We start from the raw sequence: 111,672 nt of genomic DNA on the forward strand, positions 1-111,672 counted from the left end.
TCCGGAAATACGGCCGCCTGCCTGCATAGGCCGGGATGCGCATCCCGGCCTATGCATCAAGTAAACCACAATACGTCCACACAAGTCCGGCATGACGGAAACTTTAGCTTCTGAAACAGGATGTAACGAGGCACGCCATTAGTTGTGCGAACCCTCACTGTATATCCAGCAACCGCTCCAGATACCGCCGCTCGATTTCACCGGGTGGATTGTTGCCGAGCTTCTCGCGGATCGCCTCGAGGATTTCGCGGGCGCGCTGCACGTCGATTTCGTCCGGCACCTTCACCTGATCGCCGAAATCCGGGCCGGTGGTGCTGCGCGGACGGCCAAGCGGATCACGGCCGTTCTGGCCGCCCTGGCCCGCCATGCCCTCCTGACCTTGCCCCGGCTGCTGGCCCTGCTGGCGCATGGCCTGCATGATCTGGCCCATCATGTCCTGTGCGCCCTGGCGCAGCGCATTCAGCGCATTGCCCTGACCTTCGACAGCCTGTTCGCCCTGGCCCTTGCCCAGCGCCTCGCCGGCGCCTTGCATTTCCTGTTGCGCCTTGCCGAAGTTTTCGCCTGGTTCCATACCGAGATCGCGAAGGCCCTGCTGCAATTCGCCGAGCTGCTTGCCGAGCGCATCCTGCTGCGCCCGCAGGTTTTTCAGCGCCTCGCGTAGCTGTTCAGCGGTCATCTGGTCGCTCGGCTGTTGTCCGCCCTGCTGACCATTTTGACCCTGTTCGCCTTGCTGACCCTCTTGCGGCTGCTGGCCGTTTTCGCCCATCTGCTGGTCGTTTTCGCCTTCGCCGCCCTGTTGCGGGTCGCCGCGCTGCATGCGGTCGCGCAGCGCCTGATCCAGCTTGAAGGTCTCATCCATCAGCTTCTGCTGCTGTTGCAGGATTTCGCCCAGCTTGTCGATCTGCTGGCGCATCTTGCTGCTCTGCTGCTGCCCCTGCTGGCCCTGACGCTGCGGGCGGCCCGCCTGCAGATTGTTCATCATGCGCTGCAGCTGCGAGAGCATTTCCTGCGCCGCATCTCGATTGCCGGAACGGGCGAGGTTTTCGATCTGGTTCATCATGTTTTCCAGATCGCGCTGGCGCAGCACGTTCTGTGCTTGGCTGTTCATGTTGGCCTGCGGCGCATTCTGCATGCGCTGGGCAAGCTCGCTCATGAACTGCTGCATGGCTTCGCGCAGTTCCTGCATCAGCTTGGCGATTTCCTCGTCGGAGGCATTGCGCTGAAGCGCTTCGGAAAGCGCATTCTGCGCATCGCGCAGGCGCCTTTCGGCCTGTGAAAGATCGCCATCCTCAATGCCGAGCGCAATCTCCCAGAGATAATCCGCCGTGTTCTTCAGCATCTCCTCATTATAGGCGAGCCGCATGCGTGTCTGCGCCGATTGCAGCAGGAGATAATGGGTGGTGTTGGGAATGGTCTCTTCCGGGCGCAGACCGACCGCCTCGTTATAGGCAATCGCCTTCGGCATCTGGCGCGTATCGAGCGAGAATATCTGCCGCTGCTCGGCAATGGAGGCTGCCAGCGGTTCGGAGAAATTGCGGCCCGGCAGCACCATTTCATGCGCGGGGCTGCGGCCGGTCTGACCGGCGCCATCCGTCGCCACCAGCGTGATGCGCACGCGTTTTCCCGCCATTGGATGTTCGGTCAGGTTACGGCTGGTCAGGCCCTTGATCTCGCGATTGTTCTGCCGCGGCAGATCGAGCTTGAATTCCGGCGGCGGGTAAAGCGCGGTCGCACCTTCCGCAACGCCAATCGGCTCGATGATGGCATGGGCTTCCTTCAGCCCATAATCGTCCTTGGCGGTAAAGCCCACTTCCAGCGCGCCATTGACGGCCCGGCGCGGCATGTTGTCGAAGGCGATGCTGGGCGGCTGGTCGGGAATGACGTTGAACACCCATTGTTCGCCATTCGCGGTGATCATGCCGCTTTCGGTAACATCCATGGCGAAAGTGCGCGGCGCGACCGGCTGATCCGCCGAACGAGCCGGCGTCTGAACGGCGACCTCGCCGCTTGCGCTATCGGCACGTGCCGCTTCCGGCGAAAGCTTTTGCAGCGCGCCCGCCATTTCAGGCTCGAAAGTCACTTCCTCGCCGCCATCGCCGCCGGTCATGCGGATCGTCAGCTTGGAGGATTGCGGCACCGAAACCGCATCACGGTTGGTTGCGTCGCGTCCGGTCAGGAAAATCGGCGCGCGGCCGGTATAGGATGGCGGCGTGACCCAGGCATCGAGACGGATATCGGGATTGAGCGGCCCGACGGCCGGCCGGCTGCGGAAGGCATCGGCAATCGTGCCCGCGCCGTTGGAATAGGAAAAACCGAAGGCGGCGGCCAGAAGAAGGGCGGGGACGGCGCGCAGCGCCAGACGGTCATAACGGGCGATATCGGGTTTCGGCAGGCCGGCGTTCAGCGCGGCGATGCGCTCCGCCATGCGGATCTGGTGTTCTTTCCACAGCGTTCGGGAAAAAGGCGTATCGAAGGCCGGTTCGTCCTCCTGCACGCCAACCGGCTGGTGCGCGAGGCCGTTGCGGTCCTCAAGCAGGCGGGATGCATCGTGGTCCGTCGGCCATTTCTGCCGCACGATTGGCAGGAGAGTGGCGATGAAACTGAAAACCAGCACGAAAACAACGCCGAGCCGCAGGAAATCCGGCATGTGCCGGTAAAGACCGAACCAGGCAAGCGCCAGAAACACGGCGGCGATGGAGAGAGGCCACAGCGTTTTCGGCGCAATTTTTTCCGAAAGCAGTACGATTTTCGCGAAGAAGCGCTTGGCGGCAACCCGGCGGGCAAGGTCCGGCCGCTGCGCGAACGCGCCGGTCGGGCGCTTTCTGCCTGTCCTGTCCTCTCCGGCTGTGGTCATCAATCCGTTCTCCCGGTTCTGGCCACGTCGAACGCCATTCCCGGAACGGCGAGCTGTTTCATGTCACGGAGCAAGGATAACATTCTTTGTGGCGAAGACGAGGGCACCCAAGCCCTCACCCCCATTTTTTAGGCAGCTTCGCTTGATTGTGATCGACCAACCGGTGATGCAGGCGAGATCAATCGAGCCAGGCGGGCACGGAATCGAGCGCGATCAGCTCTTCATAGGTGCCGCGCGGGCGAATGACGTGGAACTTGTCATCCTTCACCAGCACTTCCGGCACCAGCAGGCGCGAGTTGTAGGTGCCGGCCTGCACCGCGCCGTAAGCACCGGCGGAACTGACGGCGATCAGATCGCCCGGCTGCGGGGCAGCCATCTCGCGGTCGAGCGCCAGATAGTCGCCGGTCTCGCAGACCGGGCCGACGATATCGGCCTTGATGCGCGGCGTGTTCTCGGCTGGCTGCACCACCGGGCGGATGCCGTGATAGGCCTCATAAAGCGTCGGGCGGATGAGGTCGTTCATCGCGCCATCGACGATCACGAAGGTCTTTTCGCCGCCGTCCTTCACATAGATCACTTCCGTCACCAGAATGCCGGCATTGCCGACGATCAGGCGGCCCGGCTCTGTGACGATCTTGCAGTTGAGGCTCTTCAGCTCGTTCTTGACGATATGGGCATAGGCATCCGGCAGCGGCGGCGGATTATTGTCATCGCGATAGGGGATGCCGAGACCGCCGCCAATATCGACGTGGCTGATCGTGTGGCCGTCGCCGCGCAGCGCCTCGACAAGTTCGCGCAGCAGCCGGAAGGCATCCTCGAAAGGCTGCAATTCGGTGATCTGGCTGCCGATATGCATGTCGATGCCGGTCACTTCGATGCCGGGCAGGGTGGCGGCATGGGCATACACCGCGCGGGCGCGCTCATAGGAAATGCCGAACTTGTTCTCTTTCTTGCCGGTGGAAATCTTGGCGTGGGTGCGCGCATCGACATCCGGATTGATACGGAAGGAGACATGCGCCCGCTTGCCGACTTTCACGGCGCGCAGGTTGAGGACTTCCAGTTCCGGCTCGGATTCGATGTTGAAACAGTAGATGCCAGCTTCCAGCGCATAATCCATTTCCGCAACCGTCTTGCCAACGCCGGAAAACATGATGCGGCTTGCCGGAACGCCGGCTGCGAGTGCGCGGCGCAATTCGCCGCCCGAGACGACGTCGATGCCCGCGCCGAGCTTTGCCAGCGTCTTCAAAACCGCCTGATTGGAATTGGCCTTCATGGCGTAACAGACCATGGCGTCCACATCCGCAAAAGCTCCGGAAAACACCTTGTAATGGCGCTCCAGCGTCGCAGTCGAATAGATGTAGAATGGCGTGCCGACCGCCTTGGCGATCTCGGGCACAGGCACGTTTTCGGCGTGCAGCACGCCGTCGATATAGCCGAAATGGTTCACAGGCTTTTATCCGTCAGAGAAGCTTGTCGAGAATGAACGGCCGTTCCGCCGTCGTCGGCTTTGTCTCCGTTCCGTCGGCATTGCGCTTGTTGCGCATTTCGACCGGCGTGCTCGGCGGGTCGATGTCGCCCTTACGCCCGCAGGCGCTGAGAACAAGGCTGACGGCGAGCGTCATGCCGATGGGAACGATGAGTTTGCGCGCGGTTTTTGAAAGCATGGGCCTGTCCAAAGGAAATATGTGCCTCTCTGATAACGAAAAACAGGGCGCTTGTGCACCCTGTTTCTTGTGATCGCAGCGTAACGCGATTTTATCAGTTGCGTCCGCGCCACCAGGCGATCTGCTTCTTCACTTCCGAAGGGGCTGTGCCGCCGAAGCTCGTGCGGCTGGCAACCGATGCCTCGACGGACAGAACGTCGAAAACGCCCTTGGTGATGCCGGGGTGGATGGCCTGCAATTCCTCAAGCGAAAGATCGGCGAGGTCGCAGCCCTTCTTCTCCGCCAGCGCTACGGCATTGCCGGTCACGTGGTGGGCATCGCGGAAGGGCAGGCCCGCTTCGCGCACCAGCCAGTCGGCAAGATCGGTAGCGGTGGAATAACCCGAACCGGCGGCGGCGCGCATGCGGTCCTTGCGCACTTCAAGGTCGCGGATCATGCCGGTCATGGCGGCAATCGCCAGTTCCAGGCTTTCGGCGGCATCGAAAACCTGTTCCTTGTCTTCCTGCATGTCCTTGGAATAGGCGAGCGGCAGGCCCTTCATGACCGTCAGGAGAGCGATCAGCGAGCCGTTGATGCGGCCTGTCTTGGCGCGCACCAGCTCGGCGGCGTCAGGGTTCTTCTTCTGCGGCATGATCGAGGAGCCGGTGGAGAAGGCATCCGACAGGCGGATGAAGCCGAATTGAGGCGTCGACCAGATGACGATTTCTTCGGCGAGACGCGACAGGTGCGTCGCGCAGATGGAGGCGATAGACAGGAATTCCAGCGCGAAATCGCGGTCGGAGACGGTGTCGATGGAGTTGCGGGTCGGCTCGCGGAAACCGAGCGCCTTGGCCGTCATGTGGCGGTCGATGGGATAGCCGGTGCCGGCAAGGGCGGCCGCGCCGATCGGGCTTTCATCCATATGCTCGATGGCGTGGCGCACGCGGGCGCGGTCACGGCCGAACATTTCCACATAGGCCATGCAGTGGTGACCGAAGGTCACGGGCTGGGCCGTCTGCAAATGGGTGAAGCCAGGCATGACCGTATCGGCATTTTCTTCGGCGCGGTCTAGGAAGGCGGCGATGAGGGCGGTCAACATACCCTCGGTCTTCTGCAGTTCTTCCTTGACCCACAGGCGGAAATCGAGCGCCACCTGATCGTTGCGCGAGCGTGCGGTGTGCAGGCGGCCGGCGGCGGGGCCGATCAGCGTCGCAAGCCGCGCTTCGATGTTCATGTGAATGTCTTCGAGCTTGCGCGAGAATTCGAATCTGCCGGATTCGATCTCTGACAGGATCGTGTTCAGGCCATCGGTGATCTTGTCTTTATCTTCCGGCGAAATAATGCCTTTAGATGCCAGCATGGCGGCATGCGCCATAGAGCCGCGGATATCCTGGGCGTAAAGCTTCTTGTCGAAGCCGATGGAGGCATTTATTTCTTCCATGATGGCAGATGGCCCGGAAGCGAAGCGTCCGCCCCACATCTGGTTGGAGGATTTCTGATCTGTGCCGTCAGCCATGTTCGCAGTGCCCTGGAGTATTCGATGACAGAAAAAAGGCCGTTCAGGCTTCCTTCCGCCAAGTTGGTTGCAATTGCTGCCGTTGCCGGTGTCTTAAGCGGCGCGGGCGCGGTCTGGTTCAGGCATATTGGGTCTGAGAGCCCGGTTCAAGGGGCAGCGGTGACTGACGCCGGTTTATGTGAGGGGGCGGCGAACCGTATCGCCTCGCTGAAGCCGTTTCTGAAGGGGCAGGTGGCGGCCATGTCGGCCACGGACACGCCGCGCATCATTCCCCTCTCCTTCAAGGGGCCGCAGGCGCAGGATATGACGCTTGCCGATCTCAAGGGTAAGGCGGTTCTTCTCAACCTCTGGGCCACATGGTGCGTGCCCTGCCGCGAAGAGATGCCGGCTCTGAACGCGCTTGAAAAGGAAAAGGGCGGTAACGCTTTCGAGGTCGTGGCCGTCAACATCGATACCGGCGCGGATGAAAAACCGAAAGCCTTCATGGATGAATACAAGATCGATGCCCTGAAGCACTACCGCAACAGTTCCATGGGCGTCTTCAACGTTCTGAAAAAGGAAGGTCTCGCCTTCGGCCTGCCGGCAACCCTGCTGCTGGATGAAAACGGCTGCCTGCTTGCGGCCATGAACGGCCCGGCGGCGTGGGACAGCGAGGATGCCAAGGCGCTGGTATCGGCGGTGAAGGCTAGATAATTTTTGAATCCGTGCGGGAGGGTTTTCCCTCCCTCATCCGGCATTCGGTCAGCGCGTCGGAACCGGCGTTTCGCCGCGATAGTCGTAGAAGCCTCGGCCGGATTTGCGGCCGAGCCAGCCGGCCTCGACATATTTGACCAGCAGCGGGCAGGGGCGATACTTGCTGTCGGAAAGGCCGTCATGCAGCACCTGCATGATCGACAAACAGGTGTCGAGACCGATGAAATCGGCAAGCTGCAGCGGTCCCATCGGGTGGTTCGCGCCGAGCCGCATGGCGGTGTCGATGGCTTCCACCGAGCCGACGCCCTCATAAAGCGTATAGATTGCCTCGTTGATCATCGGCAGCAGGATGCGGTTGACGATGAAGGCCGGGAAATCCTCGGCAACGGTGATCGCCTTTTCCAGCGTCCGCACATAATCCTTTGCCGCGTCGAAGGTCTTTTCATTGGTGGCGATGCCGCGCACCAGTTCCACCAGCTTCATGACCGGCACCGGATTCATGAAGTGGATGCCCATGAACTGTTCGGGACGGTCGGTGGCGGAGGCGAGCCGGGTGATGGAGAGCGACGACGTGTTGGTGGCGAGCAGCGCCTCGGGCTTCAGGATCGGGCAGACCTGCGCATAAATCTTGCGCTTGATCTCCTCGTTTTCCGTCGCGGCCTCGATGACGAGGTCCATGGCTGCCAGATCGTTGATGTCGGTCGAGCCGCTGATGAGCGCCAGCGCCTGCTTGCGGGCGTCGTCGGAAAGCTTGCCATTGGTGACCTGGCGGGCGAGATTGCCGTTGATCGTGGCAAGACCGGCCTCGATGCCTTCCTTGGAAAGATCGTAGATATGGACCTTGTAGCCGGCAATGGCGGAGACATGCGCAATGCCGCATCCCATTTGACCGGCTCCAATGACACCGATGTTCTTAAAGGGGGCGGTCATAGGCTGGTCTCCTCTCAGGGATTTTGTCTGCGTTATTGCCGGCGATGTTACGCATATCGCCGAAAAAGAGAAGGCGGCGCGTTTAAAAAACGCGCCGCCTCCAACTTATGCTTAAATTACAGCGATTTTTCGAGTTCGGGCAGCGCCTCGAACAGGTCAGCGACGAGGCCGTAGTCTGCCACCTGGAAGATCGGCGCTTCTTCATCCTTGTTGATGGCGACGATGACCTTCGAATCCTTCATGCCGGCCAGATGCTGGATGGCACCGGAAATGCCGGCGGCGATGTAAAGCTGCGGTGCAACCACCTTGCCGGTCTGGCCAACCTGCCAGTCGTTCGGCGCATAACCGGCATCGACAGCCGCACGGCTGGCGCCAACGGCAGCACCCAGCTTGTCGGCGACGGGAAGGATGACTTCCTTGAACTTCTCCGAAGAGCCGAGCGCACGACCGCCGGAGATGATGATCTTGGCCGATGTCAGTTCCGGACGGTCGGACGACGCCAGAGCATCGGAGACGAAGCTGGAAAGGCCGGGGTTTGCGGCCGCGCCGATGGTTTCGACTGCTGCCGAGCCGCCTTCGGCCGCTGCTGCAAAGGCGGTCGGACGCACGGTGATGACCTTCTTCGCATCGGTCGCCTGCACCGTCTGGATGGCGTTACCGGCATAGATCGGCCGCTTGAAGGTGTCAGGGCTGACAACCTCGATGATTTCCGAGACCTGCGCCACATCGAGAAGGGCCGCAACGCGCGGCGTCACGTTCTTGGCCGAGGCGGTGGCCGGGGCGATGATGACATCATAGGAAGGCGCGAGCGAGACGATCAGCGCCGCCAGCGGTTCTGCCAGCGCATTGGCATAGGACGCGTCGTCGGCGAGCAGCACCTTGGATACGCCGGAGAGTTTCGCGGCAGCGTCGGCCGCGCCCTTTGCGCCGGAGCCGGCGACCAGTACGTGGACGTCGCCGCCGATCTGGGTTGCCGCCGTCAGCGTCTTTGCCGTCAGGTCGGAAAGGGTTGCGTTGTCGTGTTCTGCCAGAAGAAGAATGGCCATGAGAATATCTCCCTTTTCCGAAACCTTAGAGGACGCCGTCGGCTTTGAGCTTTTCGACCAACTCGGCAACCGAGCCGACCTTGATGCCGGCCTTGCGGCCTGCCGGCTCCTCGGTCTTCAGCACCTTCAGGCGCGGTGAAACATCGACGCCGAAATCGGCCGGCGACTTTTTGTCGAGCGGCTTCTTCTTCGCCTTCATGATGTTCGGCAGGGATGCATAACGCGGCTCATTGAGACGAAGATCGGTGGTGACCACGGCGGGAAGCTTCAGCTCCACCGTCTGCAAACCGCCATCGACTTCACGGGTGACTGCGACCTTGCCATCTGCGGGCACGACCTTGGAGGCGAAGGTGCCCTGGCCCCAGCCGAGAAGGGCGGCCAGCATCTGGCCGGTCTGGTTCGAATCGTCATCGATTGCCTGCTTGCCGACGATGACGAGGCCGGGCTGTTCGGCTTCCGCCACGCCCTTCAGAAGCTTGGCGACGGCGAGCGGCTCGACCGTCTCGTCGGTTTCGATCAGGATGGCGCGGTCGGCGCCCATGGCGAGCGCCGTGCGCAGCGTTTCTTCCGCTTTGGCCGGGCCGATGGAGACGACCACAACCTCTTCGGCCTTGCCGGCTTCCTTCAGGCGCAGCGCCTCTTCCACCGAGATTTCGTCGAACGGGTTCATCGACATCTTTACATTGGCAAGCTCAACGCCAGAACCATCGGCTTTCACGCGGATCTTCACGTTGTAATCGACGACTCGTTTAACGGGGACAAGGATTTTCATCGGCGGCTTTCCTCAAACTCCTGTCCGCTTTGGCCAGTTGACCGCGCGGACCTCCAAAAACAGGTTGGCGACATGGATAAGCATTTTTCCCGCAATTACAACGGAGCAATCTTCATTATCACATGCACGTAAGGCATATCTTACGTTGACGTTCACGTAAATACTCTATCTCTTTCACAAGAGCTCATCTGCTCCCGTCATAGCCCCGTTCGATTTGCGACAACCCCGCCGTTTGCGACGGATTCTTGAACTGCGCCGCCCTCGGCGGAACAATGGTGCGGTCAAACAGGGGAACGCCCCGCCTGCGCATGAAAATCACCATGATTGCGCCCGCCATGATGCCACCCACATGCGCGCCCCAGGAAACGTTTTCCTCGAGCCCGAGCGCCAGCATCAGGAACTGCTGGCCGATCCACAGCGCCAGCGGAATGAAGGCGGGCAAAGGAAGCGGAATGCGCATGAGAACCAGCACCCAGACGCGCACCCTGGGATGCAGCAGGAAATAGGCCGCGACGACGCCGGAAACCGCACCCGAAGCGCCGATCAGCGGACCTTCGGAGGTGGGGGCGACGAAACCGTGAAACAGCGCGCCGGCGATGGCGCAGACGATGTAGAAAATCAGGAAACGAAAATGGCCGAGCGCATCCTCGACATTGTCGCCGAAGACCCAGAGAAACAGCATGTTGCCGGCCAGATGCCAGAAATCGAGATGCAGGAAAGCATAAGTAACGACGGTCAGGTCATCGGGCACGACCTGCAGGGCGGGTTCCAGATAGGCGTAGTCGAACACCACTGCCGGAATGAAACCGAGGCCGAGGGCTGCGGCATTGGCCTGCGTGTCGCTGGCCAGCACCCCGGTAAACAGCCAGACCAGCACATTGACCACGATCAGGCCGATGGTGACATATTGCAGCCGGATATGTTTGAGGGAATTCGCATCGTGCAGCGGTATGAACATCGAACGCCCTTTGGTTGCGTCATTGAAACGCTTTAGCGGTTCTTGCCGGGAACCCACAATATATCGGCCTTGCCGGCATCATTGGCGAAGCGGGCGGCGACGAACAGGAAGTCGGACAGGCGGTTGGCATATTTCAGCGCCGCCGGGCTGACGATCTCATTCTCAGTGACGGAAAGTTCCACCATCAGTCTTTCCGCGCGCCGGCAGACGGTGCGCGCCATATGCAGGCTGGCCGCCGCAGCGCTGCCGCCCGGCAGCACGAAAGAGGTGAGCGGTTCAAGGGCGGCATTGAGATCGTCGATTTCGTTTTCCAGCCGCGTGACCTGGCTTTCGACGATGCGCAGCGGCTCGTAGGAAAGCGGTTCGCCGCTGTCCGGCGTGGCGAGATCGGCGCCGAGATCGAAAAGATCGTTCTGAATGCGGAAAAGCATGGCATCCAGCTTTTCCATCCCGCCCGTATGAAGCCGTGCGACACCGATGGCCGAATTGGTCTCATCCACCGTGCCATAGGCCTCGACGCGAAGATCGTGCTTCAGGCGGCGCGGGCCGGAAACCAGCGCTGTGGTGCCCTTGTCGCCGGTACGGGTGTAGATCTTGTTCAGCTTCACCATGTCAGCGGCCACCGCCGGTGAGCCAGAGGGTGAACATGATCAGCACAATCGCCACGGCCTGCAAAAGCAGGCGAAGCTGCATCAGTTTGTTGGAGCGGTTGGCGTCCTGTCCCTTCAGCATGTTGAAGAGGCCGCGTATCAGCACGATGACGACGAGGCCCATGAAGATAAGGGCCAGAACGGTGGTGAAGCCGGACATGCGGTATTACTCCTCCTCAATCGAATCTGCGCAGCAGACGATAGAAAAGTCCGGCAGGCAAGAGCCGTTTCAGCACAAGCCCCTGTTTGGCGGGCACGGTAACGGGATAATGCGGTTTCGGCCTTTTGGCGGTCAGGGCATGTTTCAACACGGCATAAACGGCGTCCGGGCCAAGCTTGTGGCGGTTGACGGGGCCGGAACCATCCATGCGCGCCAGCTGGCGTTTATATTCCGCCGCATGGGCGGAATTTTCGAGATCGATGTGCTCGTTGATATGGGCAAGCGCCGTCGCGGTGAATTTCGAGGTGATCGGCCCCGGTTCGATCAGGCTGACATGGATGCCGCTGCCCTGAAGCTCCATGCGCAGCGTGACGCCCAGCCCCTCAAGGGCGAATTTCGAGGCGGTGTAAGCGCCGCGATAACGATAAGGCACAAGGCCGAGGATGGAGGAGCAATGCACGATGCGCCCCGCACCCCGGGCGCGCATGAAGGGAATGACCCGCCGCGTCAGATCGTGCCAGCCGAAGACATTGGTTTCGAACTGCGCCCGCAGCGCCTCGACAGGCAAATCCTCCACCGCGCCCGGCTGGCCATAGGCGCCGTTGTTGAAAAGCGCATCGATGCGGCCGCCGGTCCTGGCTGCGACGGTGTCCACCAGCGCGGCAATCGTCTCCGGCTTGGTGTAATCCATGATCAGGGTCTCGATGCCCTGGTTTTCAAGCGCCGCCATGTCGGCGATGCGCCGCACGGTGGCGAAAACCCGCCAGCCGTCCCGGTGGAGCGCGCCGGCGCAATGGGCGCCGATGCCCGAGGAACATCCGGTAATGATGATGACGGGTTTTTCAGACATTTGCCGCTCCGGGAAACCGACTGTTGCTCTGGCCCGATTGCCCGGCCCGTTAAAATCCGATCGCGCGAAATCCGTGCCCTTCTGGAACCGAAAGGCCAGTTTGCGCGCTGTACAAAGCGAAGCTGATTTCCCATATTCGGCTCGAAGTTACAAATGAAATGCCGATGAATGGAGGTGACATGGTTGCCGCAGTGCGCCTGGCAGGCAAGGTTGCCTTCGATGCCTATTCCCATTTCGCCGAGGATGACGGCTGGGCGATGGCGAGCCATATGGCGCTGTCGATCCTGCTGGCCCTGTTTCCGTTCCTGATCTTCGGCACGGCTCTTGCCGGTTTTCTGGGGGCGGACCAGTTTTCCGAAACGGCGGTGCATCTGATTTTCGACACCTGGCCAGCGGCGATTGCCGGGCCGCTGGCGGCGCAGGTGCAGCAGGTGCTGACCATTCCGCGCGGCGGGCTGCTGACGATTTCGGTGCTGGCGGCGGCCTATTTTGCGTCCAATGGTGTCGAGGCGTTGCGCATTTCATTGAACCGCGCCTATCGTGTTACCGAAACGCGCTGGTGGTATGTCACCCGCCTGCTCAGCCTGCTTTATGTGCTTATCGCCGTCGTGGTCTTTGCCGGCATCAGCATCGTGCTGGTCGCCGTGCCGGTCGCCACATCTTTTGCCGAGCAGCGGTTTCCGTGGCTGACGGATGTGCTGAACACCATCTCCAGCCTCGGTCTTTATGGCACCATCGTCGTGCTGACGGCGGGGCTGGTGGCGGCGCATCTGTGGCTTCCGGCCGGCAAGCGTCGCATCTGGGATGTCTGGCCGGGCATTCTTCTAACGATGATCTTCTGGGTCATCGGCGCCGCGATCTTCGCCTATTACCTCTCCACCTTCGCCAATTATGCCGCTACCTATGCCGGTCTCGCCTCAGTGATGGTGGTGCTGGTGTTTCTTTATATGGTCGGCGTCATCTTCATGCTGGGGGCTGAGGTGAATGCCGCGCTGATGAAATACAAGGTCCGCCAGATCATCCGCCGCAATATCGGTGGCAACGGCGCGCGCCGCGGGCAGGTACTAGACGAGACCGACAAGCCGGCGAATATCTGAGGGCGCAGCACCTTCCGAACGAAGGGCAGAAAGCCCGGTGCTGCCTTCGCTTTTCGAGAGCTTGCGCCCGTCCGCGCCCAGGATCAGCCGGTGATGGTGATAGGCCGGCTGCGGCAGGTTCAGCAGGTGTTGCAACAGCCGGTGAATGGCGGTGGCGTGATAGAGATCCATGCCGCGCACCACATGGGTGATGCCCTGCAACGCGTCATCCACCACAACGGAAAGATGATAGCTTGAAGGCGCGTCGGAGCGCGACAGCACCACATCGCCCCAAAGCGCTGGCAGGGCCTCGATCTGCCCCGTCTCGCCGTCGCCGCTCTCTTCCCAGAATAGAGGGATGCCGGCGGCGCGGATCGCCTTTTCCATGTCGAGCCGCCAGGCGTGCGGACGGCCGGAGGCGAGCAGCACATCCCGCTCCGCCCTTGGCCTCTCCCGGTCGATGGCCGGGTAAAGCGGCGCGCCATCGGGATCGCGGGGCCAGAGCCCGCCCTCCGCCTCGAAAGTACGAACGATCGCCCTGGTTTCTCCACGGCTTAGAAAAGCAGGGTAAGCAAGTCCTGCCTCGATCAGCCTGTCCAGCGCCACGCGGTACTCTTCGAAATGCTCCGATTGCCGCCGCACCGGTTTCTCCCAGTCGAGACCCAGCCAGCCAAGATCGTCATAGATCGCCTGTTCCAGCTCCGGGGTGCAGCGCGTCTGGTCGATATCCTCGATGCGAAGCAGAAAGCGGCCGCCATTGTCTCGCGCCATATCGTGGTTCAGGAAGGCGGAAAGCGCGTGGCCGAGATGCAGAAGGCCATTGGGGCTTGGCGCAAAACGGTAAACCGGTTTTTGACGGAGAGGCGAAGGCATGGTTTCTTCTGCCATGTTTTAAAGCACCCTGCCAGCCGGCTGGCGGCATATGGAATGACGGACATGAAAATCATTACCGGGATGGACGACATCAGCGAAGGGCTGGAGCATCTCGCCCAACTCGATCCGGCTCTCGGCCTCGTCATCGAAAAAGCCGGCCCGCTGGAACTGCGCATTCATGAGCCCGGCTTTTCCGGCCTTGCCCATATCGTCGTCTCGCAGATGGTGTCGCGCGCCAGCGCCAATGCCATATGGGCGCGTATTTTTGCCGGCACCGGCGGCGCGGTCACGGCGGAAAATTATCTCGGCGCGTCGGCGGAATTGCGCGCCACTTTCGGCCTTTCGCGCGCCAAGGCGACGACACTGGAAGGACTGGCGCGCGCCGTCACGGAAGGGCAGATCGATCTTGACGGTGTGGTGCGCAAGGAGGGGCGTGTGGCCCTTTCCGAGCTTGTTGCGCTTCGCGGTATCGGCCCGTGGACGGCGGAGGTCTATCTGATGTTCTGCGGCGGGCATCCGGATATTTTTCCGGTTGGCGATGTGGCGCTGAGATCGGCGGTGGCTCATGCGCTTGCGCTGGAGGTGAGGCCGGAAGCGAAATGGCTGGCGGAGCGGGCGACAATCTGGTCGCCATGGCGCTCCGTGGCCGCGCGGCTTTTCTGGGGCTATTATGCCAACATCATGCGGCGCGCCATGGTGCCGCTGCCCTGAGCGGGTTAAAAATCGGCGATACTGTAGGGCAGGGCTCCGCGCGCGAGATGATCGAAATGCAGCTTGCGTTTCAGCGGCGGCACGGCGCGTTGCACGCAATCCACCCTCTCGCAGACCCGACAGGAAATGCCGATCGGTTTAAAGGAGGCCGCATTGCCGAGATCGAGCGTATCGGCATAAACGAAATTCTGCGCGTGTGAAATTTCGCAGCCAAGCGCGATGGCATAACGTGGTCTCTCCGTGTTGAAACCGGCGCCGGCCTTTTCGATCTGCGTGGCGATGGAAAGATAGCGAACGCCGTCAGGTGTTTCCGCCAGCTGCCGTACGATCCTGTCAGAGCTTTCGAAGGCCTGGTGGATATTCCACAGCGGACAGGCCGCGCCGAAACGGGCAAATTGCAGCCGCGTGGCGCTGTGGCGTTTGGTGATGTTGCCGGCGCGGTCGATCTTGGCGAAAAAGATCGGCACGCCCTTCATGCCCGGCCGTTGCAACGTGCTCAGCCGGTGGGCCACCTGCTCAAGGCTCGCGCCGAAACGCACGGCGAGAAGTTCGAGATCGTGGCGTAGCTCCTGCGCCGCCCGGTGAAATTGCCCATAGGGCAGGATGAGGGCTGCGGCGAAGTAATTGTGAAGCCCGATACGACAGATTTCCGCAGCTTCCGCATTGCGGAAACCGGCACCGGCCAGCACACTGTCCACCGTTGGGCCGGCGTGAAGCTGGGCGATCTGCAATGCAAGCTGAAAACAGCGGGTCGGCGCGGCCATGTAGGAGCTGAGGGCGAGCGTCTTGCCGGCAGGATCGAAGTGCCGGATCAGACCGCCTGCCGCCTCGGTTCGGGTGATATGGATGCCGTAACGGCTCTTCAGATGCGCCGCCAGAATGCCATAGGTCTCGCCGCCTTCAATCTCCAGTTCTTCCGCCAGCTCCTCGGCCAGAAGATCGATCTCGGCAACGTAATTGTCGACGAAGTGGAAGAAATCGCGCACCTCCTCATAGGGGGTTCTTTCCACCTGTGCGGTGCCGCGGCCCAGCCGGTCATCCAGCTGCACCAGCTGCTCGCTGTTCTGGCGATAGGCCTGATGGGCACGTAGCAGCGCATGGGCAAAACCCGGCGCGTTCTGGGCAATCAGCTTCAACTCCTGAAGCCCCGGTTCGTAATTCATGAACAGCGGGTCTTTCAGCGCCTCGCGCACGGCGGAAACCAGCCGGTCGCTTTCACCGGTCGCGAGTTCTGCCATGTCGAGCTGGAATTTTTCCACCAGCGTCACCAGAACGCTGGCCGAAACCGGGCGCTGGTTATTCTCGATCTGGTTCAGGTAACTCGCGGAAATGCCCAGCCGTTCGGCAAATTGCGCCTGCGTGGCGCGGGCGTTTTCGCGAAGGCCGCGAACCTTACGGCCGATAAAGAGTTTTTCCGTCGCCATGTTGCAACTTTGCAAAATTAAACATTGCAAATATTTATGGCACGCATACGCGCACGATCAAGGCTTCTTGGCGAATGTTTTCTGGGCTATTGATCGTGGCACAACGCATGGAGGAAACATGCCCGGCATTCTGGAGCAATTGGAAACGCGGCGCGCTGAGGCGCGGCTCGGCGGCGGCGTCAAGCGCATCGAGGCGCAGCATGGCAAAGGCAAGCTGACGGCGCGCGAGCGTATCGACGTGCTCCTGGATGAAGGTTCCTTCGAAGAGTATGACATGTACGTCACCCACCGCGCGGTGGATTTCGGCATGGCGGAGCAGAAGGTGGCGGGTGACGGTGTCGTCACCGGCTGGGGCACCATCAATGGCCGGCAGGTCTATGTGTTTTCGCAGGATTTCACCGTGCTTGGCGGTTCGCTCTCGGAAACCCATGCCCAGAAGATTTGCAAGATCATGGATATGGCGGTGCGCAACGGCGCGCCGGTGATCGGCCTCAACGACAGCGGCGGCGCGCGCATTCAGGAGGGCGTGGCCTCGCTCGGCGGTTATGCCGATGTGTTCAAGCGCAATGTCGTCGCCTCCGGCGTCGTGCCGCAAATCTCCGTCATCATGGGGCCTTGTGCGGGCGGTGCGGTTTATTCGCCGGCCATGACCGATTTCATCTTCATGGTGCGCGATACCTCCTACATGTTCGTGACCGGGCCGGATGTGGTCAAAACCGTGACCAACGAGATCGTTACGGCTGAGGAACTGGGCGGAGCCTCCACCCACACGAAAAAATCCTCCGTCGCCGACGGCGCTTATGAAAACGACATCGAAACGCTGGAACATGTGCGGCTGCTGTTCGATTTCCTGCCGCTCAACAACCGCGAAAAGCCGCCGGTGCGCCCGTTCCACGACGATCCGGCGCGGCTGGAAGCACGTCTTGATACGCTGATCCCTGATAGTTCCAACAAGCCCTATGACATGAAGGAACTGATCCACGCGCTGGCCGATGAGGGCGATTTCTTCGAGTTGCAGGAGGCCTTTGCCCGCAACATCATCACCGGCTTCATCCGTCTCGAAGGCCAGACGGTGGGCGTTGTCGCCAACCAGCCGATGGTGCTGGCCGGCTGCCTCGATATCGACAGTTCGCGCAAGGCGGCGCGTTTCGTGCGCTTCTGCGATGCCTTCAATATTCCGCTGCTGACGCTGGTGGATGTGCCGGGCTTCCTGCCGGGAACGGCGCAGGAATATGGCGGCGTCATCAAGCACGGCGCAAAACTTCTCTTCGCCTATTCGGAGGCGACGGTGCCGATGGTGACGCTGATCACCCGCAAGGCCTATGGCGGCGCTTATGACGTGATGGCCTCGAAACATATCGGCGCGGATGTGAATTACGCCTGGCCGACGGCGGAAATCGCCGTGATGGGCGCGAAGGGTGCGGCGGAAATTCTCTATCGTTCCGAGCTTTCCGATCCGGAAAAGATCGCCGCGCGCACGAAGGAATATGAGGAGCGTTTCGCCAATCCCTTCGTGGCGGCGGAGCGCGGTTTTATCGATGAGGTGATCATGCCGCATTCCTCACGCCGCCGCATCGCCCGCGCCTTCGCGTCGCTGCGTAACAAGAGCGTGGAAACCCGCTGGAAGAAACACGACACCATTCCGCTCTGAGACTGGAAAAATGCTTCGGCCACCTTACTATATGTTTGTTCAGGCGCCCGGATGTCCGGATGTCCTCCCGAAACGCACAAGGACACATTTTCATGGCCGAAAATTCCTCCGCAGATAATTTCCCCGCCGGATATGAGGTTCCCAAGGTCTGGACTTGGGACAAGGGTAATGGCGGCCAGTTCGCCAATATCAACCGGCCTATCGCCGGCCCGACCCACGAAAAGGAACTTCCCGTCGGCAAGCATCCACTGCAGCTTTATTCGCTGGCGACGCCGAATGGCCAGAAGGTCACCATCATGCTGGAAGAATTGCTGGCCGCCGGCCACAAGGGCGCCGATTATGATGCCTGGCTGATCAAGATCGGTGAAGGCGACCAGTTCGGTTCCGGTTTCGTCGGCGTCAATCCGAATTCCAAAATCCCCGCGCTGATGGATCACTCGACGCCTGAGCCGACGCGCGTTTTCGAAAGCGGCTCGATCCTCGTTTACCTCGCCGAAAAATTCGGCGCCTTCCTGCCGAAAGAGGGCAATGCCCGCACCCAGGCGCTGAACTGGCTGTTCTGGCAGATGGGCTCCGCCCCCTTCCTCGGCGGCGGTTTCGGCCATTTTTATGCCTATGCGCCGGTGAAGATCAAATATGCCATCGACCGCTACGCCATGGAAGTCAAACGCCAGCTCGACGTGCTGGACCGGCATCTGGCCGAGAACCGCTACCTGGCGGGTTCGGAATATACGATCGCCGACATGGCCGTCTGGCCATGGTACGGCAAGATCGCGCTCGGTCAGGCCTATGGCGATGCCGGTGCTTTCCTTGAGGCGGACGGTTACAGACACGTCATGCGCTGGACGCTCGAAATCGGCGAACGCCCGGCGGTCAAGCGCGGCGTGATCGTCAACAAGACCTCGGGCGATCCGTCCGAACAATTGCATGAACGCCACGATGCCTCCGACTTCGAGACGAAGACGCAGGACAAGATCGGCAGGGCGTAACGAAAGATTAGAGCGCCAAAAGCGCTCTAACTATTTGAATTGGCGCATTTCCGGACGTAAAAGCAAGGCAGCTTTCACTGGAAATGTTCTGGAAGGACAAAAGATGGCGAACCTGCCCGAAATGACCAAACACAAGGGATTTCCCTCCGGCATGCCGAGCACGGGTGTCCAGTTCACCATCCGCCGCGCCAACCCCAAAGGGGTAACGCCTATCAAGATGATACCCCGCCGGGCGCGCAACGACACCAAGGAGCATCGCATCGATGCCGCCTTCCTGCATTCGCTCTGGCACCATTTCGGTGCCGAGCCCTTCGAGCGCGGCAATCTCGACGCCGCCCGCCTCAACCTGCTCTTCGGCCGCGAGGTGGTGCCGGCGGAGAAGAATTTCGACCCGCTTTCCTATCAGGCGATGCTGGTGATTGACGAGCGCGTCGCGCGGCAGAACTTCCCGGAATCCTTCGAGAATTTCTTCGAAATTTGAGGGCAGGCGGCGACATTTTTCCTGAGGGGGAGGAGCATGATTGTCGACATACTTCATATGGACCTGCAATGGCTGCGACGCTGGCTGGAACAACGTCGTGGTGGCAACGTAGGCAGGGCATCCGGCGGTCGTGATCCGAAACCAAAGATGACGCCGGAAGCCGCCCGGCTCGATCACCGGCAGATGTTGCGTTTCATGGCGCTCAATGCGGCAGTTGGCGTGCTGATCGGCGTCTGCGTCGGTGCAGCGCTGATCTTTCTCGACATTGGCGGTTTGGGCGCGCGCATCGGCCGTGCGGCAAATCCGGTCGTGCCCGTGCTGCTGGTCGTCATGCCCATTGCATCCCTGTTCGGCGCGGCCGCCACCGCCTCGGCGATCCTGATGATGCCCTATGAAAAGAAATTCCGCGACGACGATGACGATGCGAGGGGAGAATAACCGCATGATCAAGAAAATCCTCATCGCCAATCGCGGCGAGATCGCCTGCCGGGTCATCAGGACAGCGAAGAAGATGGGCATCGCCACTGTCGCGGTCTATTCGGATGCGGATGCCAATGCGCTGCATGTGAGACAAGCGGATGAAGCCGTTCATATCGGCCCGGCCCCCTCGTCGCAGTCCTATATCGTCATCGACAGGATTCTCGAGGCAATCGCGAAGACCGGGGCGGATGCTGTCCATCCCGGTTACGGTTTCCTGTCGGAAAATGCTGCCTTCGCCGAGGCGCTGGAAAAGGCGGGTGTCGCCTTCATCGGTCCGCCTGTTGGCGCCATCAAGGCCATGGGCGACAAGATCACCTCCAAGAAACTGGCCGCGGAAGCGGGTGTTTCCACCGTTCCCGGCCATATGGGGCTGATCGAGGATGCGGATGAGGCGGTGAGGATCGCCTCGCAGATCGGTTATCCCGTCATGATCAAGGCGTCGGCCGGTGGCGGCGGCAAGGGCATGCGCATCGCTTTCAACGATGCCGAGGCGCGCGAGGGTTTCCAGTCTTCGAAAAACGAGGCGAAATCCTCCTTTGGCGATGACCGCATTTTCATCGAGAAATTCGTCACCCAGCCGCGCCACATTGAAATTCAGGTGCTGGGCGACAAGCACGGCAACACACTTTATCTGGGTGAACGCGAATGCTCGATCCAGCGGCGTAACCAGAAAGTCATCGAGGAAGCGCCGTCGCCCTTTCTGGACGAAGCGACCCGCAAAGCCATGGGCGAGCAGGCCGTGGCGCTGGCGAGAGCCGTCGGTTACCATTCGGCCGGCACGGTGGAGTTCATCGTCGATGGTGAGAGGAATTTCTACTTTCTGGAAATGAACACCCGCCTGCAGGTGGAGCATCCGGTGACGGAACTCATCACCGGCATCGATCTGGTCGAACAGATGATCCGTGTGGCATCAGGAGAAAAGCTCTCCTTCGGGCAGGCGGATGTGAGGTTGAACGGCTGGGCCATCGAAAGCCGGCTTTATGCCGAAGATCCCTACCGCAACTTCCTGCCCTCCATCGGCCGGCTGACACGATATCGCCCGCCGCAGGAGGGTGCGCAGGAGAACGGCACCGTCATCCGCAACGATACCGGTGTCTTCGAAGGTGGCGAAATTTCGATGTATTACGATCCGATGATCGCCAAGCTGTGCGCTCTAGGCAAGGATCGCGAAACCGCCATCGACGCCATGGGGCAGGCGCTGGACCGTTTCGAGGTGGAGGGCATCGGCCATAATCTGCCTTTCCTGTCGGCCGTCATGCAGCATGAGCGTTTCCGCGCCGGCCGCCTGACGACGGGCTTTATCGCTGAAGAATTTCCGGAAGGATTTTCCGGCGTGGAACCGGATGAGGCCACGGCGCGCCAGCTCTCCGCCATCGCCGCCATCATCCATCAGCGGCTGCAGAGCCGTGCGGTCGAAATTTCCGGCACCATCGGCAATCATCGCCGCATCGTCGGCCAGGACTGGGTGGTGTCATCAGGCGCATCCCGCCACAGGGTTGCGGTTGAAATCGGCACGGATGGCACGGCGATCCGTTTTGAAGACGGGGCGGCGCTCACCGTCGATACCGGCTGGCTTCCCGGCCAGAGCCTTGGCCTGTTCACGGTCGCGGGTGAGGTTATCGCCGCCAAGGTCGATCTTGCAGGTGCTGCTATCCGCCTGCGCTGGCGCGGCATGGATATTCGTGCCCATGTGCGTAGCCCGCGTGTGGCGGAACTGGCGCTGCTGATGCCGGAAAAGCTGCCGCCGGATACATCTAAACTGCTGCTTTGCCCCATGCCGGGCGTCATCACCGGTATTTCGGTGGGTGAGGGCGATGAGGTGGAGGCCGGTCAGGCGCTGGCGACGGTGGAAGCCATGAAGATGGAAAACATCCTGCGCGCGGAAAAACGCGGCCGCGTTGCCAGAGTGGCGGCAAAACCGGGCGACAGCCTTGCGGTGGATGAAGTCATCCTCGAATTCGAGTGATGCCGCTGCCGTTTTTCCGGAACGCATGTGGGCCGGAGCGGTTTACGGGGTCGGACCTGCGGGCGGATCGTTCGATTTTCGTCACGATCACCGGCCACAGTGCTAAAATGAAATGCAGAAGGGGAGAGATGCATGTCGGGTGAAAAAACGGCGCGGGATTGGCTGCAGCTTGCCGAGAAAGAGCTGAAGCGTTCACCGGAAACGCTCGTCTGGCACACACCCGAAGGCATTGAGGTGAAGCCGCTCTATACCGCTGACGATCTTCAGAAGATTTCCCATCTGGACAGCCTGCCGGGCTTTGCGCCTTTCACGCGCGGCCCGCGCGCCACCATGTATGCCGGCCGGCCCTGGACCATCCGCCAATATGCCGGTTTTTCCACGGCCGAAGCCTCGAACGCCTTTTACCGCAAGGCGCTCGCCGCCGGTCAGCAGGGCGTTTCGGTTGCCTTCGACCTCGCCACCCACCGCGGTTACGATAGCGATCATCCGCGTGTGGAGGGCGATGTCGGCAAGGCGGGCGTGGCGATCGACAGCGTCGAGGACATGAAAATCCTGTTCGATGGCATTCCGCTCGAAAAAGTCTCGGTGTCGATGACCATGAATGGCGCGGTCATTCCGGTGCTCGCCAGTTTCATCGTTGCGGGGGAAGAACAGGGTGTGCCCCGCGCCGCCCTTTCCGGCACCATTCAGAACGACATCCTCAAGGAGTTCATGGTCCGCAATACCTATATCTATCCGCCGGAACCCTCGATGCGGATCATTGCCGACATCATCGAATATACGGCGAAGGAGATGCCGAAATTCAACTCCATCTCCATTTCCGGTTATCACATGCAGGAAGCGGGCGCGACGCTTACCCAGGAGCTGGCCTTCACGCTGGCGGATGGCCGCGAATATGTGCGGGCGGCGCTGGCCAAGGGACTGAATGTCGATGATTTCGCCGGGCGCCTGTCGTTCTTTTTCGCTATCGGCATGAATTTCTTCATGGAGGCTGCCAAGTTACGCGCCGCGCGCCTGCTCTGGTCGCGCATCATGGAGGAGTTCAAGCCGCAGAAGGCGTCGTCGCTGATGTTGCGCACACATTGCCAGACGTCCGGCGTCTCGCTGCAGGAGCAGGATCCCTATAACAACATCGTCCGCACCGCCTTTGAGGCCATGTCCGCCGTGCTGGGTGGCACGCAGTCGCTGCACACCAATTCCTTCGATGAGGCGATTGCCCTGCCGACGGAGTTTTCCGCCCGCATCGCGCGGAATACCCAGCTTATCCTTCAGCACGAAACCGGTGTCACCAGGGTGGTCGATCCGTTGGCCGGCTCCTATTATGTCGAAAGCCTGACGGATGAACTGGCAGAGAAGGCCTGGGCGCTGATCGAGGAGGTCGAGGCGCTCGGCGGCATGACCAAGGCGGTGGCGGAAGGTTTGCCGAAACGGCTGATCGAAGAGGCGGCAACGCGACGGCAGGCGGCGGTGGACAAGGGCGAGGAGGTTATCGTCGGTGTCAACCGTTACCGTCTCGAAAACGAGGAAGATATCGATGTTCTCGATATCGACAACGCCGCCGTGCGGGCCGCGCAAATCCGCCGCATCGAAGAAACGCGCCGCCGCCGCGATGGCAAGGACGTGACCGCCGCTTTGGCAGCACTTTCCGAGATCGCCCGCAGCGGCAAGGGCAATATTCTCGAGGCCGCGGTTGTCGCCGCCCGCGCCCGCGCGACGGTGGGAGAGATTTCCGATGCGCTGCGTGCGGCCTTCGGCGACCATGCCGCCGTGCCGGAGGTGGTGAGCGATATTTACGGCGAGGCCTATAAGGACGAGCCGGAACTTGCCACGCTCGCCGCCCGGCTTTCCGGTGTGGCTGAGAGGATCGGCACCAAGCCGCGCATCATGGTCGCCAAGCTCGGGCAGGATGGGCATGATCGCGGCGCGAAGGTCATTGCCTCTGCCTTCGGCGATATCGGTTTCGATGTGCTGGCCGGACCCCTGTTCCAGACTCCCGTTGAGGCGGCTGATCTCGCCGTTCAGAGCAGGGTGCATGTGGTCGGCATGTCGTCGCTCGCCGCAGGTCACAAGACGCTGGCGCCGCAGCTGGTCGAGGCGCTGAAACAGAAGGGCGCGGAAGATATCATCGTCGTCGTCGGCGGCGTCATTCCGCGGCAGGATTATCAGTTCCTGCTCGACCACGGTGTCTCGGCGATTTTCGGCCCCGGCACCAATGTCATGGATGCTGCGAACAAGGTGCTCGACCTGCTAGAAGGCATCAGGCGCAACGCGTGAGGGAAAGACGGCCATGTTCGGAAGATTGAATCACGTCGCCATCGCGGTGCCCGATCTGAATGCCGCCATCGCCCGTTATAGGGGGCTCGGCGCAGATGTCTCGGAACCGCAATCGCTACCCGAACACGGCGTGACGGTGGTTTTCATTCAGGCTGACAATACCAAGATCGAGCTTCTTCACCCGCTCGGCGAAGATTCGCCGATTGCCGCTTTTCTCGAGAGAAATCCGGGCGGCGGCACGCATCATCTCTGCTTTGAAGTGCCTGACATTGTCGCGGCGCGCGACGATCTCGTCAAAAAGGGCGTTCGAATTCTGGGTGATGGCGAGCCGAAGATCGGCGCGCATGACAATCCCGTTCTTTTCCTGCATCCGAAGGATATGGGTGGCGTGCTCTATGAGCTTGAGCAGGTTTCCCAGACACATGGCTGAAACACAGACTCCGTAAGAGGCTGGCCACACGGTGGACGGCGCAGCGGCCGTTCGCCTTTGCCGGAACGTGTTTCGTTTGTTTTCTTTTGACATTCGTTTTGTTTTCGTTTTTATGGCAATTGTCTTTCAACGATGGGGACGCGATCCCCCGACGCTGTCGTGGAGGCTCTATGTCCGGCGAGAATATTTTCGATCTTTTTGTCATCGGTGGCGGCATCAACGGCTGCGGCATTGCCCGCGATGCCGTCGGCAGGGGCTATTCCGTCGCGCTTGCGGAAAAGGGCGATTTCGCTTCCGGCACGTCTTCCGCCGCCACCAAGCTTATTCATGGCGGTCTGCGGTATCTCGAGCATTATGAGTTTCGTCTGGTGCGCGAAGCGCTGATGGAGCGGGAAATCCTCTGGGCCATGGCGCCGCATGTCATCTGGCCCATGCGTTTCGTCCTGCCCATCCAGAAAGGCGGCGTGCGCCCGGCCTGGATGGTCCGGCTCGGCCTGTTTCTTTATGACAATCTCGGCGGCCGCAAGCTTTTGCCGGCGACCCGCACGCTCGACCTTCGCAGGGACCCGGCGGGCAAGCCGCTGAAGCCGGTTTTCGCTAAAGCCTTCGAATATTCCGACGGCTGGGTGGATGATGCCCGTTTCGTGGTTCTCAACGCGCGCGACGCGGCCAATCGCGGCGCGACGATCTTGAACCGCACACGCGTCGTTTCCGCACGGCGTGAAGGCGGGCTGTGGCTCATCGAGACGCTGGATGAAAAAACCGGACGCGCGGCCACGCACAAGGCGCGTATGCTGGTGAATGCCGCCGGCCCATGGGTGGACAAGGTGCTTTCCGGCGTCTTCGGCCGCAACGACGTGCACAATGTCCGGCTCGTTCAGGGCAGCCATATCATCGTGCGCAAGAAGTTTTCCGATCCGCGCGCCTATTTCTTCCAGAACCCGGATAACCGCATCATCTTCGCCATTCCCTATGAGCGCGATTTCACGCTGATCGGAACCACGGACCGCGATTACAAGGGCGATCCGGCCAGGGTTCGCATCTCCGAGGAGGAGATTTCCTATCTCTGCAACGCGGCCAGCGACTATTTCAGCGAACCGGTCCGGCCGGAAGATATCGTCTGGACCTATTCCGGCGTTCGCCCGCTTTTTGATGACGGTGCATCGAAAGCGCAGGAGGCGACGCGCGATTATGTGCTGAAGGTTGAAGAGACAGCGGGTGAGGCGCCACTCCTCAATATTTTCGGCGGCAAGCTCACCACCTATCGGCGGCTGGCAGAACATGCGCTGGAAAAGATCGGTGCGGCGATTGGCGAAAAGGGCAAGCCGTGGACGGCGGGCTCGCATCTTCCCGGCGGCGATTTCGGCGCCCAAAGATATGAGGCGCAGGTCCAGGCGCTTGTCTCGCGTTATCCCTTCCTCGATGGCCGTCATGCCGAGCGGCTTGTCAGAAACTACGGCACCAAGGCAGTGGAACTATTGGGCAGCGCCACCGATGTCTCCGGCCTCGGCCGGCATTTCGGCGGCACGCTCTATGAATGCGAGGTGCGCTGGCTGATCGAGCATGAATGGGCTTGCGCGGCCGAGGACATTCTCTGGCGACGCACGAAACAGGGTCTGCGCCTGAACAAGGACGAGGCCGCCGGTCTGGATGCATTCTTGGCAACACTGACGGGTGGCGAGGAAAAGGCTGAAGCCGTGGCGGAGCGCGCCTGAGCATCCGCCGCCGGCCTCGTCAGTTCCCGGAATTCCTTCCCGCTCTCTCAGGGCCGTCAGCGCTCAGGATGTAGTCGTCGGCGGCCGAAAGCGCGTGCTCCATATGCCCTTCAAACACCAACTCCGGTTCGTCGGGCGCAATGCCAATTTTTGGCATGCCGCCGAAACGTACTGCCTGCGATTGTGCAAGGCCGTCGTGAAGGCCGCTTTCCAGAAGATCGAAATAGCGGGTGCCGGGGCCGGTGATGAAGACCGGCATATGGCCATGCAGGCTGAAGAGGCGTGAAAGACCGTTACCGAGCGCAAGTCCGGCGGTGCGGAAGGCGAACCGCGCCATGCGCGCGCCGTTGCGGGCTGAAGCGGCGATCTTGTCCACCTCGGCGATCGGCACGAATTTCGCCGGTTCCGCCTGCGGCGGGGCTTCGAAAGCAGAACGCAGTATGGCGTAAAACCCGGAATAGGCCTCGATGCAGCCTTTGGTGCCGCAACGGCACAGCGCGCCATCGGCCAGATGCAGCATGTGGCCGAAATTGGGAGCGCTGACATCGATTGCGTCGCCCGTCGAGCGGGCGATGCCAAGGCCGATGCTGTGGCCGAGCGACAGAGTGACGAGGGCTTCCGGCGCTGAGTTTTCCCGTGCCTGCTCCCGCATCCAGATGGCTTTTGCGGCCAGCAGCGTCTCGTTGTTCAGCGTCACGCGAATGCGCCCGTCCCCGGAAACGAGTCGCTGGAAATCAATCCTTTCGTCACCTAGAACCGGCGACCAGACAAGCGTTGCCGTGGCCGCATCCACCAGCCCCTTGCTGCTGATCGACACCTGGAGGATATCGTGACGGTCGATGCGCGAGCGATCGGCAAGTCTTGCGAGGCCAGCGAGGATCGCGCCGCCGAATGTGCCTTTTTCAGCTGTAATCCTCTGTTCGGTGAAGCGGTCCACCAGCTTGCCGGCATAATCGACCAGCGAATATTGCACGCTGTCGGATGAGATGATGACGATGGCGACATGGCAGAAAGCGCCGCGCGGGCCGAAGAGAATGCGCGGCCGGCCACGGCCGGCGGTGGCGAGCTGCTCTTTCCGCAGAATGAGCCCGGCCCGCTCAAGCTCGGTGGTGATGGCGGACACGGTTGCGGAAGCAAGTCCGGTGAAAGACGACATGTCGGTATGGGAAAGGCTGCCGTGCAGGCGCAGCGCCGCCATCACCGACAGGCTGTTTTTCTGGCGCACCAGTTCCGTACTTGCAATGGCGGACATGGGCTGGGGCATGCTCCCTGAACGGCCTTTTTCCTGTCGTGCTGATCCACTCTGATGGCGCATGCCAGAGCGAAGATCAAGGCACCCGGATGCTGCCCGCAGCCGTTGTTGACAGCATGGGGAATCTCTGACATTAATTTTCTCGACTGTCGAGAAAATTGTGAAACCACAGAGACCGGCAGCTTTTTCCGGGCGTTTTTCCTGCATGGAGGTGCGGGGCTTCGCCCTTACCGGGAGGACATCATGAATTCTTTTGCCAAGCTTTTGGCGGGTACGGCCGTACTCGTTTCCCTGCACACTGCCGCCATGGCCGCTGATCTCGTCGTCGGCGTGTCCTGGTCAAATTTCCAGGAAGAACGCTGGAAAACGGATGAGGCGGCCATCAAGGCAGCGCTCGACAAGGCCGGCGCGAAATACATCTCCGCCGATGCGCAATCATCCGCCGCAAAGCAGCTCACCGACGTGGAATCGCTGATCTCGCAGGGCGCAAACGCGCTGATCATTCTGGCGCAGGACAGCGACGCGATTGGTCCGGCCGTTGAAAAGGCCGTTGCCGAGGGCATTCCGGTCGTGGGTTACGACCGCCTGATCGAAAACCAGAACGCCTTCTACATCACCTTCGATAACAAGGAAGTCGGCCGTCTGCAGGCTGCCGAAGTCTTCAAGGTGAAGCCGGAAGGCAATTACGTCTTCATCAAGGGCTCTTCTTCCGACCCGAATGCGGACTTCCTGTTCGCCGGTCAGCAGGAAGTGCTGAAGGCGGCCATTGACGGCGGCAAGATCAAGAATGTCGGCGAAGCCTATACCGATGGCTGGAAGCCGGAAAATGCCCAGAAGAACATGGAACAGTTCCTGACCAAGAATAACAACAAGGTCGATGCGGTCGTCGCCTCGAATGACGGCACGGCCGGCGGTGCAATCGCCGCTCTCGCCGCGCAGGGCATGGCAGGTTCGGTTCCCGTTTCCGGTCAGGATGCCGATTTCGCCGCGCTGAACCGCGTCGCGCTCGGGACGCAGACGGTGTCGGTCTGGAAGGACAGCCGTGAACTCGGCAAGGAAGCGGCTGGCATTGCGCTGGAACTGGCCGGCGGTAAGAAGATGACCGAGATCAAGGGTGTCTCCACGTTTGAAGGCGGTCCGAAAAAAGTGAAGATGCAGTCGGTCTTCCTCAAGCCTATCGCCATCACGAAGGACAATCTGAACGTCGTCATCGACGCCGGCTGGATCAAGAAGGAAACGGCCTGCCAGGGCGTGAAGGCTAAAACGGTCAAAGCCTGCGATTGAGCGAATAGGTCCCGGTTCGGGCGCTGCGCCATGGTTCATGGCGCGGCGCCTTTAGAGCATTTCCAGGAAAAGTAGGCCCCGGTTTTCCGTCCGGAAATGCGCCAGAAAAAAGCGAAAACGCTCTAAGATGTGAGGAGCACCGGCAGTTCATGGCCGATATGACCCAGTCCAATACTACAGCGTCGCAAAAGACGGAAAAAACAGGCTCGATAACGCGCTTCATCAACGCCACCGAGCTGGATACCAGACTGCTCGGCATGGTCGGTGCGCTTCTTCTGATCTGGATCGGATTTCATATCCTGTCCGGCGGGCTGTTTCTGACGCCGCGAAACCTCTGGAACCTCTCCGTGCAGACCGCCTCCGTGGCTGTCATGGCAACCGGCATGGTGCTCGTCATCGTCACCCGCAATATCGACCTGTCGGTCGGGTCGATCCTCGGTTTTTCCGGCATGATTATGGGTGTCATGCAGGCGGAAATCCTGCCGCAGATCCTCGGCTTTGAACATTGGGCCACGTGGATCGTCACGCTTATGGTCGGCATTCTCGTCGGCGGCGCCATCGGCATGTTGCAGGGCTCCATCATCGCCTTCCTCAACGTGCCGTCTTTCATCGTCACGCTCGGCGGCCTGCTTGTCTGGCGCGGCGGCACCTGGTTCATCACCAGCGGCCGCACCGTGGCGCCGATGGATTCCACCTTCCGCCTGATGGGCGGCGGCACCAGCGGTTCGATCGGCGCGACATGGAGCTGGATCGCCGCTGTCATCGCCTGCGTCGCCATCATTGCGGCCATCCTGAACTCCCGCCATCAGCGCCGCCGTTTCGGCTTTCCGTTGCGGCCCGTCTGGGCGGAATATTTTCTGGCCGCGCTGGGCTGCCTTGTCGTCATCGGTTTCGTGGCGGTGGTCAACAGCTATCCATGGCCGGTCAACATCGCCCGCAACTATGCCGATGCCAATGGCATCGCCTGGCCTGAAGGCGGTCTGTTCATTTCGCATGGCATCGCCATTCCGGTGCTGATGGCGCTCGCCGTCGGTGCGGTCATGACTTTCATCGCCACACGGCTGCGTTTCGGCCGTTATGTCTTCGCCATCGGCGGCAATCCGGAAGCGGCCGAACTCGCCGGCATCAAGACCCGCTGGGTCACGGTGAAGATCTTCACGCTGATGGGTGTTCTGTGCGCCATCGCCGCCGCCATCTCCACCGCCCGCCTCAACGCGGCGACCAATGCCCAGGGCGAGCTGGACGAGCTTTACACCATCGCGGCGGCCGTCATCGGCGGCACTTCGCTTGCCGGCGGTGTCGGAACCATAGCGGGTGCGATGCTCGGCGCGCTCGTCATGCAGTCGCTGCAATCCGGCATGGTGCTGGTGGGCATCGATACGCCCTTCCAGCGCATCGTCGTCGGTGTGGTTCTGGTCGTCGCCGTCTGGCTCGACACCATCTACCGCGCCCGCGCCAAGTAAGAACCGAGGAGAACTCCTATGACGGACCAAGTCACGCCCCTCGTGGAAATGCGCAATATTTCCATTTCCTTCGGCGGTATCCATGCGGTGGAAAACGCCTCTGTCGATCTTTTCCCCGGTGAGGTGGTCGCCCTTCTCGGCCACAATGGCGCGGGCAAATCGACGCTGATCAAAATCCTCTCCGGCGCCTATCGGCGCGATGGCGGGGATATTCTCATCAATGGCGAGGATGCCGATATCCGCAATCCACGCGATGCCAAGAAATACGGCATCGAGACCATCTACCAGACACTGGCCGTGGCCGATAACGTCGATGCGGCCGCCAATCTTTATCTCGGCCGCGAGCTGAAGACGAAATGGGGCACACTTGACGATGTCGCCATGGAAGCCTCGGCCCGCGAGGTCATGGGGCGTCTCAACCCCAACTTCCGCCGGTTCAAGGAGCCGGTGAAGGCGTTGTCCGGCGGCCAGCGGCAATCCGTCGCCATCGCCCGCGCCATTCTGTTCGATGCCCGTATCCTCATCATGGACGAGCCGACGGCCGCACTCGGCCCGCAGGAAACGGCGCAGGTGGGCGATCTCGTCAAGGAGTTGAAACGGCAGGGCATCGGCATCTTCCTCATCAGCCACGATATTCACGATGTCTTCGATCTGGCCGACCGGGTCTTCGTGATGAAGAACGGCAAGGTGGTGGGCCATGCCCGCACGCAGGATGTCACCAAGGACGAGGTGCTTGGCATGATTATTCTGGGCAAGGTGCCGCCCGGTGCGGTGCCGGGGCCGGGTGCGGTCGCGCTCTGAGTTCAGTGAAATAAAGATATAAAGATTTCTTTATGTCTATTGACATCGTGGTGCCCGTGGTGAGAAATGCGGGTGTCATGGTTCTCCGGGCTCGTTTGTTCGATCCCGGAGCTAAGAGGGAATCCGGTGCGCCGACGATCGGCAAGACCGGAGCTGCCCCCGCAACTGTAAGCGGCGAGCCTTTGTCCAACACGTCACTGGGGTAAACCCCGGGAAGACGGACAAAGGCGACGACCCGTAAGCCAGGAGACCTGCCAGGACAAAATAACGTCCACGGGCGGGGTGTCCCGGTGGTTGCTGCAATGGTCCGGCACAGGCCGGGCCTGCACGCGTCCGCTTTACCCATGCCCCCACAACCAAATGGGGTATGAAAATGCCAGACAAGTCCATTCCAGTCGCATCTCTCGGTTTTCCGAGGATCGGACGCCATCGTGAACTGAAGTTCGCGCTTGAAGGCTTCTGGTCCGGCAAGATTTCCGAGACGGAACTGCTCGAAACCGCAGCTAGGCTGCGCGCCGAAAACTGGGCGCTTCAGCTTGAGAAGGGGATTGCCCATATCCCTTCCAACGATTTTTCCCTTTACGATCATGTCCTAGATACAGCCGTGATGGTGGGCGCCATTCCATCCCTCTATGGATCGGCGGGCGGAGATGTTTCCCTCTCCACCTATTTCGCCATGGCGCGCGGCAGCCAGAGCGAAGGGCATGCAGGCTGCGGCCATGGGCATGAAGGACATTCGCATCATGGTCAGGGCGTTCCGGCGCTGGAAATGACCAAATGGTTCGACACCAACTATCACTACATGGTACCGGAGGTTTCAGAGGATCAGCATTTCGTGCTCACCTCGCAAAAGCCGGTCGACCACTTCCTTGAGGCGAAGGCGCTCGGCGTCCATACGCGTCCGGTCATTCTCGGCCCGGTCACGTTCCTGAAACTCGCCAAGGCGCGCGAGGCAGCCTTCAAGCCGCTCGATCTGCTGGCGAGGCTGCTGCCCGTCTATGAAGAGCTGCTGCGTCGCCTGCGCGTGGCCGGTGCGGACTGGGTCCAGATCGACGAGCCGGTCGCCGTGCTTGATCTTTCCGAGGGGGAGCGTCACGCGCTGGCCGTGGCCTATCAGGCTTTGTCGAAGGCCGCGCCGGATCTGAAAGTCCTGCTCGCCACCTATTTCGGTGGGCTTGAGGACAATCTCGAAGCCGTCGCGTCGCTTCCGGTCGCGGGCCTTCATATCGATCTGGTGCGAGCACCCGATGCGCTGGAGGCGGCGTTAAAAGCGTTGCCGGAAAATCGCGTCCTGTCGCTGGGTGTCATAGACGGCCGCAACATCTGGCGCGCTGATCTCGCCGCAATCATTACCCGATTGGAACCCGCCATCGCGGCACGCGGTGCGGCGGCGTTTCAGATCGCGCCCTCCTGCTCGCTGCTGCATGTCCCGGTCGATCTCGAACTGGAAACCGGCCTCGATGCCGATCTCAAAAGCTGGCTTTCCTTCGCCACCCAGAAGCTCGGCGAACTTGCCACGCTTGGCAAGGCTCTCGGTAATGGCAAGGCTGCTGTCGCGACGGAACTGGCGGCTGCCTCCAAGGCCGTTGCCGGGCGTGCATCCTCACCGAAGGTAACGGACGCCGCCGTACAGAAGCGTATTGCGACGATTGGCGAGGCCGACAGGAAGCGGGCGAGCCCGTTTGCCGAGCGGCAGAAAGTGCAATCGCAGGCCATCGCGCTGCCGCTTTTCCCAACGACGACCATCGGCTCTTTCCCGCAGACGCCGGAGGTGCGCAAGGCCAGATCGGCACATTCCAAGGGCGCGCTGACCGATGCGCAATATGAAAAATTCCTGGAGAAGGAAACCGAAGCGACCATTCGCTGGCAGGAGGAAATCGGTCTCGACGTTCTCGTGCACGGCGAGTTCGAGCGCAATGACATGGTGCAATATTTTGGCGAACAGCTTTCCGGCTTCGCTTTCACCCAGCATGCATGGGTGCAGAGTTACGGTTCGCGTTATGTGCGCCCGCCCATCATTTTCGGCGACGTGTCGCGTCCGAAAACGATGACGGTTCGCTGGTGGGAATATTCGCAGTCGCTCACCGACAAACCCGTCAAGGGCATGCTGACCGGGCCGGTGACGATCCTCAACTGGTCCTTCGTGCGCGACGATATCGCCAGAAGCCTGACATGCCGCCAGATCGCGCTCGCCATCCGCGATGAGGTCAATGATCTCGAAGCAGCCGGCGCGCAGATGATCCAGATCGATGAGGCGGCTCTTCGAGAAGGACTGCCGCTTCGGCACCGGGACTGGCAGGATTATCTCGGCTGGGCGGTGGAATGCTTTCGCATTTGCTCCAGCGGCGTGGGTGACCGCACACAGGTTCACACGCATATGTGCTATTCCGAGTTCAACCAGATTATCGATGCCATTGCTGCCATGGACGCCGACGTGATCTCCATCGAGACCTCGCGTTCGAAGATGGAACTGCTGAATGCGTTTCGGACCTACAAATACCCGAACCAGATCGGTCCCGGCGTTTATGACATCCACTCGCCGCGCGTGCCGGCGGTTGGAGAAATGGTCGATCTTCTGGCGCTGGCGCGAGAGCGGCTTGACGACCGGCAGCTCTGGATCAATCCGGATTGCGGCTTGAAGACGCGTAAATGGGAAGAGGTGAGGCCCGCTCTGGTCAACATGGTCGCCGCCGCTGCCGAGCTTCGCCGCGCGGTGCTTTGATATGAATGGAGGCCCGGCGAGAACCGGGCCTCCATCATGGCTTACGCCTGAAAAATTTGGGGGAGGGCATATGAATGCCTCTCCGGGAGGATGGAGCCAGCCGGACAGGCAGAGAGACCGTTTCCGGGCTGCGACTGGAGATCGGTATGGAAACGCTCAATCCCGGCGAATCTAGGCCGTTGCGAAAGCGCTCAATGCAGATCGGCCTGAGCGAAGGCGCCGACATTCAGCTCTGCGCTTACCGGCGGCAGACCCTGCTGATTGATGTCCTGGGCCAGCGACAACAATGCCATCTCAAGGAAATAGGTCGACATGCCCAGTTCCAGAGATTTCGAGCGCTGGCAAAGATAGGAAACCATCCGCCCGAGCGCCAGAATCTCGTCTGCATTGTCCTGTTCAAGTATATCTGTGGTAGACGCCGCCATGATTCCCTCTCGACAGTCGACAGTATGAAAACGCGATGATGTTGCGTTGTTCATTTTCGACCACATCGAGCGTCACGCGAGCGTCACACCTGCGTCAATCGTCGTTTTTGTCCGCCGGCGCGGCGGCATTTTCCGCCGCTTCAGTGGCGGCGAGCGATGTCACGAGAGCGACGATGCTTCTACGCACGGCGGCGCTCTTGATGCGCGAAAAGGCCTGGTTGAGCGAAAAGCCTTCATTCGAGGCCACGAAGGTCTGCATGGCATTGATCGTGCCAAGGGCCGGATTGGCCGGGTCGCCATCGGGCGTGGCATTGGCGAACAGGGAGCTGACCTCAACGCCGAGAATCGACGCAATGGCCTGCAGACGGGACGCGCCGACACGATTGGCACCCTTTTCATACTTCTGGACCTGCTGGAAGGTGATGCCCAATCGCCCGGCCAGTGCACTCTGGCTCATGCCGAGCGACTTGCGGCGCATTCTGATTTGTGCGCCGACATGGACGTCGATCGGGCTGGGTAGTTTGGCGTGCATTACAAATTCCTCCGGTTGAGGTTCCTAAATCCGATGATCAATTAATATCGTTGAAGGTATACATTCAACACAATTTCCACGGGTATTATGACGCTTTATTGACGAAATTGCACGATTTTTCGTTCATAATCGCGTGTCCGGCCCGCGATTTATTATTTTTGTTGCACAACGCAACGCCCCGTTGCGGCTGGAAAGATGGCTCCATCCGGCCACGCCGATGGTTTGAAAGCCGATTCTGTCCCAAATTTCTCGGTTCATTGCATCGAATTCCTCAAGCGACTCGGTATCGCCGAAATGCGGAACCCAGACGAATGGCCGTTTCTGACCGGAACGTATGACATTTTCAAGAAGGACATTGTTGTAAAGTCTGGGCAGGCATTTTTTGGTGTCGATGGCCCGCGAAAGCGGGATGGGATTTCGTTCTATCGCAAAGCCCTGTCGCGCGAGCCAAAGTGACGAGGCGTCCAGTTTTCGTTTCAGCTCGGTTGCGGCGCGGGCATTGCATCCGCCATGCGCGACAGGGTCGGCAACGAGCAATAGCGGCCGGCCGCCGCTTCTCAGACCGGTGACTGAAACGAACTGGTCAACGTGGAAGCCGCATTGGTGCATTTTTTTGCCGGCAATCTCCGCTCCGCAAGTTTCCATCGCGGAAAAATCGGAAGAGACCGGGACTTTGCCGAGATATTCCGGCCGATATCCGAAACTGAAGATGTTTCTGCCGTCGAGAGCCTGAATTTTTCGCCACCGCTGCGAAGGGATGGCCGCATTCCTTCCTATCCCCCTGTCATCCTGCAGGCTGGAATGGCCCACCAGCCGAAAATCCGGGCCGACAAGCTGGTTGCCGCCTGCCAAGGCGACATCCGAATGCGTGGTTGCCGCTCCCAGATATTCGGCCAGGCTGACGCCGATGGCCTTCTCCGCCACCAGGACGAATTCTGTCGCAGCATCAACCGCACGCACATGGAACATGTCCTGTATCCACGGATGCGAAATGCCGTCGTTTCCGGCAAGGGGTATCAGTTCGGTGCCGCAGGAGGCTGGCAGGCTGCCGAGCCAGTCTCGCGCTGACCCGAGACTGGCACGATCGGTCACGATAAAAGCGGTGATATCTGCGGGCAGGGCCGAGAGCAGGTTTCCGATTGGAATGAGCGGTGAAACAGTGTCAGTGGCCCTGCTTTCCGCAAAAAAAGCGGCGGGTATTGCGAGCGCAATCGTGCGGATCAGCCCGCCGCAATCGGGCATCAGAGGCAGGGGCTGGATGGCGCTCAAGACCTTTTGTCCCCTGTCGCCCGCCTTGCCGCCAATTGCTGGAAAAACATCGTATTCTGAAGCTTCCATGATGGCGGCGGTGGGGATGGCAACGTTTCGCCCGTGAGCATTGCCAGAAGCCTCATCGCATCGCTTCTTTTGACGGAAACCGCATTGGCCGCGAGCAGATTCGCCGTCTCGGAGCCGAGGGCCGCGTCCGCGGCGACGGCGCGCCATGTCCTGCGGGTAAAATGCAGATTGTTGGCTGCGCGCGTAAGCGCGTCATATTCCTCTGGAGCGACCGTATCGCGGCAGACGGCGAGCGTCGCCTCGGCATCGACCAGCGCGACTGTCAGCGGGCGGTAATCGAGCGCGCCGGGTGCATGGCTCACCGCCACATCGGCATCGGAAAAACGCCGCCCGTCGCGATAGGCCTCGAAAATCTCGCCGATGCCGATCATGCCGAAGGGGGCGCATTCCGCCGCCCTGAGCGCCCCCATGCTGGCGGCGCCGAAAACGGTAACGCCGCTCGCCAGTGCAAACAGGATTTCCTTGTGCCAGACGGCGGCGCAATCGCCGTAAAGCCCGTCGATCAGCCCGATTGTCCCCACACCTTGCCGAGCCGCATCGAAAATATCGCCGCAGGCGGCCGGACCGCGAAGATCGAGACCGGACATATGTTCGCCTGCGATGCCGTGGATGGACGGGCCTGCAAAAACCACCGGCTTCATCCGAGGCCTCCGACGGTCAGCAGGTGATCGAGGGTGCGCTGCGAGATGTGTTGCAGGCCGCCGCCGGCCGGAGCAAGGCCGCTTGCCAGAACCCGCACCACATGCAGGCCGGATACCTCCGTTTCCAGCGGAAAGACATAGATATCCTCGATGCCGGCGGCGAACAGGTGCGTCGCAAGCTGGTGCCATGGCGGCGAAGGCGCGTCATATATAAAATCGAGATTGGCCGGCACCCTTTCCATCGGCTGCACGCCGGAGGCCGAAGTCCCGGCCGCAACCATATCCCGCTGGTAGCGGAGAGGGGAAAGATCGTCCCTCGCGCCGCTGATATCGGTCAATCGCGACTGGATCGCCTCCAGCAAGGCTGCAATCGCAGCGCCATGGATATCAGGCCGGCAGGCGGCCCCGGCGGCGCTGCGGGTGGCTGGCCCGTCCTGCGCCTGAAGCGACCGGGGCAGGGTCGCCATCGCCACCGGCACGCCAAGCCCATTCGTCATGTCGAAGAAGGACGGCGGCAGGCCGATATCCGACAGGTGCTGAACAAGAACGTCGAAGGAAGGATCGACGCCCGCCGGAATGAGGACCGGTCGCGGTGCGATGGTGCGCGTCTCGAAAGTGTCGACGAGAAAGCAGGCATCGTTTTCAATGAGTTCGAGCAGGGCATGGAGGACCGCATGGTCATGGTCGAAGCCCGCCGCGAGCCCTTGGGAACTCATGCGGAAGGCCTGCCGGTCCCATGGAAAATCCACCCGGAAATCCATGCCGACAAGTTCGTAAGGCGCAAAAACCTCCCCCTGCCGGCGAATGGATGTGCCCTTCACCCAGGCACGTTCTTTTCGCGGATCGAGCGCGTCGCAATCGACCCTGCCGACGGTTTCGAAGGGAATGAGAGGAGTTCCCTTATCCCGCATCTCCTGAACGGAGCTGAAGGCGGCGATATGTTTGCGGGTTTCTTCCGCGACCGCGCCTTCGATCGCCTCCATGATCGCCGATAGCCGGGCCTGTTCCGCGACAAGCCCCTTGCCCTGCGAGACGGACAGCCCGCGCGAATTGGGCCGGGCCGCGAACCAGACGGGAATGCCGATAATATCGAGGCCGGTCACGTCGCCGACACGGGTAATCCCGAACCGCCGAAGCAGTCCGGGATCGAAGAACGAAGCGTCGACATGCCTTGAAGCCGCTGTCGCTGATATGGGAGCATCGGCGCCGGTCAAGGCTGCGAGACCGCGATCAGGGCGCCGTGTTGCTGTCGTCGGCAAGGATGGCGTCGAACAGCTCGCCGGTGACGGAGCCGGCCGGGCCGACAGCCTTCAGGGCCGCTTCGATCGGCGCCTGTACCATGCGGTTGAAATCCCAGCCGGCGTCGTTCACTTCGCCGATGAAGGCGAAATCGGCTTCGGAAACCACTGCGCCGCCGGAGACGAGGGCTTCGATGCCCTGGATCTGAACCTGGTCCAGTTCCGCTTCCGGCTGGCCGTTCTGGCGAACGAGCATGGACTTTGCGGCGGCTGCCACGCGGGCATAACCATCCACGCCGGGATGGCTGGCTTCATAGGCGGCAATCGTCTCATGCGACACGGACGCGACCCTGAGCGGCGCCGTGCGAATGAAGAGAACGCCGAAACCCTTTTTTCCGACAATGAAGAAATGCGAGGACATAGTATCTCCTATTTAATCCCAGCTAATCGAAGTGCGTGATAGAATTTTTCATTCGCTATCGGGTCCCGGTCTGGAGACAGGCTGCTGATCTCCCTCGCCGTCATACCCGGATAGTTTTCCTGAAGCCTGTTGCCGGATTCCCGGGCGGAGGCCAGATCGCCATGCAGCGCGTGGCTTGCGGTGAGGACGCGCAGCGCAGGCTCGTCATTTTCCATCCGCCCGCACAGTTCCACCGCCGTGCCGTAGTCCTCGCGCTTGAAAGCGATGCTGGCGCCAGCCCACCAGTAGATGTCGGGCGCCAGCGGATTGAGGTCGATGGCCTGCTGGAACTTCTCCCAGGCGATTTCCGCATCGCCGAAATGAGCGAGCGCATCGGCATGCTGGAGCAGGAGGTCGGCCGAATTGGGCGCCAGCGCCTCCGCCTCGAAGAATTTTTCGGCGGAGATGTCGAAGTCCCGCTGGTAGAGCGCCACCACCGCGCACATCCAGTGGCCCACACCGAGGGCGGGGTCGATCTCGACGGAAGAATCGGCCTCCGCCTTGGCGCGGTGCAGGAGATGGGGGTCGTTGCCGCCCAGCATCAGCCATTCGAGTTGCAAGCTCTGCGCCACGCGGGCGCGGGCAACCGCCATGCTGTGGTCGAGATCGACGGCCTTGCGGAACATCGAACGGGCTCTTCTGAGAAGCGGCAGATCGCATTTGCCGCGCAGAAGCTGCTGGCCTTCCAGCAATTGCCGGTAGGCCTCGCCGCTGTGGTTGCGGTCGGGCTCCACCTGAAGCCGCTCGATTTCGCGGGCAAGCGCCGCGGCCACCTGTTTGGAGAGCAGCCGGAAGGCGGCGTGGATATGCCGTTCGGTTAGGACCGCTTCCAGTGACCAGACGATTTCACCGCTTGCATCCTCGATCAGTGCAACCGACATGCGGGTTTCGTCGAACACGGTCGAAATGATGCGGTAATCCGCCCGCAGCATGGCGTAGCCGTCATCGGCCCGGTCATGCGCCAGCGCAAAGGTGCTGTGCGGCGAAAGGACGGTGAAGGTGCGGTATCGGACAAGACTGTTGGCGACATCCTCGACGAAGGCTTGCATGACCGGCGAGACCGGCTGTCCGTCGACCCGTGCCGGGCGCACGAATGCGACGCGCGGTTTTGCCATTGATTTTCGGCGACTGCCTTCTTCCGGCTCGGCGGGGGCCGTTATCGTGGCGGTCAGACTTTGTATTCTCCGCCTTAGCGCCACGGTTTCCGCTTCCGGCGAACGACCCTCCTGACGAAGCTGCTCCATCAGAAGCTGGTACATGCCCTCGCAGGCGCTGATATTTCCGATCCGCGCATAGGCCGCCATGGCGGCGCGGTAGGTTTCTTCGCGCTCCGGTTCGATCTTGCAGGCGCATTCGGCAAGTCTGGCGATGTCGTTCGAGCTGGCGCGGCCGAACCGCGTCAATTCCTCCAGAAGCTGGGTGTAGCTCGAAAAAAACAGGTCCCTGAGACGGCGGCGCTCCGAAAGCAGCCATAGATAAAGATGGTCCTGCCCGGCCTCCAGCCCCTCCAGCAACTCGCCGCCGAATTCGAGCAGCGCATTGAGCCGCCGCATGGGGTCTTCCGCCCTTGCGCCGGCAAGGAAGATGGCAAGGTCGGTGCGCTGCGCCAGCTTGCCGGCCTTCAGGTCGTTTCCTTCGGTCAGAAGGATGGCATCGTCCTCATTGGGCAGTTTCTGCAGGCGGAGAATGAGCTGCCGCAAATTGCCGAGAGCCCTTTTCTGCTCGACATTTTCCCACAAAAGCGATGCGGCATGCTGGCGGGAAAGGGACTGGTTCGGCGCAAGGATGAGGGCGGCGGTAAGGGCGAAGCCCTTGGACGGGAAAAATGCCTCCCGCACCGCATCACAGCGCGGGGTGCCAAAAAGCCGGATCGGTATCAGTTCAGCGTTCCCAGCCACTTTCGTCCCCTCATGAATCATCATCTAACAACGTGTCCGGGAAATTGAAAGTCATCATAGCGTTCCATTTGACGCTGGTGTGACGCGGCCTGCCTATTGTCGCAGACAGAAGCATGAATGACGGGTGGAAAACAGCGGACATGCGACGGGCAGGCATCGGGAATTTTCGACAGTGATAGCGTTTAACGGAAGCTACATGGCCTTCGAGCCGCGTATCGAGCCTTACCAGCGTGCCGACGATGTCGGATATGCGGTCAGTGAATTCATGTGGTTCAAGGGCCGTCCGTTCTATCCGGTCTCGGCGCTGGTCCATGCGAAGGTCGCGCATGCCAGGCTGTCGGCGGAAAAGGGCGACGAAGAGGACGAGGATAATCTCGATATTCTCTTTCGGATGCCGTTGGTGGCGGGCGGGCACTTTTTCGAGATCGTGCTGCGTTCGAACGAGGGGACGTCCTACGGCGGCTGGGTGTGGGGAGAAGAACTGGAAATCCTGAATGAATTCGTCAACGGCTATCGCGTTCTGGCGGGCAAGTTCGACGACAGGCTCATCCGGTTCGAATATTCCAGGCGGTTTCAGCGTTACCGGACGATCGAGCCGCTGCCGGTGGAAAAATCCGTCTTCCTGATCCAGCGGGAGGCAAAACCCTATGCGGGCAGGCGTGGTCTGCCGGGAGTCCCGATGGCCTGACCGCGGGGGGCGCTCTTTGGGTTAACGGGCGGAAGGCATGGATGCGCGTATTGCGGCATGTCCGGTAAAGCACGGCTTTATCGGAAGTCACCCGGGAATATTTTTATTTTTATTGTGTGGAACATTATGATGCCCAATAGAGGTCAAGTGCGTAACGGGGGGATGTCATCGCAGCTTGTGGCGGTGAATTGCGTTTCCGACGACGATATTCTTTCCGATGCGGAGAGCGTTGAGGACGAGCCGCGCCCGCTTCTGCGCAGCGACAGGCTCTATGTTGTCAGCGAGCCCGTTTTCCAGACATTTCCCGCATCCGCCGTCGGCGATGATCGAGCCGGAAAAGAAGCGTCGGGCGGGGCCGAAATCCGAAACAGGATTGTCGATGCCGATATCAGGGCCGCAAAATGGGCCTGGGCGATATTGGCCATCGCGCATTGCTGGCTGATTTATTTCATGGTGCACAATCTCGGTTAGCACCTCCCGCCGGAAGACATCCGGTTTCGACGTCTGGCGCGCAGGCCTATCGCCGCAATTTGCGGCCATTTCGCCGTTTGAGCGGACCCGAGTGTCCGCAACCTGACCTTTTGACAGCCTCCCGCGCACTTCTTCACGATGCCGCCGCCTGTCCGGCCGCGAACGCCCGCTCTCCCTGCTGTTTGCCTGCGGAAATGTCATAAAGCTGTAAATGAAGAAACTTAATTGAGTGATCGGTTTCAACGGAAACGGATCACAATGTTCCGGTCGCTTTTTACCAACACGGCGGCGGCCTCGGACTTTTTTACGACATTGCATCGCCCGGGATAGACGACTTCAATATCGACCGCCCGGACCTGTTTGAAGTGGCGTCGCATGTGCGGCGTCCGAACTCCCATGACCTTCTTGCCCTGGAGATGACGAAGTGAGCAATCTTATAGGTACCGGCTTCAACGCCGGCTCGGATGATGGCGAACTGGCCACCCTCGAAAACGATCTGCGTGCGCTTGCCGAAATTGGCTGCGATACCGTGGAAATCGCCGCAACAAGCCTCGACATGATCGCCGGCGGCCGGATCATCGAAGAGCGCGCCGACCGTTTTGTGTCGCTCGCGAAGCAGTTCGACTTCCGCTACACCGTGCACGGTCTCGTCTCTTCGAATTTCATGGATCCGGTGACATGCCGTTACCAGATCGATGCGGCCAAGGCGCTTGCCGTTCTATGCGACCGTATCGGCGCGGGCATTCTCGTCCAGCATAGCGGCGCGCTGCGTGCCGACCAGATCGCCGAACGGGCCGATGCAGACAGCCGCGAGCGGGAAGCGCTTTTCGAACTGGCGGAATTCTGCCGGCCCTATGGCGTGCGCATCGCCCTTGAGAATATCTTCTCCACCGAACCCGGCCAATATCGCCAGACGCCGGCCGAAGTGGCAGAGACCGTGAAGGCTGTCGGTCACGACAATCTCGTTGCGCTGATCGACTTCAGCCATGCCTATCTCGAATCCACCTATCGTGGCCTCGATTTCCGCCATGAACTTCGCGCCATGGCGCCGGTTGCCGGCCATCTGCATGTGCACGATTCCTTCGGCCGCCCGCAGGGCTTCTATCAGCCCTATTTTCCGCAGGAAAACACAGCACTCGGCATCGGCGATCTACACATGCCGCTCGGCTGGGGCGATATCGACTGGCAGGACATCTTCTCGGAACTTTCCTTCCTGCCCGATACCGTGCTGATGATGGAAATCGGCCGCCGTTATCGCGCCGAACAGCCCGCAAGCCTCGAAACGGCGCGGCACCTGATCTCGCTAAATAGCGCCCGCACCCAGCTCGCGGCCGAGTGATGGGCCTGAACGAGGCGTAAGCCGACAGGCTGATGTTTGAAACACCGGCAGTCCCGATGCGACTGCCGGTGTTTTTAATTCATGCGGCCCAGTCGGAGAGTGAATAGGCCCTGATATAATCGATCATCATCTGCGAGCCGTCGCTGAAATCCGCGTCCGATGGCGTTCCCGCAGTGCCGCCGACGGCAAGGTTGACGACCATATACATGGGGTCATGCATATCATCGGGCGTATCCGTCTGCGCCACGGCGACATCGTCGAAATACCAGGTTATGTGCTCGGCATCCCACAACAGGCCGTAAGTGTGGAACCCTTCGGTGCTCGGCACGCTGACATTGTTGATGACTGAGGTCTGTTCACCGGTGGCGTTGGAATGAGCGGACATGATGAGCGTATTGGGGTTCTGACCGCGCATTTCGATGACATCGAGTTCAGGCGGCCAGGAGCCGTCTTCGGGCAGGAGCCAGAAGGCAGGCCAGGCGCCCCGGTCGGTCGGCATATCGGCGCGGATTTCGAAATAACCATAGGTCTGGCTGAAGGAGGAATAGGTGTTCAGCATCCCCGAGGTGTAATCATACCCCTCGACCTCGTCGGCAATCGACTGCGGGGTCTCCTCGGCGGTAATGGTCAGGACGCCGTTCTCGACGCTGAAAGGGTTGACCTCCGATGTGCCGGCATAAGTGGGGTTGATATACCATTGCGCCTCGCCATTCGTCGTCAGCGAGCTTCCCTTTTCCGGCGCCCACCAATATTTGGCGTCCCAGGTGCCCTGATCGCCGCTGCGCAGCGACAGCGTATCGAATTCATCGGCAAAGGTCTGGGTGAGGGACGATCGGTCGAGGCTGAGTTCGAACTGGTCGGCCTGAAGGTCGTCTATGGTCGTTCCAGCAAGAACGATGGCCTCGCCATTCGAAAAATTGAGCCACAGGTCGCTGCCTTGCTGCGTGGCGCTGCCGACAAGCTGATCGAAAGAGGTGATGCCGTAGCCATTGAGCCGTATCGTGTCATTGGCGCTGAAATCCGTGATGAGATCGGTGCCGTTGCCGCTCGTGAAAACAAAGGTGTCGGCCCCGCCGCCGCCGAACAGCACGTCGTTGCCGGCCCCGCCATCGATCGTCTGGCTGCCGGACCCGCCGGTGATGATATTGTCGAGCGAATTGCCGAAGGCATAACGCCCGTCACCCGTTACCCGCAGATTCTCGAAGTTGTCGGGCAGGGTGTAACTCATCCAGGTATCGATGGTATCGATGCCTTCCCCGGCATTTTCGGCGGCGCGATTGATGCTGGAATAGAGATAATAAATATCGTCGCCCGTGCCGCCCGCCATGGTCACATTGACGGAACTGTCGCCCCACATGGAATCATTGCCTGCGGTGCCGGTGAGCAGCGGGCCGGAACCCGTGGCGGAGAAAAATCCCGTGGAACTGCCGCTGTAATAGAGTGTGTCTCCAAGCGCATTCACTACTGTCCGGGCCATGAACCGTCTCCTGTCCGTTAGCGTTGGTGTCTCCTCACTCCTCCTGCTGCACACCCTAACAGGGCAAAAAGCCTCATGTTAGGCCGAAATATGAGGGGTATGTTCCGTTGCGGTTGCATTCAGCTGTTGAGGGGGTGCGTTGTCATGACCCGCTTCCGCCTGTTACATATTCGTTTTTGAACTGGCGCAGCGCGCTCTTGCGGTGCCCCTGCGGGCGGTGGCAGGATTGGGCATATCGGGAACGGAGTGTCAGGATTGAGCGTAGCCTTTACCAAGGAAGACAGTGCGGAAACCGCAGCCGAAACCGTTCTGCCGGATCGGGTAATCTCGTCTCATCCCAATCTGGTAACGCAGTCCGGGCTGAAGGCGCTGGAAGAGCAGTTGCGTCTGGCGCGCGAAGCTTGTGAGGCGGCCAATGCCATTGAAGACATCAATGAAAGACGACGCATTTCCGCCAGCCCGCTTCGCGATCTGCGATATTTCTCCGAGCGGGTCCGCACCGCGCAGTTGATGCCTGATCCGCCAGCGGATGGCGTCGTCGCTTTCGGCAGCCTGGTGACATTCAGCCGCGATGACGGGCGAACGCAACGGTTCCGGATCGTGGGCGAGGACGAGGCCAATCCTGCGGCGGGAACAATGTCCTATGTTTCCCCGGTTGCAAGGGTGCTGATGGGAAAAGCGGCCGGCGATCTCGTCAGTTTGGGCGGGAGGGAGATCGAGATCCTCGACGTCGCCTGAAGCGTTCGGTCAGAACATAGGTGGACTTAGACCAGGTCTGTTGCCGATGAGGCTTCCTTCTTCCCGGTTGCGGGCATTGTCTGCCGTTCCGAGCATCCGCATCATCGTGTTTTTTAGGAAAAGCCTGAAGTCCAGATCAATGGCGGCATAGGCAAGCGCAAGTCCCACATGGGCCATGAAGACGGGGTTGAAATTCAGCTCTTCAAATTGATAGCCGATAATGACGCCGATTGCCGAATAGGCGAAAAAGCCGATTTTCCGTTTTCGGAAAATTACATAGAAAAGCGCGAAGGCGCTCATGATGCAAAATCCCAATCCGGAAGCATAGGCGGTGGCTATAAAACCATTATGTGGTGTGCCGATCCTCGATATCCGCGCAAGTTCCTCATATCGCGCGGTAAATCCTATGCCCAAAGGATGTTGGAACATGACCTGAAAGCCGCCGGTGATCGTCTCCCACCGCTCATGCAAGTTGTTGCTGCTATTGCTGTCCTCGAGAAAACGTTTCGAAAAGGCCTGTTCCGCAAAGTCGAAAGCGCCGAGCGGCAAAACGGCGGCGATGGCGAGGGCGCACAAGGCAAAACCGAAATAGGTGCTGAGCAGCATTTTGACCGAAAAATTCCGGACGTAGAAATAGAGTCCGATTGCAAGGACGGCAAATACTCCCGAGCGGTTAAGCGTAAGGGTAAAGCTGGCAAGATATACGAGCAGAAACACGGCAAACAACGCGGGGCGCTTGTGGCGTTCGGCGACATAGGCCACTGCTGCTCCGGCCAGCGCGAAGGCCGGTCCAGCCGTGTTGCCCACGGGCCAGATGCCGCCTGCCTTTTCGACGCGCAAAAGCAGCGGGGTTATCTCACCTTTCGCCGCAAGCTCCAGCACGCCCGCCTCATCGAACATGAAGGACAATCCGACGGAGGCGAGCTGGTCATGGATGACGATGTCCAGGAAAAGCAGGATCGTCACCGCTATGAAGCCCGCAAATACGCCCCAGCAGAACAGTTCGAGCAGGTTTTCCTTGAACAGCATATAGGCAAAGAACAGAAAATAGACCGCATAAAAATAGGTCATCGCCGTCGTGTAAAACTCGCCATCACCGCGCGCATCTGCAAAGAGCGTCGTGAGAACAAACAGCACCGTCAGCGGGAGAAGATAAAACAGAATAATCGACGGCGTCAGGCAGCGAATGTAAAGCAGAGCGATGACGGGCAGCGTCATCAGCACCAGCATGTCGGTTATGTTGAGGAAACGCAGGCCAATATTGCTGGTCGCCACATTGCATTGAATGAAGAAACCAATAGCGAAAACGAATGTCGTGAGAAGGATGCCGGGAATATTGATTGTCTTTGAAGGATAAAGCGGCATTGCCAAAACAAAACCCGGTATAGCGGGCTGGCGCGATGCCGCATGATTTGCTGGTCTTTTCATCCGCGGTCTCAATCTTTTGTAAGCGGATTTCGACCGTCCACAGGACAGCGCTACCGCGTGGCAATCAATATAATATGGCGACTATTAGTGGGCTCGATGACGTCGCCGCGCAAGATATTTTATCGTTTCGTCATGAGATCAGATTGCCTTTCGGCAAATCCCCTTCGACGGCAATGATCCGCTGAATGTGAACTGGTTCATTTGAGGTGGGCGCGCTGGTACCGAATGCCGGCAGGATTCGCAGATAGAAATTATACCCCGCCGGGTTGATATCGGGGTCTATGGCGATGCCGTTGGCGATCGCCCACATCCAGCCGCTATTACCGGAGGTGTTGGCGCCTCCGAATTGCAGGGCGGAGCAAACGATTGTCCGGACTGCGCCACCGCTTTTTGCAATCAAAGTGATGTATGGCAAGCGCTGCTTCTCGTTATTTTTGTAAAGTACGGCAAAAGAAACGGTCCTGCCTATCATCGATATGGCTTCCGCGTTACGGAAATTGCGCGTAAGCCCGGCGATCTGGCTGCCATTTGGATAGAGGGCGAGGCTGCTTGCGAAGGATGGGGAGAAGATGATTTCGGTGGTTTTGGTGGCGGAACCTGGCGAAGTCATGCCCCAGCCTGTCGGAACGGAACCAGTCCAATCGGTGAAATCGCCATTGCCGATGAGATTGGCGGCAGGCAGCTTTGGCCAGCAAGGTGTCTGGAAGTTGTTATCGCGTGCCGATCCCAGATAGGAATCGAACAGGGTACGCGCGATCAGCCGGGAGCCCACCTCGTTCGGGTGAATATTGTCCCGATAAAGGGCGGCGTCCTTGCCCTTCGCCAGAAATGCGGCATGCGTATCCACCAGCGTGATGTTCGGATGGGCTCGGGCCAGGTCGAGGATTGCCTGATAGACCCTGTCGTAACCCGTCCCATCCCGCCACGGGTTCTGGGTGGTGATGAGTTGTGGAGCGTTTGGCCACTGCCATTCGGTCATTCCCAGTGGTCCGAGCAGTGTGGATTGTCCGGAGCTCAAAATGCCGCCAGGCGCTTCGAAGGTCTGCATATTGTGGCCCTGATGCATGATGCAGAGATCGGGACGGGGAATCTTCAGCGCTGCTGCGCGCTGTTCCGCAAGCATGTAACCCGCCATGCCGCCGGGCAGCGTCGCAAGATAGAGCGTCAGCGTCGCCTCCTTGCCGGCGCGCAGCGTGACCGGGGCCGCATAGGTTTTTGGCCCGGTGGCGGCGCTCGTCTCCCATTCCGCCCAACGGTATAAAACAACAGTCGTATCGTGCAGATCGCCAAGCATCATCGCAAATTGTTGAAATGGTCCGGCTTCGGCATGGGCGGTGCTGTCGCCGTTCACGAAGATCGTGGCATTCTGGCCGGCCGCCAGACGGGCCCGCAGGGGCGAGAACGCGGTCAGGGAAAAACCGATGTCACCCATGTTTCGGGGACGTATGCCGAGCGTTAAGCCGATCATGCCACCACCTCTTCCGTTCGCGCCGTATATATGCATATGTTGTGTTCGGGCGGTGTCATCGTTCGTTCTCCTGGTCTGGCTTCAGAATAGTTCCGCCACGAGGACCGGGGAAAAATGCCGGGCGCGAAACAGAAAACAGCGCATAAAAACGAGCGTCAGAAATTTTTCTCTGATTTCGTTTGAAGTGTAAAAATAGAATATTATTCTAGAATTATTGTTATTATTGAATTTTATTACGAGAAAAGGTTTAAGGCTGGTGTTTTTATCTGGCGACATGCGGTTCCACGCAGCTTTCGATGAAGATATTCACGTCGCTTTCGGGCAGGTTCGTTCTTTTTGCCGGCCGGCTGTTCATGCCCGCAATCACAGACAGGTGCATCGTCGGTCCTCTCATCCGGCAGGAGAGACACCATGACATCCGCTCTTTTCGTCAGCCATACCGGGGAGAAGGGCGGCGCCGAACTTTTTCTGACGGACCTCGTCAAGGCGGGCCCACACTCCTGGCGTGCCTGTTTTCTCAGCGGTGGTGCGGCCGCAGATGATCTCGTTGATGCGGGGCGGGCTCCAGTCATGCTGTCCGCCGGAGAAAAAATGCTGTCGATCCGCCGCAACGCGTCCTTCGGGGCCCTGTTGCGCGGAGCGGCCGACGTGATGGCGGTTGCCTGGCAATTGAGCCGGGAGGCGAGGCACTATGATGTGATCTGCGCCAACTCGCAAAAGGCGCTTTTTGTCTGCGCCTTGGCCGCAAAGCTCAGCCGCCGGCCGCTTGTCTGGATTTTACACGATATCGTCACCGATCCGGCTTTCAGCGCCACCAATCGCCGCGCCTCGCTGGCATTTGCGCGCCTTTTCGCCAGGCTGGTGGCTGTCAATTCCGAAGAGACAGGCCGGGCTTTCATCGAGGCCGGCGGCGAGGCGGATAAGGTTCGCATCGTTTACAACGGCTTCGACCCTGCGAAAGCAAGGCTTTACGAGCCTGGCGTCGCCGCGCGGCTGCGTGCGGAACTGGGCCTTGGTCCGCAACCGCTTGTCGGCCTTTTTGGCCGGCTGAGCGAATGGAAGGGACAGCATGTGTTTCTGGACGCGATTGCGGCGATGGAGGGCGTGCAGGCGGTCATCGTCGGCGGTGCGCTTTTCGGGCAGGAGGCCTATGAAGCGCGCGTCCGCAAACAGGCGTCCCGTCTCGGTCTCGAGGGTCGCGTCCGTTTTCTCGGTTTCCGCCCGGATGTGCCGGAACTGATGGCGGCGATGGATGTGGTCGCTCATACCTCGATTGTTGCCGAGCCCTTCGGCCGTGTGGTGGTGGAGGCCATGATGTGCGGGCGTCCGGTTGTCGCCACGCGCGGCGGCGGTGTTACCGAAATCATCCGTGACGGCGAAACCGGCCTTCTCGTGCCGCCGGGGGATGCATCGGCCCTGGCAGCGGCGATCGGCTGTGTCCTGTCGCAACCTGCTCTGGCGGAAAGGCTGGCGCAAAAGGGGCGGGAGGATGTGAGCCAGCGTTTCTCGCTGGAGGAAACCTGCCGCTCCGTTTCCGCGCTGCTCTCGGAGGCGGCGTGAAGTTTCGCCCCGGCGATCGACAGGAACAGGCAATGCCGGCAGGCGGAAGGGTCAGGATGCGCATTCTCGTAAACATGCCGAGCCAATATGGTGGCAAGGCCTCTGGTGTGGCCCGCGTGACCTTCAGCCTGCTGGAGCGGCTGCTGGAGCAGACGGGTGACGACTATGTTCTGCGCTCTCCCTGGACGCGGGCGCAACTGCCTGAAAACCTGCGCGACAGCCGCTTGCAGCTCATCGAGACTCCCCGGCCGCGCGTCATGGTTTTCGATGTGGTGCGTCAGGCCGCGATGCTGCCCGCGCTCTGCCGCCGGCACGGCATCGATGTACTGTTTAATGCCGATCCTTTTGGAAGTCCCCTCGGGGGCAAACGGCGTCTCACCCTTGTTCATGATCTTTATTTCAAAACCATTCCCGAACAGATCGGCTGGCGGGCGACCCTGACGACCGATTTCATCTTTAAGCTGATGATGGCCGGTTCGGATCGGGTTATCTGCGTATCCGAAGCGACGCGGAAGGATCTGGGGCGTTTCTATCCAGCCGCTGCCGATAAGAGCATCACCATTCATTCCGATAGCACGCTGAATGTCGATCCCGGGGTTTTCGACACGCTGCCGCCTGTTCCCGGACGCTACATACTGGCGGTCGGAAACGCGACGTCCAATAAGAATTTCGCTCTCCTGGGCAAAGCCTTTGCCATACTCGGTAAAAAATGGCCGGATTTGCGCATCGTGCATGTTGGCCGCGACGAGGCGGAGGAAATCGCCGGCGCGCTGGACGATCCGGAATTGAAGGCCCGGCTGATCCGGCTTTCCGGCATAGATGACCGGCAACTGGCCGAACTTTACCGTCACGCAGCCTGCCTTTGCGTCCCCTCCACCTATGAAGGCTTCTGCCTGCCGGTGCTGGAGGCGCAGCAGCTGGGATGCCCGGTCGTCTGCTCCAATCGTTCGGCAACACCGGAGATTGCCGGCGAAGGCGCCCTGACTTTCGATCCGGCGGATGCCCAGAGCCTTGTCGACACGCTTGAGCGACTTTTGGACAATCCGGAACTGGCAGAAAATCTCCGCCAGGCGGGTTATGAAAACCGCAAATTATATTCGTGGCGGAAGGCGGCGGAGAGCTACGCGCGGCTTTTCAAGCAAGGAGCCGCAGCCTGAAGAGGGACGCTGTCGTCACGCTCATGCGGTTTTGCACACATCCGCATAGAGCTTTTCATAGGCCGCGATGACCCCTTCGGGCTCAACGCCTTGGCGAATTCGCTCCCGGGTTTCAGGTGTTTCCGCAAGCATGGCGGGATTGCGCATCGCTTCTGCCATGCGTGCGGCCAGTTCGGCGGCATTGCCCGGGGCGAACAGGCGTTCCGGCCTGTCCGCGCCGATCTGTTCGGCGACACCCGCAAGATTTGAGCCGATGACGGATACGCCGCGCAAAATGGCTTCAGCGACGGTGCGGCCGAAGGCCTCCGGCCATAGGGGCGGTACGATGAGGCAATCTATGCCGGCGAAGAAACGATCAGCCTCCACATAGCCCGGAAATTCGACAGGCAGGCCGGCTGCCTTTTGCTGATAGGCCTCGATGCCATCTGGCGCGCGGCCCGCCATGACCGCCCGCCAGCCCTGCGGCGGCAAAAGTCGCAACGCTTCTATCAGCAAGTCAGCCCCTTTTGCCGCTTCGATGCGGCCCAGATAGCCGAAAACCAGCGGCTCGCCGGGCGTGCGGGGAATGCGCGGTTCTGGCGAATCGGGTGGTGAGATGGCGTTCCAGATCACCGTGCGGCGGTTTTCGGGAACATGGGTGAAAAAACCGGCCCTCACGTGGCGTTCGACGATATCGCGACCGACGCCGGCGACAGCATCGACCGCGCATTGGCAACGCCGGTGGAGATAAGAAAAGGCACGGCATTTTTTGCTGCTGCCATCGCAGATATGCCCGTCATGAAACAGGGAGCCATTGGTGCACATGCTCGTGAAATCATGCAGGGAATGAACCAGTGGAACGCCGCGCTTGCGAATCATCGGCCAGATCAGCGGCGTCAGTTCCGACAGCGAATGGGTATTGACCACGTCCGGCCGGAAATCATCGATGACACGCGCAAGCCGGCGAACGAGGCGCGGATCCAGCTGCACAGCGATCTTATAGTATTTTCGCTTCCATTCCGGTTGTTGCCCCCAGTCGCCGATAAAGAACGGCGTGGTATGCCCGAGGCGGTGAATGGTGAAACCGTCGCGTTTTTCCGCTGCCTGTTCTTCACGCGAGATGGCGGCCACCGCGACGGTGTGCCCCTTATCCGCAAGTCCACGCGCAAGGTCTTCCACGAATATTTCCGCGCCGCCCACCCGATCCGGAAAAAACAGCGAGGTTATTTGCAATATCCGCATGCTCAAATTCCTGCGCCTTCAAGATCACGAAACCTGTTTTGCATTCGTAAAATCCGTTATTGCAGACGAAGCGGCGTTTGTACTGTCTGGCCTGAATGGCCCGGCGCCGGCATTGCAGCGTCTTCCGGAAATTGTCTCCGCCGTTTGCGGCCTTCCCGCTCCATTCCCGGCGGGTTCAGACAAAGCGTGACGACCGGGGCGAGGAAAACGGCATAGGCCATGGCAAAGCCTGGAATCTGCAGTGAAAAATCAAGCGTCGAATGCAACAGGACGAGTAGCAGCGCGGCAAGGCCGAGATGAGAGGCATAACGATAATTTCTGCGTTTCAGTGCCCCGCGAATGAAAATCACCAGTTGGATGAGCACAAAAAAAGCGAGATAAAACGGGAAGGCCGCGCCGAGTGTCAGCAGCCCTTCGGCGTAGACGTTGTGGGCATGGGTGACGACGGCGTCCACCCCGCACCGCGCCACATGATAGGGCGCATAGACTTCCGTAAAGCTTGCAAGGCCCGACCCCTGCGGCCAATTGTCGGCGATGGCGCGGGCGATGCCCGGCATGTAGCAGAAGCGCATATCGTCTTCCAAACGCGTTTCCATGCGAAGCGCCACCCGACTGGCGAAAAGCGCGAAGAGGGCGATGGCGATTGCGATCAGGAGCGCGGCACGACGTCTCGTCCCGCGCTGCCTACGCCGGCTGGAGGCTCCATTGCGGCCGGTTCTGGGGGGAGAGTTGAACACAATCAGCAGGATCAGGACAATCAGCGCTGCGAGGCTTGAGCCGATCCCCGCACGCGATCCCGTCAACATTAACGCGATGAAACAAAAGCCCGCGAGGACGCCAAGAAAAGCGGCCCTGCGGATGAGCTGTTTCTGCTCCGCCGGCACGGTGAGGCGATTTGCCACGAGCGCTTTTACCCTGGCCCAATCCGGAGCGAGGAGGCTTTTGTGTAATAGTGCGGCGAGCGTGAGAAGGATGAGACCGAAGAAGGTCGCGGCGGTATTGCGATTGACAAAAAGGCCGGTAAGGCTGCCGAGGTAGAAGCGCTTCTGGATGAGGCCGAGAGCTTCGGGAAAAAGCACGAATTGCACGATGGAAAACAGCGCGAGCCAGCCACCGGCGATTGCGAACCATCGCAGCGTCTTTGCCGCACGCTCGTCGCTATCGAAAAGCACAAGGCCGGCCATGAAGGCGCCGAAGGGCAGGGCGGCGCTCATGAGGCCGAGCCGGTCATCCGCCGGCGTCAGTGAGATTGTGGCGGCTGGCGCAGTCTGCATGAACATGGCGGCGGTGGACCATGCCGGATTGAGGCGCGCGATGCCGGGTATGTAGGAGGTCTGCAACAGCACCTGAACGATGAGCGCTCCCAATAAAAGGCAGGCTGCTGCGAGTACCTTGCCCGCACCGGCCTTCGGTGGTCCGAACAGGAGGATTCCTGGCACCAGCAGGAGATAGATCCCGGCCGTGACGACGATGCGACTTTCTATTTCCGTTGCGCCCCTATTGAGAAGCGCCAGCAGAAATATTGCCCAGAATGCGGCTATTGCGACCGGCCGGACATAGTCCCGAACCGCCACGAGTGGGGGCTGCGAGGAGGAGAGCGGTTCTGATCGGGCTTCGGTGAGCGACATATCTTTGGGCTTTGTCGGAATTGTTTGTGGTGGCTATGCCGCGAATATCGACGAGGCTCAGCCGTTTCATTGTTTCAGATCATGACAGCGGCGCGGGACGTTTTGTGTCTGCCGACGGTGGCTTTGGGCAGACTTCCGCCAGGGTCCATCGCAGGATTTCCCCCTGCCTGCCGCAGACGACGGCCGTATCCGCCTCGCGGGCCGTCTCGGCCTCGGGCAAGGTGTTCTTCGGAAACTGCTGCCACATCACGAAACGCCCACGGATCAGATTGGCATCGGCAGGCCCATAGAGCTGGGAGAAATTCATCAGCACGGCGACTTCCATCGGCGAGGCGTTGCGCAGCGAGCGAACCATGGCAAGACGCAGCCAGACATCGCCATTTGCGGGAAAACAAGAGAGCGAATGGCGAATAAAGGTTTCGGCAAAACCGAGACGCGTCGCGCCGGGATCGGATGCCGGATCGACGCCATTTGCATCGAGATCGGCTAGAACGAGCCTTAGTCCGGCTTTGACGATATCCGAACGGCAGATTTTTTCGCTAACGATGGGCTGGAGTTCAGGGACCGTTTCCGCAAGGAGATCTGGCGCGAGGCCATTATTGTCGTCGGCGATCCGCGCCAATGCGACAATATCGGAAAACCGCCGGCTTTGCGAAAAGGCCTGCGCCGCCACGGACAGGACAAAGATGGAAATGACGAGGACCGGTACGACCGCGAGGATTTTCCGCAGGCGCACCACACCGTCACGCCTGGTCATGGTAATATCGTGTATAGCGCGAATGATAATATTCGCTCGACCCATAGGCGCGATAAAGCTTCAGCTTTTCGGTGTCCACCTTGTTGAGGACGACGCCGAGGCACTTCTTGCGGATATGAACCTCATTCTCCACCGTGTTCCGCACTGCCCTGCGGGCGGTTTTGCCCCATTCCGTGACGAAGATGAAACCGTCGATCCGCCCCGCCATGGCGCGTGCATCGACCACCGGCCCGAGCGGGGGGAGGTCGACGATGATATAATCGAAAGCATTGCTCACTTCGGCCAGCAGCTTGTGCATTTGCGCCGAGGTCAGCAGTTCGGAGGAATGAGGGACACGCTGTTTGACCACCGTGGGCAGGAAAGCGAGCCGTGTCTTTTCGTCACGAAGCAGCACATCCTGCACGCTGCGGCCTTCCAGCAATACTTCGAGCAGGCCTTCGCTCGCGTGACGCGCCATGGCGCGCGTTGCGCCGGGATTGCGAATATCGGCATCCAGCAGCAGGACCCGCGCACCCTGCCCGGCAAGCAGCTGCGCCAGATTGATGGAGATCGTGGATTTCCCTTCGCTCGGCAAGGCTGAGACGACACCGACAATCCGCGCTCCGCTTTTGGCGGGAATACCGAGATCGATGGCGAGCCTAGTGCTGCGCAGGGTTTCGGCGAAGGAGGAGAGCGGATGGTCGACCGCGTAACGCGCAACGCTGGTGGGGCGCGTAAGGGCCGGATGGCCGCCTTCCTGATCTTCTATTATGGCCTTGTTGTTCTGGATGAGCGGGGTATTGCCGAGGAATTCCAGCCCGAGAACGTCTCGAACCTGTTCCCCGGTGCGGAAAAACCGGTCGCGGAATTCACGGAACATGGCGATGCCGCCACCGGCCGCAGCGCCCATGATCATGAACAGGGCCAAAATGAGGGGCTTGTTCGGCTTGCTCGGAATTCTGGGCGGCATCGCCTTGGAAATCACGCGCGCTTCCGTCACGGGGAAGGATTGCTGCTGCATCGCTTCCTGATATCGCTGCAGGAAGGTCTGGTACATGTTCTTGTAGGTTTCGGCTTCGCGCTGCAATTCGCGCAGCTGAACCTGTGTCTCGCTGGCCGAGTTGCTGATGTCGGTCGCCTTGGCGACACTTTCGGCGAGCGACTTTTCCCTCGCTTCCGAGACTTCCAGATCGCTTTTGTAACTTTGCGCGATGCGGCTGATTTCCTGGAACATCAGCCGTCGGTATTCCTGCATTTCATTACGCAGACGTACCGCCTGAACGTGGTTGCTGCCGAGCCTGCCGGTGATTTCCGCTTCGATCTTGGAAGCTTCGAGATATTTTTTGCGCAGGTCGTTGGCGACCGAGCTGTCGAGAATATCGGTAACGACCGCATCGACATCGTCGGTGGCGAGAATATGTTCGATGCGTTGCACCCGCGCCCTTGCCCTGGCGGTTTCCGACTGCGCCAAAATCAGAGCGCTATTGGATTCCGCCAGCTGCTGATCGGAGAGCAGGCTGTTATTGCCGGTCGAGATCAGATTATGTTCGGCGCGAAACTTCTGCACGGCCAGATCGGTTTCGAGCGCCCGCTGGCGCAGCTCGGCAATACGGTCGGACAACCAGTCGCTGGCCCGCCGCGTCGCCTCATATTTGGAATTCAGCTTGTCCAGCAGATAGGCCGAGGCCACGGCATTGACGATCTGCGCGGCGAGCACCGGCGATGTCGAATTATAGGTGAGTTCCAGCGCGTAGGTCCGGCCGATGCGCTTGACGCTGAGGCCATCGAGCAGCTGGTCCGACAGCGATCTCTTCAGGGTTCCATTATCAACCACCGCCTCTTTTTTCGCTGGCGAGAACCATTGCGAAACATTGACGAGCGAGCGGATCGTGCCGAATATCGAGCTCAGAAGCGACGCACGCGTTGCCCTGAATTCCTGATTTTCCGTGAGATTGAGACTATCGACAACGGCAAGCCCGATGGTTTCCGATTGCAGCACCTCGACCTGACTGAGAATGGAAGCCTCATCCTCTATGACTCCGCCGATTGTCGAAAGCTGTTCGACAATCTGGCTGTTATTGCGGTCGATCAGCAGCGTCGCCGTCGCCGAATAGATCGGAACGGCCGTTGCGGCAAAGGCGAGGCCGATTGCCCCGGCGACTGCCACCGCGGCAAGCACGATGCGCCACTGCCGGCGAAACATCGCAAGAACGGCGTCGATATCGATAAACTCGGACGTCAGCCCGCCTTTATCGTAGTCAGCCATCGTCAGGGGATCGTGCCTTTGCAACAACTGTCAGCCTCGCTCTTTTAGGCGGGCGCAGCGCCCGCCAAGTCACGGTTGCATCACAGAACTGGCAGCAGCCTTCCCTTAGGGAAAGGCGACAAACCCAAACTCAAACGGGACTTGTGCTCGTCGTCGTGCTGGTGCTGCCGGTTGAAAGCGATCTGCCGCGGCCAGCCGGCGGGCTTCCGCCACCCGCCTGTGCGGTGCCGCCTGCGGCACCTGCCGTTCCCGAACCGCCGATGCTGTTGGCGCTTGCCGGCGAGGAACCGGCGCCGCCGATCGGCGAAGCCGCCGCTGCGGCCGCCGCAGGGGCGGCCGGACCGGCAGCCGTTCCTTCGATATTCTCGCTAAAGGCGATCAGCAGATCGGCGGGTACGTTGGCACCCTTTGTCTGCAACTGGATCGCTGCTGCGAGTATCGAATTGCCGTTCCTCATCGCGGTGGCGTGGGCAAGGGCCAGGCCTTCGCCGACGACTTCGGAGAAGTCCTTGTTACCGACCTTCTGAGCCAGTGCGACGATGGTCGGCAACTGGCCGGAGTCACTCAGGATGAGGCTGGAAAGCTGTTCGGAGAACTGTGCCGCGCTGGTGGAAATGGCGATGATCGGAAACCCGCTCGTTACTTTTCCGGTTACGTCGGCCGCTGCCGCATCCGTGCTGGAAGCGATGGTGACCAGGTCCCTGATCATACCCTGCGTCGGAGACTGCTTGAACAGTTCCGCTGCGGCAATCGAAACCGTGTCCGGATTGGTGGTGTTGACGCGGCTCAGAAATGCAGCGGTGGTTTCATCGGCGGCCTTGACGGGTGCGCCTGTTACAGCGCTCTCAACCGAGGGCGCCTGCTGCGGTGCGGCCGGCGGTGCGGTTTCCACGTTCTGTGCGTTGGCGACAGCGGAAAAGAGACCCATGCTGGCAATAAACATCGCACCAACGAGCATCGAGCCGTTACGAATGCGGGGCATCCAACTCTCCAAATCTTTTAAAATACGACTTTAAATACATCCAATGCCGGGCAAGATTACCCAACATCTAAAATTTCTTTTTAAATCGCACAGCCCAAGCAAAGGATCAAGCGCTAAAATAAACCTGCGGCGGAAAGCATCACCTATTGTTAACGGCCGCCCTTGCCTTTCTCCGGTTTGTTCATGATACGGCGACTTTCCGTGGCGCTGTTATCAGCCGCTCACGCAGCCAGATATTGGCCGGCGTTTCGACAAGGACGTGGAAGGTGTGGGCTATGGCGACGGTGCTGACGACGATGACGAGATAAACGAGGTTGCTCCATTCAGGCGGGAACGTGACGCCGCCGAGCGCAATCTTGAAGCCCTGGAAAATAAACGGGTGCAGCAGGTAAAGCGCATAGGATGAATCGCCGAGTTTTGCCAGCGGCCGTGCGAAACGGGGCAGGGAGATGTTTCTGGTCAAGGTCGCCGCTGCCATCAGCAAAATCGCGCCGCCGCCGAAAACCAGCAGCCGCGAAAAGGAATAACAGCCCGGGTCGCACTTGAATCCTATCCTGCTCAGATCGGTCAGCATCCAGATCGCCAGGCCGCACAGGGCCGTTGCAAGCCCGAGCAAGGGCGGCAGGCGAACGCCTCGCAGGAAGAGGACTGCAATGAACATACCCGCGACGAATTCGAGAATGATCGGCTTGAACCAGAAGCTGAACGGCAGGCCGAGATCGAAGGCGGAGCCGATCATGACAGCGGCAAACAGCACGCCGGCTGTCGTGAATACCGCGCGCTCCAGCGGCAGGAAGATGAACGCTGCGAAAACGATGTAAAAGAACATCTCGTAATTCAGCGTCCAGCCGAGATCGATCAGCGGAAACGGATAGGCGTCGCCATAACCCATGCTGTCATAGGGGATAAACAGGTAGGAGGTGAGGATCGACTGTAACGGTGGAAAGGCCTTTGCACTGATAAGGGGCACGCTGGCGGCTATGGCAAGCCGCAGGGTCAGCACAAACCAGTAAAGCGGAACGATGCGGAGAAACCGGCGCAGCAGAAACGCCGAACGGCCGCCTGCCGCTGCGAAATAGGGCCGGGACGCATAAACGATGACAAATCCGGAAATGACGAAAAACAGGTCGACACCGCCGCCCAGTCGCAGTAGATGCAGTGGAAAAAGCGTGAATTGCCAGTTCACGTCCGCGTGCAGCGCAACAATCATGGTTGCCGCGACGGCGCGCATCACCTGAAGAACATCAAGACGTTGCGACCCGGCAGCGGGCGCTTCTTTAAAGTTTTTCATCATCGTCAATCTGTAAAAATAAAGATATATTTAGTATTATATTGCGCCCGCTTTTGCGGGGCGGAAGTCCAGTATTCAAGCAGGCTATCATGCAATAACGCGACGCGATACACACAATTTTGCGATGCGGCATTTCGTCGGTGCCATTCAGAAAACTTCCAGAACCGTAAGCTGGTCGCTGACCGAAAGCCGGTATTGCCCGCTTTCCTGCGTGATTGTCTGTTGGCTCACGGAGCCGTCATCGCGGAAACGGTGTGCGATAACGTGACTATGCTGGCCGGCCACCGAAAATGTCGCAATCCGTTCGGCGGGCGGGCTTTCGATGCGGGCCGGCCATTGCCAGCCGGAAATTCCAAGCCAGACGGGCACGAGCAAAGCACCGTCCGGTCTCACCAAATGCATCGACGACCTTTGGGAATCGGCAGTGAGGAAATCGAGCCGTCGTTCCTCCGGCCCGGTTTGCCGTTCTGCCCTGCAGAGGGAAAGAAGGGCGCGAACGGCCTCGTAAGCGGGGGTGCGGCTCAGATCGTGGCGGAGGAGGCCGAAGGAGGATTCCGGGTTTGTCTGATCGGCGGCGAAGCTTGAAACCATTTCATAGATGTAGGACCGGCGGATACCGCTGATGAAGCACCAGAGCAGCATGCGCGGCATATAGCGCGCCTTGATGCCTTCTGTGACGGGGAAATGAAAGGTCTTGGTTTGCAGCGAGGTATGATAGCCCATTTCCGTGGCGAGCACCGGCCTGCCGGCCGCTATATGCGCCGAAGCGGCGACGGATTTCGAGAGTGCCCCCGGACCCATCGTTTCGGGATGCTCCATCCCGGCGTAAGCGTGGATATTGCCGTAATCGCAGGCATTTTTCAGGTCCAGCGCCAGCGCTCTGTTCGACAGGACATAACTTGGCGCCGCAATGGGCACCGCACCCAGGCGCGGAACCGAGCGGATGGCGTCGTGCAGCGCCGCCTGATGCTCCGCCGAAATTCGCGGAGCATTTTGCGGGTCCTTCGTCAGGTTAGGCTCATTGCTGCCCTCGAAAATATCGATACCCGCGTCGCACCAGTCGTAAAAATCCGCCAGCTTGTCGAGCGGCGTGGAAACGTAAGGGTTTAGATTATCGTAACAGATGATGGTGAGGCGAACGCCCGCCGCCACGATCCGGCGCAGCCGCCGAAAGACGGGGCTGTCGCGACTGTCTCTCGCGGTGATCAGCCCGTCATCGCGCAGATGCCGGACGCCCAGTGCTTCGAGTTCGGGCACGATCCGCTCGAACTGTTCCGGATAGACGCCCGTGGGACGGGTGAAGTGACCGCACACCCCTACACTGTCCAGAAAGGCTTCGGTACCGGCCGAAGCAACCGTCTGCGCCCGTGCGGGAATGGCCTGCAAACCGGAGGCGGCGACTAATGCAAGCGGCGCGGCTGAAAGCAGGTTGCGCCGTGTCAGGCTGCCCATGGCGATCGGCGTTTTTCCATTCATCTGCGCCTCCTGGTGTGTCCGGAGAAAATATAAGCCGGACGTCATCACACGGACGTCGCCGTTTAAATGGCGGTGATGCCTCCCAAGGCTTCGAGATCAGAATGTCCTGGAAGTTTTCGGCATCTACAATCGCCCTGAAATTCATGTCTCTGAAATAAAACAGATATTATCAACTCGAATATTATCATCAGCTGCAATGCAACCGATTTCTTCCGATTGCCTGCACTTTAAAGTGGCTAAACCGTAACACGACACCGGTTCTTTTCGCAACACCGCATGGCTTTTGCCGCGCCGCAAAAAAAATCACTTGAAATAGCGCCGATTCCCGTGCTTTTTGAAAAGTAGATTTTGGTAATTCATATTTCAAACATTAGTTCTGCTCCGGCTCTTTTATTTTTGCAGATGTCTCACTGGTCTCCTGGAATGAGGTGAGACGAACGAGCCCGGGATGGACGCCATAGATTTTCGATGAAGGAAAACAGAGCGTATCCGCATGAGAATTCTCCATCTTAGCAGCCTTTATCCGCCGCATATCGTTGGTGGATGCGAACGCTCGGTCGAACACCTCGCCGAGGAACTCGTTTCCATGGGACATACGGTCGGCGCCGCCTGTATCGAGCGACAGGCCGAACCGAAAACCATGCGCAACGGCGTGACCGTTTACCGCATGTTCCACAACAACGATTTCTGGCTCGAGGACTGGCCGCAATATTCGCCGCAGCAGCGGCGCATGCAGAAGCTCAAGCAGCAATGGAATTTCGACGTCGAAAAGCAGTTCGAAGCCGTTCTCGACGATTTCAAACCTGACGTTCTCAACACCCACTCGCTTCTGGATGTGACGACGCTGGTTTGGCGGGCGGCGCATAAGCGCGGCATTCCAATCGTTCACACGATCTGCGAATATGATCTCCTGTGCGGCAACGCCGCCATGTTCAAGGGCGGCAAGCCCTGCGAGCACATCCATCTCGGCTGCCAGGCGGTGAATTTCACCAAGAAATTCACCCAGCGCTATATCGCGGCTGTCGCAAGCGTCGGCACGGAAATCCTCAAGACGCATGTCAATCACGGGCTTTTCCACCACATTCCGGAAAGCCTGCGCCGCGTCATCTTTTATTCCTGCACGGTTCCCGAGGGCGATCCCGTCGCCCGCCGGCAGATCGACCGCACTGGCCGGCCGCTGACCTTCGGTTATATCGGTCGTATCAATACGGAAAAAGGCGTCGGCAACATGGTCGATGCCTTCAAGGAAATCGGTCACGGCAACTGGCGCTGTCTGGTCGCCGGCCATGCGATGGACGATTCGATCGAACGCTTCACGGCTCAGGCCGGCGATCTGCCGATTGAATTCGTCGGCTGGGCGAAACCGAAGGAGTTTCTCGAAGAGATCGACGTGCTCATCGTTCCTTCCTTCTGGGCGGAACCTTCGCCACGCACGATCTACGAGGCTTATGCCATGGGCGTGCCGGTCATCGGCGCAGCCTCAGGCGGCATTCCGGAGCTGATCGGCGAGACCAACCATGACTGGCTGTTCGAGCCGGGCAACGCCACCGACCTTGCCGCCCGTATCCGCCGGGTGCTGACGCTTTCGCGCGAGCAATTGCCGACGGAGGCCGATTTCGGAAACATCGTCGAGGAATCCACCTCACGGCGGGTCGGCGAAAATTATGTGAAACTCTATGAAGACGTGCTGGCGAAAAGCAAGGCTGCAGCCGCATGACGGGCCTGCGGATGCCACGCGCTGATCTTTCAGCCGCGGGCAGGGCGCCTTCCCGTGTTTCCGGGTTTTGCAGATGTTGAAGTTGGACGAAAACGCTCCCCGTCTTGAAAGGCGCTCGGTCACGAGCGCCCTGTGGAGTGCGGTCGGCGGTTATGGCAACGTCTTTCTGTCTTTCGTCGTCTTCCTCATTATGGCGCGCCTGCTGACGCCGGACGAGTTTGGGCTTGTCGCCATCGCAACGGTTTTCGTGGATATCATCCTCGTCATCGCCCGCGGTGGATTGCCGGAGGCGGTGCTGCAGCGACCGGAGCTGGACGAAGACTATGCCGACACGGCCTTCTGGTTTTCACTCCTGTGGGGAGCCGTGCTGTGCGCTTTGCTTTCGCTGGCGGCGCCTTTCATCGCGGGCCTGTTTGGAATTGCCGAGCTCAGCCCGGTCTTGATGGCGCTTTCCACCGTTCTTTTCATCATGGGCGCCGGCGCCATCCATGAAGCCCGCCTGCAGCGTGAGTTCGCGTTTCGCAAGCTTGCCATGCGTGCGCTCCTGTCCAATTTTCTTGCCGGGGTGATCGCAATCGCTCTGGCCCTGAATGGGTGGGGCGTATGGGCAATGGTCGTGCAGAGGCTGATTGCCAGTCTTGTGACGACTTGTATGAACTGGATTGCCTGTGGATGGATCCCGCGTCCGCGTTTCATCAGAGCCTATGTAGCGGATCAGTGGAGTTTCGGGTCGCGCATCTTTGCGGCAAACTTCCTGATGGGTCTCAATGTCCGGCTGCAGGAGCTGATTGCCGCGACCTTTCTCTCGACCGCGGCCGTGGGGTACATCCGGTTGTCATGGCGGTGCATCGATCTCGTCAGTCAGCTGGCCGTCATTCCACTGACATCGGTGGCGTTGACGAGCTATGCACGCATCAATGCCGAGAACAAATCCCTCGAACATGCCTATTTCGGCTTGATCCGGCTGTCGGGCATCATTGCTTTCCCATGTTTCCTCGGTCTTGCGGCCACGGCGCCTGTTCTTGTTCCCGTTGCTTTCGGCGAAAACTGGGCGGCCGCCGCACCGGTCACGCAATTATTGTGTCTGACAGCTTTGCCGTTTGTCGCCAATTCATTTGTCTGGCCGCTGCTGACCGCCATCCGGCAGGGCGGAAAAACCCTGTACCTGTCGTTTCTGCAGGTTGTTATCGGCTGTGGGCTTGGTCTTGCCGCTGCGCCTTTCGGCTTGGTGGCGGTTACTCTCGCCCATGTCGTGCGGGCTTATCTGACGTGGCCGGTCGCTTTGGTCAGCGTCCGAAACAGCGCCGGCATTTCGATAGGCGGCACGCTTCGCACCTGCATGCCGCCGCTCATCGCGGCCTTCACCATGGCTGTTCTGGTTAGCGGTCTTTACTGGATGATGGGGGAACGTTTCTCCAAACCCGTAACACTATGCCTGCTGGTCTCGGCAGGGGCGGTGATCTATCCGGCTCTGCTTTTTATCACCATGCCCGGGGACATACGGGGGGTGCTCAAAGAGGCCAGGGCGCTTTTTTCACGAAAATGAAATTGCAGAACGATTTAATTTCAGGACGAGGTTCCAATGAAGACGATTACCATTCTCGATACAACCGTAGCCTCGGACAATCTCGGCGATCAGATCATTCTCGATGCCGTCAAGGAGGTGCTGCTTGAGGTTGTTCCTCAAGCGTATCCCTATCATGTGGCGACCCATGAATATATGACGAACGTCTCGAAATCGCTGCTGCGCAAGAGCGAAGCTGCCTTTGTTGCCGGCACTAATATTCTCGCATCGAACATGGAAGCCCGCGTTTTGTGGAAGTTGCTGCCGTGGGATGCATTCGCCTTCCGGGAGGCTGTTCTGCTCGGCTGTGGTTGGATGAATTACATGAAACAGCCGAACGCTTATTCGCGCTGGATTCTGAAAAAAATTCTGTCGGATGAATTCACACATGCGGTGCGCGACAATTACACCGCCGAAAAACTCAGGTCCCTGGGCAAGAAGGTTCTGAACACCTCTTGCCCGACCATGTGGGGCCTTGATCCGGACCATTGCAGGTCCATCCCTACTTCCAAGGCCTCTTCCGTTGTCACAACGCTGACCTTCTACCTCAACCGCCAGGAGGAGGACAAGAAGATGATTGAAATTCTGAAGGATCGTTACGACAACGTCTATTTCTGGCCGCAGCAGCGCGAAGATGCGGCTTATCTTGCTTCCATGAATATTTCCGGGCTGAAGTTCATCGATCCGACGCTCGCGGCCTATAACCACTTTCTTGATAATGAGGATGTGGATTTCGTGGGAACGCGCCTGCATGGCGGCATTCGTGCGATGCAGAAATTTCGCCGTGCCCTAATCGTCAAAGTCGACAACCGGGCCACGGAAATTTCCAAGGATACTGGTTTGCCGGCCATGGATCGTAAGGATTTCGAGAGAATGTCGAACTGGATTTCCGGGAGCGGGGTGCCGCCGATAAAGTTGCCGGTGGAGGCAATCGAAAGCTGGAAACAGCAGTTCAGGAGAGCGTGAAACTCCGCAATCCGTCGCGCGCATCAGGGTCGTCTTTCTGGAAATGAGCCGATTGTTCATCTCAACCGATCAGGTGCAAGCCCGCATCCGAAAGCCTGAGCACGGTAAGCCTGCCCGTGGTGAATGCACCCGTGTCGATGCCGATCCGTTGCGGGCCGGTTTCCGGCTCGGTTACCGGCGTGTGGCCGTGGATGACGACGAGGTCCAGCCCAGCCCCCTGCGACAGGAACGGTTCCCGGATCCAGAGCATGTCTTCATCCGTCTGCGCCTCCAGCGGCAATCCCGGTCTCAAGCCGGCATGCACGAAAATATAGGGTCCTATCCGGGCGTAGATCGGCAGGCTGGATAAAAGCTGGCGGTGGGTTTGCGGAATCGCGCCGAGCAGGGCGTCCCTGAATGGCTGCAGTCTCAGGCGGCCCTTTTGCAGGAAATAGTCGATATCGACGCCGTAGGATAAAAGCGTCTGGCGGCCACCGAAGTCCAGCCAGTGCATATTCTGCTGCGGATTTTCGAGAAAATCATGGAAGAGCTGCTCATGGTTGCCGCAAAGCGCAATGCGGCGCAGCGGCGCGGGTGGCGGCTGCAGCAAATGTTCGAGAACGCCACGGGAATCGCGTCCGCGATCGACATAGTCACCGAGGAGAACGACCAGCGCGGGAGAAGGGTCGTGCCCCAGATCGGCAAGGATTTTCCGCTCCGCCTGCAACAGCAGGTCGAGGCTGCCATGCACGTCGCCAATGGCATAGATCGGAAAGGAGGCCGGCTTGTCGCCAAGGTCAATTCTGCGCCGCCTCCGGTCGTCGCGGGAGGCTGGTTGTTTACGACCGCGAATCCAGTTGAGCACCTTGGGCATAGCTGCCGATACTGTCTCTCCCGCACAAGGTCAAGAGCGTTGAAGGCGGCTGTCGCATTGCCCGCCAAAGCTGCGTTGACGCGCCGATTCTGTGGGGAAAGAATACCCGTTTTGATGGTCGAAAGATACGGCGCCTTAAACCGTCAACCGAAATGCCTGCCCTCCGAAAGGGCGGCTCAGCCTGAAACCGTGTTCTAGAGTTTCAGCCAGACACGCGGGTCCTCGTGCGACTGGATCTTGATCCATTTCAGATCCACCGCTTTCCATGGCTTGACGACATTGGTGCGGTTATCCAGCACCAGATCGCCCTGGCTGGTGCTGACCACCAGAACGGCATGTCCTATGCCATCCGTTGTGCGGGCTGTTGCGATGCGCAGGGCGCCTGAAGGCCAGCCGGCGCGCAGGAGGCGTTGCCGCTTGGTCACCGCGAAATCTTCGCAGTCGCCGCTTGCCGGGTTCAGTTTCCAGTCGTCTTCGCCGTCCTGTTCGCTGGCATAGATTATCGAGGTGTTGATCTCGGCGTTGATGCGCTGGAGTTCCGTGCGCTTCTGCTTGCTCAGTTCCACTGTATCGCGGTCGCCAATCCGGAGGCACTGGTCGGCGGCGCTTTCACAGAATTTCGCAAAGGCAATGGGTGCGATGGTCGGACGGCTCGTGGTCATGAACTGGCCGGGCCGCGAGGCGCCGGGCTTCTGGGCAAGGCCACCGAGCTGGACGGCGGACGCCGTTGTCGCAACACTTGCCGCCACGCCGGCAGCGACGGCAAAAATCTTTGCCAGACGGATTGTTCTCTTCGCCATGTCCTTGCCCCTGCACAATTGTTTTGTCTTGTCTTGTGCCTGGCACCATAGCGACCCATTCTTGCGGGCCGTTTAAGTCGATAGATTGCATTTTAACGAAATCTAATTTTGTTACAGCGCGCTGAAAACAGCCGGAAAGCCGGGTTCGCGCTCACCTGCAGCGGGTCCTGCCCTCGGTGTCGACAATACAGGTCTGCTGCGGGACAGCCCGCCTGAGTTCACGCCGGGTCTCGGGGGAGGCGCGGCTTGCCGGCGGCCGGTCGTAATTTCGGTAAACTTCGAAATTGCGCCCGCCGATCGTTCCCTGCGCTCCGCCGCGGCCATCCGGCGTCACTTCGAAATTCTGATATTGCTGGGCATGGGCGCCCACGGAGAGGAAGATCATGGCGGTCAGGACGCCGGCCGCCAGACCGCCCCGCAATGCTGCTGCTTGCTGCCTGCCCAACCTCATGACCGTTCCTCCATTGACGGAAATGATGAATGCCGCCGCCGCACATTTGCCATGCCCGGCGCGCATTGATTTTCCAGTCGTCCGTTGGGGGTAATCATATCACCGATAGTGCATCCGGTGTGAGAAGGATTTGTGTCTGGCAAAGGCCCGAATCGCCCTCCTGCCGCATCGGCCAGCGGTGTCACAACGCCAGGAGGTGTCCCGTGCCGTTCGATCGTCAGGAATGCGAAAAAGGCCATTCTGCGGCTCAAAAATTAAGCTCTTCGCCGCTGCATTTATAGGCTTCACAATCCTGTAACAACGGACCTAATATACAAGTGCAGATGCCGAATCGCTCAGGAGAAGCCCTTGACGATTGCAGTTTCACCACAGGCCCTGCCGGCGCTCGTTCTGAACGCAGACTACAGGCCACTGAGTTATTATCCCTTGTCGTTATGGTCCTGGCAGGACGCGATCAAGGCCGTCTTTCTAGACCGTGTGAACATCATTGCAGAATATGATCACGCGGTGTCGTCCCCCAGCTTTTCCATGCGGCTGCCGAGCGTCGTCAGCCTCAAGACCTATGTGCAGCCCACCCGCAACCCCGCCTTCACCCGCTTCAACGTTTTCCTTCGGGACAAGTTCGAATGCCAGTATTGCGGCACGCGGGACGAATTGACCTTCGACCATGTGATTCCCCGCGCGCATGGCGGTGAAACCACCTGGCACAATGTCGTTGCGGCGTGCTCTCCCTGCAACCTTAAAAAAGGCAGCAAGCTTCCCAAGCAGGCGGGCATGTTCCCGGCGCAGAAGCCCTTCCAGCCGACGGTTCAGGATCTGCACAATAACGGGCGGCTGTTCCCGCCCAATTATCTGCATGAAAGCTGGATGGACTATCTTTACTGGGATACCGAATTGCAGCCCTGATCTTTCGAGGACTGCAACGCGGTTTTCCGCTTACCGGCTTTTACGGCTCGCGCCAAAAAAGGCGACTGCCGCAAGTGCAACGCTTGCAATGACATTCCAGCCCGCAAAGGAAAGGCCGAGCACCCGCAAGGCAGCGTCGTTGCAGGAGGGGGCCTTGATGGCGTTCAGATTGCCCAGCAGATCGCCGGCATTGGTGGTGATGGAAGGCGCCCCGGTGGCGCAGGTGATCGGCCCTTCCCAGAACCCCCACTCCACACCGGCGTGATAAACGCCGAGCCCGGCGCCGATCAGCATCGCCACGCCGATAAGGGCAAGCAGCAGCCGGGTGATCTGGACCGGCAATTTGAAGATGCTGGTCGCAATGGCCAATATGCCCAGCGGAATGGCGTAATAATAGGGATCGCGCTGCAGCAGGCACAGCGCGCAGGGCGTATAACCGCCAATATGCTGGAAACCGAGGGCGGAGCCGACGGTGAAGATCATTCCCGCCGTGACGCCGAGAGCGGCGAGCGTGCGGCTATTGTCGGCGGTGGTCGCATTGGCCATGTTGTTTTCCTCAAACTTCGCGAAGAAGCAGATATCCCGGACGGGCTTTCAAAAAGGCGGGCGTGATGGCGAAATTAAGTCGCCGGTCTTCACGGGGTGTAACGGGATTCGTCTAATCGAGTCCGCCGCATCTGGCAAATGAAAGCCCGGTAATACTCGGAGGCGCGGAAGCAAAGTTTCGTGAGCTTTTCGGCGGCGTGAGACCGTCGAAGAGTTCACTGACGCATGCTGGTCAAAGCCTAGAGAAATCAATGCGCTTTTAGGAAATGGTACCCCAAGCCGGGATCGAACCAGCACTCCTTTCGGAACCGCATTTTGAGTGCGGCGCGTCTACCAATTCCGCCATTGGGGCAACGGTGGTAATGCCACGGCGTCTATCATGCTCAAGGCCATGCGTGCAACCCCAAAGCTGACTTATCCTTTTGAATCGCGCGTGTTTGCGCGCACGATTTTCCGCCTTTGCCGGGCGGTCGATCAAACTGGTGCGGCCGGTGGCTGTGCCGGATCGCGACACCTGCAGTTGCGGCATTAAGGTAATATTAGGTACCTCTAATAAATTGGAATATACGCAATTACTAATTGAATTATGATGTCAGTGTGGAGTTTCCACGCGGGGCGGGAATGGCCAAACTCATAGGGAGGAAATTATGAGGGCTTTTTCTCGCAATTTATTACTGTCCGCCTGCCTGATCCTGCCGATCAACGCCCATGCGCTGGATATCGGGATCGGTGGCGAGAATGGGGTTAACGCCAGTGTTGGCGACAATGGCAGTGGCGGGCTCGGGGTCGATGCCTCCGTTGGCGGCAGCAGTGGCGTTAACGCCAGTGCGGATGTCGGCGGCAGGAGCGGCGGCGGGCTGGGTGCGGATGTCAACGCATCGGTCGGCGGCAGCAATGGGGTCAATGCGGATGTCAATGCCTCCGTGGGCGGTTCCAGCGGCGTCAATGCCGGTGTGAACGCTTCCGTTGGCGGCTCGGATGGCATCAATGCCAATGTCGGGGCCAATGTGGGGGGCTCGAGCGGTGTCGGTCTCGGCGTTGGCGTCGGTATCGGCGGCTCCGGTTCGACCGGCACGCCCGGAAATCCCGGCGGCAGCACCACCAGTCCCGGCGGCTCGGGCACGGTGTCTCCGGGCGCGATGCGCAATGCCCTGCAAGCCTATAACGATATGTCGCGGACCGAGCAGATCAAGCTCGCCCGCCGTTGTGTCGATATTCTGGGCGGCGGATACGATGCGGCGCTGACGAAACTGTGCAAGATGATCCGGACGGCCTCGCGCTGAAGCAGGCTTTGCCCGTGTCAGAAAACTTCGAAGGGCGCCACTGGCGCCCTTCGGATCAATTGCCCTTGCGTCCAAAGGACAGGATTTTCTGCCGCAGGCTGCGGGCGAGATTGCGGGTGTTGCGGTACATGTCCACCTGCGTGGAAACCTGCCGCACGTCCCGGTCGCTGTTCTGGGCAAGCCCGACGACCAGCGTACCCATTTCCTGACGTTCCTGCCAGAAGCGGCTCATGATCGGATGATCGGGCACGGCGCAGCTGTCGCTGCGCAGAATATTGGCATCGTCCAGATGCCAGTCTGTCAGTTTCTGCACGAGCAGCTTGCCGGGAGAAAATTGCGCATAGCTCTCGTCGAAAGCGGTCTTCCACGTATAGGCCTCGCCCGCCGTGATGAACACCACCATGGAGGCGATGGCGCTGCCATTGAGATCGATGGTGTGGATACGCACCGCATCCGCTTCGGCCAGATTGGTGATCGCCTCGCGGGCGAAGGCGGCGCGATAACGGTCGTTGACCAGCGCGGTGCGTTTGCGGCCTTTCCAGCCGCTCGCCTCCAGCGCCAGAAACTCCTCCATGCGGTAACGCACGTCCGCTGGCTGCCGGGTAACGGTATAGGAGAGGGCCCCAAGTTTTTCGAGCTGCCGCCACTGCCTGTTCATTTCGCGCAAATGGTGCGGCGCAAGGGCGTTTCGCAGATAGGCCCTGCCATCGAGAAGGCTCTCCAGCATCGGCCGGTAATAATTGCCCGTCGTCGTCACCGGCAGGTTGCGGCTGAGCGCGATGGCTTTGAACATTCGGGCAAACGGCCCTTCCAGCCGAATGTCCGGCAGAACCAGAACATTCGGCAGACGCATGTTGCTGTCGGAAAGCGCATCGAAAAGATTGTCGAGGGTTTCGGCAGCGCCCTCGGTGTCGACCAGCGGCGTGCCGAGCGGCCCGAATGGATTGGCCCAGACGCGAATGATGGAGGGACCGATGGAAAAGCCCGGCTTTTCCACGGTAAAGGGCATCAGGAAGCGCATGCGGCTTCTGGCGCCATTCTCATCGCGAATGAGGGCGAAGCGCACGGACTTGTCCTCGATGCGCGGCATGGCGGGCGCGAGAAGCCTTCCGGTGAAGAAGACATTCGCCTCCATGACGCGGTTGGACAGAAAGTCGAGTTCTTCCTGCATGTCATAACCGAGCTGACCCGGATAGATGCAGAATTCCCGGCCATCGCGGCCCACGCGTCGGCTGCTGTCGGCCACGGGGCGGTCACGCTCCGCAGACGCCATCAGTGCCGCGATGCGCGGGTCCTGAAAATCCGGATTCTTTGGATCGCTGGACATGCTTATCGTTACACCGCCTTCCCAGTGTTTTGACCCGCCCGGGGATCGTTGAAGGCAAAAAGGACGATCCCGAGTGTGCGGCGAATGGCAATATGCAATAGCACAGCTTCTATGCACATGGCTATCGCCACCGCTGCTGCTGCCCCTGCCAGACCATAGACCGGAATGAGCGCCATGTTGAGTGCAATGTTGCAACCGAAGATAATAATATAAAGCACGACGCACAATTTTTGTTTGCCGGCCATGTTCAGCAATGTTTCCCCCGGGCCGATCAGCGCCTTGGCGAGGAAACCGGCGAAAAGGAAGAACATCAGCTCATAACCCTCAACGAAGCCGGGACCGAACAGCGACAGCAGGAACGGGCCGGCCAGAAGCACCACGCTGCCGACGCCGAGCGATGGCCAGAAGGCCCAGCGCGCTGCCTGGCTGGCGAAACCGGCGAGCCCCTGCCGGTCATTGGCCGACATGAGGGCGGCCAGGCGCGGGGCGGCGGCCGCCTGCACCGAGAAAAACACGAATTGCATCAGCACGATGGTCTTTGCCGCGGCAAAATAGATGCCCACCTGATCCGGCGGCAGATAAAGCCCGACGATCACCACATCGGAATTGGTCATCAGAAAACCGATGCCGTCGATCAGGAACATCGGGAAGGCAAACCTTATCCAGTGGCGGAAATGCACCCTGCGGACCGTGCTGCGGAAATGCCGGTTAAGCCTGCGGTTCATGAAGGCGAAATGGAAAAGCGTGGTGACATAGGTGGCAAGAAGGGCCGTCAGCATGGCCGTCGTTGCGGTCTTTTCCGCGCCGAGACCGATTGCCACCAGCATGAACAGCAGGATCAGCACCGGGCGAACGATATAGGTGGGGCTGAGTGCGGAGACCGCCCAGCCATTGGCGCGCGCGGTGCCGTTCAGCACATCGCCCAGCGCCACCATCGGCAGGGTGAAAAGCGCGAGCGACACGGGAATGAGATAATAGGAGGCGATGCGCTCGCCGAAGAAATACAGGAAAACGAAACCGAAAATCGCAAGCGCGCTGGCCGAAAGCATGGCGAAGACCCGCGCCGTCGAGGTCAGCCCCATGATCTTGTCATGGGCATCCTCCAGACGATAGCCGGGTAAAAAGCGGATGACGGTGGTGTGAAAACCGAGACAGGAAAGATTGCCGAACAGGATCACCAGAACCCAGACGAAGGCGAACAGGCCATATTCGAATTCGCCCATCAGGCGGGCAAGAATGATCTGGGAAATGAAGGCTATACCGGCGCTGACGATACGCACCGCAAACGCAACCAGCGCCATGCGCTGCGCGCGGGAGACCTCATCCCCGCCGGAAAGAACAACGGCGACTTTCGCTACCAGCGGCGAAAGCTTCGCGCGCAGGCCTGCGGGTAAGGCTTTTTCCGCCGTGTTGAGGATAGCCATGATCCACACGCCATCATTTCCAGTTGAATAGGCAGGCCGATCATACGCGCTTCATCCTTAACGAAGGGTTTGGGACGCGCCGGCTTGTGTGCCAATATCGTCCGCCACGCGTGGCTTGCGAATGCCGTTGAACAGGAAAAGGGCGAGCGGGCTGAGGCGTATCGCCTGATGCAGCATATAGGCCGCCGTCGTGGTGGCCGCGACGATGATGGTGAATTCCAGGATGGGCGGCAGCGCAATGAGGATGAAGAGCGTCCCGAACGCGTAGATCAGCGGATGGTGGAACAGGTAGATGGTGAAGGACGCATCCGTCATGCGTCTGGCAAGCCGGCTCGGCCTGTCGAAATAGCGGCAGGCGAGGTCTATCAACAGACGGCTTGCCGTCACCGCCGCAATTGTCGACACCAGCACCAGCAGGGCCGAATTCGAAAAGGGATGTTGCAGGCGCAGGGTCACCGCCGTCGCGATGGCGCCCACCGCGATGACGCCGGTGAGAAGGCCGGTCTGGCGAAAGCGGTGAAAGAGGGCGCGGTCACGGTGCAGCAGCGCGCCAATGAGGAAGAATGGCAGGTAACGCGCATAGGGATCGGAAGCGCGTTCATAGAGAAAAAAGAGGCCGCTTCCGCTCTTTGCTGCAAGCTGGCCGGATCCGTAGATCATCAATTCCCACACAACAGGTACGAGGCAGAGCATTGCGAAAAACAGGGAGGTATGCCCCTGCCGCAGGCTGCCGAACCAATCTCTCACATAGGCTACTGGCGGACGTTCCAAGAGAAACAGCAGGCCGGCAAGCAGGATAGAATAGAAGATAAGGGCCGGCAGGAACCATAGATGCATGATCCACTGTTCGCTCGGGCGCTGCAGGCCGGGCAGGCTCTCAAGCAGCCGGTCGGCCGGAATATCGCCTTTGGCGACGCCGGCCAGTTGCAGCAGGAAAAGCTGTGATGGCCCGAGCAGAAGGACCGCGACGATAAAGGGCACGCCAAGGCGCAGGAAGCGCTGTCTCAGCCAGCGCATCTTGCCCTTCTTGCCGATGACCATGGTGGAAAAATAGCCGGCAACCAGAAAGAATGCCGGCATGCGGACGGTGACGAGTGCGGCACCCAGCGCGCTCAGAAGCGGGCTGGTGTCGAAATCCTTGATGTCCCATGGCAGGGCATAGCTGTAGAGGAGGGAGGCGTGATAGGGAATGCCAAGCAGCATGAGGAGCGCCCTTAGCGGGTCCCAGTAGTGCTCGTAGTCTGATTTGCCCGGTTGCATTTTTCCCTCGCGCCGCAGGCGCGATCCCGTGTGATCAGCAATGACCAGCACGACTATTGGTGGAAAACGCTAATAAACCCTTCACGCCCCGGAGGGTGTGGGCGGAGCCTTTTTCCTTGGCATGAGATCGAGGACCAGCGCACAGCCCAGAATGATGATGCCGGCGCCGAAAAGCTGGGGAAGCGAAAGCGGCTCATCCAGCACCAGCGCGCCGACGAGGACCGCAACGACGGTCACGGCGAATTCCACGCTGATCGCCCTGGTTGCGCCGATTGAGGAGACAAGCTTGAAATAGGTGATGTAGGTGAGGCCGCTCATGACCACCGCCTGTACGAGAAGATAACCGTAATCGATGAGGCGCGGTGCTCCGGGCAGGGGCACGGCCAGAAGAAGCGGCAATGTCATCAGCCCGCCCGTGAGAAAGGAGCCGATAGTGATTTCCCACGAACCCACGCCCTTGAGATAGCGGCTGGCATAGTTGCTGCCATAGGCGGCGCAGATGCAGGCGGCGAGGGCGGCGGCACAGCCGATGATGAAGCCGGTCGTGACGGGCACGGCGGGGAAGCCGACAAGCAGCAAGATGCCGCTAAAGCCGATGATGAGTCCGGCAAAGCCCTGTTTCGTGAGGCGTTCAAGTCCCCAGACCTGTGAAATGAGCATGGAAAAAAGCGGGATGGTGGCCACCAGAATGGCCGCCATGGCGGTGCCGACCAGCGGCGTCGCATAGGAGAGGCCGATCAACTGTCCCGCGACCGTTGTTGCGCCGACGACGGCGAAGGCGCGCCAGCTCGCGGAAAATGCAAGCTTTCGGCGCGCCGCAATCGCGATCAGAAACAGGGTGACGGCGGTGACCAGCGAACGGAGCGTGACCGCGCCGATCCAGCCGAAGGCCTCGACGACATGCAAAAGCAGCAGGAAGGACATTCCCCACGCGAGTGCGAGAAAAACATAGGCGGCGAAGTCGCGAGGGGCCATGAAAGCTTTTTCCGGAAGACGATCCGGCTCCCATATTGGAAATTGCCGATATCCGTCAACAGCGATCGAGGGGTGCAACGAAAATCGCCCGCAACCGAGGGTGCGGGCGATTTCGTTTGTCTGTCAGCAACTGCCTCAGGCCTGTTCGTAAACGCCGTGGCAGTGCTTGTATTTCTTGCCGGAGCCGCAGGGGCACATTTCGTTGCGGCCGATGCGACCCCAGGTGGCGGGGTTTTCCGGATCGCGATCCTCGGCCGGCACGAAGGCGGCGGGCGCGGCCTGTTGGCCCAGCGCCATTTCGTCTTCGCCCGTATTGGGGTCGAGATGATGCGCCGTCATTTCCGGCAGTTCCGGCTGCTGCGGTTCCTGCTGCACCAGTTCCACGCGCATCAGCTGGGCGGTCACGGCCTCGCGCAGATTGGCGAGCAGCGCCTGGAACAGTTCGAAGGCTTCCGCCTTGTATTCCTGCAGCGGGTCGCGCTGGGCATAACCGCGGAAACCGACGACGGAACGGAGATGGTCGAGGTTGACGATATGTTCGCGCCACAGATGGTCGATCGTCTGGAGAATGACCGAGCGTTCCACATAGGTCATGATCTCGGGGCCGAAACGTTCCGCGCGCTCGGCGGCGTATTTGTCGGCGGCCTCGGTAACACGCTCAAGAATATCGTCCTCGGCGATGCCTTCTTCCTTGGCCCATTCCTCCACCGGCAGGTCGAGGTTGAGGAACTGGGCGATGCCGGCCTTCAGGCCTGCAATATCCCACTGTTCCGCATAGGCATTTTCCGGAATATGCTTGGTGACGAGCGTTTCGATCACTTCATGGCGCATATCGGCTGCGGTTTCGCCGATATTGTCGGCTTCCATCAGCTCGAGGCGCTGTTCGAAGATCACCTTGCGCTGGTCGTTCAGCACGTCGTCATATTTCAGAAGGTTCTTGCGGGTCTCGAAGTTGCGGGCTTCGACCTTCTTCTGGGCGCGTTCCAGCGCCTTGTTGATCCACGGGTGGACGATTGCCTCGCCTTCCTTCAGGCCGAGCTTCTGAAGCATGCTGTCCATGCGCTCGGAACCGAAGATGCGCATCAGGTCATCCTGAAGCGACAGGTAGAATTTTGAACGGCCCGGGTCGCCCTGACGGCCGGAACGGCCGCGCAGCTGGTTGTCGATGCGTCGGCTTTCGTGGCGTTCGGTGGCGATGACGTAAAGACCGCCGGCGGCGAGCGCCTTTTCCTTCAGAACTTTGATCTCGGCGCGGATCGCCTGTTCCTTGGCGTCGTGTTCCGGACCGGGTTCGATGCCTTCGAGCTCGCGCTCAAGCCGCATGTCGACGTTACCGCCGAGCTGGATGTCGGTGCCGCGGCCGGCCATATTGGTGGCGATGGTGACCGCACCCGGAACGCCGGCCTGCGAAACGATATAGGCTTCCTGCTCGTGGTAACGGGCGTTCAGGACCTGGAAATCGGAGAAGCCGGACTGACGCAGGAGATGGGCCAGAAGCTCGGATTTTTCGATGGAGGTCGTGCCCACCAGAACCGGCTGGCCGCGTTCATGCGCCGCCTTGATCTCGGTGATGATCGCCTGGAACTTCTCCTCGCCGGTGCGGTAAACCTCGTCGTCCTCGTCGATACGCTGGATCGGCAGGTTGGTCGGCACTTCGATGACGTCGAGGCCGTAGATGTTGCCGAATTCTTCCGCTTCCGTTGCCGCCGTACCGGTCATGCCGGCCAGCTTTTCGTACATGCGGAAATAATTCTGGAAGGTGACGGAGGAAAGCGTCTGGTTTTCCGGCTGGATCTGCACCTTTTCCTTGGCTTCGAGAGCCTGATGCTGACCTTCGGAATAACGGCGGCCCGGCATCATGCGGCCGGTGAACTCGTCGATGATGACGATTTCGTCGTTGCGGACGATATAGTCCTTGTCGCGGGTGAAGAGCTTGTGGGCCTTCAGCGCATTGTTGATGTGGTGAACGATGGCGACGTTTTCGACGTCGTAAAGCGATTCGCCCTTCAGGAGGCCCGCCTGCCGCAGCAGGTTCTCGAGCTTCTCGGTGCCGTCTTCGGAGAAGTTGGCCGAGCGCTGCTTTTCATCGATTTCGTAATCTTCCGGCGTCAGCAGCGGAATGAAGGCGTCGATGGTGTTGTAAAGGTCGGAACGGTCGTCCAGCGGGCCGGAAATGATGAGCGGCGTGCGCGCCTCGTCGACCAGGATCGAGTCGACTTCGTCGACGATCGCGTAGTTGTGGCCGCGCTGAACCATCTGGGCGCGGTCATATTTCATGTTGTCGCGCAGATAATCGAAGCCGAGTTCGTTGTTCGTGGCGTAGGTGATGTCGCAGGCATAGGCCTCGCGGCGCTGGTCGTCGTCCAGCCCGTGGACGATCACGCCGGTCGTCAGGCCGAGGAAGCTGTAGAGCCTGCTCATCGTGGCCGCGTCGCGCTTGGCGAGATAGTCGTTGACGGTGACGACATGCACGCCCTTGCCGGCAAGAGCGTTGAGGTAGACCGCAAGGGTCGCTACCAGCGTCTTGCCTTCACCGGTCTTCATTTCGGCGATGGCGCCGCCATGCAGAATCATGCCGCCGGTCAGCTGCACGTCGAAGGGGCGCATATGCAGAACGCGGCGCGACGCTTCACGGGCGACGGCGAAAGCCGGGATCAGCAGGTCGTCCAGCGTCTTGCCGTCGGCAAGCTGCTGGCGGAACTCAGCGGTCTTGGCCGCCAGCGCTTCGTCGGAGAGCGCCTTGGTGGCTTCTTCCAGCGCATTGATGGCTGTGATCTTGCTTTTATAGGAGCGGACGCGGCGGTCATTTGCCGAACCGAACAACTTGCGGGCTATTCCGCCGAGACTGACCATCTTACTGGCCCTTTCTGAAATTCCGTTTTGCCGGGCGCTTTTCTCCGTCACGCCGATTTCAGCATAAATGACGGACTTCGCCCTTCAACGTATCTGGACGCGAGGTTGCGTGACAGATAAGAGGGGGGGCAAATGATGTCAACGGTTCTGCCCGTTACAGAATGGCCACAATCCGGTGTTTGGAAGTTTTTTCAGAGCCGGAAACCATGTCTGGAGCCGGCATTGTCCCCGAAAGGTTCAAAATGTTGCGCTATAATAAAATTGCGGCTGCGGTGATTGTGGCCACGCTCGGCCTCCAGCTTCCGGCTTTCGCACAGGAAGACAAGGTTGTCGCCAAGGTCGGCGATCTGGAAATCCACCAGTCCGAACTCGACCTCGCCATGAGCAACCTCGACCCGCAGCTCGCGCAGCTTCCCGATGAGCAGAAGAAGGTTGCAGCCCTTTCCGGCGCGATCGACGTCAAGCTTCTGGTGAAGAACGCCAGCGCCGAAGGTCTGGAAAAGACTGAAGATTTCAAGAAGCGCATGGAATTTATCCAGGACCGTGAGCTGCACAACGCCTATTTCCGCAAGCATGTCGTCGATGCCGTTACCGCTGACGAAGTAAAGGCTCGCTACGACAAGGAAGTCGCAGCCCTGCCGCAGGAAGAGGAAATCAAGGCCGCGCACATTCTCGTCGCCAGCGAGGACGAAGCCAAGGACATCATCAAGCAGCTTGATTCGGGCAAGGATTTCGCCGCGCTCGCCAAGGAAAAGTCGACCGATTCCAACAAGGATGACGGCGGCGATCTCGGCTGGTTCGGCAAGGGCCGCATGGTGCCGGAATTTGAAGAAGCCGCTTTCGGTCTCGAAAAGGGCGCCTACACCAAGGCTCCGGTGAAGACCCAGTTCGGCTTCCACGTCATCAAGCTGGAAGACAAGCGCATCGCACCGCCGCCGGCTTTCGAGCAGGTCGAGCCGCAGGTTCGTCAGCTTGTCATGCGCGACAAGTACGTTGCCCTCATCGAGAAGGCAAAGGCCGACCAGAAGATTGAAATCATGGATGAGACGCTGAAGAAGGGCTACGACGAAGCCACGAAGGAACAGCAGGCTCAGCCGCAGCCGCAGCAGTAAGAATTACCCTTGTTATGGGGCGGCTTTAAAGGCCGCCCCGTTTCATCTCTGGCATTTCCATACTTCCCATTTCCAGAATTTCAGGCGCTTCCAATGTCCGTTGCCGTTTCCCCGCTCGCTCCGAAATCCTATCCTGACATGCCTGCGCTGCGCGGCGTTCGCATGGCGACGGCCGCCGCCGGCATCAAGTACAAGAACCGCACCGACGTTCTGCTGATGGTGTTCGACAAGCCGGCAAGCGTCGCCGGCGTCTTCACCAAATCAAAATGCCCTTCCGCCCCGGTCGATTTCTGCCGCGCCAATCTCGGCGGCGGCGTGGCGCGCGCCGTGGTGGTCAATTCCGGCAATGCCAATGCCTTTACCGGCGTCAAGGGCAAGGCCGCGACCGAATTGACGGCGAAATCCGCCGCCGCTGCCGTTGGCTGCTCCGAGGGCGAGGTCTTCCTGGCATCGACGGGCGTGATCGGTGAGCCGCTGGATGCTTCGAAATTTGCCGGCGTTCTCGGCGACATGAATGTCCGGGCGGAAGCCGATTTCTGGCAGGAAGCCGCCAAGGCGATCATGACGACCGACACCTATCCCAAGGTTTCGACCCGCACCGCCGAGATCGGCGGCGTGATCGTGACGATCAACGGCATTTCCAAGGGTGCTGGCATGATTGCGCCGGATATGGCGACGATGCTCTCTTTCGTGGTGACGGATGCGGATATCGAGCCCGCCGCCCTGCAGTCGCTGCTGTCTGCCGGTGTTGGCCCGACATTCAATTCCGTGACGGTCGATAGCGACACTTCCACCTCCGATACGTTGATGCTGTTTGCGACAGGTGCTGCCGCTGAAGACGGCCAGGTAAAGGTAACGAGCGCCGATGACGAGCGCCTGTCCTCCTTCCGCGCCGCGCTGAACGATCTTCTGAAGGACCTTGCCTTGCAGGTGGTTCGCGATGGTGAAGGCGCGCGCAAGATGGTGGAAGTCACCGTAACGGGCGCGGAAAACGATGCCGCCGCCAAGAAGATTGCCCTTTCCATCGCCAATTCGCCACTGGTGAAGACCGCGGTTGCCGGCGAAGACGCCAATTGGGGCCGCGTCGTCATGGCCGTCGGCAAGTCCGGCGAAATGGCCGACCGTGACCGCCTCGCCATCTGGTTCGGCGGCGTGCGCGTGGCCGTCAACGGCGAGCGCGACCCGGATTATTCGGAAGCGGAAACCAGCGCGGTGATGCGTCTCGAAGACATTCCGGTAAAGGTGGATATCGGCCTCGGTCAGGGCACTGCCACCGTCTGGACCTGTGACCTGACGAAAGAATATGTTGCGATCAACGGCGACTATCGGAGCTGACCGTTGGAGCCGAAGAGAATGCAGGACAATAAGGCCGTCAATCTGCCGCTGGTTCGCCGTCTGGAAGCCGTCAGCTTCCGGGCATGGCCTGCCTCGTCGGTGATTTATGACGGTAGCTGGCAAATCCGCCTGACGGGCTCGCACCCCTCCAAGCGCATCAACTGCGTGGTGCCGCTCGACCCGTCCGATTACGGAAACAGCGCGGTGCGGCTGGAAAAGGCGCGCAAGCGTTTTGAAGATTTCGGCCGACCGCTGGTGGTGCGCGAAACGACGCTGATGCCGCCGCAGCTGAGAGAATTTCTCTCGAATGACGGCTGGTCCGTGTTCGAAGAGGTCACGGTCATGACGGCCGATCTCTCCGGCATGGAGCTGCCCGAAACGCTGGTCAGCCTGCCGAGCCACGATATCGGCCGTTTTGTCGAGGCGAGCATCAAGGTCAGCGATAGCGACCCGGCGCTCCGTCCGGCGATTGCGGAAATCGTCAGCTCCATCAAGCCGGCGCTCGGCCTCTTCATCAATGAGGAAGTGGAAGGCAATCCGCTCGCGACCGTGATCTGCGTGCAGGACAATGATCTTGCCGGCATCATCTCCCTCGATGTCGAAAAGTCGCAGCGCAAAAAGGGCCTCGGCACGCAGGTTTTGTCGTCGGCACTGCGCTGGGCAAGAATCAGCGGCGCAAAAACCGCCTGGCTGCAGGTGGTTTCCACCAATGCGCCGGCGATCGCCCTTTATCAAAAATTCGGCTTCTCCGAGGCCTATCGTTATCGTTACTGGCGCAAGGGAGCCGGCGAATGAGCGAGGCAGGCAAAAAAATCCAGCTGGTCGCGGCCTGCGCCCTTCTCGATCAGGATGGCCGCATTCTTCTGGCGCAGCGTCCGGAAGGCAAGTCGCTTGCAGGCCTGTGGGAATTTCCCGGCGGCAAGGTGGAGCATGGCGAGACGCCCGAGGAAACCCTTGTTCGTGAACTGGACGAGGAGCTGGGCATCAAAACCAAAGTCGCTTGCCTCGCACCGCTGACATTTGCCAGCCACACCTATGAGACCTTCCACCTCCTGATGCCGCTTTATGTGTGCCGCCGTTATGAGGGCATTGCACACGGCCGGGAAGGGCAGGCGATTAAATGGGTGAAGCCGCAGGCACTGCGCGATTACCCCATGCCGCCGGCCGATGAGCCGCTCATCCCCTTCCTGCAGGATTTGCTATAAAATCGGGAAGCCCCCGAGGTCCTCGCGTATTATCCCGTCACAGCTTCGTGAAAATGCCCCGTTTGCAGCGCTTTGCCGTGCCAAAACGGGGCTGTGTTAAGAGATCGTTCAGCACCCTCTGGCAGATTGTTAAGCTAAAGAAGCGGTAAACTGCGCGAGACGAGGTTGCTCATGAACGAGGATTTCTGGAAGACGGTGGAAGGTCGTCATTTGTATTCCGACAAATCCCGTCGCACCGGCGTACTCAATGTGGCGCTGCTTTTCGGCACGGCGGTTATCGCGCTCTCACTCATCGTCACTCCCATGCTTGCCGGAAAATCCTCCACGCGGGTGGCGCAGTTTCCCGATAATTACGACATGATCAGCACGGGCTCCATCAAGAAGACCGATGTGGGCAAGACCTATTCCATCCGTCGCAGCATCACCCAGCCAATGCCGGAAATGCCCTGCGTGGTCACGGGTTATAGCAACGAGAGCGGTTGCTGATCGTTTACCATCAAAGGTAACGGATTCCTCACATCGCCGACCTAGGATAGAGTTGATTTCAACAGGGCAGATGCCGGTTGTCGCAACGCACCGGATGGCGGATGGGGAATATCCTGTGCTGCATTTTTTTATCAATTTTTGCAAAAGCGAAGACGGTGCGACAGCGGTTGAATACGGCTTGATCGCCGGGCTGATTTCCGCCGCCCTCATCGCTGGCGCAGGCAGCATAAGCAGCAATATCAATGCCGTGTTTCAGTTCATCGTAGACACTTTGGCGAGTTGAAGCCTCTCGGCTGATCGCTCAGGACAGCTTTACCTCGGTTGTCCTTAAGGCATCGGCAAGCCGCACCTTGGCGGAGCCGGGTTTCAGCGGCTTCTGCTGGCTTTGGTGCGGCGCCCAGCCCGATACATAGATGATGGAAAATGTCGCCCTTATCCGCCCGTCAGGATCGGAATATCGCTCGGCGTAAAGCTCGGCCGCGCGCAGGAAAAAGGCGCGGTTGAGCGGCTTTCTGCTGCGGCTTGCCAGCGGATTGGCCATGCCCATGGCGCGCAGATCGCGCATCAGCGGGAAGATTGAATCGTAACGCACGGTGTAGCTTTCCGCATCGGTCACGGGGAGCGCAAAGCCGGCGCGCTGCAAAAGCGCGCCGACATCGCGGACATCGGCGAAGGGAATGACGCGCGGGCTGGCGCCTCCGGTCAGTTCCGCCTCGGCGGTCAGCAGCACGTCGCGCAGTTCCTGCAGGGTGCCGCTGCCGGGAATGGCGCCGAGAAACAGGCCGTCCGGTTTCAATGCCCGCCGGATCTGGATCAGCGCGCCGGGCGTATCATTGGTCAGATGCAGGGCAAGCGGTGAAACGATGAGGTTGGCGGAGGCCTCCTCGAGCGGCAGATGTTCCATGGAAGCGGCGTCGGGAATATTCGCATCCGTCGCAAAACAGCTCTCGGTTTCGATACGGCGAATGGTATCCACCTTGCCGGTCTCCGCCAGCCGCCGGGCGGTGACGCCGGTGCCGCCGTGAAGTTCGATTGCTGTCTCGAACTGGCGCTCGACGATGGCAAGCCTGTCGGCCAGCTCTTCGGCCGCCATATCGAGAAGAAACAGGGCCTTGTCGTCGCGCCGGTTCCACGCCCGGCGACGGTTTTGTTCGATCAGGGCCTGGTCAAAGAGAATATCCATCATCTTGCCTGCTCGGCCTCAAACGCCTTTGGGATCGGCGGGCCGTATCGTTGGTCTCATGCCGTTTTGGGCACCGTTTTCCCGGTGTCGGGAAGGAACTATCGCTCTCGCAAAGGCACCCGTTCGGCGGTAAAGTCAACCTCATGGGTGCTGGTGAAAGTCTGTTTTCGGTTTTGCTGTCTAAGTCTGCGGCCGTGCCGGCGGCGGCGGGAGACATGTGGCGCGCGGTCTTTTGTATGGTCTACCCGCCAACCTGCGCGGGCTGCACCCGCATGACCGGCGGCGAGGGCGCCTTATGTGCGGATTGCTGGCGGGATGTGGCCTTTATCGATCGCCCTTTTTGCGAGGTTCTGGGCATTCCCTTCGCGCGGGATCACGGAGATGGTTTCGTGAGCGCACAGGCGATTGCCGAACCGCCGCCTTTTGACCGGCTGCGCGCCGTTGCAAGCCATGAGGGAACCGCCCGCAAGCTGGTGCACCGGCTGAAATATCAGGACCGGACCGATCTCGCCCGCCTGATGGCGCTGTGGATGCTGAGGGCAAGTAACGGAACGGTGGATGCCTGTGATTGCATCGTGCCCGTTCCATTGCATCGCAACCGTTTCCTGCGCCGCCGCTTCAATCAATCCGCCGAGCTGGCGCGGCATCTGGCCAGGGCCTCCGGCAAGCCCTTGCTTGCCGGCACGCTGCTGCGCGTGAAGCCGACAGAGCGGCAGGTGGGGCTTTCCGCACTCGCCCGGCGGGATAATGTGCGCGGCGCTTTCGCGCTCGCGCCCGGCCGGGAAACAGATGTTCATGGCAGGCGCGTGGTGCTGGTGGACGACGTCTATACCACCGGCGCGACGGTGGGTGCGGCAAGCCGCGCCCTGCGCAGGGCCGGTGCCGCGGATGTGACGGTTTTGACCTTTGCAATGGCCATTTCCGGGCCTATATGAAACCTGAATGACATGAGTTTATCGTGCGTTTGACCGCACGTTTGCGAGGGCTTTGAAAACATGGCACCGGTGACGATCTATACGCGGGATTTTTGTGGTTATTGCGCGCGCGCCAAGGCGCTGCTGGACAGCAAGGGCGTGGATTATGCCGAATATAACGCCACGACGACACCGGAATACCGGCAGGAAATGATCGAGAAATCCGGCGGAACGACGTTCCCGCAAATCTTCATCAACGGCCAGCACGTGGGCGGTTGCGACGATCTGCACGCGCTGGAGCGCGCCGGTAAACTGGACGCGCTGCTGGCCGCCTGATCGGCCGCGATCTTGCGGGTATGGAGGATGTGATGGGTTTCAAGGCTGCCGCCATTCAGATGCGCTCCGGCGTCGATCCGGCAAGAAACGCCGCCGATATGGAACGGCTGGTGCGTGCGGCTGCGGCCGAGGGCGCCGTTTATGTGCAGACCCCGGAAATGACGGGCGCAATCCAGAAGGACCGGCAGGCGCTGCGTGCGCAACTGCGTGATGACGATGGCGATATCATCGTTGCGACGGCGGCCCGTCTTGCCCGCGAACTCGGCATTCATGTCCATGTCGGCTCCACGGCCATTGCCCGCCCGGATGGCAAGATCGCCAATCGCGGTTTTCTCTTCGCGCCGGATGGTTCGCGCATCTGCAGCTATGACAAGATCCATATGTTCGATGTCGATCTCGACAACGGTGAAAGCTGGCGTGAAAGCGCTGCCTATCAACCCGGCGAAGTGGCGCGTATCGCCGAACTTCCGCTGGGGAAATTCGGCTTCGCAATCTGCTATGACGTCCGTTTCCCGCAGCTGTTCCGCGCGGAAGCGCTGGCAGGTGCGGAGGTTCTGACTGTTCCGGCGGCTTTCACCCGACAGACGGGGGAGGCGCATTGGGAAATCCTGCTGCGTGCCCGCGCCATCGAAAACGGCGCTTTCGTCATCGCCGCCGCGCAGGCCGGCGTGCATGAGGACGGGCGGGAGACCTTCGGCCATTCCATCATCATCGACCCATGGGGCAAGGTTCTGGCCGTTGCCGGCGGCGCTGGCGAAGAGATCATCTTCGCCGAGATCGATACCTCGCTGGTGGCTGCCGCGCGCGGAAAAATTCCCAATCTCCGCAATGCCCGCGAGTTCGGTCTGGATACGGTTATTCCCCTGAAACCTGCCGGAGGTGAAGCGGCGTGATCCGTTATGCGCTGGCCTGTGAAAAGGGCCATGAGTTCGAAGGCTGGTTTGCCGGCAGCGACGATTTCGACGATCAGTTGCAGCGCGGTTTCCTGTCCTGTCCTGTCTGCAATTCCGTGCAGGTCTCCAAGCTTTTGATGGCGCCTTCGGTTTCCACCGCCCGCAAGAAAGACGAACGCCAGACGCTGGCCATGGATGCCGCCCGAAAAGAGGCGCTTGCGAAAATCCGCGAGGCCGTTGCCAATATCCGCGCCAATGCGGAAGATGTCGGCGATAAATTTCCCGAAGAAGCCCGCAAGATCCACTATGGCGAAGCGGATGAGCGCGGCATCATCGGCAATGCCTCGGCGCAGGACGCCAAGGCCCTGCTGGACGAGGGTATCGAGATCGCGCCGCTGCCAGTGCTGCCCGACGACGTCAACTGAACTTCTTTAGGACGACCTCACGCAAATAGCGTCCGGGTTTACCCCTGCGCCGGCCGCTTCGCCAGCATCATGTAGTTAACATCCATATCCGGCGACAGATTCCAGCGATCCTGCAGCACGTTGTAGAAGACGCCGGTGCGGTGGATGATATCCATACCGCTCGCCACCAGCGGCCGCTCGAGCTCTTCCGGGCGAACGAGCTTTTCATACTGGTGGGTGCCGCGCGGCAGCCAGCGCAGCACATTTTCGGCGGCAAAGATCGCCAGTGCCCGGGCTTTGAGCGTGCGGTTGATGGTGGCGGCGAACATCAGGCCGCCGGGGCGCACCATTTTCGCGCAGGTGGTGACGAAGAGATCGACATTGGCCACATGCTCGACCACCTCCATGTTGAGGATGACGTCGAAGGTTTCGCCGGTTTCCTGCAACTGCTCGGCAGTCACGGCGCGGTAATCGACACTGACCCCGCTTTCGCGGGCATGGGTGGAGGCGATGCCGATATTCTTTTCCGAGGGATCGGCGCCCACCACATCTGCGCCCATGCGTGCAACGGGTTCGGAGAGAAGGCCACCGCCGCAGCCGATATCCAGTATGCGCAGCCCTTCCAGCGGGCGGTGCGCCTTTGGGTCGCGGCCGAAATTATCGCAGATGCGGTTGCGGATATATTCGAGCCGCACCGGATTGAACTTGTGCAGCGGGCGGAACTTGCCGGTCGGGCTCCACCACTCCGCAGCCATCGCGGAGAAGCGATCCACTTCGCTCTGGTCGACGGTCGTCTGTGCGGTTTCGCTCATGGTTCTGCTCCATATTGCTGTTGCATTGAAGTCGGATGATTGCCCCTCGAAGTCAAGACCGGCGGTCCATCCCGGCGGCGATTTATCGGGCGCTGATTGCCGCAGGTGGAACTGATTGGATGCCTCATTTGTTTCATGCTGCGTTCATGCAGAACCGCGTATTTTCCGGTCGTGGCAGTATGTGGAACGCATACTGGTCCATCGAACAGGGTGGATGCCGACAAGGGCAAAGCGGGCCTTTGCTTGAGGAGAAAGAAGTGAAGAAAAAACTATTTGGCGCAATTGCGCTGGTGGCCATGCTCGCCGCGCCGGCACTTGCCGAAGCTGCGACGCGGGGTTTCGCCACCGCGAATGTGAATATGCGCTCCGGCCCGAGCACGGCTTATCCGGCCGTCGTGGTTATCCCGAATGGTGCGCCGCTCACCGTGCACGGCTGCCTTTCCGATACGCCGTGGTGCGATGTTTCCTTCGTGGGCGGTCGGGGCTGGGTAGCCGGGCGTTATATCGCCACGACCTACCGGCAGAACCGGGTCTATGTGGAACCGCGTTATTACCGCGATCTCGGCGTGCCGGTGATCACCTTCGAAGTCGGCCGTTATTGGGACCGCTATTATCGTGACCGCGACTTCTACCGCGAGCGCGACCGCTGGCGCCGTCCGCCGCCGTCCGGCGGGTACTGGAACGCCCCGCCTCCGAGCGCCGGATGGGACCGTCCGCGTCCGCGTGACGAGTGGCGTGACGGACGCCCGGACGACTGGCGTGATGGTCGCCGCGACGAGTGGCGTGATCCCCGCCAGGGCGGCCCGAATGACGGACGCTGGGAACGTCGCTACGGCGACTGGAACCAGGGTGACAGAAATCAGGACAGGCCGCGTCGCGACGACGACCGCCGCCGCTTCGAAGATGAAAGCCGCGACCGCAATCGCGATGGCCAGCAGAACCAGGATGAAGGCCAGCGTCGCCCAGAGCGTCGCCAGTGGGATGACACGCGCCGTGCGCCTGCTTCGGAAAATTTCCGCGATGGCTGCCGGATCGGCGATCCGGGTTGTGACCCGCGCTAAACAGACAAAGCCCGGCATGATCGTCGGGCTTTTTCATTTATGGCTTCAGTTGAGCTTTACGAGCCGTTATTTCGCGGCGGCAGCCTTGCGGGCACGGGCCTTGGGTTTTGCCGGGGCTTGCGCATCCGGTGCGGCTTCAGCAGCAGCGGCCTTGGGAGCGGCCTTCTTGCGCGTTGCAGGTTTCGTCGCTTCCGATGTCTTCAGCAGCGAAAATTCGTGCTTGGCCTGTTCCCAATGGTGCGCGTCGCGCCCATGGGGGTGGCCTTCCTTTTCCCAAAGTGTATATGCCCGTTTACTGATCCATTCGTGTTCCGAAACCTGCATGCTCGTCTCCCGTTGCTGTTTACAGCGCCTATGAGAAGGCGACATTCCGCTTTGGTCCGGCACACGCTCGACAGGAATCAATGCCGGCATTTCCAGAACCCATTACATGCCATGATTTTCCGGGCGTCAAGCAAACATGCTGCATTGCGAAAACGGATTTCCGGCATTTTCTGCCCGTTAAAGCGGTTTGAGCGAAAGACGTTCCCGCAGAACAAGATCAACGTTGCGTGATCGCGCCCGGCCCGCCAAGATGGCCGGATGAATGGGCAGCGGAGGAGGCAGTCTTGGAACAGAGAACGGAAGCGGATGCGCAGGTCATCGTCGAAAAACGGGGAGGGGCAGGCATCATTCGCCTCAACCGCCCGAAGGCCATCAACAGCCTGACCTTGCCCATGGTGCGCGACCTTTTTCAGGCGCTCCAGCGTTTCGAAGAGGATACTCGTGTTTCCTGTGTGGTCCTTACAGGGGAAGGCGACAGGGGGCTTTGCGCCGGGGGCGATGTCCGCATCATTCACGATCTCGGCAAGGCGGGCGATCCGCAGGTGCTTGATTTCTGGCGGGAAGAATTTCCGCTCAATTATCGCATCGCCCGCTTCGGCAAACCCTACATTGCTCTGATGGACGGCATCGTCATGGGCGGCGGTGTCGGCATTTCAGCCCATGGCAGCCACCGCATCGTCACGGAACGCACAAAACTCGCCATGCCGGAAACCGGCATCGGTTACTTCCCGGATGTCGGCGGCTCCTGGCTTTTGCCAAGGGCGCCGGGCGAATGCGGCACCTGGCTGGGGTTGACGGGCAATGCCGTGACCGCTGCCGATGCCATCTATGCCGGTTTTGCCGATTATCTTGTTCCTTCGGACCGTCTCGACGGGTTGATCCAAGACCTGTCGCAAGCCGCGGATACAGACAGTATCGAGACGGCGATCGCGGCGCGCGCCGACGAGGCCGGTGAAGGCGTTTTATCCATAAATCGGGAGATCATCGACGCGACATTCCGTTTCGACACGGTCGAGGAGATTGTCGCCGCACTTTCGGCGCGCCAGGATGCGTTTTCGCGCGAAACCCTCGAGGTCCTGCAAAAACGCTCTCCCACCAGTCTGAAACTGACCCTGAAGCTGCTGCGTCTCGGCCGGGAAAGCGCGAGCCTCATCGAATGCCTGGAGCGGGAATTTGCCGCCGGTACGGAAATATTGCGCCAGCATGATTTTTACGAAGGCGTGCGTGCTGCGCTGGTCGACAAGGATCGCAATCCCCGCTGGCAACCGGCACGGCTGGAGGAGGTGAGGGAGGAGGACATTGCGCCTTATTTTGCCGCGCATTCCGGCAATCTGTTTCCCGATCATCGTCTTTAGGCCGACGCAAAAGAAATCCGGCTTCTCGCCGTATATGAAATCATCGCCTTTGGAGTCCGTATTCTTTGGGTGAAATTTCCAATCCGCGCGCCCGGAAAGCATGGCTGTTTCTCGCGGGCGTTGCCGCCGCCCGCTATGTTGAGCACCATTCGAATTGCCGGGGGTATTCATGAAACGTCTTCTCATTATCGGTACTGCCATTGCCGCTCTTTTTGCAGGTGCGGCGCAGGCGCAGTCTCCGACCACCATTCTCAACGCATCCTACGATGTCGCCCGCGAAGTTTTCGCGGCCGAGAACGAGGCGTTCATCAAGCTGCATCCGGGCATCACCGTCGACCAGTCGCATGCCGGCACCTCCAAGCAGGCGCGCGCCATCGTCGAAGGTCTGGAAGCCGATGTCGTCACCTTCAATCAGGTCACCGATGTCGATTTTCTGGTGAAGCAGGGCTTCGTTTCCGCCGACTGGAAGAAGGATTTTGCGAACGACGCATCGCCCTTCTATTCCTTCCCGTCATTCCTTGTGCGAGCCGGTAATCCCAAGGGTATCAAGGACTGGGACGATCTTGCCCGCGACGATGTGAAGATCGTCTTCCCCAATCCGAAGACCTCGGGTAACGCCCGTTACACCTATCTCGCCGCCACGGCTTACGCCAAGGAGAAGTTCAACGGCGACGACGCGAAGGTTCAGGCATTCGTCAAGAAAATCTTCGACAATACGCCGGTGTTCGACACGGGAGGCCGCGCCGCCACCACCACCTTCGTTGAGCGTGAAATCGGCGACGTGCTGATCACCTTCGAAGCCGAGACGCGCGGCATCGCCAAGCAATATGGCGCAGACAAGGTGGAAGGCGTCGTGCCCTCCGTCAGCCTGCTGGCCGAATTCCCGGTGGCCGTGGTGGACAAGGTGGTCGACAAGCGCGGCTCGCGCGATCTGGCGAAGAGCTATCTCGACTTCCTCTATACCGAGGAAGGCCAGCGCATCGCCGCCGAATTCGGCCACCGCGTCCACAATGAAAAGGTCGTCGGCGAATTCAAGGACAAGTTCCCGGCCATTCGCCTCGTCAACGTCGAGGAGGTCTTCGGCGGCTGGGATAAAATCCAGAAAGAGCATTTTGCATCCGGCGCGACGCTTGATACGCTTTACGGCAGCCGTTAATCACAGCGATACGCAACAGGTAAAAGACCCGGCGGGAAACCGCCGGGTCGCTTTTTGATGAATGGGGGGCGGGGTTTGAAGCGGAATGTTCTGCCGGGGCTGAAATTGTCCCTTGGCGTTACCCTGACTTACGTTGCCATCATCGTGCTTCTGCCGCTCTCGGCATTGGTGTTCAAGGCGGCAAGCCTTGGCCCTGCCGAATATTGGTCGATCATCTCCTCACCGCGCGCCGTGGCCAGTTATCGTGTTACCGTGCTCTGCGCGCTGGCTGCCACGCTGTTCAACGTCATCTTCGGGCTGGCGCTCGCCTGGGTGCTGACGCGTTACCGCTTTCCCGGCTGGCGCATCGTCGACGCCATCGTCGATCTGCCTTTTGCGCTTCCGACCGCCGTTGCCGGCATTGCGCTGACGACACTGTTCGCAGGCAATGGCTGGTTCGGCTCGGTGCTTTCGCAATTCGGCATCAAGGTGGCCTATACGCCGCTCGGCATCATGGTGGCGATGGCCTTTACCAGCCTGCCCTTCATTGTGCGTACCGTGCAACCGGTGCTGGAAGACCTCGATCCGGCGCTTGAGGAAGCGGCGCAGTCGCTCGGCGGTTCCGATCTCGAAATTTTCCGCAAGATCATCCTGCCGCTGTTGACGCCAGCGTTGCTCGCCGGTCTGTCGCTGTCCTTCGCCCGCAGCCTCGGCGAATTCGGGGCGATCATCTTCATCGCCGGCAATCAGCCGTTTTCGACGGAAATCACGGCGCTGCTGATCTTCATCCGGCTGGAGGAATATGATTATCAGGCCGCCGCCGCCATCGCCTCCGTGCTGCTCATCACCGCCTTCGTGATGCTGGCGGTGACCAATTATCTGCAGGCGCGCGCGCTTCGTTATACGGTGAGGGGCTGAGAGATGAGCGCCGTTTCTTCACATCGCAAACCGCCACGCGTCGGCGACTCCCCTCTCGTTCGCCGCAGCCTGATTTCTTTTGTGCTGGTCATCGGCGCCATTTTGGTCCTGGCGCCGCTTATCATCATCGGCGTCGAGGCGCTTTCGCAGGGCTGGAAGGCCTATACGGCCACCATCACCCATCCCGATACCCGCCACGCCATCATGCTGACGGTGCTGACGGCGCTGATCGCCGTGCCGGTCAATACGGCCTTCGGTGTTGCGGCCGCATGGGCGATCACCAAGTTCGATTTCCCCGGTCGACGGTTCCTGCTGGTGCTGATCGAGATACCCTTTTCCATCTCGCCCATCGTCGCGGGTGTCGCCTATCTTTTCGTTTACGGCCTGCAGGGGCTTTTCGGCCCGTTCCTCGATGCACATGACATCAAGATACTTTTTGCGCTGCCCGGCATCGTCATCGCCTCGGTGTTCGTCACGGCACCTTTCGTGGCGCGGGAACTTATCCCGCTGATGCAGGCGCAGGGCCGCGATCTGGAAGAGGCGGCGACCTCGCTTGGCGCCTCCGGCTGGCGCACCTTCTTTTCTGTCACCTTGCCGAATATCAAATGGGCGCTGCTTTATGGCGTCGTGCTGTGCAACGCCCGCGTGATGGGTGAATTCGGCGCGGTATCGGTCGTATCGGGCAATATTCGCGGCCAGACCAATACGCTGCCGCTGCATATCGAACTGCTTTACCACGACTACCAGACGGCCGGCGCTTTTGCCTCGGCCTCGATCCTCGCCACCCTCGCCGTCGTCACCATCATCGCCAAGGTGGCGCTGGAACGACGCGGCGCCGGGCGCGGGGCCAAGAAGACCAACGGCGATGCCGCCATCGCCACGGAGACCTGATTCCCATGAAAATCCGCCTCGAAAATGTGGTGAAGACCTTCGATACCTTCCGCGCCGTGCGCGATGTTTCGCTGGATATCGAAAGCGGCGAACTTCTGGCGTTGCTCGGCCCCTCAGGTTCCGGCAAGACCACGATTTTGCGCATGGTCGCCGGCCTCGAATATAGCGATGGCGGCCGGATCTTTTTCGGCGACGAGGACGCCACCAATATTCCGGTGCGGGACCGGGGCGTCGGTTTCGTATTCCAGCACTACGCGCTCTTTCCGCATATGACCCTGCATCAAAACATCGCTTTCGGCATGAAGGTCTCGAAGGTGAAGCGGGACAAGGCGGCAATCGATGCCCGCGTCGAAGAGCTTCTGCGGCTGGTGAAGCTCGATGGCCTGGGCGACCGTTTCCCGGCGCAGATTTCCGGCGGCCAGCGGCAGCGCGTGGCGCTGGCGCGTGCGCTTTCGGTCGATCCGAAGGTGCTTCTGCTCGATGAGCCCTTTGGGGCGCTGGACGCCAATGTGCGCCGCGACCTGCGCCGCTGGCTGCGCGAGATTCACGATTCGCTCGGCATCACCACGATTTTCGTGACGCATGACCAGGAAGAGGCGCTCGATCTTGCTGACCGTGTGGTTATTCTCAATCAGGGCGAGATCGTACAGCAGGGCACGCCGAAGGAGGTCTGCCGCCAGCCGAACAGCGCCTTCGTCATGCGCTTTCTGGGCGATGCCAACCGGGTGTCCGGCGTGGCGCGCGGCGGCAAGGTCTATGTCGGCGATAACGAGCTGCCTTTTTCCTATGCTCAAGGCGATGGCGCGGTGGACATCTATGCCCGCCCCGGCGATCTGGAGTGGGAAGATCTGCATGAGGGCATTCCGGCTTCTGTGGCGCGGGTTCTCGACCGTGCGGGCGAGCGCCGGGTGATTGCCAGCACCGATGGCGGCGACCTTCTGGAATTCGACGTGCCGCCGGAAAACGATGTCGCCGCCGGAGACCGCGGTTCCGTCATCATCCGCCGGGCGAAGATTTTCCCGGCGGCGTGAGGCGCTATCAGCCCAGAAGCTCGAAGGCGCTTTCTGCCACAAGCTTGCCGTTGATCGTCAGGTCGACCCTGTGGATGCCGGGATAGTGTTTGCGGGTCGTGAAATCACGTATGGCGCGGCTGATCGACAGCGCGCATGTCTCGCCGGGCTGAAGCTCGATCTCTTTCCACTTGAAGACTTTCGCGGAGGCATCGCCGCTCTTCTTCACGTAGTGCACGGCGTAATCGATCACCAGTTTCTGAGGCCGTTTCGCCGTCGAGGTGAAGGAGGCTGAAATCCGCACCGGATTGCCGAGAACGACCTTGTCCGGCGTAACCTGAAATGCCGCAAGGGAAATTTCCGCTTCCTCATGTGCGCCGAGATGGGCAAGTGCGGCGGCATCTCCCTTCTTGATCAATGTGCGCAGGGCCTGCCGCGTGATCCAGCGTGTATGCGGATTGTCCTTCGGCCAGGTATCGATCAGCGCCAGCACGAAAGCGGGATTGTCCTTGGTGATGTCGTTCAGATGATTGGCGACGGATTTGCGCACATAAAGCGCCTCGTCGGCTTTCATCGTGTCGAGGATTGCTGTCACCGGTGAGGGATCGTCGATGAGAGGTTTGAGCTGGAACGACCATGGCAGGCGGGGCCGGCAGCCTTCGCTCGCGAGACGCCGCACATGTTCGTTCTCGTGTCGCGACCATGTTTCCATCACGGTGAGGGTGGCGCCTAAGTCCTTTTGCAAAAAATGACGGATGGCGAATTCCGAGGAGCCGAAGCGGGTGAAATAATGCAGCGCTTCCATGGACAGGTCGAAATCATCGAGGCCGTAGAGCGCCACATATTCCGGTAGCGAAATGGAGGCGAAACCGTTGCCGATGCCCGGCGCTGCGGCGGTCAGGATTTCGATATTGCGGGCATAGTCGCCGGGAAGTGTCGCATGCAGGCTTGTCGCCACCTGCCGCATGCGCTGCATGATGCCCAGCGCTTCAAGGTTTTCGGTGGCGAGCGCCATGAAGGCGGAAACGTCAAATGGCGGATGAACGGCCTTCGTCTCATCGGCGATATGCCGCAGTTTCTCGCGGTTGAAGATTTCCTTCAGTGCCGGTGCCGCCGCGTCGCTCATATTCCCCTCAAAGTTCACTTTTTGTTCTTTTAGGGAATGATGCAGACGAAAGCAAGCAGGACCGGAGCAGCGAAAAAACGCTGTGGCTGATTTTGCCTGCTCTCAGATCAATAAGGCCTCTCTTCCGTCATGCCGGACTAGATCCGGCATCCAGCCGACGCGCGTCTGCGCGGCGAATAGAGTCTTTTCAGCCCTAGGACTTGGGCTGGCTGGACCCCGGCTCGAGGCCGGGGTGACGAAGGTGCGGATGCTCCGGGTTCGCCAAAAAAGCGTCAGCTCATCTGGCTGACGAATTTGGTCTCCAGATAGGCCTGAACCGCTTCCGAGCCGCCTTCCGTGCCATAACCGGAATCCTTGATGCCGCCGAAGGGGACTTCCGGAAGCGCAAGGCCGTTGTGGTTGATGGTCAGCATGCCGGCCTCGACCTGCTGGCCAAGCGCGTGGGCGGTCTTGACCGAGCCGGTGAAGGCATAGGATGCAAGGCCGAAGGGCAGGCGGTTCGCCTCGGCGATGGCGTCATCGAAGCTCGAGAAGCGATTGATGATGGCGACCGGGCCGAAGGGTTCGTCATTCATGATTTTGGCGGTGGTCGGCACATTGGCGAGAACCGTCGGCTCGAAGAAATTGCCCTTGTTGCCGATGCGGCGGCCGCCGGTCTTCAATTCTGCGCCATGGGAAACGGCGTCGTTGATGAGGCCTTCCAGCGCCGGGATGCGGCGCTCATTGGCGAGCGGCCCCATGATGACGCCGTCTTCCAGCCCGTTGCCGACCTTGATGGCCTTCGTCGCTTCCACGAAACCTTCGAGGAAACGGTCGGCCACGCCATCCTGCACGAGGAAGCGGGTGGGGGCGACACAGACCTGACCGGCATTGCGGAACTTGGCAAGCGAGGTGACTTCGATTGCCTTGTCGATATCGGCGTCGTCAAAGATCATCACCGGCGCATGGCCGCCAAGCTCCATCGTGGCGCGCTTCATGTGCTTGCCGGCAAGCGCGGCCAGATGTTTGCCAATGGGAGTGGATCCGGTGAAGGAGATCTTGCGGATGACCGGATGCGGGATCAGATATTCCGAAATCTCGGATGGAACGCCGTAAACGAGTCCGATGACGCCCGCCGGCACGCCGGCATCCACGAAAGCGCGGATCAGTTCAGCCGGTGACGCCGGTGTTTCTTCCGGGGCCTTGACGATGATGGAGCAGCCGGTGGCAAGCGCTGCGGAAAGCTTGCGGACGATTTGGTTGATCGGGAAGTTCCACGGCGTAAACGCCGCGACGGGACCGACCGGCAGCTTGATGGCAAGCTGCGAAACGCCGGTTGCGCGCGCCGGAATGACCTGCCCATAGGTGCGGCGGGCTTCTTCGGCGAACCAGTCGATGGTATCGGCGGCGCCCATGATTTCAGTACCGGATTGCGCCAGCGGCTTGCCCTGTTCGCGGGTCATGATGTAGGCGATCTTGTCCTTGCGCTCGCGCAGGAGATCGGCCGCCCTGCGCATGATCTTCGAGCGCTCGAAAGGCGAGGTGTCGCGCCACACCCTGAAACCGCGCTCGGCGGCGGCAAGCGCCAGATCGAGGTCTTCCTTCTCGGCATGCGCAATCGCGCCGATGATCTCGTCGGTTGCCGGATCGGACACGGCGATCGTCTTGCCGGAAACGGCGTCTCGCCATTCGCCATCAATGAGAAGTTTGATGTCGGGATAGGTGTGCATAGGGGCTACCTTCATGATGCGGCCAATTCGGCGAAATGCCGTCCGGCCCTGAGACGTGAACAGAATTTTCCTGGCCGGACGATATCCGGCATCGCGGCTTTCGCTGCGCGGAACATGTGTCTGGATATTTCCGACGGGGGCTTCTTGAATTGTCGGAAACGGAAACGACAGCCTTTATATTAAGGTCCGGGCGGTACGTTTCAACCGTGCGCTCCGGCAATCGCCATGATTTTTCCGTGACGTGGAATTTGCCATTCGTCATTTCAATCCGGCACGCGGACGGGGCGTCGCTTATCCGGCTGCCTCAGGCGAATCAGATGCGGCTGCGCGACGACGGAAAGGCTCTCGCCACAATTCGGCCTTTGTCGCACCTGACGAATTATCGGGAGGGGTCTCCGCAGCTTGCCGCTTGTGTCATAATGGGACGCGCGGCCTGAAAAAATACAATAAGACGGAAAACTTATCCAAAGGGTTTACTCAAAACCTAGAGAAAATACGGATAAAATCTCACTAAGGATATAACATCCATTCCTGATATATATTGCTAGCGTCGGTTCCCTTGACCTTCAAAGGTTGGTGAAAACCCTCGACCTGAACGTTATCGATGGAGAAAAAGTATGAGTTTCGCCCGGGTACTTCTCAGTGCGTTCTTGTCGCTCGCGTGGCTTTCCTGTGCCGAAGCCGGCGAAATTGCCAAACCGCAAGGAAAACCGATATTAACCATATCCGGAAACATCGCCAATACGAATGGCGAGGGTGCCGCGGTATTTGATCGTGACATGCTGGAAGCGCTCGGCATGGTGACGGTGGAGACGACGACGCCCTGGCATGATGGCCGTGTCCGTTTCGATGGTGTTTCGCTGGCAAAATTGATGGATGTCGTCGGCGCAAAGGGCACCAGCGTCACGGCAGTCGCCCTCAACGATTACGTCAGCACGATACCGATTGAAGATTTTAAGAAATTTAACGTTATCCTGGCGATCAAGCTGGATGGCAATTACATGACAGTTCGCGAAAAGGGCCCGTTGTTCGTCATCTATCCCTATGACAGCGATCCGGAGCTGCAGAAGCAGACCTATTATTCGCGGTCCGCATGGCAAGTTGCCAAACTGATAGTGGAATAAAGGTGCCGTTTGCGAAAACTTGTGGCGGTGATCATCTGTTGCTTCGTCCTGGCAACGGGCTATATCGCTTTCGTCATTGCCGAGCGGCAGACCGCTCTGCAGAAATTCGCCCGCTACAATGATTCCTGGGCCGTCAGCCAGACCGTAGCCGAATATCTGCGCCTCCAGAACAAGCTGGCCGTGTTCGCGCTCAATCCCGGCAAGATCGACCGGGATGAGCTGCAACTGCGCCTGGACATCATGCTGAGCCGCCTCGAGCTTTTGAAGCAGGGCAATCTCGGGGCCTTCATCAATGAAAAACAGCAGTGGCGGGATCTCGTAACCCGCCTCGATGCCGTTCTGGCCCGTCTCGAGCAGCGGGTGAACACCCTCGATCCGGCCGAAGTTCCGGATCTGCTGGCAACGATGAGCGCGCTCGACGCGCCGATGACGACGCTTGCCTCGTCTTCCGTCGCTTATGACGTCAATCTGATCGATACGGCCCATGAGGATGTGCGCAAGCTGCATATCGTCTATACCGCGCTGGCGGGCGGCCTGATCCTGTGCGGTATCGCGCTTGTCATATTGCTGCTTCGCCAGAATGATCTCCTGAACCGCGCGCAGAAAAGCATGCGCGGCCTGACGGACGATCTGCGCGCCGCGACGCTGGAATTGCAGGCTAAAAATGTTCGGCTCGAACACGACGCCTATCACGACGCGCTGACGGGACTGCCGAACCGCGCGCTGTTCCGGCAGGAACTGATCGAGAGGTTGCGCCGATCCTTCGGCGGGACGGGAACGACAGCCATCCTCCTGCTCGATCTCGACGGGTTCAAGGACGTCAACGACACGCTCGGCCACGATGCCGGCGATGCGCTGCTTCAGGCCGTGGCGCAGCGTCTCTCGGGCATCGGCGGCGATTATGACATGGTCTGCCGTCTGGGCGGCGACGAATTTGCCGTCGTCTCCGACGATCTGAACGAGGATGCCGCCCGGCGTCTTGCCACCAAGCTCATCGACCAGATCAGCCGCACCTACCAGCTGGGCGAGCAGGAGGTCAAAATCGGCACCTGCATCGGCATCGCCATATCGCACGGCGCCGTCGACGCGGATGAATTGTTCAAGCGCGCGGATCTGGCGCTTTATGAGGCGAAAGCCATCGGCCCCGGCCGGGCGAGCGTTTTCAAGGTCCGCATGCAAAAGCAGCTGACCGAGAAAAAGTCCTTCGAGGCCGATCTGCAGACCGCGTTGCAGAACGACGAGATGGAAGTCTATTACCAGCCGCAGGTGGCGACCCAGACACGCAAGCTTTGCGGCTTCGAGGCGTTGCTGCGCTGGAAACATCCCGTACGGGGCGATGTGCCGCCCAGCGTGTTTATTCCCGTTGCGGAAAGAACCGGTCTCATCCATTCGCTCGGAAAATGGGTGATGGAGACCGCCTGCCGCGAGGCGATGGGTTGGGACGAGGACATGAAGGTGGCGGTCAATCTGTCGCCGGTTCAGTTCCACAGTACCAACCTCATCCAGAACGTCATGGGCGCGCTTGAGAAAAGCGGGCTGGAACCCAGCCGGCTCGAGCTTGAAATCACCGAATCGATCCTGCTTAACAAGAGCGACCAGACGATCAACACGCTGTCGCGCCTGAAGGCCGTCGGCATCCAGATCGCCATGGATGATTTTGGGACAGGTTATTCATCGCTCGCCAATTTGCGCGGCGTGCCCTTCGACAAGATCAAGATCGACCGCTCGTTCCTGCGCGATATCACCAGCGACCACGACGCGCTCGCGATCGTGGAATTCGTGGTCGGTGTCGGCCGCAGTCTGCGGATGACGACGATTGCGGAAGGTATCGAGACGGAAGAGCAATATGAATGCGTCAGGCGTCTGGGCTGCGATCAGGTTCAGGGATATCTGATCAGCAGGCCGTTGCCGGCCAGGGAGCTTGTGGCCTGGAGTTCCGTCTGAGACGCGCCTGTTTTGGCGCCGGCCGTATCTTGAATTTTTACCACGTCATAGCGTTGCTTGCGAAAACCGATACCGGTTGCCGCAACGATGCTGTAGAGCATTCCCGGTCGGTATGGGATCATTGCGACAAAGCGGCCGGGTTTTGCGAAAAGGCTTGAGACATGGAAATACTGGACGTGCATGGAGTTGCCCTTCCCCTCTCTTCCGATGAGGTGTCGCCGGTCATCTGGCAGGCGCTGACCGACGGCAGCTATGAGGCGAAAGAGGCCCGCAGCGTCCTGAAAGCCATCAAGCCCGGCGATCGCGTACTGGAGCTGGGCTCCGGTATCGGGATCATCACCTCGATCATTGCCGGCATCGAGGATGTTTCCGTCTGGGCCTTCGAGGCCAACCCCTCCACCGCGGCGCTGGCAGAGCGGGTGATCAAGGCCAATTGCCGCGGCAATGTCGTGTTTTCGCAGGGGCTTCTCACCGCCGATGAGCCGAGCTCCTATCCTTTTTACGTCCGCAGGGATCTCTGGATGTCGTCCATGGACGAAAATCAGGGCCCCTATGAAAAACGCATCGAAATTTCTTCCGCCAATATCGATGAATTTATCGCCAGCCGGGGCATCACCGCGCTCGTGATGGATATCGAGGGTGCGGAACGCGATCTGCTCGGCAGGGCCGATCTGACCGGCGTGGAGCGGATATTCGTCGAACTGCACGACCATCTTTACGGTCTCGCCGGGGTTCGCGATATCATGCAGGCGCTGACCGCCAAGGGATATGCCTATGATCCACGCGGTTCACGCGGACCCTGTGTCCTGTTCTCCAAAGACGAGAGCCCGAGGGAATACGATCCCGAGGTAGACTGAGGCCGCACCGAATTCACGGAACCCTCCGCCGGTCATCCCCGTTCTCACCCTTGCATGAGGGCGCGGAGCGGGTCGACACGTGTGCCGGAATGGTATGCGGGTCGAGAAGATAATTTCATAAACAGCAATTCATTGCCAATTATTGTTGCAATTGTTGCAACCGTTATCCTGCGTCATCATCCCTCCATCAAACCGGCGCACAACAGGCTGTGCCGCAGATGCCAACGCAACCGAAGGAGTAACGATCATGGGCTTTGTTAAGACGACAGACGGAACCGAAATATTCTACAAGGACTGGGGCCCGAAGGATGCCCAGCCGATCATGTTCCACCATGGCTGGCCGCTCTCGTCCGATGACTGGGATGCGCAGATGCTGTTCTTCGTTTCCAAGGGTTTTCGCGTCGTCGCCCATGACCGCCGTGGCCACGGCCGTTCCGCCCAGGTCGCCGACGGTCATGACATGGATCACTACGCCGCCGACGCCTTTGCCGTCGTTGAGGCCCTCGATCTGAAGAACGCCGTCCATATCGGCCACTCCACCGGTGGCGGCGAAGTCGCCCGTTATGTCGCAAAACATGGCGAACCCGCCGGCCGTGTCGCCAAGGCGGTTCTCGTTTCCGCCGTGCCGCCGCTGATGCTCAAGACCGAGGCCAATCCGGAAGGCCTGCCGATGGAGGTTTTTGACGGCTTCCGCTCGTCGCTCGCCGCAAACCGCGCACAGTTCTTCCGCGATGTGCCGGCCGGCCCGTTCTATGGCTTCAACCGCGATGGCGCGACCGTTCATGAAGGCGTTATCCAGAACTGGTGGCGTCAGGGCATGATGGGCGGCGCAAAGGCCCATTATGACGGTATCAAGGCCTTCTCGGAAACCGACCAGACCGAAGACCTGAAGAATATCAGCGTTCCTACACTGGTGCTGCATGGCGAAGACGACCAGATCGTGCCGATTGCCGACTCCGCGCTGAAATCGGTTAAGCTGTTGAAAAACGGCACGCTGAAGACCTATCCCGGCTTCTCGCACGGTATGCTCACCGTCAATGCCGATGTGCTGAACGCCGATCTTCTGGCCTTCATCAAGGGCTGATCCTTCTGCAAAATCAAAATGCGGCCGAGCGTTCGGCCGCATTTTGCGTTTCGCATCAAGCCATGTGGCCTCGCCAGGCATTGCGGTAAGAGGAGAGGCCGGGAATGTCGTGTGGCGTGAAATGGCGCTCGCGACCGGCAAGTGGCTTGATGCCGGTGAGCAGGGCCGCACCGGCGCTGGTGCCCGTCGACCCTTCGACCGCCGTTACTTCGGTCTCTGCAAAGCCGGCCAGCGCCTTCAGATAAAGGGTGTTGCTGGCGAAGGGGCCTTCCACAAGGATCGGACCTTTCCGCCCGATGAGCGAGAGGCTGCATTCCGTCATCAGGGCGAGATAAAGCGACGCCGCTGCGTGCCGTTCCGCGGCCGTGGCCGTGGCTTCGCCGATCCAGCGCGCCGCCTTGTCCGGAAATGGGCCGGAGCCGCTGACGACGCTCGGCAGCAGCATCGTGCCCCTGGCAACCACGCTGCCGAGAGCCGCGTCTATCGCTTCGTCTTCCACTGTCCCGAATTGCTGCGCCAGCATTTCGTACTCCCTGCCGCCCATGAAGCGGGACGAGGGAACGGGACGGCCGAAAGCATCGACATTCAGGAGTGTGTCCCGGGTGGGGTCGAGCGCGCCCGCCGCGCCGCCGATGGCGAAATTCACCACCCAGGTGCCGGTGGAGACGACCGAAAAATCTCCGTCGCGGCGCAGAAGATGCGGCAGGAGCGATGCGTTGGAATCGTGGATGCCACAATAGACCGGCATATGCGGCGAAAGACCGGTTTCCAGCACCAGCGACGGGCGAATTGTTCCCAGCACATCGAAAGCGGAGCGGACCGGCGCCATCAAATGTTCGATACCGAGACGCGCGACGAGCGAGGAGAAACTTCTCCGGCGTGGATTCCAGAGATCCGTATGGCAGCCGAGCGAGGTCGTTTCCGTGGCCTGAATACCCGTCAGCCGTCCCGCCCAATATTGCGCATAGGTGACGATGCTGCGCACTCTGGAGAAATCGTCCGGAAAGGCCGCTTTCTGGAAATGGATTTGCGCGCCAAGGTTCAGCCCGACGGGAAGCTGTGGCGAGCCGGTCTCGGCAAAATCGGGCCTGATGCCGCGATAGGCTTCTTCAATGGCGGCGGGATAGCCGTGTTCATAATCGAGCACCGGCATGGCGAGATCGCCGTTCGCATCGAGAAGCGCTGCAGAAGCGCCATGGGTGGTGATCGAAATCGCATCGAAACCGGGCTTCTGGCCGAAACGCTGAAGAGCGGCAAGAATGAAGCGCCAAAGCATCTCCACATCGTAATGTGGGTAGGGGCCATCGCGGAGAACGGGGTTCGTCCGCTTCTCGCCGGCAATTTCCTCTCCGCTGCCGGTGTCGATGACGACTACTTTGGCATTGGTCTTGCCGATATCGATAACCGCGACCCGGCTCGGTCTGATGATGTCGCTCATGGCAGATGGAACACCGTCACCAGGTCTTTTACAACGGGTGAATTATCGGCATTGCTCTCCATGATATCAGCCATATGCGCCCACCATTTCTTCATCACGGGATGTTCGGGCAAAGCCGCCATGCCGTGGTTCTTCGGGCGCGTCAACACGCCGAACAGGATGTTGGTTTCCGGGTCGAGATGGATGGAGTAATCGCTCACACCCGCGTCGCGCAGCAGCGCCACCAGTTCGGGCCATATCTCGTCATGTCGCTTTTTATATTCGGCCTCTTTTCCGGCAAAGAGTTTCATCTTGAAGGCGTGTTTTTCAAGTTCCGGCATGGCTTAACTTCTCATGGCGCGAAGGCGACGGACAACGATGGGGATGGCGATGGTTACGATGAGCAGCAGACCGACAAAGATCGACATGACGATGCCCGGCACATTCAGAAGACCGAGCCCGAAGGTGACGAGGCCCATGACGAAAGCGGCAATGACGACGCCTGCGATGGTGCCGGAGCCGCCGAGAATGGAGACGCCGCCCAGCACCACCATTGTCACCACCTCAAGCTCCCACCCTTGAGCGATAGACGGGCGGGTGGAGCCGAGCCGCGATGTGAGGCAGACGGCGGCGATGCCGCTCATCAGGCCGGTGAGCAGGAACAGGATGAACTTCACCCGCTCGACGGGTATGCCGGAGAAACGGGCGGCGAAGGGGTTGTTGCCGATCACATAGACCTGCCGGCCGAAATTGGTGGCGTGCAGCAGAATGGCGAAGAGGATCGCCATGGCGATGAACAGCACGAATTCGAAAGAAATCACCCAGAAAACGTAACCCTGACCGAAATAGGCAAAATCGGCGGGATATTTGCCATAGGCCTGATCACCCAGCACCATGTAGGAAATGCCGCGAAACAGGCTCATCGTTCCGATGGTGACGACGATGGACGGCAGCTTCAGCCCCGCGACCAGAAAGCCGTTGAAAGCTCCGCACAAAAGCCCGGTGCCGATGCCGATGGCGACGAGGCCGGGTGTGCCGACGCCCATCTGCACTGCCGCACCCATGGCGGTGGAGGCGAGCGCGATGATGGCGGCGACGGAAAGATCGATTTCACCGGCGATGATCAGCAGCGCCATGGCGAAGGCGATGATCGCCTTTTCCGTGAAGTTGAAGGTCGCGTCCGACAGGTTCCAGGCATTGAGGAAATAGGGCGAGGCCAGCGAATTGGCGATGAAGATGAGGATCGCAACGCCAAGCAGCAGCACTTCCCAACTGGCCATGATGCGGCGTATCGGCGTGCCGAGCTTGTCTGGAATGATGCGCGGATTCTGCGCTGGTTGAGGCATGGTGCTCATGCTGCGGCCTCCCTGGCCTGATCGCTTGCTGCGCGGTCACGCAGGATGATACGGCCTTTTCGCGCTTCGGCGCGGGCGTTGAAGACGACGGCGAGCACGATCACCACGCCGGAAATCGCCATCTGCGCGAAGGGCGAAATGCCGATGACGGGCAGGGCGTTCTTGATGACGCCGAGGAACAACGCGCCGAGCACCGCACCCGCGACCGAGCCGATGCCGCCGGCAATCGAGATGCCGCCGATCACATTCGCCGCCACGCTGTCCAGCTCGAAACCGGCGGCGATATCGACATAGGCAACCGCATAACGCGATACCCAGAGATAGCTGGCGAGACCGGCGAGCGCGCCCGAGAGCACGAAGGCGAAGAAGCGCGTCCGGCCGACATCGATGCCCGCATAGACGGCGGCACTCGGATTACCGCCCGACGCATAGGCGGAGCGCCCGAAGGAGGTGCGGCTGAGCACCAGCCATGCGCCGGCGATGATGAGGATCGCCACCCATGAAAGTACGGGCATGCCGAGGATCATGGTGCGCGGCACGTTGAGGAAGGTGGGGGAAAGCTGGTGCGCATTCACCCAGCCGCCGCCGGACAGCACAAAGGCCATGCCGCGATAGATGGTGAGTGTGCCAAGCGTGACGACGATGGGCGGAATGCCGAGCCACCAGACCAGCAAGCCGTTGAGCGAGCCGAGAAACGCGCCGATGCCGACCGCCATGACGATGAGAAGCGGCAGAGGAATACCCGGAAAGGCGGCATTGGTCATCGCCACCGCCATGCCGGTGAAGGCGAGATTGGCGGCAACCGAAAGATCGATGGATTTGGTGAGAATGACCGCCATCTGGCCAAGCGCCAGAATGATGAGGATGGAGGTATCGTTGAAGATATTGACGAGATTGCCGGGCCGGCTGAAACCGGGCGCGCGCAGCGCAAAACCGGCGATCATGATGATGATGATGCCCGCCAGCAGCCATTCGCGATTTTTAAGTAGACGTTGCATATGGTTGCCCCTCTCAGGCATTGCCGGTGGCGGCGCGCACCAGCTTTTCCGGAGAAAAATCGGCGCGTTCGAACTGGCCCGCCATCAGGCCTTCGCGCATGACGATGGCGCGGTCGGACATGCCGAGGATTTCGGGAAGTTCGGATGAAATCATGATGATGGAAAGCCCCTCGGCGGCAAGCTCGCTGATGAAGCCGTGCACGGCGGCCTTGGAGCCGATATCGATGCCTTTGGTGGGTTCATCGAGAATGATGACCTTGGGCTGGGTGGCGAGCCACTTGCCGATCACCACCTTCTGCTGGTTTCCGCCTGAAAGCGTGCCGACCGGCACCGAAAGGGCGGCCGCGCGCAGATCGAGCCGCGAGGCATATTTGCGCGCCAGCGCAAATTCATTGGCGGCTGCCAGAAATCCCTTGCGCGACGTGCGCGTAAGCGATGGCAGGGACATGTTCTGATAGATCGGCATGTCGAGCGCCAGCCCGTGGCGGCCGCGCTCCTCCGGCACATAAACAATGCCGGCGCGGATCGCGTCTTCCGGTGATCGGATGGAAAGCGGCTGGCCTTCCAGCGATACCTGCCCTGAAGCCGGCCGGGTAATGCCGAACAACGACTGGCAAAGCTCGGAGCGGCCGGCGCCGATCAGCCCGTAGAGGCCGAGAATCTCGCCCTTGCGCAGTTCGAGCGAAATATCGCGGAATTCCGTCTCATGCGAATAATCGCGCACCGAAAGAACCGTCGGACCAAGTGTGACGGCCTGCTTGGGAAAGGCGTTCGTCACGTCGCGGCCAACCATCAGCCGCACGATCTCGTCCTGCGGCGTGGCGGTGAGATTGCCCGCTCCAACCATCCTGCCGTCGCGGAACACGGCGTAGTTCTCGGCGATCTCATAGACCTCGTCGAACTTGTGGCTGATGAAAAGGATCGCCTTGCCTTGCCGCTTCAGGTTTTCGACGATGCGAAAGAGATCGTCGATTTCCTTGCGGGAAAGGGCGGCCGTCGGTTCGTCCATGATGACGATGCGCGCCTCGACCGAAAGCGCGCGGGCGATGGCGACGAGATGGCGCTGGGCGATGGACAGGTCCTTCAGCCGGATCGTCGGATCGATGGTGCTTTCCAGTTGTTCCAGCAGGGTTCTGGCGCGCGTGTTGATGGTCTTCCAGTCGATCAGACCGAAACGACCCTTCGGCGCATGGCCGAGGAAGATGTTTTCGCCGACGGAAAGCTCGTCGAACAGCACGGTTTCCTGATGAATGGCGGTCACGCCGGCATCGATGGCGTCCTGTGCGCTGTGAAAATGGACGGGCTGGCCATCGAGAAGGATTTCGCCTTCGTTGGGGCGATAGATGCCGGTGAGGATTTTGACGAGCGTGGATTTACCAGCACCGTTCTCGCCGATCAGCGCGGTGACCTTGCCGGGATAAAGCGCGATATCGACGCCATCCAGCGCTTTGACGCCGGGGAATATCTGGCTGATGCCGCGCATTTCCAGAATGGGCGTTGAATTTGAAGCCTCGACGACATCTAAAATTTTCGTTTCGATACGCATCATCCGTCTTACCGGTCAGTTTGATTGAAGCGGTGAAGGGCACCCCCCTCTGCCCTGCCGGGCATCTCCCCCTCAAGGGGGGAGATCGATATGCGGCACCGTTGAGGCCATCACTAAAGTTGAGAGTAAGCGAGTGTTATAATCTGGCTGATCTCCCCCCTTGAGGGGGAGATGCCCGGCAGGGCAGAGGGGGGTGCCCTCCGCACACTGCCGTCACTTCTCAAGATCAGAAAATCTTCGAGAACTGATCGATATTCTTCGCGTCATAAACAAACGGATCGGCCATCGCCGCTTCGCTGTTCTCGCCAACCTTGATCTTGCCCATGCGGCCGGCTTCGATTTCCGAACCCGGCTTGCCATCGGTTTCGCCCTTCACCAGGCGATAGGCGATCTGGGTGGCGGAGTAACCGAGGTCGATCGGGTTCCAGATGGCGAATTCCTTGGTGGCGCCCGACTTGATGGCGCCGGCCATTTCAGACGGCAGGCCAAGGCCCGTCACATAGACCTGACCGATCTTGCCCGCATCCTTCACGGCCTGCGAGGCGGCGAGAACGCCAACCGTTGTCGGCGCGACGATGACCTTCACATTCGGCTGCGAGGAAAGCAGGCCCTGCGCTTCGCGGTAGCTCTTGTCGGCCAGATCGTCACCGTAAACCGTGGTGACAAGGTTGAGGCCGGGGAAATCCTTCAGCTGCTTTTTCATCTCGTCGATCCAGATATTCTGGTTCGTGGAGGTGGTGGTGGCCGAAAGAATGGCGAAATCGCCCTTGCCGCCTTCCAGATGCGATGCGGCGAGCTGCAGGCACATCTTGCCGATCAGCGCGTTGGACGAGGGGTTGAGCTGGAGAATGCGGCCTTCCGGCGCAACACCGGAATCCCAGGAGATGACCTTGATGCCGCGCTGCGCCGCCTTTTTCAGCGCCGGAACCACGGCGTCGGGATCGTTGGCGGAAATGGCGATGGCATCGACGCCCTGCGCGATCAGCGAATTGATGACTTCGATCTGGCCCTCCGCCGTGGTGCTGGTCGGACCGGTATAGATGATCTCGACGCCGCCGAGGTCCTTTGCGGCCTCCTGCGCGCCCTTGTTGGCGGCTTCGAAAAAGCCGTTGCCGAGCGATTTGACCACCAGTGCGATCTTCACATCGGCGGCCTGGGCAACGCTGCCCAGCCCTGTGACGGAGAGCGCCGCGCCAAGCACCAGTGCGCTCGTCAATGTTCTGCGTGTAAGTTTCATGTCCCTTTTCCTCCCGTTTTGAACCTTTTTCCTCTCTCCGGTGCTCCTCAGGCGACCGAAGAAGAATCCTCTTCATCCGGCGGGGCGGCTGTCTTGCCATCCCTCACCGCGCCGACGACCAGCAATTCCACGCCGGCATCTTCCACCATCCTCGCCGCCTCGTCGGAAATCCCGTCATCGGTAATGATGGTCGAGACATTTTCGAGCGGGCATAAAATGAGGCTGGAACGCTTTCTGAATTTCGAAGAATCGACCATCACGATCAGCTCTTCCGCCTGTCGCATCAGCTTCTGCTCGCTCTGGATAACCAGCGCGTCGGATTCCATGATGCCGAGCGCACCCACGCCCTGCGCACCGAGAAAAATCCGCCGCGCATAAAAATTGCGGATCGCATCATTCTCGAAAGGCGACAGGATAAGGCTCTGGTCGCGATAGATCGCGCCGCCCGGCACGCTGACATTGCATTTGGAATGTTTGACCAGATGCTCGGCAATGGCGAAAGAATTGGTCATGACTTGCAGGCGGCGCGCCGCCATGTAGTGCACCATCTGGAATGTCGTCGTGCCGCCATTCAGGATGATCGCATCGCCATCGTGGCACAGATCGACGGCCTTGCGCGCAATTGCGCGTTTCTTGTCGATGTTGACCGATTCGGACACCCGGAACGGCCGCGCGGCCAGATTGCCGAGCTGCGGCGGATGCACCGCTTCCGCCCCGCCGCGCACGCGGCGCAACTTGCCCTGAACATGCAGCGAGGCGATATCCCGGCGGATCGTCGCTTCCGACGCATCCGTCAGTTCGGCAATATCCTGCACCGTCACGACAGCTTTTTCCTGTGTGGCGCTCAAGATGATGCGATGGCGTTCGCGTTCGTGCATGGGGTCCTCCTGATCGTGATTATTCGCAATCTCTTTATGTTGTCAATCAAGAACGATCAAATTAATCAATATCGCGCTGCAACATGAAAATTTGTGATCGTTTTTGATTGACATTGTGCTTTTGGATGCGCGATATCTGCCATTAAAGGAGGCGGGCCGCTATCGGCTCCGCGAATGCAGACAGATATTGGGAGGAAGACATGACGGGAAAATCCCGCCTTCTCGAAAGCCGTTGGGACGATGCCTATGCCAGAACGCTCGATGAGCCGGGCAAGCTGCTTTATCGTTCCAATCTGCTCGGTGCCGACAAGCGCATCACCAATTATGGCGGTGGAAACACATCTGCAAAGGTGCTTGAGACCGATCCGCTGACGGGCGAGAAGGTCCGCGTCATGTGGGTGAAGGGCTCCGGCGGCGATGTCGGCACCATCAAGCTCGATGGTTTTGCGACGCTTTATCTCGACAAGCTGGAAGCGCTGAAGGGCATTTACAAGGGCGTTGCGGATGAAGACCGCATGGTCGGTTTCCTGCCGCATTGTACCTTCAACCTCAATCCGCGCGCGGCTTCCATCGATACGCCGCTGCACGGTTTCGTGCCTTACGATCATGTCGACCATATGCATCCCGATGCAATCATCGCCATTGCCGCTTCGAAGAATTCGAAAGAGCTGACGCAGCAGATTTTCGGTGACGATATCGGCTGGCTGCCCTGGCGTCGCCCGGGTTTCCAGCTCGGTCTCGATCTCGAAGCTTTCGTCAAGGCCAACCCTAAGGCCAAGGGTGTCGTGCTGGAAAGCCATGGTCTCTTCACATGGGATAATGACGCCAAGGCGTGTTACGAACTGACGCTTGCCATCATCAACAAGGCGATCGAATGGTTTGCGGCCAAGACCGAAGGCAAGACGATTTTTGGCGGCGCGGTGGCGAAGAGCCTGCCCGTTGCCGAACGCCGCGCCATCGCCGCCCGGCTGATGCCGGAAATCCGTGGCCGCATCGGCCGTGAGGAACGCAAGCTCGGCCATTTCGACGATCAGGAGGCGGTTCTCGAATTCGTCAACTCGAAGGACCTGAAGCCGCTCGGCGCACTCGGCACATCCTGCCCGGATCACTTCCTGCGCACCAAAATCCGCCCACTGATCCTCGATCTCGATACGGCGAAGCCGGATGTGGACGCGCTGACGGCGGGTCTCGACAAGGCGCTTGAAGCTTACCGCGCCGATTATACCCGCTACTACGAGGCCTGCCGCCACGACAATTCGCCGAAGATGCGCGATCCGAATCCGGTGATTTTCCTGATCCCCGGCGTTGGCATGTTGTCCTTCGCCAAGGACAAGGCCACTGCCCGCATCGCCGGCGAATTTTACGTCAACGCCATCAACGTCATGCGTGGTGCTTCCACCGTGTCCGAATATCAGGGCCTGCCGGAGCAGGAGGCTTTCGATATCGAATATTGGCTGCTGGAAGAGGCAAAACTTCAGCGCATGCCGAAGCCGAAGAGCCTTGCCGGCCGGGTGGCCTTCGTCACCGGCGGTGCTGGCGGTATCGGCCGGGCGACGGCGGAAAGGCTGGCGGGGGAGGGCGCCTGCGTGGTTCTGGCGGATATTGACGAAGCGGCGCTGGAAGCCGCCAAGGCCGATTTCGTCAAGCGCTACAGCACTGACTCGGTGCGTACCGTCAAGCTTGATGTGACGAAAGAGGATGCCGTCATCGCAGCCTTCGCGGAAGCGAGCGTGGAATTCGGCGGCGTGGATATTCTCGTCTCCAATGCTGGCATAGCTTCCTCCGCGCCGGTGGAAGACACGACGCTTGCCATGTGGAACAAGAATATCGACATTCTTGCCACCGGCTATTTCCTCGTTTCGCGGGAAGCGTTCCGGCTGCTGCGGCGTCAGAATCTCGGCGGCAACGTGGTGTTCGTCGCCTCGAAAAACGGTCTCGCTTCCTCGCCCAATGCCTCCGCCTATTGCACGGCCAAGGCTGCGGAAATTCATCTGGCCCGTTGCCTCGCCCTCGAAGGAGCGGAAGCCGGCATTCGCGTTAACACCGTCAATCCCGATGCCGTGCTGCGCGGTTCTAAAATCTGGAGCGGCGAGTGGCGCGAGCAGCGCGCGGCCTCTTCCAAGATCGAAGTGACCGATCTGGAGGAACATTACCGCAAGCGCTCGATGCTGAAGCTCAATGTCTTCCCGGAAGATATCGCCGAGGCGATCTACTTCCTGGCGTCCGACGCCTCCGCCAAGTCCACCGGCAACATCATCAATGTCGATGCCGGTAATGCGCAAAGTTTTACGCGGTAGGGTGTCGGTGGATATCGACATATAAAAAGACACGATGCTTTGAGAAGTGGCGAAAGTCCCACCTTCGTCATTCCGGCTCAAGGCCGGAATGACGGGGTGGTGGCGTCGCGGGCCGAAGCACCTGTTGTGTTCATTGCCTGGGAGGAAGAGATGACCGAGACAAAAATCGCTGCCGATGTGATCGCGGCGGAAAACGACAAGCGTGCTCACGCGCTGAAGGATGATTATCAGGCGCTGGGCAACCAGCTTGCGCGCCGCAATATCGATATCGAGGCCGTTACGGCCAAGGTCGCGGAATTTTTCGTCGCCGTGCCTTCCTGGGGCGTTGGCACCGGCGGCACCCGTTTTGCCCGTTTTCCCGGCACGGGCGAGCCGCGCGGCATTTTCGACAAGCTGGATGATTGCGCCGTCATCAACCAGCTGACACGGGCGACGCCCAACGTTTCCCTGCATATTCCGTGGGACAAGGAAGACCCGAAGCGATTGAAAGCCCATGCCGATGCGCTGGGTCTCGGCTTCGACGCCATGAATTCCAACACGTTTTCGGATGCGCCCGGCCAGAGCCATTCCTACAAATACGGTTCGCTCAGCCACACGGATGCCGCCACGCGCCGGCAGGCCGTCGAGCACAACATCGAATGTATCGAAATCGGCAATGCCATCGGCTCGAAGGCGCTGACGGTGTGGGTGGGCGATGGTTCGAACTTCCCCGGCCAGAGCAATTTCACCAGAAGTTTCGAGCGTTATCTTGCCGCCATGGCCGATATCTACAAGGCGCTGCCGGATGACTGGCGCATCTTTTCCGAACACAAGATGTACGAGCCGGCCTTCTATTCGACCGTCGTGCAGGACTGGGGCACCAATTACCTCATTGCCAATACGCTCGGCGAAAAGGCCTTCTGCCTCGTCGACCTCGGCCACCATGCGCCGAACACCAATATCGAAATGATCGTCGCCCGACTCATCCAGTTCGGCAAGCTCGGCGGTTTCCATTTCAACGACAGCAAATATGGCGATGACGATCTGGATGCCGGCTCAATCGAGCCATACCGCCTGTTCCTCGTTTTCAACGAGCTGGTGGATGCCGAATATCGCGGCGTGAAGGGTTTCCATCCCGCCCATATGATCGACCAGTCGCACAATGTGACGGACCCGATCGAAAGCCTGATCTCCAGCGCCAACGAAATCCGCCGCGCCTATGCGCAGGCGCTGCTGGTGGATCGCGCGGCCCTCGACGGCTACCAGCAGGATAATGATGCGCTGATGGCTTCCGATATGCTGAAGCGGGCCTATCGCACCGATGTGGAACCCATTCTTGCTCAGGCCCGGCAATTGGCAGGCGGCGCTATCGATCCGGTCGCGACTTATCGTGCGAGCGGCTATCGCAAGCGGGTGGCGGCGCAACGGCCTGCTTCGGTCGGCGGCAGCGGCGGTATTGTGTAAGTTCGGTGTCGCTAGAATAGAGGGAAGCTAAGGCTGACTACACACCTTGCCTCTATCTCGACGTCATCCTCGGCCTTGTGCCGAGGATCTGCCAGCGTCGCATAAAATCGATAGGTAGCAGATGCTCGGGACAGGCTCACTGCTGTCCGGTTTAAATTTGGTGGACATGGCGCACGGTGTTGATTCTACTCGTATTCGAGCGTTTGGCGACGATCTCGGACACGAAAGAGGAGCAA

Annotated in this window: 100 protein-coding genes, 1 tRNA gene and 1 riboswitch; of the genes, 48 read left to right on the plus strand and 53 right to left on the minus strand. The window is 60.0% G+C overall.

What is annotated here, in order from left to right:
* Nucleotides 1-154: 154 nt before the first annotated feature.
* The 4 genes from ACQZ40_RS17410 to argH all read right to left on the minus strand — a co-directional run bounded on the left by ACQZ40_RS17410 (nucleotide 155) and on the right by argH (nucleotide 6,013).
* A complete protein-coding gene (locus tag ACQZ40_RS17410) occupies nucleotides 155-2,854 on the minus strand; it encodes a TIGR02302 family protein (RefSeq protein WP_448748343.1) in 2,700 nt (899 codons plus the stop codon).
* Between the two features lie 178 nt (nucleotides 2,855-3,032).
* The gene (gene lysA / locus ACQZ40_RS17415) at nucleotides 3,033-4,301 is read right to left on the minus strand and encodes a diaminopimelate decarboxylase (protein WP_220317460.1); all 1,269 of its coding nucleotides are present in this window, start codon (nucleotides 4,299-4,301) and stop codon (nucleotides 3,033-3,035) included.
* 13 nt (nucleotides 4,302-4,314) lie between these two features.
* Nucleotides 4,315-4,518, minus strand: a complete 204-nt coding sequence (gene lptM, locus ACQZ40_RS17420) for an LPS translocon maturation chaperone LptM (RefSeq protein ID WP_185740730.1) — start codon at nucleotides 4,516-4,518, stop codon at nucleotides 4,315-4,317.
* Nucleotides 4,519-4,612: 94 nt separating this feature from the next.
* Complete coding sequence (gene argH, locus ACQZ40_RS17425; RefSeq protein WP_448748344.1) at nucleotides 4,613-6,013, minus strand: argininosuccinate lyase; 1,401 nt, start codon at nucleotides 6,011-6,013, stop codon at nucleotides 4,613-4,615.
* Nucleotides 6,014-6,037: 24 nt separating this feature from the next.
* Between argH and tlpA the strand changes: the two genes are divergently transcribed.
* Nucleotides 6,038-6,706 (plus strand): thiol:disulfide interchange protein TlpA, encoded by a 669-nt coding sequence (gene tlpA / locus ACQZ40_RS17430; RefSeq protein ID WP_448748345.1) that lies wholly within the window; start codon nucleotides 6,038-6,040, stop codon nucleotides 6,704-6,706.
* A 48-nt stretch (nucleotides 6,707-6,754) separates the two neighbouring features.
* On the opposite strand, the gene ACQZ40_RS17435 is transcribed toward tlpA, so the two are convergent.
* The 7 genes from ACQZ40_RS17435 to ACQZ40_RS17465 form a co-directional block, all read right to left on the minus strand.
* Nucleotides 6,755-7,636, minus strand: coding sequence for a 3-hydroxybutyryl-CoA dehydrogenase (locus ACQZ40_RS17435; protein WP_003523331.1), 882 nt, complete (start codon nucleotides 7,634-7,636; stop codon nucleotides 6,755-6,757).
* A gap of 116 nt (nucleotides 7,637-7,752) precedes the next feature.
* A complete protein-coding gene (locus ACQZ40_RS17440) occupies nucleotides 7,753-8,682 on the minus strand; it encodes an electron transfer flavoprotein subunit alpha/FixB family protein (RefSeq protein ID WP_078053341.1) in 930 nt (309 codons plus the stop codon).
* A gap of 25 nt (nucleotides 8,683-8,707) precedes the next feature.
* Nucleotides 8,708-9,454 carry an electron transfer flavoprotein subunit beta/FixA family protein gene (locus ACQZ40_RS17445; protein ID WP_065657064.1) on the minus strand — a complete coding sequence of 249 codons (747 nt, stop codon included), beginning with the start codon at nucleotides 9,452-9,454 and terminating at the stop codon, nucleotides 8,708-8,710.
* A gap of 184 nt (nucleotides 9,455-9,638) precedes the next feature.
* Nucleotides 9,639-10,412, minus strand: a complete 774-nt coding sequence (locus ACQZ40_RS17450; protein ID WP_003520828.1) for a rhomboid family intramembrane serine protease — start codon at nucleotides 10,410-10,412, stop codon at nucleotides 9,639-9,641.
* A 32-nt stretch (nucleotides 10,413-10,444) separates the two neighbouring features.
* The gene (locus ACQZ40_RS17455; protein WP_020813416.1) at nucleotides 10,445-11,023 is read right to left on the minus strand and encodes a cob(I)yrinic acid a,c-diamide adenosyltransferase; all 579 of its coding nucleotides are present in this window, start codon (nucleotides 11,021-11,023) and stop codon (nucleotides 10,445-10,447) included.
* Between the two features lies 1 nt (nucleotide 11,024).
* On the minus strand, nucleotides 11,025-11,222 hold the full coding sequence (locus tag ACQZ40_RS17460; RefSeq protein ID WP_065657065.1) for a twin transmembrane helix small protein: 198 nt from the start codon (nucleotides 11,220-11,222) through the stop codon (nucleotides 11,025-11,027).
* Between the two features lie 16 nt (nucleotides 11,223-11,238).
* Nucleotides 11,239-12,072, minus strand: coding sequence for an SDR family oxidoreductase (locus ACQZ40_RS17465; protein ID WP_125144909.1), 834 nt, complete (start codon nucleotides 12,070-12,072; stop codon nucleotides 11,239-11,241).
* Nucleotides 12,073-12,251: 179 nt separating this feature from the next.
* On the opposite strand from ACQZ40_RS17465, the gene ACQZ40_RS17470 reads away from it, so the two are divergent.
* The gene (locus ACQZ40_RS17470; protein ID WP_448748346.1) at nucleotides 12,252-13,169 is read left to right on the plus strand and encodes a YihY/virulence factor BrkB family protein; all 918 of its coding nucleotides are present in this window, start codon (nucleotides 12,252-12,254) and stop codon (nucleotides 13,167-13,169) included.
* On the opposite strand, the gene gluQRS is transcribed toward ACQZ40_RS17470, so the two are convergent.
* On the minus strand, nucleotides 13,137-14,036 hold the full coding sequence (gluQRS, locus tag ACQZ40_RS17475) for a tRNA glutamyl-Q(34) synthetase GluQRS (RefSeq protein ID WP_080857433.1): 900 nt from the start codon (nucleotides 14,034-14,036) through the stop codon (nucleotides 13,137-13,139). The two genes, ACQZ40_RS17470 and gluQRS, sit on opposite strands and share 33 nt — an antisense overlap.
* A 39-nt stretch (nucleotides 14,037-14,075) precedes the next feature.
* Between gluQRS and ACQZ40_RS17480 the strand changes: the two genes are divergently transcribed.
* A complete protein-coding gene (locus tag ACQZ40_RS17480) occupies nucleotides 14,076-14,732 on the plus strand; it encodes a DNA-3-methyladenine glycosylase family protein (protein WP_198939179.1) in 657 nt (218 codons plus the stop codon).
* A gap of 5 nt (nucleotides 14,733-14,737) precedes the next feature.
* Here ACQZ40_RS17480 and ACQZ40_RS17485 read toward each other — a convergent pair whose 3' ends face one another.
* A complete protein-coding gene (locus ACQZ40_RS17485; RefSeq protein ID WP_448748347.1) occupies nucleotides 14,738-16,156 on the minus strand; it encodes a helix-turn-helix domain-containing protein in 1,419 nt (472 codons plus the stop codon).
* A 118-nt stretch (nucleotides 16,157-16,274) separates the two neighbouring features.
* On the opposite strand from ACQZ40_RS17485, the gene ACQZ40_RS17490 reads away from it, so the two are divergent.
* The 8 genes from ACQZ40_RS17490 to ACQZ40_RS17525 all read left to right on the plus strand — a co-directional run bounded on the left by ACQZ40_RS17490 (nucleotide 16,275) and on the right by ACQZ40_RS17525 (nucleotide 26,142).
* Nucleotides 16,275-17,807, plus strand: a complete 1,533-nt coding sequence (locus ACQZ40_RS17490; RefSeq protein WP_020813422.1) for an acyl-CoA carboxylase subunit beta — start codon at nucleotides 16,275-16,277, stop codon at nucleotides 17,805-17,807.
* Nucleotides 17,808-17,899: 92 nt separating this feature from the next.
* Nucleotides 17,900-18,796, plus strand: a complete 897-nt coding sequence (gene yghU / locus ACQZ40_RS17495; RefSeq protein WP_080854387.1) for a glutathione-dependent disulfide-bond oxidoreductase — start codon at nucleotides 17,900-17,902, stop codon at nucleotides 18,794-18,796.
* 103 nt (nucleotides 18,797-18,899) lie between these two features.
* On the plus strand, nucleotides 18,900-19,277 hold the full coding sequence (locus ACQZ40_RS17500; RefSeq protein WP_003520841.1) for a hypothetical protein: 378 nt from the start codon (nucleotides 18,900-18,902) through the stop codon (nucleotides 19,275-19,277).
* A gap of 36 nt (nucleotides 19,278-19,313) precedes the next feature.
* Nucleotides 19,314-19,715, plus strand: coding sequence for a hypothetical protein (locus ACQZ40_RS17505; protein ID WP_448748348.1), 402 nt, complete (start codon nucleotides 19,314-19,316; stop codon nucleotides 19,713-19,715).
* A 4-nt stretch (nucleotides 19,716-19,719) separates the two neighbouring features.
* Nucleotides 19,720-21,723 (plus strand): acetyl-CoA carboxylase biotin carboxylase subunit, encoded by a 2,004-nt coding sequence (locus tag ACQZ40_RS17510; protein ID WP_448748349.1) that lies wholly within the window; start codon nucleotides 19,720-19,722, stop codon nucleotides 21,721-21,723.
* Between the two features lie 132 nt (nucleotides 21,724-21,855).
* Entirely contained in the window at nucleotides 21,856-23,997 is a 2,142-nt protein-coding gene (scpA, locus tag ACQZ40_RS17515) for a methylmalonyl-CoA mutase (RefSeq protein WP_448748350.1), read from the plus strand.
* Between the two features lie 13 nt (nucleotides 23,998-24,010).
* The gene (mce, locus tag ACQZ40_RS17520) at nucleotides 24,011-24,427 is read left to right on the plus strand and encodes a methylmalonyl-CoA epimerase (protein WP_448748351.1); all 417 of its coding nucleotides are present in this window, start codon (nucleotides 24,011-24,013) and stop codon (nucleotides 24,425-24,427) included.
* 170 nt (nucleotides 24,428-24,597) lie between these two features.
* Nucleotides 24,598-26,142, plus strand: coding sequence for a glycerol-3-phosphate dehydrogenase (locus tag ACQZ40_RS17525; protein WP_448748352.1), 1,545 nt, complete (start codon nucleotides 24,598-24,600; stop codon nucleotides 26,140-26,142).
* Between the two features lie 19 nt (nucleotides 26,143-26,161).
* Here the strand turns inward: ACQZ40_RS17525 and ACQZ40_RS17530 are convergent, their stop codons facing one another.
* Nucleotides 26,162-27,394, minus strand: coding sequence for an ROK family protein (locus tag ACQZ40_RS17530; protein WP_448748353.1), 1,233 nt, complete (start codon nucleotides 27,392-27,394; stop codon nucleotides 26,162-26,164).
* 243 nt (nucleotides 27,395-27,637) lie between these two features.
* Here ACQZ40_RS17530 and xylF point away from each other — a divergent pair, with 243 nt between their 5' ends.
* From xylF to metE, 4 genes are all read left to right on the plus strand, one after another.
* The gene (gene xylF, locus ACQZ40_RS17535; RefSeq protein WP_003520852.1) at nucleotides 27,638-28,678 is read left to right on the plus strand and encodes a D-xylose ABC transporter substrate-binding protein; all 1,041 of its coding nucleotides are present in this window, start codon (nucleotides 27,638-27,640) and stop codon (nucleotides 28,676-28,678) included.
* A 149-nt stretch (nucleotides 28,679-28,827) separates the two neighbouring features.
* Nucleotides 28,828-30,141, plus strand: a complete 1,314-nt coding sequence (locus ACQZ40_RS17540; protein ID WP_078053353.1) for a sugar ABC transporter permease — start codon at nucleotides 28,828-28,830, stop codon at nucleotides 30,139-30,141.
* 18 nt (nucleotides 30,142-30,159) lie between these two features.
* Entirely contained in the window at nucleotides 30,160-30,942 is a 783-nt protein-coding gene (locus ACQZ40_RS17545; protein WP_078053354.1) for an ATP-binding cassette domain-containing protein, read from the plus strand.
* A 61-nt stretch (nucleotides 30,943-31,003) separates the two neighbouring features.
* A riboswitch (cobalamin riboswitch) is annotated at nucleotides 31,004-31,215 on the plus strand.
* Between the two features lie 100 nt (nucleotides 31,216-31,315).
* The gene (gene metE, locus ACQZ40_RS17550) at nucleotides 31,316-33,664 is read left to right on the plus strand and encodes a 5-methyltetrahydropteroyltriglutamate--homocysteine S-methyltransferase (RefSeq protein WP_448748354.1); all 2,349 of its coding nucleotides are present in this window, start codon (nucleotides 31,316-31,318) and stop codon (nucleotides 33,662-33,664) included.
* A 191-nt stretch (nucleotides 33,665-33,855) separates the two neighbouring features.
* Here the strand turns inward: metE and ACQZ40_RS17555 are convergent, their stop codons facing one another.
* From ACQZ40_RS17555 to ACQZ40_RS17585, 7 genes are all read right to left on the minus strand, one after another.
* A complete protein-coding gene (locus ACQZ40_RS17555) occupies nucleotides 33,856-34,089 on the minus strand; it encodes a hypothetical protein (RefSeq protein ID WP_065657079.1) in 234 nt (77 codons plus the stop codon).
* 94 nt (nucleotides 34,090-34,183) lie between these two features.
* Nucleotides 34,184-34,621 carry a helix-turn-helix domain-containing protein gene (locus tag ACQZ40_RS17560; RefSeq protein ID WP_003520859.1) on the minus strand — a complete coding sequence of 146 codons (438 nt, stop codon included), beginning with the start codon at nucleotides 34,619-34,621 and terminating at the stop codon, nucleotides 34,184-34,186.
* 123 nt (nucleotides 34,622-34,744) lie between these two features.
* Complete coding sequence (locus ACQZ40_RS17565) at nucleotides 34,745-35,890, minus strand: hypothetical protein (protein WP_448748355.1); 1,146 nt, start codon at nucleotides 35,888-35,890, stop codon at nucleotides 34,745-34,747.
* A complete protein-coding gene (locus tag ACQZ40_RS17570; RefSeq protein ID WP_448748356.1) occupies nucleotides 35,887-36,600 on the minus strand; it encodes a TfuA-like protein in 714 nt (237 codons plus the stop codon). Before ACQZ40_RS17570 ends, ACQZ40_RS17565 begins: the two co-directional genes overlap by 4 nt.
* A complete protein-coding gene (locus ACQZ40_RS17575) occupies nucleotides 36,597-37,793 on the minus strand; it encodes a YcaO-like family protein (RefSeq protein WP_448748383.1) in 1,197 nt (398 codons plus the stop codon). The genes ACQZ40_RS17570 and ACQZ40_RS17575 overlap by 4 nt, the downstream gene beginning before the upstream one ends.
* 37 nt (nucleotides 37,794-37,830) lie before the next feature.
* Nucleotides 37,831-38,259, minus strand: a complete 429-nt coding sequence (locus ACQZ40_RS17580) for a hypothetical protein (protein WP_003520863.1) — start codon at nucleotides 38,257-38,259, stop codon at nucleotides 37,831-37,833.
* An 8-nt stretch (nucleotides 38,260-38,267) separates the two neighbouring features.
* A complete protein-coding gene (locus tag ACQZ40_RS17585; protein ID WP_338809727.1) occupies nucleotides 38,268-40,220 on the minus strand; it encodes a BTAD domain-containing putative transcriptional regulator in 1,953 nt (650 codons plus the stop codon).
* 172 nt (nucleotides 40,221-40,392) lie between these two features.
* Between ACQZ40_RS17585 and ACQZ40_RS17590 the strand changes: the two genes are divergently transcribed.
* The 3 genes from ACQZ40_RS17590 (at nucleotide 40,393) to ACQZ40_RS17600 (ending at nucleotide 42,694) form a co-directional block, all read left to right on the plus strand.
* Complete coding sequence (locus ACQZ40_RS17590) at nucleotides 40,393-40,884, plus strand: hypothetical protein (protein ID WP_080857422.1); 492 nt, start codon at nucleotides 40,393-40,395, stop codon at nucleotides 40,882-40,884.
* A 162-nt stretch (nucleotides 40,885-41,046) separates the two neighbouring features.
* The gene (locus ACQZ40_RS17595; protein ID WP_448748357.1) at nucleotides 41,047-41,355 is read left to right on the plus strand and encodes a hypothetical protein; all 309 of its coding nucleotides are present in this window, start codon (nucleotides 41,047-41,049) and stop codon (nucleotides 41,353-41,355) included.
* 424 nt (nucleotides 41,356-41,779) lie between these two features.
* Nucleotides 41,780-42,694, plus strand: coding sequence for a TIM barrel protein (locus ACQZ40_RS17600; protein ID WP_448748358.1), 915 nt, complete (start codon nucleotides 41,780-41,782; stop codon nucleotides 42,692-42,694).
* Nucleotides 42,695-42,773: 79 nt separating this feature from the next.
* Here ACQZ40_RS17600 and eglC read toward each other — a convergent pair whose 3' ends face one another.
* Nucleotides 42,774-44,171 (minus strand): endo-1,3-1,4-beta-glycanase EglC, encoded by a 1,398-nt coding sequence (gene eglC / locus ACQZ40_RS17605; protein WP_448748359.1) that lies wholly within the window; start codon nucleotides 44,169-44,171, stop codon nucleotides 42,774-42,776.
* Between the two features lie 255 nt (nucleotides 44,172-44,426).
* Here eglC and greA point away from each other — a divergent pair, with 255 nt between their 5' ends.
* On the plus strand, nucleotides 44,427-44,909 hold the full coding sequence (greA, locus tag ACQZ40_RS17610; RefSeq protein WP_271046280.1) for a transcription elongation factor GreA: 483 nt from the start codon (nucleotides 44,427-44,429) through the stop codon (nucleotides 44,907-44,909).
* A gap of 9 nt (nucleotides 44,910-44,918) precedes the next feature.
* On the opposite strand, the gene ACQZ40_RS17615 is transcribed toward greA, so the two are convergent.
* Nucleotides 44,919-46,337: an O-antigen ligase family protein gene (locus tag ACQZ40_RS17615; RefSeq protein ID WP_448748360.1), complete on the minus strand. Its 1,419-nt coding sequence runs from the start codon at nucleotides 46,335-46,337 to the stop codon at nucleotides 44,919-44,921.
* 130 nt (nucleotides 46,338-46,467) lie between these two features.
* Nucleotides 46,468-47,805 (minus strand): SGNH/GDSL hydrolase family protein, encoded by a 1,338-nt coding sequence (locus ACQZ40_RS17620; protein ID WP_448748361.1) that lies wholly within the window; start codon nucleotides 47,803-47,805, stop codon nucleotides 46,468-46,470.
* A 411-nt stretch (nucleotides 47,806-48,216) separates the two neighbouring features.
* On the opposite strand from ACQZ40_RS17620, the gene ACQZ40_RS17625 reads away from it, so the two are divergent.
* Both ACQZ40_RS17625 and ACQZ40_RS17630 read left to right on the plus strand, forming a co-directional pair.
* Complete coding sequence (locus ACQZ40_RS17625) at nucleotides 48,217-49,365, plus strand: glycosyltransferase family 4 protein (RefSeq protein ID WP_448748362.1); 1,149 nt, start codon at nucleotides 48,217-48,219, stop codon at nucleotides 49,363-49,365.
* Between the two features lie 56 nt (nucleotides 49,366-49,421).
* On the plus strand, nucleotides 49,422-50,522 hold the full coding sequence (locus ACQZ40_RS17630; RefSeq protein ID WP_142844757.1) for a glycosyltransferase family 4 protein: 1,101 nt from the start codon (nucleotides 49,422-49,424) through the stop codon (nucleotides 50,520-50,522).
* A 21-nt stretch (nucleotides 50,523-50,543) separates the two neighbouring features.
* On the opposite strand, the gene ACQZ40_RS17635 is transcribed toward ACQZ40_RS17630, so the two are convergent.
* The 7 genes from ACQZ40_RS17635 to ACQZ40_RS17665 form a co-directional block, all read right to left on the minus strand.
* A complete protein-coding gene (locus tag ACQZ40_RS17635) occupies nucleotides 50,544-51,743 on the minus strand; it encodes a glycosyltransferase family 4 protein (protein WP_448748363.1) in 1,200 nt (399 codons plus the stop codon).
* A gap of 56 nt (nucleotides 51,744-51,799) precedes the next feature.
* Complete coding sequence (locus ACQZ40_RS17640; RefSeq protein WP_448748364.1) at nucleotides 51,800-53,371, minus strand: O-antigen ligase family protein; 1,572 nt, start codon at nucleotides 53,369-53,371, stop codon at nucleotides 51,800-51,802.
* A gap of 79 nt (nucleotides 53,372-53,450) precedes the next feature.
* Complete coding sequence (locus tag ACQZ40_RS17645) at nucleotides 53,451-54,128, minus strand: hypothetical protein (protein ID WP_448748365.1); 678 nt, start codon at nucleotides 54,126-54,128, stop codon at nucleotides 53,451-53,453.
* A complete protein-coding gene (locus ACQZ40_RS17650; protein WP_271046274.1) occupies nucleotides 54,115-56,373 on the minus strand; it encodes a polysaccharide biosynthesis tyrosine autokinase in 2,259 nt (752 codons plus the stop codon). Before ACQZ40_RS17650 ends, ACQZ40_RS17645 begins: the two co-directional genes overlap by 14 nt.
* Before the next feature lie 130 nt (nucleotides 56,374-56,503).
* A complete protein-coding gene (locus ACQZ40_RS17655) occupies nucleotides 56,504-57,355 on the minus strand; it encodes a hypothetical protein (RefSeq protein WP_448748366.1) in 852 nt (283 codons plus the stop codon).
* Nucleotides 57,356-57,536: 181 nt separating this feature from the next.
* Entirely contained in the window at nucleotides 57,537-58,649 is a 1,113-nt protein-coding gene (locus tag ACQZ40_RS17660; protein WP_271046272.1) for an acyltransferase family protein, read from the minus strand.
* A gap of 144 nt (nucleotides 58,650-58,793) precedes the next feature.
* A complete protein-coding gene (locus ACQZ40_RS17665) occupies nucleotides 58,794-60,122 on the minus strand; it encodes a hypothetical protein (protein ID WP_448748367.1) in 1,329 nt (442 codons plus the stop codon).
* Between the two features lie 493 nt (nucleotides 60,123-60,615).
* Between ACQZ40_RS17665 and ACQZ40_RS17670 the strand changes: the two genes are divergently transcribed.
* From ACQZ40_RS17670 to ACQZ40_RS17680, 3 genes are all read left to right on the plus strand, one after another.
* The gene (locus ACQZ40_RS17670) at nucleotides 60,616-61,839 is read left to right on the plus strand and encodes a glycosyltransferase family 4 protein (protein WP_125144886.1); all 1,224 of its coding nucleotides are present in this window, start codon (nucleotides 60,616-60,618) and stop codon (nucleotides 61,837-61,839) included.
* Between the two features lie 73 nt (nucleotides 61,840-61,912).
* Nucleotides 61,913-63,385: a lipopolysaccharide biosynthesis protein gene (locus ACQZ40_RS17675; RefSeq protein ID WP_433822160.1), complete on the plus strand. Its 1,473-nt coding sequence runs from the start codon at nucleotides 61,913-61,915 to the stop codon at nucleotides 63,383-63,385.
* Nucleotides 63,386-63,421: 36 nt separating this feature from the next.
* Complete coding sequence (locus tag ACQZ40_RS17680; RefSeq protein ID WP_448748368.1) at nucleotides 63,422-64,369, plus strand: polysaccharide pyruvyl transferase family protein; 948 nt, start codon at nucleotides 63,422-63,424, stop codon at nucleotides 64,367-64,369.
* 61 nt (nucleotides 64,370-64,430) lie between these two features.
* Here the strand turns inward: ACQZ40_RS17680 and ACQZ40_RS17685 are convergent, their stop codons facing one another.
* The 3 genes from ACQZ40_RS17685 to ACQZ40_RS17695 form a co-directional block, all read right to left on the minus strand.
* Nucleotides 64,431-65,222: a metallophosphoesterase family protein gene (locus tag ACQZ40_RS17685; protein ID WP_078053372.1), complete on the minus strand. Its 792-nt coding sequence runs from the start codon at nucleotides 65,220-65,222 to the stop codon at nucleotides 64,431-64,433.
* 194 nt (nucleotides 65,223-65,416) lie between these two features.
* Nucleotides 65,417-66,022, minus strand: a complete 606-nt coding sequence (locus tag ACQZ40_RS17690; protein WP_003520892.1) for a transglutaminase-like cysteine peptidase — start codon at nucleotides 66,020-66,022, stop codon at nucleotides 65,417-65,419.
* 151 nt (nucleotides 66,023-66,173) lie between these two features.
* Nucleotides 66,174-66,473, minus strand: coding sequence for a hypothetical protein (locus ACQZ40_RS17695; RefSeq protein ID WP_162856828.1), 300 nt, complete (start codon nucleotides 66,471-66,473; stop codon nucleotides 66,174-66,176).
* Nucleotides 66,474-66,821: 348 nt separating this feature from the next.
* On the opposite strand from ACQZ40_RS17695, the gene ACQZ40_RS17700 reads away from it, so the two are divergent.
* Nucleotides 66,822-67,379 (plus strand): HNH endonuclease, encoded by a 558-nt coding sequence (locus tag ACQZ40_RS17700; RefSeq protein ID WP_003585610.1) that lies wholly within the window; start codon nucleotides 66,822-66,824, stop codon nucleotides 67,377-67,379.
* A 30-nt stretch (nucleotides 67,380-67,409) separates the two neighbouring features.
* Here the strand turns inward: ACQZ40_RS17700 and ACQZ40_RS17705 are convergent, their stop codons facing one another.
* A complete protein-coding gene (locus ACQZ40_RS17705; RefSeq protein ID WP_035264342.1) occupies nucleotides 67,410-67,925 on the minus strand; it encodes a disulfide bond formation protein B in 516 nt (171 codons plus the stop codon).
* Between the two features lie 267 nt (nucleotides 67,926-68,192).
* Nucleotides 68,193-68,277: transfer RNA gene (locus ACQZ40_RS17710), tRNA-Leu, on the minus strand.
* Between the two features lie 295 nt (nucleotides 68,278-68,572).
* Here ACQZ40_RS17710 and uppQ point away from each other — a divergent pair.
* Nucleotides 68,573-69,208 carry a polysaccharide biosynthesis GNAT family N-acetyltransferase UppQ gene (gene uppQ / locus ACQZ40_RS17715; protein ID WP_448748369.1) on the plus strand — a complete coding sequence of 212 codons (636 nt, stop codon included), beginning with the start codon at nucleotides 68,573-68,575 and terminating at the stop codon, nucleotides 69,206-69,208.
* Nucleotides 69,209-69,263: 55 nt separating this feature from the next.
* Here uppQ and ACQZ40_RS17720 read toward each other — a convergent pair whose 3' ends face one another.
* The 5 genes from ACQZ40_RS17720 to secA all read right to left on the minus strand — a co-directional run bounded on the left by ACQZ40_RS17720 (nucleotide 69,264) and on the right by secA (nucleotide 77,047).
* A complete protein-coding gene (locus ACQZ40_RS17720; RefSeq protein ID WP_065657099.1) occupies nucleotides 69,264-70,535 on the minus strand; it encodes a GNAT family N-acetyltransferase in 1,272 nt (423 codons plus the stop codon).
* 8 nt (nucleotides 70,536-70,543) lie between these two features.
* Nucleotides 70,544-71,959, minus strand: coding sequence for a Wzx-type polysaccharide biosynthesis protein UppV (uppV, locus tag ACQZ40_RS17725; protein WP_174039977.1), 1,416 nt, complete (start codon nucleotides 71,957-71,959; stop codon nucleotides 70,544-70,546).
* A 57-nt stretch (nucleotides 71,960-72,016) separates the two neighbouring features.
* Complete coding sequence (gene mdoC / locus ACQZ40_RS17730) at nucleotides 72,017-73,219, minus strand: glucans biosynthesis protein MdoC (protein WP_448748370.1); 1,203 nt, start codon at nucleotides 73,217-73,219, stop codon at nucleotides 72,017-72,019.
* 81 nt (nucleotides 73,220-73,300) lie between these two features.
* Nucleotides 73,301-74,194, minus strand: a complete 894-nt coding sequence (locus ACQZ40_RS17735; RefSeq protein WP_078053421.1) for a DMT family transporter — start codon at nucleotides 74,192-74,194, stop codon at nucleotides 73,301-73,303.
* Nucleotides 74,195-74,329: 135 nt separating this feature from the next.
* Nucleotides 74,330-77,047 carry a preprotein translocase subunit SecA gene (gene secA, locus ACQZ40_RS17740; RefSeq protein WP_448748371.1) on the minus strand — a complete coding sequence of 906 codons (2,718 nt, stop codon included), beginning with the start codon at nucleotides 77,045-77,047 and terminating at the stop codon, nucleotides 74,330-74,332.
* 242 nt (nucleotides 77,048-77,289) lie between these two features.
* On the opposite strand from secA, the gene ACQZ40_RS17745 reads away from it, so the two are divergent.
* From ACQZ40_RS17745 to ACQZ40_RS17770, 6 genes are all read left to right on the plus strand, one after another.
* Nucleotides 77,290-78,159, plus strand: coding sequence for a peptidylprolyl isomerase (locus tag ACQZ40_RS17745; protein ID WP_080858141.1), 870 nt, complete (start codon nucleotides 77,290-77,292; stop codon nucleotides 78,157-78,159).
* Between the two features lie 93 nt (nucleotides 78,160-78,252).
* A complete protein-coding gene (gene argJ, locus ACQZ40_RS17750; RefSeq protein WP_448748372.1) occupies nucleotides 78,253-79,494 on the plus strand; it encodes a bifunctional glutamate N-acetyltransferase/amino-acid acetyltransferase ArgJ in 1,242 nt (413 codons plus the stop codon).
* An 18-nt stretch (nucleotides 79,495-79,512) separates the two neighbouring features.
* Nucleotides 79,513-80,289, plus strand: a complete 777-nt coding sequence (locus ACQZ40_RS17755) for a GNAT family N-acetyltransferase (protein ID WP_065657103.1) — start codon at nucleotides 79,513-79,515, stop codon at nucleotides 80,287-80,289.
* The gene (mutT, locus tag ACQZ40_RS17760) at nucleotides 80,286-80,699 is read left to right on the plus strand and encodes an 8-oxo-dGTP diphosphatase MutT (RefSeq protein ID WP_448748373.1); all 414 of its coding nucleotides are present in this window, start codon (nucleotides 80,286-80,288) and stop codon (nucleotides 80,697-80,699) included. Before ACQZ40_RS17755 ends, mutT begins: the two co-directional genes overlap by 4 nt.
* A gap of 171 nt (nucleotides 80,700-80,870) precedes the next feature.
* Complete coding sequence (locus ACQZ40_RS17765) at nucleotides 80,871-81,185, plus strand: hypothetical protein (RefSeq protein WP_003522548.1); 315 nt, start codon at nucleotides 80,871-80,873, stop codon at nucleotides 81,183-81,185.
* 70 nt (nucleotides 81,186-81,255) lie between these two features.
* The gene (locus ACQZ40_RS17770; protein WP_078053424.1) at nucleotides 81,256-81,468 is read left to right on the plus strand and encodes a Flp family type IVb pilin; all 213 of its coding nucleotides are present in this window, start codon (nucleotides 81,256-81,258) and stop codon (nucleotides 81,466-81,468) included.
* A gap of 18 nt (nucleotides 81,469-81,486) precedes the next feature.
* On the opposite strand, the gene ACQZ40_RS17775 is transcribed toward ACQZ40_RS17770, so the two are convergent.
* Complete coding sequence (locus ACQZ40_RS17775) at nucleotides 81,487-82,368, minus strand: methyltransferase domain-containing protein (RefSeq protein ID WP_448748384.1); 882 nt, start codon at nucleotides 82,366-82,368, stop codon at nucleotides 81,487-81,489.
* A gap of 143 nt (nucleotides 82,369-82,511) precedes the next feature.
* Here ACQZ40_RS17775 and ACQZ40_RS17780 point away from each other — a divergent pair, with 143 nt between their 5' ends.
* Genes ACQZ40_RS17780 through ACQZ40_RS17795 form a run of 4 tightly spaced genes read left to right on the plus strand, consistent with a single transcriptional unit; the run spans nucleotide 82,512 to nucleotide 84,936 of the window.
* Nucleotides 82,512-83,303, plus strand: a complete 792-nt coding sequence (locus tag ACQZ40_RS17780) for a ComF family protein (protein ID WP_448748374.1) — start codon at nucleotides 82,512-82,514, stop codon at nucleotides 83,301-83,303.
* Between the two features lie 60 nt (nucleotides 83,304-83,363).
* Nucleotides 83,364-83,618 (plus strand): glutaredoxin 3, encoded by a 255-nt coding sequence (grxC, locus tag ACQZ40_RS17785; protein WP_003522552.1) that lies wholly within the window; start codon nucleotides 83,364-83,366, stop codon nucleotides 83,616-83,618.
* 32 nt (nucleotides 83,619-83,650) lie between these two features.
* Complete coding sequence (locus tag ACQZ40_RS17790; RefSeq protein ID WP_065657108.1) at nucleotides 83,651-84,511, plus strand: carbon-nitrogen hydrolase family protein; 861 nt, start codon at nucleotides 83,651-83,653, stop codon at nucleotides 84,509-84,511.
* Complete coding sequence (locus tag ACQZ40_RS17795; RefSeq protein ID WP_104679702.1) at nucleotides 84,508-84,936, plus strand: DUF1178 family protein; 429 nt, start codon at nucleotides 84,508-84,510, stop codon at nucleotides 84,934-84,936. Before ACQZ40_RS17790 ends, ACQZ40_RS17795 begins: the two co-directional genes overlap by 4 nt.
* A gap of 38 nt (nucleotides 84,937-84,974) precedes the next feature.
* Here ACQZ40_RS17795 and ubiG read toward each other — a convergent pair whose 3' ends face one another.
* Nucleotides 84,975-85,727 (minus strand): bifunctional 2-polyprenyl-6-hydroxyphenol methylase/3-demethylubiquinol 3-O-methyltransferase UbiG, encoded by a 753-nt coding sequence (gene ubiG, locus ACQZ40_RS17800; RefSeq protein WP_448748375.1) that lies wholly within the window; start codon nucleotides 85,725-85,727, stop codon nucleotides 84,975-84,977.
* A gap of 257 nt (nucleotides 85,728-85,984) precedes the next feature.
* Here ubiG and ACQZ40_RS17805 point away from each other — a divergent pair, with 257 nt between their 5' ends.
* Nucleotides 85,985-86,788: an SH3 domain-containing protein gene (locus ACQZ40_RS17805; RefSeq protein ID WP_271046264.1), complete on the plus strand. Its 804-nt coding sequence runs from the start codon at nucleotides 85,985-85,987 to the stop codon at nucleotides 86,786-86,788.
* Nucleotides 86,789-86,854: 66 nt separating this feature from the next.
* Here ACQZ40_RS17805 and ACQZ40_RS17810 read toward each other — a convergent pair whose 3' ends face one another.
* A complete protein-coding gene (locus ACQZ40_RS17810; protein ID WP_078053427.1) occupies nucleotides 86,855-87,112 on the minus strand; it encodes a DUF2934 domain-containing protein in 258 nt (85 codons plus the stop codon).
* Nucleotides 87,113-87,396: 284 nt separating this feature from the next.
* Between ACQZ40_RS17810 and ACQZ40_RS17815 the strand changes: the two genes are divergently transcribed.
* From ACQZ40_RS17815 to ACQZ40_RS17835, 5 genes are all read left to right on the plus strand, one after another.
* Nucleotides 87,397-88,467, plus strand: coding sequence for an enoyl-CoA hydratase/isomerase family protein (locus ACQZ40_RS17815; protein ID WP_271046263.1), 1,071 nt, complete (start codon nucleotides 87,397-87,399; stop codon nucleotides 88,465-88,467).
* Between the two features lie 169 nt (nucleotides 88,468-88,636).
* Complete coding sequence (gene cysP, locus ACQZ40_RS17820; RefSeq protein ID WP_080857393.1) at nucleotides 88,637-89,623, plus strand: thiosulfate ABC transporter substrate-binding protein CysP; 987 nt, start codon at nucleotides 88,637-88,639, stop codon at nucleotides 89,621-89,623.
* Nucleotides 89,624-89,680: 57 nt separating this feature from the next.
* On the plus strand, nucleotides 89,681-90,520 hold the full coding sequence (gene cysT / locus ACQZ40_RS17825; RefSeq protein ID WP_078053429.1) for a sulfate ABC transporter permease subunit CysT: 840 nt from the start codon (nucleotides 89,681-89,683) through the stop codon (nucleotides 90,518-90,520).
* Nucleotides 90,521-90,523: 3 nt separating this feature from the next.
* Nucleotides 90,524-91,411 (plus strand): sulfate ABC transporter permease subunit CysW, encoded by an 888-nt coding sequence (cysW, locus tag ACQZ40_RS17830; protein WP_448748376.1) that lies wholly within the window; start codon nucleotides 90,524-90,526, stop codon nucleotides 91,409-91,411.
* A gap of 5 nt (nucleotides 91,412-91,416) precedes the next feature.
* The gene (locus tag ACQZ40_RS17835; RefSeq protein ID WP_003522562.1) at nucleotides 91,417-92,442 is read left to right on the plus strand and encodes a sulfate/molybdate ABC transporter ATP-binding protein; all 1,026 of its coding nucleotides are present in this window, start codon (nucleotides 91,417-91,419) and stop codon (nucleotides 92,440-92,442) included.
* Nucleotides 92,443-92,449: 7 nt separating this feature from the next.
* On the opposite strand, the gene ACQZ40_RS17840 is transcribed toward ACQZ40_RS17835, so the two are convergent.
* Complete coding sequence (locus ACQZ40_RS17840; protein WP_448748377.1) at nucleotides 92,450-93,547, minus strand: DNA alkylation repair protein; 1,098 nt, start codon at nucleotides 93,545-93,547, stop codon at nucleotides 92,450-92,452.
* A gap of 272 nt (nucleotides 93,548-93,819) precedes the next feature.
* Nucleotides 93,820-95,256, minus strand: coding sequence for an NAD-dependent succinate-semialdehyde dehydrogenase (locus tag ACQZ40_RS17845; protein WP_448748385.1), 1,437 nt, complete (start codon nucleotides 95,254-95,256; stop codon nucleotides 93,820-93,822).
* Between the two features lie 617 nt (nucleotides 95,257-95,873).
* On the opposite strand from ACQZ40_RS17845, the gene ACQZ40_RS17850 reads away from it, so the two are divergent.
* The 4 genes from ACQZ40_RS17850 to ACQZ40_RS17865 all read left to right on the plus strand — a co-directional run bounded on the left by ACQZ40_RS17850 (nucleotide 95,874) and on the right by ACQZ40_RS17865 (nucleotide 100,265).
* The gene (locus tag ACQZ40_RS17850; RefSeq protein WP_003522565.1) at nucleotides 95,874-96,380 is read left to right on the plus strand and encodes a putative pterin-binding protein; all 507 of its coding nucleotides are present in this window, start codon (nucleotides 95,874-95,876) and stop codon (nucleotides 96,378-96,380) included.
* 21 nt (nucleotides 96,381-96,401) lie between these two features.
* Nucleotides 96,402-98,324 carry a putative bifunctional diguanylate cyclase/phosphodiesterase gene (locus tag ACQZ40_RS17855; protein WP_448748378.1) on the plus strand — a complete coding sequence of 641 codons (1,923 nt, stop codon included), beginning with the start codon at nucleotides 96,402-96,404 and terminating at the stop codon, nucleotides 98,322-98,324.
* A gap of 161 nt (nucleotides 98,325-98,485) precedes the next feature.
* Nucleotides 98,486-99,181, plus strand: a complete 696-nt coding sequence (locus tag ACQZ40_RS17860) for an FkbM family methyltransferase (RefSeq protein WP_003522567.1) — start codon at nucleotides 98,486-98,488, stop codon at nucleotides 99,179-99,181.
* Nucleotides 99,182-99,428: 247 nt separating this feature from the next.
* Nucleotides 99,429-100,265 (plus strand): alpha/beta fold hydrolase, encoded by an 837-nt coding sequence (locus tag ACQZ40_RS17865; protein ID WP_003522568.1) that lies wholly within the window; start codon nucleotides 99,429-99,431, stop codon nucleotides 100,263-100,265.
* Nucleotides 100,266-100,320: 55 nt separating this feature from the next.
* Here the strand turns inward: ACQZ40_RS17865 and ACQZ40_RS17870 are convergent, their stop codons facing one another.
* The 7 genes from ACQZ40_RS17870 to ACQZ40_RS17900 form a co-directional block, all read right to left on the minus strand.
* Complete coding sequence (locus ACQZ40_RS17870; RefSeq protein WP_448748379.1) at nucleotides 100,321-101,703, minus strand: FGGY-family carbohydrate kinase; 1,383 nt, start codon at nucleotides 101,701-101,703, stop codon at nucleotides 100,321-100,323.
* Entirely contained in the window at nucleotides 101,700-102,023 is a 324-nt protein-coding gene (gene rhaM, locus ACQZ40_RS17875) for an L-rhamnose mutarotase (protein ID WP_448748380.1), read from the minus strand. The genes ACQZ40_RS17870 and rhaM overlap by 4 nt, the downstream gene beginning before the upstream one ends.
* A gap of 3 nt (nucleotides 102,024-102,026) precedes the next feature.
* Nucleotides 102,027-103,037, minus strand: coding sequence for an ABC transporter permease (locus tag ACQZ40_RS17880; RefSeq protein ID WP_065657123.1), 1,011 nt, complete (start codon nucleotides 103,035-103,037; stop codon nucleotides 102,027-102,029).
* Nucleotides 103,034-104,035: an ABC transporter permease gene (locus ACQZ40_RS17885; RefSeq protein ID WP_448748381.1), complete on the minus strand. Its 1,002-nt coding sequence runs from the start codon at nucleotides 104,033-104,035 to the stop codon at nucleotides 103,034-103,036. The genes ACQZ40_RS17880 and ACQZ40_RS17885 overlap by 4 nt, the downstream gene beginning before the upstream one ends.
* A gap of 13 nt (nucleotides 104,036-104,048) precedes the next feature.
* Nucleotides 104,049-105,584 (minus strand): sugar ABC transporter ATP-binding protein, encoded by a 1,536-nt coding sequence (locus ACQZ40_RS17890; protein ID WP_174045393.1) that lies wholly within the window; start codon nucleotides 105,582-105,584, stop codon nucleotides 104,049-104,051.
* Between the two features lie 223 nt (nucleotides 105,585-105,807).
* Nucleotides 105,808-106,818 carry a rhamnose ABC transporter substrate-binding protein gene (gene rhaS / locus ACQZ40_RS17895; protein ID WP_174045390.1) on the minus strand — a complete coding sequence of 337 codons (1,011 nt, stop codon included), beginning with the start codon at nucleotides 106,816-106,818 and terminating at the stop codon, nucleotides 105,808-105,810.
* Nucleotides 106,819-106,865: 47 nt separating this feature from the next.
* On the minus strand, nucleotides 106,866-107,696 hold the full coding sequence (locus tag ACQZ40_RS17900; protein ID WP_035262536.1) for a DeoR/GlpR family DNA-binding transcription regulator: 831 nt from the start codon (nucleotides 107,694-107,696) through the stop codon (nucleotides 106,866-106,868).
* A 200-nt stretch (nucleotides 107,697-107,896) separates the two neighbouring features.
* On the opposite strand from ACQZ40_RS17900, the gene ACQZ40_RS17905 reads away from it, so the two are divergent.
* Both ACQZ40_RS17905 and rhaI read left to right on the plus strand, forming a co-directional pair.
* Nucleotides 107,897-109,993 carry a bifunctional rhamnulose-1-phosphate aldolase/short-chain dehydrogenase gene (locus ACQZ40_RS17905; protein ID WP_271046256.1) on the plus strand — a complete coding sequence of 699 codons (2,097 nt, stop codon included), beginning with the start codon at nucleotides 107,897-107,899 and terminating at the stop codon, nucleotides 109,991-109,993.
* 150 nt (nucleotides 109,994-110,143) lie between these two features.
* A complete protein-coding gene (gene rhaI, locus ACQZ40_RS17910) occupies nucleotides 110,144-111,436 on the plus strand; it encodes an L-rhamnose catabolism isomerase (protein WP_448748382.1) in 1,293 nt (430 codons plus the stop codon).
* The last annotated feature ends 236 nt before the right edge of the window (nucleotides 111,437-111,672 follow it).

This window comes from Agrobacterium sp. 16-172Ci, assembly GCF_053522725.1.

What these genes read in the sequence shown, in the direction of transcription:
- ACQZ40_RS17410 (WP_448748343.1), bottom strand. Translation starts at nt 2,854, where the DNA reads ATGACCACAGCCGGAGAGGACAGGACAGGCAGAAAGCGCCCGACCGGC.
- lptM (WP_185740730.1), bottom strand. Translation starts at nt 4,518, where the DNA reads ATGCTTTCAAAAACCGCGCGCAAACTCATCGTTCCCATCGGCATGACG.
- argH (WP_448748344.1), bottom strand. Translation starts at nt 6,013, where the DNA reads ATGGCTGACGGCACAGATCAGAAATCCTCCAACCAGATGTGGGGCGGA.
- tlpA (WP_448748345.1), top strand. Translation starts at nt 6,038, where the DNA reads ATGACAGAAAAAAGGCCGTTCAGGCTTCCTTCCGCCAAGTTGGTTGCA.
- ACQZ40_RS17435 (WP_003523331.1), bottom strand. Translation starts at nt 7,636, where the DNA reads ATGACCGCCCCCTTTAAGAACATCGGTGTCATTGGAGCCGGTCAAATG.
- ACQZ40_RS17440 (WP_078053341.1), bottom strand. Translation starts at nt 8,682, where the DNA reads ATGGCCATTCTTCTTCTGGCAGAACACGACAACGCAACCCTTTCCGAC.
- ACQZ40_RS17445 (WP_065657064.1), bottom strand. Translation starts at nt 9,454, where the DNA reads ATGAAAATCCTTGTCCCCGTTAAACGAGTCGTCGATTACAACGTGAAG.
- ACQZ40_RS17450 (WP_003520828.1), bottom strand. Translation starts at nt 10,412, where the DNA reads ATGTTCATACCGCTGCACGATGCGAATTCCCTCAAACATATCCGGCTG.
- ACQZ40_RS17455 (WP_020813416.1), bottom strand. Translation starts at nt 11,023, where the DNA reads ATGGTGAAGCTGAACAAGATCTACACCCGTACCGGCGACAAGGGCACC.
- ACQZ40_RS17460 (WP_065657065.1), bottom strand. Translation starts at nt 11,222, where the DNA reads ATGTCCGGCTTCACCACCGTTCTGGCCCTTATCTTCATGGGCCTCGTC.
- ACQZ40_RS17465 (WP_125144909.1), bottom strand. Translation starts at nt 12,072, where the DNA reads ATGTCTGAAAAACCCGTCATCATCATTACCGGATGTTCCTCGGGCATC.
- ACQZ40_RS17470 (WP_448748346.1), top strand. Translation starts at nt 12,252, where the DNA reads ATGGTTGCCGCAGTGCGCCTGGCAGGCAAGGTTGCCTTCGATGCCTAT.
- gluQRS (WP_080857433.1), bottom strand. Translation starts at nt 14,036, where the DNA reads ATGGCAGAAGAAACCATGCCTTCGCCTCTCCGTCAAAAACCGGTTTAC.
- ACQZ40_RS17480 (WP_198939179.1), top strand. Translation starts at nt 14,076, where the DNA reads ATGACGGACATGAAAATCATTACCGGGATGGACGACATCAGCGAAGGG.
- ACQZ40_RS17485 (WP_448748347.1), bottom strand. Translation starts at nt 16,156, where the DNA reads ATGGCGACGGAAAAACTCTTTATCGGCCGTAAGGTTCGCGGCCTTCGC.
- ACQZ40_RS17490 (WP_020813422.1), top strand. Translation starts at nt 16,275, where the DNA reads ATGCCCGGCATTCTGGAGCAATTGGAAACGCGGCGCGCTGAGGCGCGG.
- yghU (WP_080854387.1), top strand. Translation starts at nt 17,900, where the DNA reads ATGGCCGAAAATTCCTCCGCAGATAATTTCCCCGCCGGATATGAGGTT.
- ACQZ40_RS17500 (WP_003520841.1), top strand. Translation starts at nt 18,900, where the DNA reads ATGGCGAACCTGCCCGAAATGACCAAACACAAGGGATTTCCCTCCGGC.
- ACQZ40_RS17505 (WP_448748348.1), top strand. Translation starts at nt 19,314, where the DNA reads ATGATTGTCGACATACTTCATATGGACCTGCAATGGCTGCGACGCTGG.
- ACQZ40_RS17510 (WP_448748349.1), top strand. Translation starts at nt 19,720, where the DNA reads ATGATCAAGAAAATCCTCATCGCCAATCGCGGCGAGATCGCCTGCCGG.
- scpA (WP_448748350.1), top strand. Translation starts at nt 21,856, where the DNA reads ATGTCGGGTGAAAAAACGGCGCGGGATTGGCTGCAGCTTGCCGAGAAA.
- mce (WP_448748351.1), top strand. Translation starts at nt 24,011, where the DNA reads ATGTTCGGAAGATTGAATCACGTCGCCATCGCGGTGCCCGATCTGAAT.
- ACQZ40_RS17525 (WP_448748352.1), top strand. Translation starts at nt 24,598, where the DNA reads ATGTCCGGCGAGAATATTTTCGATCTTTTTGTCATCGGTGGCGGCATC.
- ACQZ40_RS17530 (WP_448748353.1), bottom strand. Translation starts at nt 27,394, where the DNA reads ATGTCCGCCATTGCAAGTACGGAACTGGTGCGCCAGAAAAACAGCCTG.
- xylF (WP_003520852.1), top strand. Translation starts at nt 27,638, where the DNA reads ATGAATTCTTTTGCCAAGCTTTTGGCGGGTACGGCCGTACTCGTTTCC.
- ACQZ40_RS17540 (WP_078053353.1), top strand. Translation starts at nt 28,828, where the DNA reads ATGGCCGATATGACCCAGTCCAATACTACAGCGTCGCAAAAGACGGAA.
- ACQZ40_RS17545 (WP_078053354.1), top strand. Translation starts at nt 30,160, where the DNA reads ATGACGGACCAAGTCACGCCCCTCGTGGAAATGCGCAATATTTCCATT.
- metE (WP_448748354.1), top strand. Translation starts at nt 31,316, where the DNA reads ATGCCAGACAAGTCCATTCCAGTCGCATCTCTCGGTTTTCCGAGGATC.
- ACQZ40_RS17555 (WP_065657079.1), bottom strand. Translation starts at nt 34,089, where the DNA reads ATGGCGGCGTCTACCACAGATATACTTGAACAGGACAATGCAGACGAG.
- ACQZ40_RS17560 (WP_003520859.1), bottom strand. Translation starts at nt 34,621, where the DNA reads ATGCACGCCAAACTACCCAGCCCGATCGACGTCCATGTCGGCGCACAA.
- ACQZ40_RS17570 (WP_448748356.1), bottom strand. Translation starts at nt 36,600, where the DNA reads ATGAAGCCGGTGGTTTTTGCAGGCCCGTCCATCCACGGCATCGCAGGC.
- ACQZ40_RS17580 (WP_003520863.1), bottom strand. Translation starts at nt 38,259, where the DNA reads ATGTCCTCGCATTTCTTCATTGTCGGAAAAAAGGGTTTCGGCGTTCTC.
- ACQZ40_RS17585 (WP_338809727.1), bottom strand. Translation starts at nt 40,220, where the DNA reads ATGATGATTCATGAGGGGACGAAAGTGGCTGGGAACGCTGAACTGATA.
- ACQZ40_RS17590 (WP_080857422.1), top strand. Translation starts at nt 40,393, where the DNA reads ATGGCCTTCGAGCCGCGTATCGAGCCTTACCAGCGTGCCGACGATGTC.
- ACQZ40_RS17595 (WP_448748357.1), top strand. Translation starts at nt 41,047, where the DNA reads ATGTCATCGCAGCTTGTGGCGGTGAATTGCGTTTCCGACGACGATATT.
- eglC (WP_448748359.1), bottom strand. Translation starts at nt 44,171, where the DNA reads ATGGCCCGGACAGTAGTGAATGCGCTTGGAGACACACTCTATTACAGC.
- ACQZ40_RS17615 (WP_448748360.1), bottom strand. Translation starts at nt 46,337, where the DNA reads ATGAAAAGACCAGCAAATCATGCGGCATCGCGCCAGCCCGCTATACCG.
- ACQZ40_RS17620 (WP_448748361.1), bottom strand. Translation starts at nt 47,805, where the DNA reads ATGATCGGCTTAACGCTCGGCATACGTCCCCGAAACATGGGTGACATC.
- ACQZ40_RS17625 (WP_448748362.1), top strand. Translation starts at nt 48,217, where the DNA reads ATGACATCCGCTCTTTTCGTCAGCCATACCGGGGAGAAGGGCGGCGCC.
- ACQZ40_RS17630 (WP_142844757.1), top strand. Translation starts at nt 49,422, where the DNA reads ATGCGCATTCTCGTAAACATGCCGAGCCAATATGGTGGCAAGGCCTCT.
- ACQZ40_RS17635 (WP_448748363.1), bottom strand. Translation starts at nt 51,743, where the DNA reads ATGCGGATATTGCAAATAACCTCGCTGTTTTTTCCGGATCGGGTGGGC.
- ACQZ40_RS17640 (WP_448748364.1), bottom strand. Translation starts at nt 53,371, where the DNA reads ATGTCGCTCACCGAAGCCCGATCAGAACCGCTCTCCTCCTCGCAGCCC.
- ACQZ40_RS17645 (WP_448748365.1), bottom strand. Translation starts at nt 54,128, where the DNA reads ATGACCAGGCGTGACGGTGTGGTGCGCCTGCGGAAAATCCTCGCGGTC.
- ACQZ40_RS17650 (WP_271046274.1), bottom strand. Translation starts at nt 56,373, where the DNA reads ATGGCTGACTACGATAAAGGCGGGCTGACGTCCGAGTTTATCGATATC.
- ACQZ40_RS17655 (WP_448748366.1), bottom strand. Translation starts at nt 57,355, where the DNA reads ATGCCCCGCATTCGTAACGGCTCGATGCTCGTTGGTGCGATGTTTATT.
- ACQZ40_RS17660 (WP_271046272.1), bottom strand. Translation starts at nt 58,649, where the DNA reads ATGATGAAAAACTTTAAAGAAGCGCCCGCTGCCGGGTCGCAACGTCTT.
- ACQZ40_RS17665 (WP_448748367.1), bottom strand. Translation starts at nt 60,122, where the DNA reads ATGAATGGAAAAACGCCGATCGCCATGGGCAGCCTGACACGGCGCAAC.
- ACQZ40_RS17670 (WP_125144886.1), top strand. Translation starts at nt 60,616, where the DNA reads ATGAGAATTCTCCATCTTAGCAGCCTTTATCCGCCGCATATCGTTGGT.
- ACQZ40_RS17675 (WP_433822160.1), top strand. Translation starts at nt 61,913, where the DNA reads ATGTTGAAGTTGGACGAAAACGCTCCCCGTCTTGAAAGGCGCTCGGTC.
- ACQZ40_RS17680 (WP_448748368.1), top strand. Translation starts at nt 63,422, where the DNA reads ATGAAGACGATTACCATTCTCGATACAACCGTAGCCTCGGACAATCTC.
- ACQZ40_RS17685 (WP_078053372.1), bottom strand. Translation starts at nt 65,222, where the DNA reads ATGCCCAAGGTGCTCAACTGGATTCGCGGTCGTAAACAACCAGCCTCC.
- ACQZ40_RS17690 (WP_003520892.1), bottom strand. Translation starts at nt 66,022, where the DNA reads ATGGCGAAGAGAACAATCCGTCTGGCAAAGATTTTTGCCGTCGCTGCC.
- ACQZ40_RS17695 (WP_162856828.1), bottom strand. Translation starts at nt 66,473, where the DNA reads ATGAGGTTGGGCAGGCAGCAAGCAGCAGCATTGCGGGGCGGTCTGGCG.
- ACQZ40_RS17705 (WP_035264342.1), bottom strand. Translation starts at nt 67,925, where the DNA reads ATGGCCAATGCGACCACCGCCGACAATAGCCGCACGCTCGCCGCTCTC.
- uppQ (WP_448748369.1), top strand. Translation starts at nt 68,573, where the DNA reads ATGAGGGCTTTTTCTCGCAATTTATTACTGTCCGCCTGCCTGATCCTG.
- ACQZ40_RS17720 (WP_065657099.1), bottom strand. Translation starts at nt 70,535, where the DNA reads ATGTCCAGCGATCCAAAGAATCCGGATTTTCAGGACCCGCGCATCGCG.
- uppV (WP_174039977.1), bottom strand. Translation starts at nt 71,959, where the DNA reads ATGGCTATCCTCAACACGGCGGAAAAAGCCTTACCCGCAGGCCTGCGC.
- mdoC (WP_448748370.1), bottom strand. Translation starts at nt 73,219, where the DNA reads ATGCAACCGGGCAAATCAGACTACGAGCACTACTGGGACCCGCTAAGG.
- ACQZ40_RS17735 (WP_078053421.1), bottom strand. Translation starts at nt 74,194, where the DNA reads ATGGCCCCTCGCGACTTCGCCGCCTATGTTTTTCTCGCACTCGCGTGG.
- secA (WP_448748371.1), bottom strand. Translation starts at nt 77,047, where the DNA reads ATGGTCAGTCTCGGCGGAATAGCCCGCAAGTTGTTCGGTTCGGCAAAT.
- ACQZ40_RS17745 (WP_080858141.1), top strand. Translation starts at nt 77,290, where the DNA reads ATGTTGCGCTATAATAAAATTGCGGCTGCGGTGATTGTGGCCACGCTC.
- argJ (WP_448748372.1), top strand. Translation starts at nt 78,253, where the DNA reads ATGTCCGTTGCCGTTTCCCCGCTCGCTCCGAAATCCTATCCTGACATG.
- ACQZ40_RS17755 (WP_065657103.1), top strand. Translation starts at nt 79,513, where the DNA reads ATGCAGGACAATAAGGCCGTCAATCTGCCGCTGGTTCGCCGTCTGGAA.
- mutT (WP_448748373.1), top strand. Translation starts at nt 80,286, where the DNA reads ATGAGCGAGGCAGGCAAAAAAATCCAGCTGGTCGCGGCCTGCGCCCTT.
- ACQZ40_RS17765 (WP_003522548.1), top strand. Translation starts at nt 80,871, where the DNA reads ATGAACGAGGATTTCTGGAAGACGGTGGAAGGTCGTCATTTGTATTCC.
- ACQZ40_RS17770 (WP_078053424.1), top strand. Translation starts at nt 81,256, where the DNA reads ATGCCGGTTGTCGCAACGCACCGGATGGCGGATGGGGAATATCCTGTG.
- ACQZ40_RS17775 (WP_448748384.1), bottom strand. Translation starts at nt 82,368, where the DNA reads ATGGATATTCTCTTTGACCAGGCCCTGATCGAACAAAACCGTCGCCGG.
- ACQZ40_RS17780 (WP_448748374.1), top strand. Translation starts at nt 82,512, where the DNA reads ATGGGTGCTGGTGAAAGTCTGTTTTCGGTTTTGCTGTCTAAGTCTGCG.
- grxC (WP_003522552.1), top strand. Translation starts at nt 83,364, where the DNA reads ATGGCACCGGTGACGATCTATACGCGGGATTTTTGTGGTTATTGCGCG.
- ACQZ40_RS17790 (WP_065657108.1), top strand. Translation starts at nt 83,651, where the DNA reads ATGGGTTTCAAGGCTGCCGCCATTCAGATGCGCTCCGGCGTCGATCCG.
- ubiG (WP_448748375.1), bottom strand. Translation starts at nt 85,727, where the DNA reads ATGAGCGAAACCGCACAGACGACCGTCGACCAGAGCGAAGTGGATCGC.
- ACQZ40_RS17810 (WP_078053427.1), bottom strand. Translation starts at nt 87,112, where the DNA reads ATGCAGGTTTCGGAACACGAATGGATCAGTAAACGGGCATATACACTT.
- cysP (WP_080857393.1), top strand. Translation starts at nt 88,637, where the DNA reads ATGAAACGTCTTCTCATTATCGGTACTGCCATTGCCGCTCTTTTTGCA.
- cysT (WP_078053429.1), top strand. Translation starts at nt 89,681, where the DNA reads ATGAATGGGGGGCGGGGTTTGAAGCGGAATGTTCTGCCGGGGCTGAAA.
- cysW (WP_448748376.1), top strand. Translation starts at nt 90,524, where the DNA reads ATGAGCGCCGTTTCTTCACATCGCAAACCGCCACGCGTCGGCGACTCC.
- ACQZ40_RS17835 (WP_003522562.1), top strand. Translation starts at nt 91,417, where the DNA reads ATGAAAATCCGCCTCGAAAATGTGGTGAAGACCTTCGATACCTTCCGC.
- ACQZ40_RS17840 (WP_448748377.1), bottom strand. Translation starts at nt 93,547, where the DNA reads ATGAGCGACGCGGCGGCACCGGCACTGAAGGAAATCTTCAACCGCGAG.
- ACQZ40_RS17845 (WP_448748385.1), bottom strand. Translation starts at nt 95,256, where the DNA reads ATGCACACCTATCCCGACATCAAACTTCTCATTGATGGCGAATGGCGA.
- ACQZ40_RS17850 (WP_003522565.1), top strand. Translation starts at nt 95,874, where the DNA reads ATGAGTTTCGCCCGGGTACTTCTCAGTGCGTTCTTGTCGCTCGCGTGG.
- ACQZ40_RS17860 (WP_003522567.1), top strand. Translation starts at nt 98,486, where the DNA reads ATGGAAATACTGGACGTGCATGGAGTTGCCCTTCCCCTCTCTTCCGAT.
- ACQZ40_RS17865 (WP_003522568.1), top strand. Translation starts at nt 99,429, where the DNA reads ATGGGCTTTGTTAAGACGACAGACGGAACCGAAATATTCTACAAGGAC.
- ACQZ40_RS17870 (WP_448748379.1), bottom strand. Translation starts at nt 101,703, where the DNA reads ATGAGCGACATCATCAGACCGAGCCGGGTCGCGGTTATCGATATCGGC.
- rhaM (WP_448748380.1), bottom strand. Translation starts at nt 102,023, where the DNA reads ATGCCGGAACTTGAAAAACACGCCTTCAAGATGAAACTCTTTGCCGGA.
- ACQZ40_RS17880 (WP_065657123.1), bottom strand. Translation starts at nt 103,037, where the DNA reads ATGAGCACCATGCCTCAACCAGCGCAGAATCCGCGCATCATTCCAGAC.
- ACQZ40_RS17885 (WP_448748381.1), bottom strand. Translation starts at nt 104,035, where the DNA reads ATGCAACGTCTACTTAAAAATCGCGAATGGCTGCTGGCGGGCATCATC.
- ACQZ40_RS17890 (WP_174045393.1), bottom strand. Translation starts at nt 105,584, where the DNA reads ATGATGCGTATCGAAACGAAAATTTTAGATGTCGTCGAGGCTTCAAAT.
- rhaS (WP_174045390.1), bottom strand. Translation starts at nt 106,818, where the DNA reads ATGAAACTTACACGCAGAACATTGACGAGCGCACTGGTGCTTGGCGCG.
- ACQZ40_RS17900 (WP_035262536.1), bottom strand. Translation starts at nt 107,696, where the DNA reads ATGCACGAACGCGAACGCCATCGCATCATCTTGAGCGCCACACAGGAA.
- ACQZ40_RS17905 (WP_271046256.1), top strand. Translation starts at nt 107,897, where the DNA reads ATGACGGGAAAATCCCGCCTTCTCGAAAGCCGTTGGGACGATGCCTAT.
- rhaI (WP_448748382.1), top strand. Translation starts at nt 110,144, where the DNA reads ATGACCGAGACAAAAATCGCTGCCGATGTGATCGCGGCGGAAAACGAC.